Here is a 115,343-nt window from a genome sequence, read left to right as displayed (position 1 = left end):
CCATCAGATTGCCGTGCAGCCGGTAGCCGAGCACGAGGTCGAGCCCGCGCACCAGTCGCTCATATTCCGCGACCACGTCGGAATAGAACATGCGGTTCCGATAAAGGCCCTCGACCTGCTCATCGAGATACCAGCTTGTCGCCCAGGCATTGTCCTTGAGCGCCGCCATGGCCGCGGCCTTCTGCTCAGGCGTGCCCAGCGCGAGCTTCTTCTCCTCGGCCTCGCCCTGCGACATCAGCGTGACCTCGAAGCGATCCGCCATCGCCTTCACCAGATCGCGGTGGAAGGTGAGATAGCGCTGGATGTCCTGCGCATAGGTCTTGGAAACCTCGCGCCGCAGCGTGACGCCAGCGGTCTTGACCTGGTCGAGCGGCGGCAAGCGGATCGCGAGACCGGGATTGTTGTTCCGGAACGCGGTCGGGCAGCCGATGATGCGGACATTGCGGATGCCGAGATCGTTCAGAACCTCGGCCGAATAGGTCCCGCGCACGCCGAGCGAAGCGGTCGAATCCGCGATCAGCTTGAGGACCGTCTTGGTATCCTCGCTCAGCTCCAGCTTGCCGCTGACCGGCGCCTGCGCGCCGATGCCGAAGGCGATGACCGGGATCTTCAGCCGGCGCAGCACGGCCGGGGCCTGTGCCCAGTCCATCTCCGCATGGACATAGTTCGAGCCGCGCAGGAAGACGTAGTCGTATTCGGCATTGAGCCGGTCGATCATCGCCGGGTCGACATGGTCGATCGGCAAGGTGTCGAGCGTCTCGAAATTGAGCAGCTTCAGCGAGGAATCGAAGACGAAGGCGTCGCCAATATTGTGATAGTGATCGATGTGGCTGGCGAGATTGGCATAATCGTACCAGCGCACATTGTCATGGTCGTAGACCTCCCCGGAGGGGCTGATGACGAGGATGCGGGCCATGGACAGGTCTCCCCTTTTGTCTCGTTATGGTTTCAGGCGATCATCGCCGCGGGGTCTTGCCGCGCCTGCGCGGGGCGGCTGCGTTCGGTGATGAGGCGGCGATAGAGATCGAGATGCGTCTGTGCGCATTCGCGATGGCTCATCGGCCGGGTGATGCCGCCGCGCAGGCGTTCCCAGAGCCCCGGCTCGGTCAGGGCGCGGACCATGCAGTCGACGAGATCCTCGGGGCTGCCAGCGCGGAAATGCAGGCCGTCGACCTCGTCGGTGATCTTCTCGGCCATGCCGCCGAGCGCGCTCGCCAGGATCGGGCGACCGTGGAAGAACGCCTCCTGGATCACGATCGGCGAGTTCTCCCACCAGACCGAGGGCATCACCACCCAGTCGACCGAGCGCATCAGGTTCGGCATCTCGTGGTTCTGGAAGGCGCCGCAGAAGCGCACGCGCCGGCCGGCGCTCTCGACCAGCTTGGCGAACTTGTCCTGATAGGCCTGCGGCTGGCGCTCCAGATTGCCGCCATAGACCAGCAGCATCGCATCCTCGCCCCAGACGGAATCGGGAATGCGCGTCACCGCGTCGATCAGCACGTCGGCGCCCTTATAGGGCGTGAGCTGGCCGAAATAGGCGAAGCGCGAGCGCCGCTCCTTGCCTTCGGGCAGGGGCCGCGGCGGGGCGGTGCTGGCCACGTCGATGCCGTTCTCGATCACCGAGAAGCGCTCCTCCGCCAGTCCCCAGCCGACATAGCGGTCGACGAGGAAGCGACTCGGCGAGACGAAATGGTCAGCCAGCCCCAGCATGCCCTTGATGAAGGTCTCGCGCGCCAGGAAGCGGGCCGGCGAGATGTCGGGAAAGCAGGCGTTGCAGTCGGTCGGCGAGGCCCGGTAGCAGAGCTTGAAGGCGCCGGTCTTCACCATCTGGCCGTGATGGTGGCAGATCGAGAGATATTCGTGGAAGGTGACCACGATCAGCGCATCGGGCAGCGCGTCGCGCACCGCGAACAGGCATTCGAGCCCGAGCCCGATGAAGTGGTGGAAATGCACCACATCCGGCTTCAGATCGTGCAGCACGCGGACGAAGTCGCGTTCGATCTCCTCCGTGGCGCGGTTGGAGATCAGGAAGTGATCGTAATCCTCGGCGTAGTAGAGCAATTCCCCGCCGCGCTGGCGCAGGCTCATCAGCGCCGTGCCGGCATGGCGTGGCGTCGGCGCGCCGACACGGGCGAGATAGTGGGAATCGATGCCCTCGCCCGCCTGCAGCCCCTTGTGCAGGTTGTAGGACGCCACCTCCGCCCCGCCCAGCGAGAGCGAGGGATGAGCGTGCGATATCACGAGAACCCGCATCCTCAGCCTTTCATGTTGGAAATCGCGAGCGCCCAGCGCCGGTCGAAGCTCGTCCGGTCCGCGAGCCTTGCCAGCGCGCCGGCATGCGGCGCAGCCGTCTCGATGTCGTCGACCGCGTAGACCTCGACGTCGGGCACCCAGAGCGAGGGCGAGCCCGCCATCCTGAGCTTGAGGCAGAGATCGAGCCCCTTCTCCGCCGTGGTGAAGTAATTGCGCGCGAAACCGCCGACCTCGATGAAAGCGGCGCGCGACAGCACGCAGCACTCGCTCGCCCCGGCCGCGACCTCCATCGGGCCGAGATTGCCGACCGCGTCGAGCGGATAGCCGACAAAGCGATTGGCGATGCGCCGACTAGCGCCTTCTCCCTCCAGCCAGGCGCCGGCCCAGCGGATGGAATCGTCCTCGAACAGCAAGGTCGGGCTGGCGACGCATTGCCCGCCACGGGCGCGATAAGCTCTTTCGAGCCGTCCGAGCCAGCCCGGCATCCGGATCTGCGCGGCCCCGGAGAGCAGCACGACCGTCTGGAAGCGGCAGGCGCGTACGCCTGCCTCCAGCGCGTCGCAGGCATCCTCGACGCCTTCGACCGCGACGAGGCGCACCGACAGCCCGTAGAAGCGCGCGAGCCGCCGCGCTTCCGCGCCGACGCGGTCGAAGCTCTCGGAGGGCGCCGCGATCGCGATCGGCAGCGGCCGGACTTCCGGATCCATCGCCAGCAAGGCGAAGAGCGCCGACAATTCGCGCTGGCGATGGTCCAGGCCGATGACGAGGCCGAGCGGCGCCTCCGCATCGAAGGGGCCGACATCGAGCGTCTCGACGGCGCGCGGCGGCACGATCTCGGCCGCCTGCAGGGCCGGCGCGATCTGGCGCTCGACCACCGCATTCGCCGTCGAGGAACGCGGGTCGAGCAGGCCGAGGACGCGCTCCAGCGCCCGCCGCGCCTGGGCGCGGTTCGGTTCGAGCGGCAGGAAGGCCGGCCCCGTACCCTGAACCTCGAAGGCGAGGTGGAGCGGCTGCCCCGGCTCCGGCAGGAGCTTCGGCGCGAAGACGATGAAGCCGTGGCTGTTGCGCCGCGCCGCCAGCGCCGGGCCGAAGCGCGGATCCTCCATGAAGGCGGCGGTGACGTCCGGGCGCTGCACGCGCGTCCAGAGCCGGTCGACGGCGCAGGACTGGCCGCCGCTGCGCAAGGTGACCGCATCGACCCGGCGCTCCGGATCGAAAAGCCAGCCGATGATCAGCACGCCGGTATCCTCGACGACCGTCACGGAGTCGATGCCGGCGCGCACCGGCTCCTCCAGCAGACAGACGGTGTCGCGGCCATCGAAGCGCTGCGAGGCACGCCTGAGCCTGTCGGTGGTGGTCTGGGGCGCCGTGCCGCGCGCCAGCCCGTCGCGCAGATGGCCGGGAACCGTGATCGGCTCGAGCAGGACGTAGCGCTCATAGACCTCGAGCGCCCGCCAGCCGTCGCTCCCGCGGAAATAGAGCCGCTCGATCTCGCCCGGCTGCTGGACCTGGCAATCCTCGAGCAGGCCGAAGAAGCCACGCGCGCCCTCCCCGAGATCGCCCCGCTCGAAAGTTCCGGCTTCGAGATGGGCCGGAGACAGGCCGCCATGCGCGATCAGGAGCTTGAGCCGCCCGGCGGCGAAATCGGAGGTCCAGCCCTGCAGGAAGATGCCGTCGCCCTCCAGCGCGCCCATCACCTCGACGAAGCCCCCGGGCCGCGCCACGGTCTGCAGCAACATCGCCACCGCCCTCAGACGACGGGGATTGGGCGCGCCGGTCAGCAGCACTTCAAGCAGGCCGTCGACCACGCTCGGAAAGGCCTGGCCCGCATCCTCGGCGAGTTCGGAGAGGAAGGTCTGCAAGGGCTGCGGCTTCGCCGCCAGGATCAGGCGCAGGGGACGGCCAGGGCGGCCGATCAGCAGGGCGCCGGTGCCGCTATTGTCGACGCTGGGCGCGGGCGCGAGGCAGAGGAAGCCGGTGGCCGCCAAAGGCTCGGCCCCGGGCCGGCGCCAGCTCAGCACCATGGTCTGGGCGCGGTTGCGCGGATTGCCGTCGACCGCGACCGGAACCTTGGCCGGAATGGCATCGCAGGCGCTGCGGACAAGAATGGCGTTCTCGCCGAGCGGCGTCCAGGCGACGATCGGCGCCGGGCTGACGGACGTCCTTTCCGGAACGATGACTTCGCTCATCGCCTCAACCTCCCCAGAGCGTCACGGCAAGCGTGGCGAAGGACATCACAGCGGCGAGCGTCGAGAGGAAGCCGAGGATCACCGTGACCTGCCGGAGCGGCGCGCGCGCCTCCTTGCGGATCGCCATGAGGCGCTCGTCGAAGGCGCGCAACGTGCCGTCGAAGCGAAGCTGGAAGACGTCGAGCTCGCCGAGGCGGCGCACGATCTCGCTTTGCGTCTCGGCCTCCACCTTGCTGGCCTCGGCGAGGGCGTTGTTCTCTTCGAGACGCGCCGCGATGCGGTCGAGCTTCTCGTTCAGCTCCTTCTGGACGAGCTGGGCTCGCCGGTTGAGCGCGATCAGCACCTCGACCTTGTCGAAGAAGCGCGCGAGCGGCACGGCGATCGCGGCCTCCGCCGCCAGCTCGTCCGCCGCCGGCAGGCGCAGTTCCAATTCGGCCCCGGTCGCCGGCGAGATGCCGACGACCTTGAGGCGGCCGCGTGCCGCGACCAGCCTTTCGTCGAGTTCCATGGAGAAGGCGTGCTTGCCGTCGCCGATGCCGTTGCGACGCAGATCGATGCGACTTTGATCCGCCTTGGCCTCCAAAGCGAGCTTGCCGTCGCAATAAAGCTTCACCGTGACGGCCTGGTCGGGACGGGCCTCGTCCCAGATCCAGCCATGCAGGCGGTTGCCGTCGAGGGCGTCGATCCGTCCGTTCAGCTTCGCCGGCTCGACATTCGGCGCGTCGACGCGCGGCAGCCGGAGTTCGTTGTTCTGGTTGGTCGCGGTCGTCATGCGGCCTCCGCGAGCTTGAGGCTGTCGAAGAGGGCGAGATGGCGGGCGGCGCATGCGGCGAGCGAAGGCTGCTCGGCGATGCCGTGGACGAGGCGCTGCCACAGCCCGGCCTCCTCCATCGCCCGGCGCATGGTGCGGGCGAGCGCGGCCGGATCGCCCGGCCGGACATGCAGCCCGTCGATCTCGTCGCGCACCATCTCGGCCATGCCACCGATATCGCTGACGATCAGCGGCCGGCGATGCTGGAAGGCTTCCTGGATGACGAGCGGCGCGTTCTCCCACCAGATCGAGGGCATCACCACCCAGTCGATCTCGGCCATCAGTGCCGGCACCTCGTCGCGGGCGTAAGCGCCGCAATGGGTGACGACGCCTTCGGTCCCGGCGAGCGCGGCGTCGAGCGCGCTGGTGAAGGCCTCGCTCTGGAACGGCGCGCCGCCATGGATGCGCAGGCTGAAGCCGCTCTCCCCCGAAGCCTGAAGAATCCTGGCCGCCTGCAGCAGCGGCAGCACGCCCTTCCAGGGATTCAGATTGCCGAAATAGCCGAAGCTGGCGCGCCGGCCCGTCGCGCGGCGGTGCGGAACCGGCTCCTGCGCCGGGCGGGCATTGGCGAAGACCTCGATCCTGTCGCCCGGCAGGCCCCATTCGATATAGCGCTGGCGCAGGAAACGGCTCGGCGCGACGAAATGATCGACCGCCGCCAGATGCGTCTTGATGAAGCGCTCGCGCAGCAGGAAGCGGTCGGCGCCGATCTCGGGGAAGCAGCCATGGCAGCCCGCCGGCGAGGCGCCGGCACAGCGCTGCCGGTCGCCGGGCCGCACCATCAACCCGTCATGATGGCAGATCGGATAGTAGTCGTGCAGCGTCATCACGATCGCCGCCCCCGGCAGCAGCCGGCGCGCCAGCGTCAGGAATTCCGCGCCGATCAGGGCGAGATGATGGACGTGGATCACGTCCGGGTGGAACTCGCTGAGCAGCGTCCCGAGGTCCTGCAACGTGCCGTAATGGTCGATCTGGCTCATGTGGAAGCGGTCGTAATGCGCGCTCCACAGCACCACGTCCTCGCCGACCGATTGCAGCGCCGTGCCCGGATGCGGCTCCCGATGAATCGTGTTGGTCGCGCCGAGGAAGAGCACCTCGCAGCCCTGCTCGCGATAGGCGCCCGCAAGGTCATGCGCGAAGATCTCGGTCCCGCCCGGATGCAGCGCGGGGTGGTTGTGCGCGACGACGAGGATGCGGCGGCTCATGGCCGGCCTCCCGGCTTGGTCGCGATCAGCACGTCCTGGTAATGCGCCGCGCTGATACCGCGCCAATGCCCTGGACGCAGGGCCTCGACGGTGAGCCCGGCCTGCATCGCCTGCTCCAGCAGGAAGCTCGCATCGATGCCGGCCGCCGCAAGCGGCGCCTCGTCGATCGCATACCAGCCCGGCCCGTCCTGCCAGCGCTTGAACGAGAGGCGCTCCTGGCCCGTGCTGCCGTCGATCGCAAAGGCGGTGAGGAAGAGCCGGCCGCCCGGCGCCAGCAGGCGCGAGGCTTCCTGCAGATAGACCACGAGCTCGTCGGGCGGCAGATGCGTCGCCACCGAGATCATCGTCACGAAGTCGAAGCTGCCATTGGCGAAGCCGAAGCGGACCTCGTTGCCCGGCAGCGACCCCTGCGGATTGTAGAGCGGGTGGGCGATGTCGAGGCGCTGGAAGCGGAAGCGCGGGTAGGCCGGCGTGATCGTCTGGGCGCACCAGAGGATGCCGTCCATCACCGGGTCGACACCGTCATAGCTGCCCCGTTCGGGGTCGAGATACTGCGTCAGCGGCACCGCCATGCGGCCGATGCCGCAGCCGATATCGAAGACGCGCTCATGCGGCATGAGCCGGCCGATCCGGACGAAGTGGCCGAGGAATTCGGCGCCGATGGCGCGATAGTCGCCATCGCCGACGAAGATCGAATCCGGCGGCGGATGCGGCATGAAGCGGTTGGTCTGGAGCCCGGCCAGCAGCCAGTCGAGCTCCGGCCCGGCCGGGGCGCTCGCGGGCGCCGGTTCGGGCGCGATCTGTCTCAGGGCCGTCATCGCCGTCATGCCGCGGTCGCTCTCCTGAAGCTGAAGCGGGGAACAAGGTCGGGTTCGCTCGGCGCCTGTGCTTGCAGCAGCGCGGGCTCGGCCGCCGAGGTCTCGAAGGCCTGCATCAGCGCGGCGATCTGCGCGTCCCAGCGCCGCATCTGCAGCCAGGCATTGTGCTGGGAGGCGGCGCCGCGCGTGTAATCGGTGCTCTTGGAGATCGACTGGCGCTCGAGATGGTAGAGCGCGACATCCGGCACATAGATGATGCCGAGGCCGGCGCGCCGGATCTTGAGGCACAAATCGCTGTCCTCGTAATCGCCTATCACATAGCTCTCGTCGAAGCCGCCGAGTTCGCCGAAGAGCTCGCGCGCCATGACGATGCAGGCGCCGGTGACGCCCGGCACCGGGCGCTCGACATTGGCCGGCGCATAGCTGCCCGGCATGCCCTTGAAGTAATGATGGTTGAGCCAGGTGCCTTTACTGTCGCGCTTGAAGAAAAGGCCGGCATGCTGCAGCGAGCCGTCCTCGTAGAGCAGCTTCGGGCCGACGGCACCGATCCGCCGGCGCTTGTCGAGCTTGGCGACCAGAGCCGGCAGCCAGCCATTGCCGACGGGGATCACGTCGGAATTGACCAAAGCCAGCGCCTCGCCGCGCGCCTGGCGCGCGCCTGCATTGCAGGCGGCCGAGAAGCCGCCATTGCGCCGCATCGCCAGGAGCTGCATCGGCAGGCCGTAGGCGAGATGCAACCCGCCCAGGAGATGCGCGACCTCGGCCTCATGTTCGGGAGAATCGAGCACATAGATCAGCTCGGCGTTCTCGGCGAACCAGGGATCGCCTGCGAAGGCCGCGACCTGCACGCGCAGGAAATCATAGACGCGGTAGAGCGGGATCACCACGGAGGCTTTCGGCCGGGCCGGGCCGCGGCCGAAGGTTTTGACCTCGGGCTCCGGCCGGTTCTCGCGCAACTCCTCCTGGCAAGCGGCGAGGATCGGCGCGAGCGTCTCCTCGAGCATCGCGCCGGTGAGATATTGCGGCGGGATCGCCGAAAGCGCCCGCGCGCGGATCGTGGCCGCGTCGGCCGGCTGCACGGGCGGGCGCAGCGTCAGCACCGTCCCCGATTTCAGCCTGATCTCGCAGCGCGGCTGCAGCACCGGCGCCCCGGCGGCATAGTCCGGGGCGAAGGCGGCGAAGCCGATGGCGGCCCGCGTCTCGCCTTCCGCCCCGCTCGGCAACCTGACCGGGAAGCGCTGGAGGCGCGAGAGCATGGCGATCGGCTCGCCGGTGCCGCGATGCAGCAGCACCTCCTCCAGGAGATCGTCGGGATCGCGCAGATAGCCGCCGATCAGCAGGCCCGCCCGGTTGCAGACCGCGAGATCGAGCTCGGCGGCGGGCAGATCGTCGTTGCGGCGGACATGCTGGACGGCGAGAGGCGCCCGGCGCTGCATCTCGACGGCGAGAAGCCGGCCCTGCTCGGACAGGCCGGCGAGCTGCTCGATGACCCAGTTGCGCAGGCCGTCGCGGCTCGCGGCCTTGCCGGCCCACCAGCGGCCGAGCGAGGGCGCCGCTTGCCGCCCGGGCAAGGTCCTGACCACGAGCGAGCGCTCGCTCTGCAGGATCAGCAGGCCGCCGCCGCGCACCGGCGGCTCCTCCAGTACGAGGTGAAGCTCGCGCTGGCCGTTGCGATCGGCTGCGCCGAGGCGCGACGGCAGCTCGAGGCGCGTGAGGCCGGCGCCGTCCAGGCGGAACGCCGTGCGCAGCGCGTCGAGATCGGCGGGGACGACGGTCTCGGACAGCCATCGGCCCTCGACCAGCGCCGCGCTGGGCTGCATCGCGGCCGGCTCGGGAAAGAGAGCCAGGAGAAGCTGGCGCAGAAAGGACAGGTAGCTCGGGACCGCGGCGAGGTTGAACAAGGGCGGCCAGGCCCGCACCAGCGCATTGGCGAGCGCCAGCCGGGCCCGCGGCGTGAGGTCCTTCAGGATGTCGTCGGGATCGGCCAGGCCGTGGACCAGCGCCGGGTCGAAGGCTGCCGTCACGTCGCCCTGCGGGCCGTGGTCGGAGAGGGTCGCGACGATGCTGTCATGGCCGGAGGAGCGGAAGGCGACGGCCAGCCTTTCGCGCCCGTCGCGCAGCCCCAGCGAGATCGAGGCCGCGGCGAGGCGCCGGCCGCCGCCCGTCAGCGCGATCGACGGCTTGCCGAAGGGCGAGGCTTCGAGCGTCCAGCAGAGCAGGAAGACCGAACCACCAAGGCGATGGAGCTCGAGCTGGGTCGGGGCCGCCACCGCCGTGGCGGCGGGCGCAAGTGAAAGCATGGGGTTCTCCTGCCGCACGGAGGGTCCCGGAGCGCTCGGCGAAGAGGGAAATCCACCTCCCGGGAAGCCGCGCGCTCCGGAGCGTTGTCGGGCGCGTCGCCTTCCGCCCGGCCGCTGCCGGCCGGACGGACACGCGCGTCAGGACGATCAGGCGATCGAGAAGTAGCTGTGCGGATCGGCCTGGATGTCCTCGGCGGTCACGCCGACGAGGGTCAGGGTGTCGCCATGGCCGAGATCGATGACGGTGTTGCCGCCGACCGTGGTCGCACGCGCCGCCACGTCCTCGGCCGTCGCCACGCCGGTGCCGTTGATGTCATGCGCGATCTGCAGCATGTCCGTGCCCGCCTCGAAATCGAGGACGACGTCGTTGCCGCCGCCACCGGTGAAGACGAAGACATCGTGTCCGGCGCCGCCGATCAGGACGTCGTCCCCGGCGCCGCCGAAGAGGATGTCGTCGCCCGCGCCGCCGATCAGCACGTCGTTGCCGTCGCCGCCATACAGAACGTCGTCCCCCTTGCCGCCCTGGAGAATATCGTCTCCCGCGCCGCCCTGAAGGACATCGTTGCCATTGCCGCCGGACAGGACATCATTGCCATTGCCGCCGAAGAGGATGTCGTCGCCATTGCCGCCGAAGAGCGCGTCGTCGCCCTCGTCGCCGTAAAGCACGTCGTCCCCTTTATCGCCGAAGATGAAATCATCCCCATCGCCACCATGAACGAAATCGTCGCCGTTGCCGGCGTGGATCACGTCGCTGAAGCGAGTCCCAATCAAAAAGTCGTCGAATGCACTTCCTTCGATCGTCGCCATTCGGCACCTCCTAAGCGATCTGGTGAACCCGGACTTGTCCGGAAATCCGGCCGCAAATCCTGTGTCCGGGAACGGTTCCGACAGCATCGCAAGCGTCACGCCGTCGCTCGAATCTTAGAGGATTACTCAATGCGTGCGTCGCAGCAAGCTTTTTATTGTGACTATTTTGCGATGCACAAAAATTTAGACTTCATTTTATTCGGCAATTCTTCCGACAATCCCGAGAATATACTTCCAATTTTGAAATATCCCTCGCCATCCGCTCCTCGCCTCGGGTCGCGTCAATCCTCGCGGAATGCCCGGTTGAAGCTGTCGGTGAAGGGCGAGATCAGATAATCGATCGCGCGGCGCGCGCCGTTGACGATCATGACCTCCGCGGTCATGCCGGCATGCAGCACGATCTTATGGCCCTTCAGGCTGTCGGGATCGATCTCGGCGCGCACGACGAAATAGGCAACGCCGGATTTCTCGTCGACGAGCTGGTCCGGCGCGACATAAGTCACCTTCGCCTCCAGCGGCGGCAGGGTCCGCGAGTTGAACGCGGTCAATCGCACGCGGGTGGGCGCCCCGACGCGCACCACATCGATATCGCGCGGGTCGACCTTGGCCTCGACGATCAACGGCTCGTTCTCCGGCACGATGTCGAGGATCGCCTCGCCGGCCGTGATCACGCTGCCGGCGGTGCGCATGCGGATATTGGTGACGATGCCCTCCTGAGGAGCGGTCACGATCAGGCGGCGCAACACGTCCCGCGCCTGGACGATGCGCTCGATGACCTCCGACAGCGCCAGCTGGGCTTCCTGAATGTCGCCGGCGATCTGGTTCTGGCGCTCGAGGCTGATCGACAGGATCTCCAGATTGGCGCCGGCCACCGCCTGCTCGGCCTTGGCCTTGCGCGCGGCGAATTCGCCGGCCCGCCCGGAAAGCTCGCTCTGCCGGGTCTGCAGCTCGACGAGCTGGCTGCGCTTGGCGTAGCGCTTCTCGTAGAGATCGGTGAGAATCCGGACCTCGTCGTCGATCAGGGAGCGCTGCCGGATGGTGGCGTCGATCTGCGCGTTCAGCGCCTCGGACTCGGCCTGATGCTGTTCGATGACGCGCTGTTGGATGTTGATCTTGCCGTCATGGACCTGCGCGCGTGACTTGAACAGCGTGAGCTCGGCACGCAGCACCTCGCGCGCGATCGGGCTCTCTCCCCGCTCGACGATGTCGGGGAAATCGACCTCGGGCGCATTCGCCTGCTCGGCCCGGAGGCGGGCGAGCTTCGCCTCCAGCCCGATCCGTTTCGCCTCGAGCTGCTGCAATTCCGCACGGGCGCGGGCATCCTCCAGCCGCAGCAGCGGTTCATCCTTGGCGACCCGCTCGCCCTCGGCCTTGAGCAGGGTCTTGAGGATGCCGCCTTCGAGATGGCTGACCGTCTTGCGTTTGCTGTCGACGGCCACGACGCCGCTCGCCACGGCGGCATTGTCGAGCCGGGCCGTGACCGCCCAGGCGCCGAAGCCGCCGAAGCCCACGCCGATCGCCGCCACCCCGGCGAGAACCAGGCTGCGCAGGCTCGGCACGCGCTCCTCCGGTTCCTGCCACGCGGCGGAGGCGACAGGCAGCATTTCAGGCCGTTTGATCAGGGAGTTTCCGGTCACGCCTTCACCTCGCGAACGGACGGAGCGGATGGGGCGGCATTCGCCGCGGCCGGCTCGATCTCCACGCGCCCGCCGGGCGTGATCATGCCGGCGATCGCCGCGCGTGGGCCGAATTGCTGGACGCGGCCGTCCTTCAGGATGAGGAGCTTGTCGACGACCTGCATCACCGAGGGGCGGTGCGCGATCAGAATGACGATGGCCCCGCTCTCGCGCGCGGCCGCCACGGCACGGATCAGACTCTGCTCGCCCTCGGCGTCGAGATTGGCGTTCGGCTCGTCGAGGACGATCAGGCGCGGCAGCCCGTAGAGCGCGCGCGCCAGGCCGATGCGCTGGCGCTGGCCGCCGGACAGCTTGAAGTCGCTGTCGGCCACGCTGGTGTCGTAGCCGAGCGGCAGCCGGCCGATCAGCTCATGCACGCCGGCGATGCGCGCCGCTTCGAGGATCGCATGCGGATCGGGGGCCCGCATGCGGGCGATGTTCTCCGCGATCGTGCCGTTCAGGAGCGAGACCGATTGCGGCAGATAGCCGACCATGGCCCCGAAGGAGCCGCGCTCCCAGAGATAGGTGCTGTGGCCGTCGAGATAGACGCCGCCGGCATTCGGCTTGAGGACGCCGACGAGAAGCCGGGCCAGCGTCGACTTGCCGGCGCCCGACGGCCCGACGATGCCAAGCACCTCGCCCGGCTCCAGCGAGAAGGACACGCCCTTGATCACGGTCTGCTCCGAGCCGGCTGGGGCAAAGATCACGCGGTCGACCACCAGATCGCCCTGGCAGGGCGGCGTCGGCACGGTCTGGCGCTGCGAGCTGCGCGACAGCACCAGCTCCCGCACCCGCTTCCATGCGGTCGCGGCCAGCACCCATTGCCGCCAGTCGGTGATCATCGAATCGAACGGCGCCAGCAGCCGACCGAGCAGGATGCTCGCCGCCATCAGCGTGCCGGCCGTGACCTCCGCGCGGATGATCAGCACGGCGCCGGTGGCATAGACCGCCAGCTGCATCGTCATCCGGCACGAACGCGTCAGCGCCGCGATGAACTTGGCGCGGCGCGTGCCCATGTCGAGCTGCTCGATCATGACGAGCTGCTGTCCGCGCCAGCGCTGCGACAGCGCCGGCAGCATGCCCATCGCCTCGATCGTCTCGGCGTGACGCAGGCTGGAGCCGACCTCGTTGATGCTGGCGACGCCGGCCTCGTTGGCCTCCTTGAGGATCCGGCGGGTCAGCATGTCCGACAGCACGCCGAGCAGCAGCAGGATGATCAGCGAGGCCAGTCCGACCAGCCCGTAGACGGGGTGCAGCGCGAACAGCACGGCGAGGAAAACCGGCGACCAGGCCGCCTCCAGCGGTGTCGCGATGGCCGAGCTTGCGATAAAGAAGCGGATGTCGTTGAGATCGCGGATCGCCTGCGTCGCCTGGCCCGAGCCCTGTTCGAGCGAGGCGCTCACCGCCGCCTGCAGGGCCGGCAGGTTGAGTCGGCGCGCGAAGATGCTGGCCATGGTCTGGAAGGTCAGCGAGCGGATGAACTCGATCGTGCCATAGAGCGCGAGCGCCCCCACCGCGACGACGAGCAGCATCGTCAGCGTGTCGTAGCTGTGGCTGACGGTCACCCGGTCCTGGACCTGCATCATGAAGAGCGGGACGGTTAGCAGCAGCAGATTCACGCACAGGCTGAGAAAGCCGGCATAGCCGAGGCCGCCCACGAACGACCGCTGCAAATCCCTGACCAAGGCGTCGGAGGCGGTCTGCACAGCCTTCATTCCTATCTCCGGAAAGCGAGGGTTGCCGAGCCAGAAGGATGACGTCACCATTGGGCGACGCCGACCAAGCGTCAGCATTGGGAACGTGATATGCGCGGAGTGTCAAGATTATGACAGATTAGAACTCTATCTCCTCACGCAGCGACTCAGCAAATGCGGCGTGATTATGGGATATTTCGAAATTCGAAGTAGTTTCCATCTAATTCACGTTTGATAAATTCTTATCTTTTGGCCACGCAGTATGGCACGTGCTTTGCCATAGGCTTCACTGGGGAAAGGGAGAAAAAAGGGTGGATTGTCCAAAACTCGATCAGACGGGGTAAGGAATGCACTTCAAATTGCATGGCGGCGGGCAATTTTCAGGCAGATCCTTGAACGGCCATCACCAGCCCAACGGCGATGGCGATCTCGAGGACGGTCCCGAGCGAAGGCTTTCCGCCTTTGATCTGGCCCGTGTCATCGAGCGCGTGAGCCGAAGATTTCTCGACTATCTGCGCCTCGAGCTGGGCAAGCTCGGCATCGAGGACATCTCACCTGCGCAGGTGATGATTCTGTTAACCATCGGGCAAGGTGAGATCGCGGTCCGCGACCTGCTGGATCGTGGGCATTACGGGGGCTCGAACGCCTCCTATAATCTCAAGCAGCTCGTCGAGAGCGGCTATCTCGATCGAACGGCGTCGCCACGCGACCGCCGGCTGGCCAAGATCTCGCTCTCGCCCAAGGGGCAGATGCTCTGCGAGCGGCTGCGCCTGCTCGACGAAACCAGCCAGTTCAGCCAACGCTCCGAGAACGGAACCGAGGCCGATCTTCTGACGACTCACGAAACCCTGCGCCGTCTGGAGCAGTGGTGGAACGATTCCCTCCGTTACGGCGGTGTCTTACTGGCCTCATGCATATCCTATTCGTTCATCGTGCAGGATCTGGTCAGTTCGCTTCTTTGATCGCGAACCTCGTCGCCCAGGGCGACGAGGTCACGCTGATCACCGAACGCCCTGCGCAGGAGCAGGCCGGCGTGCGGCAACTGACCTATGCGGTCGGGGAAGCATCGACACAGCACCCGGCGCTTGCCGCCACCGACTATCATCTGCGCACCGGGGAGGCCGTTGCGCAGATGATGGCGTCCCTGAAGACGACCGATCCGCCCGATGTCGTGATCGGGCACACCGGCTGGGGCGGGCTTCTCTTCGCGCGTGACGCGCTGCCGGACGCCGCCTTGATGGGTTACTGCGAATATTACTACCGCAGTTCCGGATCGGATCTGGATTTCGGTGCGACCGCGCCGATCCCCCTGGCGGAGCAGCAGCGCATCCGCATGCGCAACGCCGCGCAACTCCTCGCCCTCGACACGCTCGACGCGGCCTACGCCCCGACGCAGTGGCAGCGCCGGCAATATCCTACAGCCTATCGCCAGCGCATCGCCGTCTGCCATGACGGGATCGACACCGCACTCTGCCGGCCCGAGCCGCAGGCGCGCTTCACCTTGCCGGATGGCCGCGAGCTCGCGCCGGGCGCGCCGGTCGTCACCTTCGTCGCGCGCGACCTCGACCCCTATCGCGGCTATCCCCAGTTCATGCGCGCCGCCGCCATTCTGGCGGAACGCGATCCGGACCTGATCTTCGTGGCTGTCGGTGGCGATGGGGCAGGCTATGGCCGCCCGCGCGACGATGGTCGCGTCTGGCGCGAAGCGATGCTGGCGGAAACCGGGCTCGCCGATCGCATCGTGCACATCCCCTGGCTGCCTCATGACGAACTGATCAGGCTGTTCCAGGTCTCGGCGGCACATGTCTATCTGACGGTCCCCTTCGTGCTGTCCTGGTCGCTGCTGGAGGCGATGGCCTGCGGCTGCCTCGTCGTCGCCTCCGACACGCCGCCGGTGAGGGAGGTGGTGCGCGACGGCATCAGCGGCCTGCTCGCCCCGTTCGACGACCCCGCCTTACTGGCGCGGCGCATCGGCGAGGCGCTGCGGCACGCCCCCGCGATGGCGCCTCTGCGCCACACCGCACGCGAAACGATCCGGGCCGGATATGAACGCGAGCGTTGCGTGGACCGCCAGATCGGCTGGATTCACAGGCTGAGCGGCTAGCCGCTGCTACGCGCGGGCATTTTCGGGCGAGGCGGATCGATACCAATGCGCATGAGGAAAATACTCGGACAGCCCGACCTCAGCCCGGCGCGCCGCGAAAGGCCGGCGGGGGCTTGAGGCGGCGCTGAAGGCCTCGACCAGCTCGCCGGTCGGCCGTCCGCGTTGGCGAAATAGGAAGATCGGAACCCGTATCGCCAGCCGGAAGCTGCGGAAGACGAGGCCGTGGCCGTCGCGCATCCGCGCCGCCTCGCTATCAGCGATGCCGACGCCGCAACCGGCGGCGAGCGCCGCGTGCGGCCTCGCTTCACTGCCGGCCTCTTTCCGCGCCGATCGCCTCAGGCCGTTCCGGCCGGCCGGCGGGCATCGGCGTTGACGCGCTCGACATCGCTGCGCGACAGAGCGAGATCGGACAAGCCGCGCTCGTCCATCGCATAGAGAGCGCGCGCGCTCGCCCTCGCATCGAGCCAGGCCTCGAGCTGCAGCAGGAGTTTCAGGGCACCGCCGCGCGAGCGATGGGAAAGGGAAAGCTGGGCTGTGGCTGGGCTTGCGAACATGGCATGCCTCTCAGGTGACTTGATTGCCCGGGAATCTGCGCCTTGCCGTGGCGTCAAGCAAATGCGAAGTTCTTCGCATTGCCCAAGTTGAGCTTGGCCTGTCATGAGCCGCCGCCATCTTCCGCCGCTGGCCTCCTTGCGCGCCTTCGAGGCTGCCGCCCGGCATCGTAATTTCGAGAAGGCGGGCGATGAGCTGGCTGTCACCGCCAGTGCTGTCGGCCAGCATGTCAGAGCGCTCGAAACCTGGCTGCGGCGCCCGCTCTTCATTCGGCTGCCGAGCAAGGGCGTGGCCCTGACCGAAATTGGCGAGCGCTATGCCGCGACCGTCTCGCAGGCGCTCGACCAGCTCAACGAGGCGACGGCGCGGGCCTTGCGCCCGGAGACGCCGAATGTCCTGACCGTCAGCACCTTGCCGAGCTTCGCCCTGAACTGGCTGATTCCCCGGCTCGGCTCCCTTAAGGAGCGCCAGCCCCATCTGGAGGTGCGGGTCGAGGTCTCGGTGAGCCTGACCGATTTCGCCCGCGAGAACGTGGATGTGGCGATCCGCTCCGGCCGCGGCGGCTATCCGGGCCTGCGGGCGGATCTCCTGATGGAGGAGAATTTCTTTCCCGTCTGCAGCGCCTCCCTGCTCGGCGATCCGGCCCGGCCGCTGCGCGAGCCGGCGGATCTGCGCCATCACACCTTGCTGCACGAGATCCCGGAAGGAATCCCCGACTTCGTCACCTGGCCGCGCTGGCTCGCGGCGGTGGGCATGCCGCAGATCGACGCGAGCCATGGGCCGCGTTTCTCGCACACCTTTCTCGCTTTGCAGGCCGCCGCCTCGGGACAGGGCGTGGCGCTCGCGACCAATGTCCTGATCGGGGATTATCTCGATGCCGGCCGTCTGGTCCGGCCCTTCCCGGATCAGGTCAGGGGTCCGCACCAGTATTATCTGGTCTGCCCGGAGGCGTCGGCGCAGCGGCCGGCGATCGCCGCGTTCCGGCAATGGCTCCGCGACGAGGCGGCAGCCCATCGCCTCGCGGCCGGCCCGGGATGACCGCGTCGTTCCGCTGAAAGTCAGCCCGTTCTAATGAAGTGGACGCGCGGCACCATCCGGCCGGGTTTCGGGCGTCCTGCGGCTCGCATGGGCCAGCGCCAGAATGAAGGCGAGCGACAGCAGGAGCACGATGGTCGGCGCCGGCGCACTGTCGATGAAGAACGAGAGATAGACCCCGAGGAACGAGCCGATCACGGCCATGACGACCGCCGCGAGCAGCATGATGCTGAACCGGCGGGTCAGCAGGAAAGCGATGGCGCCCGGCGCGATCAGCATGGCGATGGCCAGGATGATGCCGACGGCCTGCAGCGCGCCGACGATCGTCAGCGAAATCAGGCTGAGCAGGCCGTAATGCAGCAGGTTCACCCGAAGGCCGACCGCCCGCGCCTGCGCCGGATCGAAGGCGTGCAGCAGGAAATCCTTCCATTTGATGCCGATCACGCCGGCCGTCAGCAGGGCGATCAGCGCGGCCCCGCCGATATCGGCCCCGGAGACGCCAAGCATGTCGCCGAAGAGAATATGGTCGAGATGCACCTCGGACTGGATCTTCACATAGAGGACGAGGCCGAGCCCGAACATGCCGGAGAAGACCACGCCCATCACAGTGTCCTGCTTGATCCGGCTGTTGTCCTTCAGGAAGCCCGTTGCGGTGGCACAGATCATCCCCGCAGCAAAAGCCCCGACGGCATAGGGAAAGCCGAGGATGTAGGCGAGGACCACGCCGGGAAAGACGGCATGGCTGATCGCATCGCCCATCAGCGACCAGCCTTTCAGCACGAGGAAGCAGGACAGCAGCGCCATCGGTATGGCGACGACCACCGCGATCACCAGCGCATTGACCATGAAGTCGAAGCGGAAGGGCTGGAGCAGCGTCTCGACGAGGATCGTCATGCGGCCTCCAGGGTGCGGGCGGCGCGGCGACGGGCGGCCAGCATGCCGTGCTTGGGCGCGAGGAAGAAGGCGAGCAGGAAGATCGCCGTCTGCAGCACGACGATGATGCCGCCGGTGGCTCCGTCGAGATGATAGCTGGCATAGGCGCCGGCGAAGCTGGTCAGCGTGCCGATCGCAACCGCGATCGCCAGCAGCCGGGGGAAGCGATCCGTCAGCAGATAGGCGGTGGCGCCGGGCGTGACGACCATGCAGATGACGAGGAAGGCCCCCACCGTCTGCAACGCCGCGACCGTGGACGCCGAAAGCAGCGTGAAGAACATCAGCTTCAGAGCGGTCGGGTTGAGGCCGATCGAACGCGCATGGCTTTCATCGAAGAAGGTGACCATGAGGTCCTTCCATTTGACGAGCAGGACACCGAGCGAGACGGCGCCGATCAGCGCGAGCTGAATCGTGTCGGCGGGGGTGATGGCGAGGATGTTGCCGAGCACGATGGTCTGGATGTTCACCGAGGTCGGCGACAGCGACACCATGAACAGGCCAAGCCCGAAGAAGCTCGAGAAGATCAGGCCGATGATGGCATCTTCCTTCAGCTTGGTCCGCTGGTTCAGGAAGAGCATCGCGCCGGCGGCGAGCCCGCCGGAAAAGAAGGCGCCGATCGAGAAGGGCAGGCCCAGCATATAGGCGCCGGCCACGCCCGGCACGATCGCATGCGACAGCGCATCGCCGATCAGCGACCAGCCCTTCAGCATCAGGTAGCAGGACAGGAAGGCGCAGACGCCGCCGACGAGGGCCGAGACCCACATGGCGTTGCGCATATAGCCATAGGAGAAAGGCTCGAGGAGAACGGCGATCATTCCCCGCCTCCTTCGCGCATCCCGGCCTCCCGGCGGGCCGCCCTGCCCTCGCGCAGGATCAATGGCCGCTCGTCGTCGGTGATGACGCCGACGGGCGCCTGCCCGGCGCCATGCGCCTCGTTCAGCACGACATGGCGCAGCACGCCGCCGAAGGTCTTCTGCAGGTTCTCCTGGGTGAAGGTGTCCGCGGTCGGGCCATGGGCCAGGACCGTTCCCTTGATCAGGATCGTCCGATCGCAGAATTCCGGCACGGAGCCGAGATTATGCGTCGAGACCAACATGACGCGGCCCTCCGCCCGCAATTCGCGCAGCAGCGCGATGATCCGCTCCTCGGTCTTGACGTCGACGCCGGTGAAAGGCTCGTCGAGCAGGATGACCCGGCTGTCCTGGGCGAGCGCCCGCGCCAGGAAGACGCGCTTCTTCTGGCCGCCCGAGAGCTCCCCGATCTGGCGCTTGCGAAAGGCGCCCATGTCGACGCGGGCGAGCGCGGCATCGACAGCCGCGTGATCGGCGGCCTTCGGGATGCGCATCAGGCCCATGCGGCCGTAGCGGCCCATCATCACGACATCCTCGACCAGGACCGGGAAGTTCCAGTCGACCTCCTCGGCCTGCGGCACATAGGCGATCAGATTCTGGCGCAGCGCCTGCCGGATCGTCAGCCCGAGCACGCGGATATCGCCTTTGGCGAGGCGCACGAAGCCCATGATCGCCTTGAACAGCGTCGACTTGCCGGAGCCGTTGACGCCGACGAGAGCCGCGATCGTGCCCGTAGGGATCCGGAAGCTCGCATCCCGCAACGCCGTATGGCCATTGCGGTAGGTGACCGTCGCACCGGTCACCGCGATGCCGCCCCCCGCCTCGGACCCGGCGAGGAGGGCTTTGGCATCGACAGGCGCGTTCACTGCGCCAGCCCCCTGGCGATGGTGCCCGAGGTGACCTTAAGCAGGTCGATATAGGTCGGAACCGGACCGTCGCTCTCGCTCAGCGAATCCACATAGAGGACGCCGCCATATGCCGCCCCGGTTTCCCGCGCGACCTGCTGGGCCGGCTTCGGCGAAATCGTGCTCTCGGAGAAGACCACCGTGATCTTGTTCTTCCGCACCGCGTCGATGACCTTGCGGACCTGCTGCGGCGTGCCCTGCTGGTCGGCGTTGATCGGCCAGAGATAGAGCTCTTTCAGCCCGAAATCGCGTGCCAGATACGAGAAGGCGCCCTCGCTGGAGACAAGCCAGCGCTTCTCGGCGGGAACGGCCGCGAGTTCCGCCCTGATCGGCTCGATGGCGGCCTTGATCCTGGCCTTGTAGGCTTCCGCATTGGCCTTGTAGGTCTCGGCATTCTGCGGGTCGTACTTCGCGAAGGCGTCGCGGATGTTGTCGACATAGATCAGCGCGGCCGCCGGCGACATCCAGGCATGCGGGTTCGGCTTGCCCTTATAGGGGCCTTCGACGATGCCCATCGGGGCGACGCCCTGCGAGACGACGACGCCCGGCACGTTCCTGAGATTCTGGAAGAACTTCTCGAACCAGAGCTCGAGCCCGAGGCCATTCCAGAGGATGAGCTGCGCGCCCTGGGCGCGCTGGATGTCGCCTGGCGTCGGCTGGTAGTTGTGGATTTCGGCGCCGGGCTTGGTGATCGACTCGACGACCGCCGCGTCGCCCGCGACGTTTTTCGCGATGTCCGCAATCACCGTGAAGGTGGTGACGGCCTTGAACTTGCCCTGGGCGGCGGCCGGCGAGCTGCCCAGCACGGCGGCGAAGGCGGCGCCCATGAAACCGGCCAGGATCGATCGACGCGAAGCAGCGGGCATTGAGGCATCCTTATTGACAATGAATTGCAGAAGCAATTTACTGCTACCTCGAAGCCCTCACAATTTGCAAGTGCGATTTATTAGCAATTACAGAGTTGGAATTGCCCCGACCCACTGGCCGCCGGCGGCGTTCGACGACGGAGCGGGCGCTCAATAGGTGACCGTCGCCTGGATCGTATCGGCATAGGCGCCCGGTGACGGCGTCGCCTGAGCCGGCACGCGCCCATAGACGAATGTCGTCTGTGCCAGGCCCGATCCCAGCCCCGCCAGGGTATTGGCACCGAGCGTGTTTCCGAACGCCTGGGTGCGCCCCGTATCCCGGTAGAGGCCATAGGTGATCCCCTCGCCCCCCTTGACCATGCGCCGCAGCGTCGGATTGGTGGCGCCCGACAGGCCGCCATCGAGTCCGATCTGATAGGCGGTTCCGTTCGTGCAGGTCGGCGCCAGGCTGGTGAAGGCATCATGGGGGGCAGTCAGGACGCCGACCGGCCCGAAATTCAGGTCGCTGGTCGTGACCCTGCAGGTCGGCGGCACGTTCGCCGTGACGTTGAAGCTCGCTGTCTGGGTGACCGTCAGCAGATTGCATCCGAGCAGGAAGGAGAGGAGCCCATAGCGGATCTGCGCATCGGCGCCGGAAAAACTGCTGCTGTAAGGCACCGGCGCAGCCGTGGCCTGGCCGCTATAGACGCGGCCATAGATCGTGACGCTGCGGCTGCCGGTGCCGCCGGGCATGGACAGATTGAAGCCAACGGGCGATGCGCCTCCTGCCGCCCACGCCCCCGATCCCCAGGGGACACTCGCCGCCGCATCGGAGAACAGGCCGTAACGGAGCTGGTTGGCGCCGTTGACGAGGGTGCGATTCGCCGCATTCGTGCCGCCGCCGCTGCCGGGCCCCAGCTCTATGCAGACTCCCACCGGCAAGATTGTACCCGAGCAGGAGACCGTGGCCGTGGCCGTTCCGTTCACCTGCGCATTGGCCGTGACGTCGACATCGCCAAAGGCCAGGGGCGTGATGCTCAAGGAGCAGGATTGAGCGCTCGCCGGCCGGGCCGCCGGCAGCATCCCTGCCGCCGCGAGCATGGTCCAGAGGCACAGCCACAGCAGACTGCGCGCTATTGGCATCGGACCGGCCCGATCGAGACTTGCGCCTTGTCCCGGGGCGCGAAGGGAAACCGCGCATGGCAGGATCCCGCCTCGAGCCGCACGACCACCTCGTTATCCGCCGACAGGTTCTCGATGAAGGCTCGGCCGTCATAGCCCACCGTGAATTCCGGCGCGGCGGCGCTCGTCCCCCTGAGGCCGGGCTGAAGCGCGCCCGTCGCCCCGACGCGCAAGGGGCGCCCCGCCGCGTCCTGAAGGATGACGATCGCCGCGTTGCTCATCGACCTGACGCCGAAATCGACGATCACGCCGGCCCGATCCGACGGGGCGCGCAATTCGACCGTGGTCTCCGAGGACGCATCGACCGGCAGGTCGCGGGGGTCGATCGAAATCTTGTTGGCCTGATAGGATCGCAGCGTCGGGATGAGCGCGCTGCCGGATGCGTCGGTGCGGGCGACCACCCGGTTCTCGAACAGCACGTCGACGCCGGGGACGCCGACCTTCGCCACGGCGAACGCATCGTCGATCCGGTTGCCGGCGAAGACGCTGCCCCCCGCGATCGCCACCGAGCCGTCGAGCTGCATCGTCCCGGTGAAGCCTCCGTCGCCCTGCGCCACGCCGGCCTCGATCTGGCCGGCGGCGCCGCGATAGGCGACGGACGCCGCCCGCCGCGTCTGTCCGGACGGTCCTTCGACATCGCGGATGCGCCAGCCGACGCTTCCGATCTCCTGGCCGATGGGCTTGTTGACGTCGGCCGCGAGCGACCAGGTCGAGCCCGTGCGGCTGGCGCCCGCCGAGGAGGTGATGTCGCTCCCGAACGGAAACGACAGCCCGGCGAAAACGCCAGCGGAACTGCGATCCGCCAGATCGGTGTAGAAGGTGGCGTAGAATGAGCCGCCACCCCAGAGCGGCCGCGTATAGCTCGCATTCACGATCCGGTTGGCGCGCCCCAGCGCCGGCTTCACATGGGCGAAGCCGAGGCTGACCGCTCCGCCCAGCAGCGGCACCGGCACGCCGATCGAGACCCTGTCGAGCGCGCGCGGCGGCAGAAGCATCCGCTCCCATCTGTCGCCGCTCAGCGTCGGCGAGCCCGCCGTCGCGACATAGTCGGTGACGCCGCCGCCCAGCCCCGGGAACGGAACGCCGCTGACCGCGGCCAGATCCCTGTAGGCTCCGAAGGTCCTCTGGGACGCGGCCATGAAGGACACCCCCCAAAGCTGCGTCTCGAACGAAACATAGGATTGGCCGCCAATGCGGCCATCGTTCCAACTGCCGGCGCCCGCCGCGGTCAGGACACCGTAGCGACCGAGGCCGAAGACACCGCCGACGCTGCCCATGCCGAGCCCGCGCGTCCCCTCGCCATGAGCGACCACCGTGACGGTGTCGGTGATGCCATAGCGCGCGCTTGCCGATCCCGCGACATCGTCGCCATAGAGGTTGGACCGCAGGCCGTATTGCAGCCGCGGCAGGCCAAGCTCGGCGGAAAAGTCGAACAGGCCGGGCCGGAGCAGATTGCTGGACACGACGAAGGGCAGGCTCGACTCGCTCTGCCGGCCCGAGGCATCGCGCACGACGACGCTGGCATTGCCGTTGCCGGTGAGGATGGGGATGTTGGTGATGCGGAACGGGCCGCTGCCGACATCCTGTGAAATGGCCTTCGCGCCGTTGACGAACACGTCGACCGTCGACGGCACCGCCGCGGAACCCGTGACGCTGGGCAGCGGCAGCGTGATCAGGTCTGGACGCAGCCCGAAATTCCGCTGGAACTGTAGGCCGCCCAGGCGGACGGGGCGGGTCCATGCCAAGCCGCTCGAGATCAGGTCGCCAGCGCGGTAGGTCAGCAGGGTCTCCGGGTCGGAATAGGTCCAGCTCGTCTCCAGGCGGAGCGCTTCGGTCGATCCCCCCGCAAGCGACCGGTCGCTCAGGATCCCGGTCTGCGAGATCACGCCGATGGGGCTGAACAGTCGCGCGTCGAGCGTCGCGGACAGGGTGGGATAGCGCCAGAAGCTGCCCAATTGCTTGTCCTCGGATGTTCCGAAGAGCGTGTAGTTGAGGACGGCACCGGTGCTGCCGCGCTCGGGCTTCGGCGCGGGCGTGGCGCTGGAAGGCTGCGCGTCGTAGGTCTTGGGCAGGCGCCCCTCCGGCGGCAGCCTGATATCGATCCGCTGCGCCGCCTCGTCATAGCGGAAGGTCAGGCCGGGAATGGCGAGCAGGGCGACCTCGTCCGCCGCCTTGAAGGCACCGGGGACCTTGACGCCAAGCTCCTCCAGCTCCTTGCGAAGCGCCAGGATGTCACCGCGAGGATTTTGACGAAAGGCGCCGATCAGGCCGATCGCCTGGCCGTCGAGAAGAACATCGAGATGCAGCTCGCGGCCGGCACCGTCCTCGCCTCGAGCGGGGTTCGCAGCCCAGCACGCCGATCCAAGCACCAGCATCGCCATGGCTGCGAACCTAGCGGCTGGCGGACACCGGCAGCGGCGCATTGAACGAGCCAATGTCGGTCATGCCGGAAATCGTGAACCGCGCGCCCGACCTCGCTGACGGCGACGAGGGAAGGACCCATTGCATCGACGAACCGCCGAGCGAATAGCCGAGAAGCCCCTTCGTCTCGGACACCACCTTTCCGGAGGCGTCGCGGATCGTGATCGCGGCGAAGCGTGCGCGCCTTTCTCCGCTGTTCACCGCGCTCAGGGTCAAGCCCTTGTCATGGCGGCTGACCGACCAGGCGACCGAGGCGGGCGAAGCGGATTTCCGGCTGAAGAAGACGGGCACCACATGGCGCATGACCAGAGCCACGGTTCCGGGCGTGCGGTTCGGCTTGGGCAATTCGTCGATGACCAGCCGATACGCCTCCTCTCGCGCGACGGGCTGCCCCGTCACCCGGACGATCCGGACCGTGTAATCCTGACGGGAACGCAGCTGAACGACCGGCGGGCTGGCCACGACGTCGTCCACGGGCTCAAGCCGTTCGGCTCCGTCGCGCTGGATCCAGCGAAAGACGCGGATCTGGGCGGTGATCGGTTCGACATCCGTGTTGCGCAGGGTGATCGTCGCCGTGTTTCCGGGCGCCGGGAGGTCCAGCAGCACGGGGGCGACCTGCAGGGAAGCCGCATCCGCCACTCCGGCGATGAGGCTTGCAAAACCAATTCCGATGACCGCGCTCTTCATGCGGGTTTCCTTCTGTTCCGGCACAGCGGCAGGGATCGGCGCTGCGCATGCAGCTCCGTCGCGCCTCCTTCGGTTAGGCCTGGTCGATCGTCGGCGGCAGGCGAGCGCAATTGCGCCGGTCAGTAGGTCACCGTCACCGTGATGGTGTCGGTGTAGAGCGCCGGCGCGGGGGTGGTTTGGGGCGGAACCCGGCCGTAGACGGTATAGTTCTGCGCCGCGCCGCTCCCGATCCCGGCAACGGTATCCGTCGCGATGGTCGATCCCCAGTTCTGGGTTCGGCCGGCGTCACGGAAAAGCGCGTAATTGATCAGGCCGCCGGTCCCCGCCATTTGGCGCGTCGTGACGGAGCCACCATTCACGCCCTGGTTGAGCCCGATGGAATAAGGCGTCGTGGCCGTGCACTGGACGCTGATAGTACTCGTCGAATCGACATTCGCCGAAAGGACGCCGGCGTTGCCGAAGTTAAGATCCGAGGCACTGACAACAATGCAGGTAGCCTGGATATTGATCTGAACCTGGAAATTGCCCGTAGCCGTGGCCGCATTCGAGGCACTTGACACAAGGGAAGCTATCAGTACTGCCGGAACGAAATGTATTCTTGCCATAATGAAAACATCCATTGTCAGGAATTTAGGCAAGTCGATACAATAGGAGTATTGGGCCAGCTTGGTTAATGGATGCTTAACATCGCAACCTGAGCGTGCTGGCGCCGGCGTCCGTTCACGCACCTCACGCGGCCTGCAATCCTCGGAACGAGGCCCGCAGCGCTGCTGCGCCTCGTTCCGGCGGAAGCGGCCCCCAACGACGTCGACGCCCTGCTTTTCTGAAGCGAAACCGGTCCGCCGCCGGCTCCTACGATCAGCTTCCGATGGACAGGCCATCCATGCCGGCAAGCGCATCGAGCTCTTTCGCAATCCCGGCCTGGAGCCAGAGAGCGATCTCGACGACGACGGGGCTCAGGGGCTTGGACCGGGGCGCGACCAGGCTATGGTGCTGGCCGGTGCGGATGACGAGATCCGAGGCGGGCACCAGCATGCCCTTCAACAGCATGCTCGCGATGACGCTGACCCAGCCGAGCGCGATGCCCTCGCCGTTGAGAGCGGCCTGGAGAATGACGGAGTAATCCGTGAATTCGTGCCAGACGCCACGGGACGTGCCGCGATGGACGACGTTGCCCCATTCCTTGGCCCATTTGGGGGTCGCGTGGTCCGTCAGCCACAGGAACACATGTCCGGCCCCATCGCCCTTATGGTCGAGCGGGCCGCGGGCGCTGAGATAGGCCGGGCTGCACACCGGGAAAATGATCTCGGGCGCGAAAGACCAGCGATGAAAGCTTTCATCGTCGTCGGCGACGATGCGGGTGGCGAGATCGACATTGTCCGGGATGCCGCGCAGGACGCCCGGAACCAGATCGAAGCGGATATCGACCTGCGGGAATGCCGCATTGAACTCGCTGAGACGCGGCAGCAGCCAATGGGCCACGAAAGAGCTCGACATCGAAAGCGTGACGACAGGCTTCGTCGAACTCTTGCGACGCTGGATCGCCTCGATGGTCTCGGCAATACGGGTGACGGCCTCACCGAGGACGTCATGGAGCGCGCGCCCGTCAATGGTCAGCTCGATTCCACGCGCGCGGCGTTCGAAGAGCTTGACCCCGATGGCCGCCTCCAGCTCGGCGACGCTGCGGCTGATCGAGGGTTGGGTGACATTGAACTCGGCCGCCGTCGCCGTGAAGCTGCCGGTGCGTGCCGCGGCCTCGAAGATCAGCAGCCCGCGCGCCGACGGAACCAGGTGAGGAAGAAGAGCCATACGCTCAGCGTATCTCTCGCCAAGCTTTTTTCAATCTACTCCGCTTCCGGCATCTGCCGCAGGATCGCAGGGAGATCAGCCATATGACAGCGGCAGCGCAGCTTCGCAGCTGTCATCACGCATGCGTATAGGCTTTGGCTTTGACGAGGACAATTCGGTGAGTGCAGCACAGCTAACCGCCGCTCCAGCGCCCGGTGCAAGCCTCGACCCGCTTCTCGAGGCGTTCGCGATCAAGAAACTGCGTTTCCGGAATCGCATCGTCAGCACCAGCCACGCCTCCATGCTCGACGATGGCGGGCTGCCGCTGGAGCGCTATCAGCGCTACCATGAGGAAAAGGCCCGCGGCGGGCTCGCCATGACGATGATCGGCGGCTCGGCGATGACCTCCCCCGACTCCAGCTGGGGCGGCGGCCAGCTCGATCTCTCCAGCGACCGCATCATTCCGCATCTGGCGCAATTATCGGCGCGCATCCACGGCCATGGCGCAGCCGTGATGTGCCAGGTCTCGCATCTCGGCCGCCGTGCCACCTCCTATGGCTGGAACTGGCTGCCGGTGCTGGCGCCGTCGCGCGTGCGGGAGACGCGCAACCGCAACTTTCCCAAGGAAATGGATGAGGCGGATATCGCGCGGATCATCCGGGATTACGCCGATGCGGCGCTGCGTTGCATGGAGGGCGGGCTCGACGGCGTCGAGACCGTGACGGGAGGCCATCTCATCGGCCAGTTCCTGTCGCCGCTCACCAACAAGCGCAGGGATCGCTTCGGCGGCTCGCCCGAGAACCGCGCCCGCTTCGGCCTGATGGTCCATGAGGCCATTCGCAAGCGCGTCGGTGACGACGCCGTGGTCGGCATCCGCTTCGTGATCGACGAAGGCGTCGCCGATGGATCGAGGTTCGAGGATTGCCTGCAGCTCGCCCGCATCTTCGAGCGCGAGGGGCACATCGATTACTTCAACTGCATCTACGGCCGCATGGACACCGATCTGGCGCTGGCGGAAGACAACATGCCCGGCCTGTTCCAGCGCAGCGCGCCCTATCTCGACAAGGTGGCGCAATTCCGCCGCGAGACGAAGCTGCCGCTGATCCATGCCGGCGGCATCCGCGATATCGCAACGGCCCGCCATACGATCCGCGAGGGCATCGTCGACCTGATCGGCATGACGCGCGCCCACATTGCCGACCCGCATATCGTCAACAAGCTCATCCGGGGCGATGAGGAGCGGATCAGGCCCTGTGTCGGGGCGTCCTACTGCCTCTACAAGAAGGTCAACTGCATCCATAACCCCGCCAGCGGGCGCGAGACCGTGCTCGGTCACGAGGTGAAGCCGGCTTCGCGGCGCCTCAAGGCCGTCGTCGTCGGTGGCGGCCCCGCAGGCCTCGAAGCGGCCCGCGTCTGCGCCGAGCGCGGCCATTCCGTCATCCTGTTCGAGGCGGCGCCCAGGCTCGGCGGCCAGCTGCTCGTGGCAACGGCCGCGGTCGAACGGCGCGACCTGATCGGCATCGTCGACTGGCGGATCGGCGAATTGGCGCGGCTCGGCGTCGATATCCGCACGAACTGCTATGTCGAGGCCGACGCGGTGCGCGCCGAGGAGCCCGACCTCGTCATCATCGCCACGGGCGGCGTTCCCGACACCGACTGGCTGGAGGGCGCCGAGCTCTGCGACACAGTCTGGGACGTGCTGACCGGAACGGTGCCGGGCAAGGACGACGTGCTCGTCTACGATGGAACCGGGCGGCAGGCGGCGGCGTCCTGCGTCCTGCATCTCGCCCAGCAGGGCAAGACGGTCTCCATCGCCACCCCGGACGACGCGCTTGCCATCGAGATGTCCTATATCGACAGATCCGGCTTCAGGAAGCGCTTTGCGGAGCTTGGCATCCGCTCCTTCACCGAGATCAGGCTGGAGAAGGTCGAACGCCGGGGCAACGCCCTTCAGGCCAGCTTCCGCCACGAGCTGACCGGTGCGCAAAGCCGGATCGAAGCGAGCCAGATCGTCATCGAGCACGGCACATTGCCCGCCGCCGAGATCTATCACGCGCTGAGAGCGCTCTCGGCCAATGACGGTGTCACCGATACCGCTTTCATGGTCGGCGATGCGGAGGCTGAAGCGCCTCCGGCCGGCAGCTTCCTTCTGCATCGCATCGGCGACGCCGTGTCGAGCCGGGACATCTATTCATCGATCTACGAGGCCTACCGGCTCTGCTCGAAGCTTTGAGCGGGGCGCGCCCGGACGATGGACATGGCATCGTCGCGTGGACCTTGCGAAGCTTCACAGGAAGCACTGTTCACGCCGTCGGAAAGTAAATCGTCGCCGTAATTTAGAATATTTATAATGTTTTGGCCTCGGCTAGCCCTTTTCTCGCAGGGCCGTTAAGAGGTCGCCCCACAGACAACTTTCCTTGGACATGACGCGTGGGCAGCTTCAAATCGCTTGTGATCGCGGTCGGGCTTTGCGTCGCCGGCGGCGTTGCGACCCCGGTTGCGGCAGCTCCGAACAGCTACCCGCTGACGCTCGACAATTGCGGCGTGAAGATCACCTTCCAGAAGGCTCCGCAGCGGGCCATCGGCCTCGGCCAGAACAGCGCCGAAATCATGCTGCTACTCGGGCTCCAGGACAGGATGGTGGGCACCGCCTTCTGGCCAAGCAAGGTCCTGCCGCAGCTTGCCGACGCCAATGCCAAGGTGAAGCTCCTGACCGTGGAGTTCCCGACCTTCGAGAGCCTCCTCGCCGAGAGGCCGGATTTCGTCGCAGCCGCCCTTCCCACGCTGCTCGGTCCGAGCAGCAAGGTCGCCAAGCGCGAGGATTTCGAGCGCGTCGGCGTTCCCAGCTATCTGTCCCCCAGCACCTGTCTCGATACGAAGGGCAGCAAGGACGCCTATGGCAGCCGCGCCCAGCTCTGGAGCACGGATGCGCTCTATCAGGAGATCGACGAGCTCTCGCGGATCTTCGACGTCGCGGATCGCGGCCAGGCCCTGATCGCCGATTTCAAGGCGCGTGAGGCGGCGCTGCGCGCCAGCGTGACACCGGGCGACCGGAAACTCTCCTACGTCTTCTGGTTCTCCAGCCCTTCTCCCTCCGCCGACGCCTATCTCGGCGGCAAGAACGGCGCCTCGGGCTTCATCGCCGACCTGCTCGGCGGTCGCAACGCCATCCAGACCGAGGCCGAATGGCCGACGCTGGGCTGGGAAGGCATCATCGCGGCGAAGCCCGACGTGATCGTCGTCGCCAGCCTCGACCGCAACCGCTGGGAGCTCGACAAGCCGGAGGCCAAGATCAAGTTCCTGACCACGGACCCGGCGGTCAGCCAGCTCGCCGCCGTCAGGAACAAGGCGATCGTCGTCATGGATGGCCAGGCGATGAACCCCACCGTCCGGACGATCTACGGCGCCGAACAGGTGGCGCAGCAGTTGAAAGCGCTCGGCCTGCTGAAGTGAACGGGGAATACGGCGCCCTCCAGGGCAAGGCGGCCCTGGCCGGCCTGCTGCTGGGATCGCTGGCGGCGATCGGACTCGCCATCGGTCTCAGCGTCGGCATCGGCGACCTGCCGATCCCGCTCGGCACGACGCTCGCCGCCGTCACCAACCGGCTGGGCTGGTCGTCGGTCGAGATCGATCGCGTCTACGAGACGGTGATCTGGGATTACCGCTTGAGCCGCGCTCTGGTCGCCGCCTTCTGTGGCGCCGGCCTCGCACTCTCCGGCGCGATCATGCAGTCGCTGCTGCGCAACCCGCTCGCGGAACCCTATGTGCTCGGCATCTCGGCGGGCGCATCGACCGGCGCGGTCGCCATCATCATCCTGGGTCTGGGCGGCGGCGTTCTCTCGCTGTCCGGCGGCGCGTTCCTCGGCGCCTTCGCCGCCTTCTGCTTCGTCGCCCTGCTCTCGAACGGCACGCGCGGCGGCGCCGACCGCACCATCCTGGCGGGCGTAGCGGCTTCGCAGCTCTTCAATGCCGCGACCTCCTATATCGTCACCACCTCCGGCAACGCCCAGCAGGCCCGCGACGTCATGTTCTGGCTTCTCGGCAGCTTCGGCGGCGTGCGCTGGCCGGAGTTCATGCTGGTTTCGGTGGTCGTCAGCCTCGGGCTCGTCGCCTGCCTCTGCTATGCCCGGACGCTCGACACTTTCGCCTTCGGCGACGAGACCGCCGCCTCCCTCGGCGTCAATGTCGGGCGGGCCCGGATCGTCCTCTTTGCCCTGACCGCGATGATGACCGCGACCATCGTCAGCATGGTCGGCTCGATCGGCTTTGTCGGCTTGATCGTGCCCCATACCGCCCGGGCCCTGATCGGCCCCCTCCATGTCCGGCTCCTGCCGGCCTGCGTGCTGATCGGCGCGGTTTTCATGGTCTTGGCGGATGTCGCTTCGCGTGCCCTGATCCCGCAACAGGTGCTCCCGATCGGCGTCGTCACCGCTCTCGTCGGCGTGCCGTTCTTCTCGATCATCCTCTACCGGCTGCAGCGTGCCTCATGAGCATCACGGCAGAGAATCTGGTCTGGCGGATCGGAAGCAGGACGATCGTCGACGGCGTCTCCTTTGCCGCCGAGCCCGGCCGGATGCTGGGATTGCTCGGCCCCAACGGCTCCGGCAAGACCTCGCTCCTGCGCCTTTTGACCGGTCTGAAGCGGCCGCAATCGGGCCGCGTGCTGCTGGATGGAAGCGATCTCGCATCGCTGGGTGCCCGAACGGTGGCGCGTCGCGTCGCCTTCGTCGAGCAGCATGCGACCACCAGCGCCAATCTCCGTGTCGTCGATGTCGTCCGGCTCGGACGATTTCCGCATCGCTCCTGGATGTCCCGCTGGACCCATGCGGACGACCGTGCCGTGGACGAGGCGCTCCAGCGCGCCGGCATGCAGGACCGGCGCAACGAGCGCTGGCAGAGCCTGTCGGGCGGCGAGAAGCAGCGCACGCATATCGCCAGGGCGCTCGCACAGACGCCGACCGAGCTGATCCTCGACGAGCCGACCAACCATCTCGACATCCAGCACCAGATCGGCGTGCTGAAGCTCGTCGCGAGCCTGCCGATCACCAGCGTGGTCGCCCTGCACGACCTCAACCACGCCGCCATGTTCTGCGACCGGGTGATCGTCATGCAGCAAGGCCGGATCGTGGCGTCCGGACCGCCGGACGCGGTGATCAGCGAGACGCTCCTGCGGGAGGTCTTTTCAGTCGAGGCGCGCGTCGAGGCGTCTCCTCACCATCACAGACCGCATATCCACTATCTGCGGTGACCGCGGCGCGCTCTGCTGCGGGGTGAGGCTGCCGCGAGCAACTCGGCAGTTTTTTTGCCGCCGCCATTTCCTTCAGAACCGCGCCAGTCGGCGATCGATCGCATCCTGCAGATGGTACCAGCCACTGACAATGGGCAGGAACCAGGGGCGGCCATCGTAGAGCGGCACCGGAATTTCGGGGAAGGCAGGGTCGTCGAAGGCGCTCCTGCGGTTCTGCTTCCCGAGCAGCTTCAGTGCCGATTGGTGGCCGAGATAGGTCATCAGCGCGACACCGTTGCCATTGCAGCCGACGGCGAAGTCGATGCCCCCGAGCTTGCCCATATGCGCGATCTTGTCGGCGGTCATGCCGACCTTGCCGCTCCAGCAATGCGTGACCTTGTAGCCCGCAAGCTGCGGCCAGACCTTCAGCATCATGGCATGAAGCCGTGGCGCCGCCTCGCGTTCCGGCACGTTGAGCATGCCGGGCCTGCTGCCGAACAGGATGCGCGTGCCGTCCGGAGACGGGCGGGTATAGATCAGCTCGCGCTTGGAATCGGTGATCATGCGCCGGCCGGGATTGATCTCGGCCATCAGCTCCGGCGGCAGCGGCTCGGTCGCGATCTGGTAGCTGCGCACGCCGACGATCCGCTTGTGCAGGAAGCCGCTCGCCTTGTCGCTATAGCCGTTGGTGCCGAAGAAGACATGGCGCGCGCGAACCATGCCGCGACCGGTCTCGACCGCGTGGAAGCCGTTCGCCAGCGGGCCGACCTTGAGGACCGGGGCATGCGAGCGCAGCTTTGCGCCATTGGCCTGCGCGAGGCGGCGCAAGGCGCGGTGATACTTCGCCGGATGGAGGCCGCCATAATCGTCGATGACGATGCCGCCATGGTAGAAATCCGTCTTCGTGATCTCGTGCTGCCGCGATTTCGGAATCTCGTGGACGGTGACGCCGGTGTGCTTCGCCAGCAATTCGCCATGGCGGCGCAGCCGGTCGTAATGACCAGGCACATGGGCGCCGAAATAGCGGCCGAAGACACCGAGATCGGCATCGAGCTCCTTCTCGCGGATCAGGCTCTTGAGGTGCTCGTAGGATGACAGCGAATCCTCCAGAAGCCGTTCCATGCGCGCGGCATCGACGCCCTTGATCGCGCCGCCGATGACGAGCTTCTGGCCGCTCGAGACCATGCCGCCGGAGCGCGTCGAGGCGCCGGCGCCGAGTTCCTCCGCATCGACGACCGTGACGTCGACACCATTGCGAGCCAGTTCGGCCGCAGCCGAGAGGCCGCAATAGCCTGAGCCGACGACAAGGATATCGGTCTCCTCCGGCAGCGGGTCACGTGCGGTCTCGGGCGGGGCCGCGTCCCACCAGTACGGATCGGTTGTGAAGTTCGGCGCGAGAACGCCGGTCGGCTCAGCCATGGGCGGCCTCTCCGAAGGATCTGATGTTGGACAGGAAAGTGCGGGTGCGCTCGTGCCGGGGCGCGCCGAAGAAGGCATCCGGCGGCCCCTCCTCGACGATCTGCCCCTCCGCCATGAACACGACGCGATCGGCGACCTCGCGGGCAAAGCCCATCTCATGCGTGACGACGACCATGGTCGTGCCCTCCCGGGCAAGATCCTTCATCACGTCGAGGACGCTGCCGATCGTCTCAGGATCCAATGCAGATGTGGGCTCATCGAAGAGGATCGCCTTCGGCCGCATGGCGAGCGCGCGGACGATGGCGACGCGCTGCTGCTGCCCGCCGGACAGGGCAGACGGATAATCCAGCGCCTTGTGGGCAAGCCCGACGCGCGTCAGCAGCGCCCGCGCCTCCTCCTCGGCCTTGGCGCGCGGCACGCCCCGGCGGCGCTCCGGCGTGATCGTCATGTTGCGCAGCACGCTCAGATGCGGGAACAGCGCGTAGTCCTGGAAGACCATGCCGACCTCGGTCCGCATCTGCTGCCAGGCGCTCTCGTGATGGATATCGACCGGTTTTCCGGCGATGTGGAGCGTGCCTTCGTCGGGCCGGACGAGGCCGTTGATGCAGCGGATCAGCGTGCTCTTGCCGGAGCCGCTCGGCCCGATCAGGACCACGACGCTACTCGCCTCGACATCGAGATCGATGCCGCTGAGCGCCCGATGCGCACCGAAGCGCTTGCCGATGCCGCGCAAGCTGATCAGCGGCTGGGCGCTCATGCGGCGAGCTCCCGCATGGCGCGTTTCAGCTCCTCGCGCGCGCCCTGCAGATCCCCGCGCTTGCGTGCCAGAACGCCACGGCGATTTTCGAGCCGCACCTGCGCCGCCTCCACCGCCTGCGCGACCGCATCCGGGGCCGGCCCGCCGGGAACAAGGCGCGCAGCGACGCTTGCCGCCGGGTCGAGGCTCTCGCGGACGCGATCCGCCGGCAGGCCGAGCGACCGGCCAAGCTGATCCTGGGCTGCCGCATCGACCATCCCGGTGGTGATGCCGTCGGCGGCGAGGCCGGCATCCATCGCCGCGCGGACGACCCCGCCAACGACGTGATGCGCCTCGCGGAACGAGAGATCGGCCTCCCGCACCATCAGGTCGGCGAGATCGGTCGCGGAGGCGAAATCCTCGGTGACGCGGCGCTTCATCAAGGCCGCGTTCGGCCGGGCCGTGGCGATGATCAGATCGAAGAGCGAGAGGCAGCGCAGCGTCTCCTCGCCCGCCTCCCAGACCCCGCGCATCCCCTCGCGATTGCCGTCGATGGTGTTGGTGAAATGCGTGCCCTTCACCGCCGTCGCGGAGGCGACGTAAAGACCGAGCAGATGGCCGGCCTTGCCCTTGAGGTGTTCGAGCACCACCGGGTTCTTCTTCTGCGGCATGATGCTCGACGTGCCGGTCACCCGATCCGGGAACTCGATCGTCTGGAATTCGTGCGAGACCATCACATGGTAGTCCTGCGCCACGCGGCTCCACCCCAATGCGATCTGGGTGAGCGCCGACAGGATCTCGAGCCCGAAATCCCGCGTCGCGACGGCATCGAGGGCATTTTCCACCAGCCCCTGGAAGCCGAGTGAGCGTGCGACCGCCTCCCGGTCGATCGCGAAGGTCGTTCCGGCAAGCGCGCCTGCTCCGAGCGGACTGATATTGGTGCGCGCCCAGGCATCCGTCAGGCGGCCGTGGTCGCGTTCGAGCGACTGCGCGACGCCGGCGAGATAGAAGCCGTAACTGATGGGCTGCGCCGGCTGGAGATGGGTGTAGCCCGGCATCACCACCTCCCGGAAGCGGAAGGCTCCGTCGAGTGCGTGCTCCTCGACCGAGAGCAGAGCCTGGCTCGCGTCGAGCAGCAGGTCGCGGGCGCGCAGCCGGTCGATTCCCGAGGTCAGGTCATTGCGGCTGCGGGCGATATGCATCCGCCCGCCGGCCTCGGTCCCGATCAGCTTGATCAGATGCGCCTCGAAATTGAAGTAGGAATCCTCGCGTTGCGGGTCGAGTTCGACGACCTCGGGCCCGTCGGCCTCCATGCGCAGGAGCCCCGCGGCAAGCGCTTTCGCAGCCTGCGGTGAGATCAGCCCGCAGCGCGCGAGCATCAGCACATGGGCCTGGTTGAGGTCGCTCATATAGCCGAAGACGGTGCGGAAATCCCGCGCGAGCCGCGGCGCGTAGATGTGCTCGCAGACCTCCTCGGCGACCTTCTCGGTCAGACGGCGGCTGACTTTCGATTCCATGACGGCTTCCCCAGTATCCAGGTGAGTTTGCGAAGATCAGGGCAGTTGCGCTGCCGGCGCGGCCGAGGAGATCGCCTCCGGACGGGCTTGCGGGCGGTCGCGCTTCAGCCGGTGCTCCAGCCAGCGGCCGAACCAGGTCAGCGTCGAGCAGATGACGAAATAGGTGAGCAGGACCGCGGCATAGACGGTGAAGGCCGGATTCCAGCCCTCCATCATCGTCGTGCGCTCGACGATGATCTGCCCGACCTTGAAGAACTCGTTGACCCCGACGAGCGCGCCGAGCGACGTCGCCTGCACGAGCAGCGTCAAGAGCCCGACGAAGGGCGGCAGGATCGCGCGCAGGGCCTGCGGGCCGGTGATGAAGAGATAGATTTCCCAGGTCTTCAGCCCGAGCGCGGCGGCGCTCTGCCATTGATGCCTCGGCACCGCATTGAAGCCGCCGCGGACGATCTCGATGCCGTTGGCGCTGCCCCAGACCGAAAGCCCCACCGTCACGGCCGCGAAGGGCGACAGCTCCAGCCCGAAGAGCGGCGCGACGAAGAACACGAAGAAGATGTTCACGATCAGCGGAATGTCGCGGAAGAGCTCGACATAGATCTTCACCAGCACGCGCAGCCAGCCGAAGCGCAGCGTCGCCAGCGTGCCGAGCACGAAGGAGATGATCGTCGCGAAGAACAGCGTCGCCAGCGCGAGGCCCAGCGTCATGGCGAGGCCTTGCAGGATGAAGGGAAAATTGCGGATCAGCAGCTCCATCTGCGCCCCCTCAATGCCTGAACGGCGCGTTGAGCCGGTATTCCAGCCGGCTCGCGAGGAATGAGAGGGCGAGGACCAGCAGGAGGTAGATCACGCAGATCGCGGAGAACATCTCGATGGTGCGGAAATCCATCGAGATCCGGTCGATCGCGACATAGGTCAGCTCGGCCAGGCCGATCGCCTGCAGATAGGAGGAGTTCTTCAGGAGCGAGATCGAGGTGTTCAGCATCGACGGCAAACCGACGCGGATCGCCATCGGCGCGGCGACGAGCCGGAAGAAGCGCCATGGCGACAGGCCCAGCGAGAAGGCGGCTTCCCGCAGGCCCTTGCCGACCGTCTCGAGCCCGCCGCGGATATTCTCGATCTGGTAGGCGCCGGCCCAGATGGTGAGGCACAGCACGCCCGACCAGAACAGCGAGAGTCTGAGCCCCAGGCCCGGCAGGCCGTAGAAGATGAAGAAGAGCTGGGCCAGCAGCGGCGTGTTGCGGATGAACTCGACATAGCCGACGACAAGCTTGTCGAGCACCGGCACTTGCAGCACGCGCGCCGCCGCGCCGAACACGCCGACCAGGATCGAGAGCACGATCGAGAGCGCGCTGACCTGCACCGTCAGCCACAGGCCGCGCATCAGCGCCGGCCATTGCGCAGTGAGATAGGCAAAGTCGAACTCCATGGCACGCGCTCCTCTCGCTGCCAGGCTGCCGGGGTGCCGGGAGCGCGAACCGCTCCCGGCGCTTGCCTGCGCTCAGCGCGCGCTGGGCTTCGGCTTGGTGAAGGCGTCGACGTAGAAGGGCCGGATCTCGGCCGGGATCCACTTGTCGACCCATTTGCCGTAGAGGCCCTCGGCCTTCATGCGGTCGAGCGCGGCATCGACATAGGCGAGCCATTCCGGCTCGTTCTTGCGCACCCCGACGGCGGCGTCCGAGACGGCGAAAGGCTCGCCGACGAGCCGCAGGCTCGGATCCTTGGCGGCGATGACCACGAGCGTGGCGGCATCATGCGTATAGGCGTCACCGCGGCCCTGCTTCAGTGCCTGCAGCGCATCGGATGCCGTGTTCAACCTCAGGCCCTCGAGCTTGGGCATGTTGTCCTCGAACCATTTCGCCTGGGTCGAGCCCTTGAGCATGATCACGGTCTTGCCGGCGACATCGTCGAGCTTCTTGATCGGGCTGTCCTTGGCGACGAGCATGTCCGAACCGCCCCAGCGATAGGGCTTGGAGAAGTCGATCACGCGGGCGCGCTCGGGCGTGACGCCGAGCGTGGCGATCAGGATGTCGACCTTCTTGCCGGCCAGCTGCGGGATGCGGTTCTCGGCCGTCACGCAGGTCAGCTCGATCTTGTCCGGCGAGCCGAAGGCCCAGGCGGCGATCTGGATCGCCATCTCGGTCTCGACGCCGGCGAACTTGCCGGTTTCGTCCTTGTAGCCATAGGGCGGCTGGTCGCAGCGCACCCCGGCCTTGAGGACGCCTGCGGATTTGATCGCTTCCGGTAGTGGAGGCAGACTCTGGGCCTGGGCCCCGAGCGAGAGCGTGAAGGCGGTGGCGGCGAAAGCCGAGAGCGCCGATAGGCGCGAGACGAGCGTGGTCATCCGTTTTCCCTCTGTTGGACCGATGGATCGGTTCTCTGTGGTGAAACGCCGGTCGTTGCCGGCTGCGCGAGCGCCCCGTCCGGGGCAGCTTCATCCTGGGGCCTCGCGGCCATGTCGCTGTCGCCGGGATCGCGCGATCCCGAACCCGTGAGCACGATCACGGCGTGGCGGCCCGCGAGCCCACCGCCTGCGGCGAGTATGGCCAGCGCAGCCAATGCGGAGGCAGCGGACAGCTCGGCATGGAGCCCGCAGGCCGCGAGGCGGCTTTGCGCCGCTCGCGCTGCCCCATCATCGACCGGAACAGCGCGGCCGGTGCTGGCACGCAGCGCCTCGACCGCCTGCCATGTCACCGTGCTGCCGGCGATCGAAGCCTGGGCGGTGTCGCCGGCAAACGGCTCGCGGTAATCGGCGCCGGCGAGCACCCGCTCCAGCCGCGCGAAGGGCTCGGCCGCGACCAGCATCGGCACACCCGCGCCGATCTCCTCGAAGCCGAGGCGGATGCCGGACAGAAGATCCCCGCGCGAACAGGGCATGACGACGAGATCGGGCATCGTCCCCGCTGCCAGCTCCGCCGCGATCTTCTTGTAGCCTTCGATACCGAAGGGGTTGGTGCCGATGGCCGGCACCATGTAGTTCGTCGCCGCGAAGGCTCCCTCGCCGACGCGCTTCGCGAGATGCTTCCAGCGGACCATGCTGTCGGCAAAGCTGACCAGCGTCGCACCATATGCGGTGATCGCCCGGCGATAGACCCGCGGCAGCGCTTCGGTGGTCGCGATCTCCGCGGAGAGCCCGGCACGGGCGGCGTAGGCCGCCACCGAGAGGCCGCCATTGCCGCTCGACGCCGCCACGACGCGTTCGGCGCCGCGATCGAGAGCCCGCGCGATCAGCTGCGCGCTCATCCGGTCCTTGTGCGAGCCCGTCGGATTGCACCATTCGAGCTTTGCGGACAGCTTGCCGAGCTTCAGCTCGCTCGCCAGCTCAGGCAGCTCGACCAGTGGCGTGCCGCCTTCACCCAGGGAGAGGGCCTCGGGATAGGGCAGCGAGGCGCCGCGCTCGCCGGGCAAATAGGTCAGCCGCAGATTGGACGCATGTCCCTCGGCGGCGCAGCGCGGGCAACCCGCCTCGTACTCCGCGACCGGCCAGGGCTCGGCGCAGCGCAGGCAGGCCATGCCGGTGAGGCGGGACGTCACGGCGATGCTCGGGCGCGTTGACATGGCCAAAAGTATTGTCTTGGCCATCTATCTGGTCAAATCTCAGTTTTTGGCTCTTCTATTCACCAGTGATATGAGCTTGCCGATGAATCTCCGACAGGTGGACGCGTTCCGGACCATCATCTTGCGCGGCTCGATGACGGCGGCGGCGCAGGAGCTGCGAACCTCCCAGCCCAGCATCAGCCGGCTGATCGCCGAGCTGGAGGCCGAGATCGACCTCAAGCTGTTCGAGCGGAAAGCGGGGCGGATTCGGCCGACGCAGGAGGGCCTGGCCTTCTATCGCGAGGTCGAACGCAGCTATATCGGGCTGGAGACCCTCTCCTACGCCGCGCGCGACATCCGCATCTTCGGGACGGGGCGCCTGCGCATCGCGGCGATGCCGGTGATGGCGCTGGGCTTCATTCCGCGCTGCATCCGGCGCTTCAAGGAGCGCTTTCCGCAAGTCAGCATCTCACTGCAGATGGGCCATGACGGCACGGTCACGCGCTGGATGTCGTCATCCTATTGCGACATCGGCTTCATCGCGAACGTGATCGACATTCCGCGCGTCGAACATCGCCCGCTCTACATGATCCCCGGCGTCTGCGCCCTTCCGCCGGGACACCGCCTTGCGAAACGCGACCGCATCACGCCCAAGGATCTCGAAGGCGAGGCCTTCATCTCGCTTTCGCTCGAGGATGGCGCGCGAGCCCGTGTCGACCGCATCTTCCAGGATGCGGGCGTGCGCCGCCATCTCGCGCTGGAAACGCCGTTCAGCGCGGCGATCTGCGCGCTTGTCGAGCAAGGGCTCGGCATCGGCATCGTCAATCCGATCGCCGCCGACGACTATCGGCGCAGCGGCATCGTCTTCCGGCCTTTCAAGCCGGAGGTGATGTTCCACGGCCACGCCATGTTCCCGAGCCACCACCGCGCCGACCCCCTCGTCGATGGTTTTCTGGCCGTCGTGCGCGAAGAGCTCGCCGGATACGAAACAACATCGGTGCGCCACGGGGGACCGGCTCCGCAAGGGCCGGTATGATGCCGCCCGCGCCGCGTCTACCGCGTGCTCAATGGATGGATAAACGACGACAAGGATCGACTGCACTTAAGCCGTCGATTTGATTGGCGCTCCCTAGGGGACTCGAACCCCTGTTTTCGCCGTGAGAGGGCGACGTCCTAGACCGCTAGACGAAGGGAGCAGCGCCGGTCGAGGGCGCTATGTAGTCGGAGCGTTGCGCCGCCGCAACTCCTTTTTCACGGGAGACGGCAAAAGTTTTGCCGCCTCCCGCCGGGGCTTCCGAAGCGGACGCGCTCCCGCCGATGAAGAGCGGGATCGCGTCGCGCATGTGGCGAGAGGCCTAAAGAGGCCGGCCGAGGCGCTTAGGCCGCCTTCTCCGTCAGCGCCGGATAGTCGGTGTAACCACGCGCGTCGCCGCCATAGAAGGTCTCGGCTTGCGGCGTGTTGAGCGGTGCATCGCGCTCCAGTCTTTCGACAAGGTCGGGATTGGCGATGAAGGCCTTGCCGAAGGCGATCGCATCGGCCCGCCCGCTCTCCACCGCCGCGATCGCCGTCTCGCGATCGAAGCCGTTATTGGCGATATAGGCGCCCTTGAAGGCCTTGCGCAGCGCATCGTAATCGAAGGGCGCGATGTCCCGCGGGCCGCCTGTGGCGCCCTCGACCACGTGCAGGAAAGCCAGCCCCCGCGCGCCGAGCTCGGCGACAAAATGGCCGAACACCGCCTGCGGGTCGCTGTCGGAAATCCCGTTGGCCGGGCTCACCGGCGAGATGCGGATGCCGACGCGCCCCTTGCCGATCGCCTTCGTCACCGCGTCGACGACCTCGAGCGGGAAGCGGACGCGGTTCTCCACGGATCCGCCATAGGCGTCCGTGCGCTGGTTGGTGCCGTCCTTCAGGAACTGGTCGATCAGATAGCCATTGGCGCCGTGGATCTCGATGCCGTCGAAACCGGCCTTGCGCGCATTCTCCGCCGCGCGGGCATAGTCCGCGACGATGCCGGGCAATTCCTCGGCAGGCAGGGCGCGCGGCTGCGAGACCTCGGCGAAGCCGCTTTCGATATAGGTCTTGGTCCGGGCGGCAACCGCCGAGGGCGCGACCGGCGCCTTGTTGCCGGGCTGCAGCGAGACATGGCTGACGCGGCCGACATGCCAGATCTGGGCGACGATCTTGCCGCCCTCGGCATGGACGGCTTCCGTCACCGCCTTCCAGCCCTCGACCTGCGCCTCGCTATAGATGCCCGGCGTCCAGATATAGCCCTGCCCCTGCTGCGAGATCTGCGTGCCTTCGCTGATGATCAGCCCGGCGCTGGCGCGCTGGCGGTAATATTCGACGTTCAGCGCATTCGGCGCGTCGCTGCCATGCGTGGCGCGGTTGCGCGTCAGCGGCGCCATCACGACGCGGTTGCTCAGCGCGATGTCGCCGATGGTCAGAGGCGTGAACAGCTTCGGCAGGGTTTCTACGGATGAGCTCATGGGATTGTCCTTCGGAACGCGAGGCTCGATGGTAGGCCGGCACGCAACGACGCCGAGCGGTCGTCCGCCATCATGCAGTGCGAAGAAGATAGAGGTTGCAGCGCGGGATGACAGGGCAGCGGCAGGCCGATCTCGTCGACGAAGAGCGATTTCCCGAAGGCGCGCCGGCCATTCAGGAGGATTCCTCTGCCGCCTCCCCGGCGAGAAAAATAATATTCTCCTTCCCGGCATTGAAGCCGGCCCGCCTTGCGCTGGGTGCAGGGCTGAAGCGGGCCTTGGCCCTGATCTATCCGCCGGTCTGCGTTGCCTGCCGGGCTGCGACGGGGGATGCGCAGGCGCTCTGCGCCCATTGCTGGGGCGAGATCGGATTCATCGAGCGACCCTATTGCGAGCGTCTCGGCACGCCCTTCGCCGTCGATCTCGGCCGGGGGCTCCTGTCGCCGGCGGCGATCGCCGATCCGCCGGTCTTCGCCCGCGCCCGCGCCGTCTGCCGCTTCGACGGTGTCGGGCGCGAACTGGTGCACCGGCTGAAATACGGCGACCGGGCGGAACTGGCGGTGACGCTCGGCCGGATGATGGTGCAGGCTGGGCATGAGTTGATCGCCGAGGCCGATCTGATCCTCCCCGTGCCGCTGCACCGGACGCGGCTCTGGAGCCGCCGTTTCAACCAGGCGGCCCTGCTGGCGCAGGTCGTTGCCCGGCTGACCGGCCTGCCCCATGCGCCGGCGGCGCTCGCCCGCCGCAAGCGCACGCGCCAGCAGGTCGGGCTCACCCGCGCCCAGCGCGCCGACAATCTGCAGGGCGCCTTCCGGGTCCCGGACGGCACGCGCCCGCAGATCGAGGGCCGGCGCATCCTGCTGATCGACGACGTGCTGACCACGGGCGCGACCGTCAATGCCGCGGCGCGCGCCTTGCTCAAGGCCGGCGCGCGCCAAGTCGAGGTGCTGACCTTCGCGCGGGTCGTGACGGATGGATGACGACGCACTACATGAGGAACGACGCAACGCTAACCAAGGCCGCCTTCATGCCGCCGATCACGATCTACACCACCTCCTGGTGCCCCTATTGCGCGGCCGCCAAGTCCCTGCTGACCCGGAAGGGTGCGGCCTTCGAGGAGATCGACGTCGAGAGCGGGCCCGGCTTGCGCCAGCAGATGACGGCGCGCGCCGGCGGGCGGACCTCCGTGCCGCAGATCTTCATCGGCGAGAGGCATGTCGGCGGCTCGGACGACCTCCACGCCCTCGACGCGCGCGGCGAGCTCGACCCGCTGCTGGCGGCCTGACCGCCCCGGCGCATGACCGTGGGAGGCGAGCGGCCGGCCGCCACGCGCTCGCCGCCTTGCCGACAGGCTCCCGAACACCCATCTGCCCGACAGGCGCGATTGGTCGCCTTGCTGAAACGCCATGATCCGTTACGCCCTGATCTGCGACAACGCCCACGCCTTCGAAAGCTGGTTCTCGACCTCCGCAGGCTTCGAGGACCAGGCGAAGCGCGGGCTCGTCACCTGCCCGGTCTGCAACAGCGCCAAGGTCGAGCGCGCCATCATGGCGCCGAACGTCGCCCGCACCGATCTCGGCCCTAAGGCGCCCGCGCCCGCGGCCGCGCCTTCCGCACCTGCGCCAGCCCCTGCTCCTGTCGCGCTGATGAGCGAGAAGGAGAAGGCCTTTCGCGAGATGGTCACGGCGCTGCACCGCCATGTCCGCGACAATGCCGAGCATGTCGGCGAGCGCTTCGCCGAGGAAGCGCTGAAGATCCATCACGGCGAGACGGAAGAGCGCGCCATCTATGGCGAGGCGACGCCGGACGATGCCCGGATGCTGCATGAGGAAGGCGTCGAATTCCTGCCGCTGCCGCGCCTGCCGGGCTCGGGGAACTGAAGCCTCCTCGCGCCCACCGGGTTGCGAAAACCGTCGCCCGGGAGTTCCGGGTTCGAACAGAAGCATCCCGCGGCCGCTGAGGTTCAGAGGAACCGCGCCGTCGTCGCGGGCTTGATCCGGGGCGCCATGCCGGTGCGCGAGTCGGCAAAGTTCCGAGCTGAATCCCGGCTCTCCGCTTCCTTCCTGCCGGCACGGCACCGCTTCCTTAAGGCGTCTGCAGGCCCTCCGCCGATAAAAATTCACGGCTCGGAGCGTCCGGGTTTTCCGTTGCGAAAGAGGGCGTTAGCTGAGGCTGCCTCGGCGCCTTCCAGTCACCTCAGCCGCCCTCGCACGCGCCACCCCTTCCTTCCCGGATTAACTTTCTGTTAAGGAATTCAGGTTTCCTTGCCGGAGATCCCGGTCGCCTTCCCGGCAACCCACGGTCCCGAATTCAGGAGGTTGCCGCATGAAGCGGACCGCGATCGCTGCACTTGGTCTTCGTTCCGGCGGCGTACGCCGACATGGCCGCAAAGCGATCCCGCTTCTGATTTCGCTGGCTGCTCCGGTCCTCGGCGCCTGTAGCATGTCGCCTGTCGAGACGGCCTCGACCGCCGCGCCGGCGGCGAAGGAACCGAGCCAGGCGCGCAAGCGCGCCGTCGCCCTCGCCAAGGCCGATCCCCGCGAGAAGGAATGCCTCGTCCGGGCGATGTATTTCGAGTCGAACCGCTCAAGCGAAGCGGGCCTGCTCGGCGTCGGCACGGTGGTGATGAACCGGGTCGAATCGGCGCGCTATCCCGAGACGATCTGCGGCGTGGTCGGCGCACCCCGCCAGTTCGCCTCCGGCGTCCTGACGCGCCCGATGACGGAAAAGACGCTGCCGAAGATCGAGGCTATCGCGGACGATATCCTCGACGGGCGCCGTAACGCGGCGGTCGGATCGGCCAAACATTTCCACACGGCCGGTCTGCGCTTCTCCTACACCAACATGCATTACGTCACGGTGGCCGGCGGCAATGCCTTCTACCTGAAGGGCGAACGGCCCGAGCGTCGCCGCATCTACGAGGAGCCGAACTACCAGCTCGCGGCGGTATCCGAGCCGGCAGCCACCCCGCTCGCGACGGCCTCCTCCGCCGCTTCGACCTCCTCTGCATCCTTCGCATCCGCGCCGCTCGCCTTCGCGCCGCAGCCTTCCGCGCCGACGAACCCCGCCTTCGATTCCGCCGCGGTCAGGCTCGTCCGGAACGCGCCGATGCCGCCGGACCGGCCGCTCGATCTCGACCTGCCGAAGAAGACCGCCCACGCCTTCATCGCCCCTCCCAAGACCGATCGCCGCCTGGCAGCGCTTCTGCCGCCGCCTTCCCCGATGCGGGGCACGATCGTTTCGGAATAACCGATCCGGACCGGGCAAATCTCGGCATCCCGCATCTTGAGGACGGCTTCGCGGAAGCGTGTCTCGAGGGATGAACATGGGCTGCCCCAGGCATTGATCCCGTCCGCCTAACGTCGAAGGGGACATCGCCGCGGCTCTGGCGTTATCTTCGCCGCAGTGCAACATTGAGATTGCTCTGCAAGACCGGGGAAACGTCATGACCGCGATCGACCGAGGCGGCCTGCAGGCGGCGCAGCGCGACAAGCCCTGGATCTTCCGCACCTATGCGGGCCATTCCGACGCGGCTGAATCCAACAAGCTCTATCGCAACAATCTCGCCAAGGGCCAGACGGGCCTCTCCGTCGCCTTCGACCTGCCGACCCAGACCGGCTACGACCCCGACCATGTGCTGGCGCGCGGTGAGGTCGGCAAGGTCGGCGTGCCCGTGAGCCATCTCGGCGACATGCGGACCCTGTTCGACCAGATTCCGCTGGCGCAGATGAACACCTCGATGACGATCAACGCGACGGCGGCCTGGCTGCTCTCGCTCTACATCGCCGTCGCCGACGAACAGGGCGCCGACCGCAGGTTGTTGCAGGGCACGACCCAGAACGATCTCGTCAAGGAATACCTGTCGCGCGGCACCTATGTCTTCCCGCCACGCCCCTCGATGCAGCTCACCACAGACATCGTCGTGTTCACGGCCAGCGAATTGCCGAAATGGAACCCGACCAATGTCTGCTCCTACCATCTGCAGGAGGCCGGCGCCTCGCCTGTGCAGGAGCTTTCCTTCGCGCTGGCGACGGCCATCGCCCTGCTGGATTCGATCCGCGCCCGGCCGGAGGTGAGCGCGGCCGACTTCCCCGGCGTCGTCGGCCGCATCTCCTTCTTCGTGAATGCCGGCATGCGCTTCGTCACCGAGCTCTGCAAGATGCGGGCTTTCGCCGAGCTCTGGGACGAGATCACATTAGGCAGGTATGGCGTTACCGAAGAACAGAGCAGACGCTTCCGCTACGGCGTGCAGGTGAATTCGCTCGGCCTCACCGAGCAGCAGGCCGAGAACAACGTTTACCGCATCTTGATCGAGATGCTGGCGGTCACGCTCTCGAAGAAGGCCCGCGCGCGGGCCGTACAGCTCCCGGCCTGGAACGAGGCGCTCGGCCTTCCCCGCCCCTTCGACCAGCAATGGTCGCTCAGGATGCAGCAGGTCCTGGCCTATGAGACCGACCTGCTTGAATTCGGCGACATCTTCGACGGCTCGACCGTGGTCGACGCCAAGGTCCACGAGCTCAAGGCGGCCGCGCTGGAGGAACTCGCCCGGATCGACGACATGGGCGGCGCGCTCGCCGCCGTCGAGAGCGGCTACATGAAGCAGGCGCTGGTCGAGAACGGCGCGCGGCGCATCGAGGCGATCGAGCGTGGCGAACAGGTCGTCGTCGGCGTCAACAAATTCACCAATAGCGAGCCCTCGCCGCTCTCGGCCGGCGACGGCTCTGTCGTCACCGTGCCGGATTCGGTCGAGATCGAGGCCATCGGCCGGCTGAAGGCCTGGCGCTCCGCCCGCGACGCGAAAGCCGCCGAGGCAGCGCTGGCCGAGCTTGCCGCGAGCGCGCGGGAGGGCCGCAACGTCATGCCGGCCTCGATCGCCTGCGCCAAGGCCGGCGTCACCACCGGCGAATGGGCGCAGACCCTGCGCGAGATCTTCGGCGAATACCGCGCCCCCACCGGCGTCGACACGACGAAGCTTGGCGACGCGACGGGTCTCGCCACCGCCCGGGCCGCCGTCGAGAAGGCGACCGAGCGGCTCGGCCGCCCGCCGCGCTTCCTCGTCGGCAAGCCCGGCCTCGACGGCCACTCCAACGGCGCCGAGCAGATCGCGGTGCGCGCCCGCGATGCCGGCATGAATGTCAGCTATGGCGGCATCCGCCAGACGCCGGAGGAGATCGTCACCCAGGCGCGGGAGACGGAGGCCGACATCATCGGCCTCTCCATCCTCTCCGGCTCGCATCTGCCGCTGGTGCGCGACGTCACCGCCCGCCTGCGCGTCGCCGGCATGGATGTGCCCGTCGTGGTCGGCGGCATCATCCCGCCCGACGACGAGAACGCGCTGCGCAACATGGGCGTGGCGCGGGTCTACACCCCGAAGGATTTCGCGCTCGACGGCATCATCGCCGATGTCGCGGGGCTGGCGGCGAAGAGGAAGGGTTAGGGGGGTCTACTCCCCGTGCCCCCGCCCATACGGATTCCGCTCCGGCGGCGTCCACCCCTTCAGCAATTCCGGCTCCGTCGCGAAAATCTCGACCTTGAGCGGATGACAGGCCGCCGCATCGCTCGAATGCGTCGCGCCGCAATCGCCGCCGGGGCAGGCGGACAGCGCCCCGAGCAGATCGATCTCGGCGAAGAACTCGATGAAATCGCCAGGCCGCACCGGGCTCGCCTTCATGAAATACTGATGCGTGTCGCGGGTGAAGCCCGTGCACATGAAGACGTTGAGCACGTCATGGACATGGCCCTCGACCTCGCGCGCCGGCTTGCCGGCCGCCGCGCCCAGCGCCCGCGACAGGTTGGAGTGGCAGCAATGATGGTAGTCGTCCCCGCCGAGCAGGCGATGCGTATAGGGGTCGCAGCGCGTGCCGATGACGTCGTGGATGCCAGCGCCGTCCTGGTCCCAGCCATACCAGCCGAGCGTGTCATGGCTGATCGTCGCCATCGGGCGCAGATAGGGCAGCGAACTCCACAGCCGGTCGCCGGTCGACAGATGCGTCGCATGCAGCGCCCGCGTCTTGCCGCTGAAGAAGCGCTCCGACAGGTCGTCCGCGTTCCAGAGATTGAGGTCGCCGACCTGCGGCCCCTCGATGCTGACGATCCGGAAAAAATGTCCCTGCGGCACGCGGAAGCTGCCGCCCTCGCGCGGCGGCACGATGATCTCGTCGATCTTGCTGAGCCGCGCGCGCGCCGCAGCCAGCATCGCCATATCGGGCGGCGGCAGGGTGCCGTTCGGATAGACCACGACCGGCGGCTTCGCCCGCCGCTGCGCCGCATCGGGCGGCGCCTGCACCATATCCGTCGTCATCTCGCCTCCGGCCCTTCGCTTCGCCCGCCGGGCGAAGCCGGCCCGGCCGCTCAGACCATACCGACGCTCTTGAGCTGCTGATAGGCCTTGAGGATGTCCTGGAGCGTGCCTTCGCGCGAGCGGTCGCCGCCATTGGCGTCCGGATGGAAGCGCTTCACCAGCTCCTTGTAGCGCGCCTTGATCGCGGCGGAATCGGCGCTGTCGTCGAGACCGAGCGTCTCCAGCGCCTTCATCGCCACCACGCCGACGCGCGGCTCCTGCCGCGCCGCATGCTGCGCCCGGCGGGCGCCGAACAGGTTGAAGGCGTCGCTCGTATCGGGCCCCGCCTGGCCATTCGCGACGCGCCCCTTCTGGGCCATGCGCGCGGCCTTGGAGTTCACGCCGAGCTTCCAGGTCGGCCGGTGGCCGATCTCCTCCTGCTTCTGGTAGGCGGCGAGCGCGGCATCGTCCATGCCGGAGAAGTAGTTGTAGGAGGCGTTGTATTCCTTCACATGCTCCATGCAGAAGCGGAAGAACTGGCCCTCGCGCCCGCGCCCCTTGGGCGCGCGGAACTCGCCGGTCCGCGCGCAGCCGGGATGGTCGCAGCGCGGCACATCGCCATCGACGACCGCTTCCGCCTCGGAAGGGCCGATCCTGATACGATCGAAAAGGCGCGAGTTGATGTTCATCGTCGAATGGTTATGAAACGCGGAAGGCGGGCCGGCAAGTGCGACGCAACATGCACGCGCCGAACCCTCAGGAGATCATCGCAACGGTGGCGCGATCATGACCACGATAGCTGAAAGGATCACTCACAAGCTCGATGCGGCCTTCGCGCCACAGAGCCTGCAGGTGATCGATGAATCGCACCAGCATCACGGCCATGGCGGCTGGCGCGAGGGCGGGGAAACTCACTTCCGGGTGAATATCGTGTCGGAAGCCTTCATCGGCAAGAGCCGGCTCGAGCGCCACCGCCTCGTCAACGCGGCGCTGTCGGAAGAGCTGGCGGACCGTGTCCACGCGCTCGCCATCGCGGCGAAGGCGCCCGGCGAGGGCTGAGCGCCAAAAGCCGATTCAAGGGTCATCCGTTTTAAGGACCGGGAAATTGAGCTGGGTTACGTCCCCGCGGGGGCGCCCGCCTTCGATTCGGCTGGCGATGCCACGTAGAGGGCAAGCGCCACGGCGAGGGCGACGCCCATGAAGATGAAAAGCCAGCCGAAGGTCGCCTGCGGTTCATAGCCCTGCCTGTCGAGCGCGTTCACCAGGCGCCCCGACACCCATTGCATCACGCCGGCTCCGCCCATGAAGACGAAATTCATGAAGGTCACGCCGCGGCCGATCTCCTGAGGCGACATGAAGGCGCGCGCATGCGCCATCACCACGGCATAGGTGACGCCGAACAGCCCGATGACGAGAAGCAGGCCGACGGCAAGGCGGGATGATGCCTCGCCCCACAGCGCCAGCGCGAAGCAGGCCAGGGCGACGGTCACCGCGCAGGCGATGACCGTAGGCTTGGCCCCGATCCGGCGATAGAGCGGCAGCACCAGCAGCGCGCCCGCCGCGATGACGCCTCCCATCGCCATCGCCGCATAGCTCGTGGCAGCGAGATCGAAGCCGTGCACCCTCTGGAGATAGGGCGCGATCCACAGGCCACGGATGGAGATCGTCACGCCGTAGCTCACGAAGGTGAAGGGGAGGATCAGCCAGAGCGGGCGCTTCACCACGATCTGCCTGATCCCGTCCAGCAGCGAGACATGCCGTTGCGGCGTGCCGGGAAGCGGCGGGGGATCCTTCAGCAGCAACATCACCAGCAGGGCCGTCAGCGCCACGATGCCGGAGAGGCCGAAGACGGTCGCGCGCCAGCCATAGGCCGCCAGGAAATAGGCGAGCGGCGCCCCGCTCAACGGATCGCCGATGCAGCCGAAGCCGATCAGGAAGGACGACATCGTCGCGAAATGCCGGGGCGAATAGAGGCGCGCAGCCAGGTAGAAGCCAGACATCAGGATGGGGGCGCAACCGATGCCGATCAGCGCGAGCGCCGCCAGGGCGGAGAGATAGCCGCGCGACAAGCCGAAGATCACCGTCCCGGCGAAGGCGACCAGGAGAAATCCCGCCAGCGTCCGCCGCGGGCCGATCCGGTCGAGCGCATAGCCGACCGGGAACTGCGTGAGCGCGAAGGCGACGAGCCAGGCCGCCTGTAGGCTCCCGAGCTGGCCCTGGTCGAGACCCAGATCCCGCGTCAGGTCGCCCGAGATCACCGCGAGGAACGCGCGGAAGAACTGGCTCAGGATATAGGCCAGCAGCAGGACGACGAAGCTCGTCACGAAGGGTCGCTTTCGCTTGGCGGCCCGCGCTCCGGCAAAGGCCCTGTCTGCAAGTCCGCGCCCCGGGAGGTCTCGCCCGCCCGAGGCGCCCCTGTCACCTGATGCGTTCGAGCACGGAGACGTAGTTAGCCACCGCCGCCCCGCCCATGTTGAAGATGCCGCCGAGGCGCGGCTCGGCGAGCTGCATGCCCTCCGGCGCCTCGCCGGTGAGCTGCATGGCGGAGAGGACATGCATCGAGACGCCGGTGGCGCCGATCGGATGGCCCTTGGCCTTCAGGCCGCCGGAGACGTTGACCGGCAGCTTGCCGTCCTTCTGCGTCCAGCCCTCCTTGATCGCACGGGCGCCCTCGCCTTCCTTGGTCAGCCCCATCGCCTCGTATTCGATCAATTCGGCGATGGTGAAGCAGTCATGCGTCTCGACGAAGGAGAGGTCGTCCAGCGTCACGCCCGCATCCGCCAGCGCCTTCTTCCAGGCGAGCGCGCCGCCCTCGAATTTCAGGATGTCGCGCTTCGACATCGGCAGGAAATCCTGGACATGCGCCATGCCGCGGAAGCCGACGGCGCGGCGCATCTGCAAGGCGGTCTCCTCGTCGGCCAGCACGATCGCGGCGGCGCCGTCCGAGACCAGCGAGCAGTCGGTGCGCTTCAGCGGCCCGGCGACATAGGGGTTCTTCTCGCTCTCCTCGCGGCAGAAAGCGTAGCCGAGATCCTTGCGCATCTGCGCGAAGGGGTTCTCGACGCCGTTCTTGTGGTTCTTCGCCGCGATCATGGCGAGCGCGTCGGACTGGTCGCCATGGCGCTGGAAATAGCCGGCGGCGATCTTTCCGAAGACGCCGGCGAAACCGCCCTGCGTGCCGGCATCCTCCGGCAGATAGGAGGCCTTGAGCAGGTTCTGGCCGATCTCGGCCGAGGGCGTCTTGGTCATCTGCTCGACGCCGACGACGAGCACGATCTTGGCATCCTTGGCCTTGATCGCCCGCACGCCCTGATGGACCGCGGCCGAGCCGGTGGCGCAGGCATTCTCGACGCGGGTCGTCGGCTTGAAGCGCAGCGCCGGATCGGCCTGCAGCACCAGCGAGGCGGTGAAGTCCTGGGCCGAGAAGCCGGCGTTGTAATGGCCGAGCACGATCTCGTCGACCTGGTCGGCGGTGATGCCGGCATCGACCAGCGCGTCGGTCGCGACGCGCACGATCAGGCTTTCGACGGTTTCGGCATCCTGCTTGCCGAACGGCGTATGGGCCCAGCCGACGATCGCAGCGCTCATGGCGAATCTCCCTTAATGTGCAGCTACACGTTATCTTGGCAGCGCTTGTCGATCCCGCAAGCCGGTATCCGCGCATGCTCGGCGTGCGCGGATCGGCTGACGGCCCTTCGCTTCAGCACTAGCCGGCCCCCGGCCTCACTGCAACGAGATCAAAAGCAGCAATCCGACGCCGCCGACGATCATCGCCATGCCGAGGATCTCGCGCCGGCTCGTTCCCTCCGCGAACAGGCGGCGCGAGGCGATCTGCGCCAGCGGCACCTCGATCAGGCCGAGCGTGCGGACATTGGCGGCGCTCGTCAGCGAGAAGCCGATGAACCAGAATTGCGAGGCGGCGGCGCCGAGGAAACCGGCCGAGAGCGAGCGGCGCCAGTTGCGCAGGCTGAGCCACAGCGCCGGGCGGTTCGCGACCAGCATGTAGAATGTCAGCAGCGCGGTCTGCATGGCCAGCCCCAGCACCAGGATGGTCGAGGCGCGGATCAGGAAATTGCCCTCCGGCAGGGCCTGGATGCCGCCGCGGAAGCCGATCGCCGAAAGCGCGAAGCAGGCGCCCGAGACGATGCCGAGCACGGCCGGCCGCAGGCCGGCGCGGGTCAGCTTCTCCCCCAGCTTCCAGGAGACGACGATGACGCCGGCGGTCGCGATCGCGATGGCGAGGAATTTGAGCGGGCTGAGCGCGTCGCCGAGCAGCAGCGCGCCGAAGATCGCGACCTGCACCGGCTCGGTCTTGGTGTAGGCGGTGGTCACGGCGAAGGAGCGCTCGCGCATCGCCGCCAGCATCAGCGCAGTCGCCGCGATCTGCATCAGCGCGCCCCAGGCGGTGTAGCCGAGCGAGGCTGGTCCGATCGAGGGCGGCAACGTCCGCAGCCCGAGGCAGGCGGCGGCGAGGAAGACCATCGCGAAGGGCAGCCCGAACAGGAAGCGCACCTGCGTCGCCCCGACCACGCCGATGACGTCGGTCAGCGAGCGCTGCGCCAGGTTGCGCGCCGTCTGCAGCAGCGAGGCGAGGATCGTCGCCGGAATCCAGAGAAAGCCGAAAGCCACGCCGATGAGCCCCGCGAAAGCATGATGCGCTATTGCTTCTGGACCGGCCGTGGCGGCTAGGCAAATCGCTGCGCTGGGGGTAGGTATGCATGCAGCTATGAGTTCCTGGGCGGAGATTTGCGCCCGTCGTCTCGAAAATGCCGCATGCGTCGCGTTGAACCCAGCGCCGTCGCGCTGCCAAGCTTCGTTCACGACAAGACAGGTTCAAGACCCGCCGATGATCGCATCCCGCCTCACCGTCACCCTTGCCCTTGGTCTCGCCTTCACGGCACCGGCTCTGGCCGGAGCGAGCCTCGTCGTCGACGCCTCGAGCGGCGAGGTCCTGTCCGCCGAGAACGCGACCCAGGCCTGGCGCCCGGCCTCGACCGCCAAGATCATGACGATCTATCTGGCGCTGAAGGCTGTCCGCGACGGCCGCATCGGCCTCGAGACCGCGATCCCGGCCTCGAAGCTCGCCGCCAGCCAGCCCCGCGTGAAGGTCTATATCCGCGCCGGCCAGGAGATCACGCTCGACAACGCGCTCAGGATCATGATGGTCAAATCGGCCAACGACATCGCCTATGTCGTGGCCGAGGGCGTCGGCGGCAACGTGCCGGACTTCGTGGGCATGATGAATGCCGAGGCCCAGCGCCTCGGCATGCGCGACACCCGCTTCATGAATCCGAATGGCTGGGACAATCCCGACCAGCAGACCAGCGCGCATGACCTCGCCGTGCTCGCCATGGCGCTGATGCGCGACTTCCCCGAATACTCCGCCTATTGGAGCACCTCCGCCGTCCAGCTCGGCAAGCAGGTCATGCACAACACCAACGGCCTGGTCGGGCGCTATGCCGGCATCGGCGGCATGAAGACCGGCTTCACCTGCGCCTCGGGCTTCAACGTCGTCGCGACCGCGAGCCGCGGCGGACGCACTCTCATCGCCGTCGTGCTCGGCTCGGCGTCCGGCACGGAGCGCACGGTCAAGGCCGCGCAGCTCCTCGACGAAGGCTTCAGCCGCTGGGGCGGCACCGGCACCAACCTTGCCTCGATGCCGCCGAGCGGCACGCGCGCCCCGAATGTCTGCGACGAGATCCGCCGTCGCGGCGGCGGCGTGGCGCTGGCTGATGATGCCGATTCCAGCGGGCCGATCGGCGGCTTCGCGCCGACCGGCGGCAATGATTCCGATGGCGGTCGCTTCGCCACCTTCGCGACCCAATCGGCCGGCCCCGTCGCGACGCGCTCCCCGCGCGGCCGCGTCGTCCTCGGTCCGCGTTCCGAGACGATGCCGGTTCAGGTCTCTTTCGGCCGCACCGCCGGCTCGGCCTCGGCCCCGCTCGCCGCCAATGTGACCTCGCAGCCCGATTCGCGCGTCGCCCGCGGCGCGACGCCGACCATCGAGCCGGGCGCGCCCGTCGCCGCCGGCCTCGTCGGCGGCGCCGTGCCGCGCACGGCCTCCGCCAATGGCGCGATCCCGCGCGGCACCAACGCCTTCGCCCCGGCCGGCGCGCCTCTCCAGCCCTCCAGCGACGCCTTCGAATCCGGGCCGCTGCGCCTGCAGGGAGCGGTCCAGGCCGGCAACAAGGCGACGGCGGCGAGCCTGCGCCCCGGTTCCGCCGCCGGGATCAAGCCGGCCGCGCGGGCCGCCAATTCCCAGGCGGCCAAGCCACAGCCCGCCAAGGCGCAGCCGACGAAGGCCATCAAGGTTCCGCCGGTGAAGCCGAAGCCCGCCGAGGCTGCCGTCAAGCCCAAGCCCGCGGCGAAAGCCAAGGCCAGGAACGGCGACGACGCCTGAAACGGTCGGGGGCCTGATTGAGCGGGGCGCGCACCAGCGAAGGCCAGGGGCTGCTGCTCGCCTTCGCGTCGGCCGCCGCCTTCGGCACCAATATCGTCAGCGCCCAGATCGCGGGGGCTGCCGGCCTCGGCGGCCCGCTGCTGGTCTTCTACCGCGTCCTGATCATGCTCGTGCTGGTCGGCGCGGCAGCCTTGCTCGCCCGCGCCTCGCTCAGCCTGCTTCGCGGCCAGCGCCTGCCCGTGCTGCGCTTCGGCATCGCGACCGCCCTCGTCGGCACCGCCTATCTCTCGTCGGTATCCTTCGTCCCGGTCTCGGTCGCGGCGGTGATCTTCTACACCTATCCGGTGCTCATCGTTCTGCTCGAGCCGCTCCTGACCCGGGCGCCGTTCCGGGCCGACAGGCTCGTCGTGGCGATCGTCGCCTTCATCGGGATCGCGCTGGTGGTGGGGCCGGACCTGCATGGCCTCGACCCGCGCGGGCTGGCGCTGGCCGGGCTCGCCAGCCTCGCGGCGGCCGCCCAATTCTTCGCCGCTGCGAGCTGCGCATCGATCGCCACCATGCCGAAGCTGTTCTGGTCGCATGTCGTCATCCTGCCGGTAACGCTGCTGATCCTCGCGCTGACCGGCGGCTTCCTGCCGCCGCAGGCCTTCCTGCTCGCGCCGATCGCGCTTGCCGTGACCTATGGCGGCTATCTGGTCGGCTTCGTCCTGCAGATCCTGGCGCTGGCCCGGATCGCGCCGGGCCCCGCCGGCCTCGCCTACTGCGCCGAGCCGATCATCGCCGTCGCGATCGCGGCCGTCGTCCTCGGCGAGCGGCTGGGGTCTCTGCAATATGCCGGCGGCGCCCTTGTCATCGCGGCGCTGGTCACTAATGTAATACTAGAACAATCGAGGCGGCGCCCCGTGCCGGCCTGAGGCTTTCAGAGTGTGATGACCGGCGATCCAGCCCGCCCCGCCCCCGTTCCGCTGACCCTGCTCACGGGCTTCCTCGGCGCCGGCAAGACGACCCTGCTCAACCGCCTGCTGAAGGATCCGGCGCTGGCCGACACCGTCGTGCTCGTCAACGAGTTCGGCGAGGTCGGGCTCGACCATCTGATGGTCGAGGGCGTCGCCGAGAACATGATCCTGCTGGAATCCGGCTGCCTGTGCTGCACCATCCGCGACGACCTCATCGTCACGCTGGAAGACCTGCTGCGCCGCCGCGACAACGGCCGCATCGGTGCGTTCTCCCGTCTCGTCATCGAGACGACCGGCCTCGCCGACCCCGCGCCGATCCTCAACGTGCTGATCAACCATCCCTATCTCGCCCTGCGCTTCCGGCTCGACGGCGTCGTCACGCTGGTCGATGCGGTCAACGGCATGGCGACGCTCGACGCCCATGAGGAGGCGCGCCGGCAGGTCGTCGCGGCCGACCGGCTCGTCCTGACCAAGACCGACCTCGCCACGCCCGAGGATGTCGCGGCGCTGCGCGCGCGCCTCGCCGCGCTCAATCCCGGCATCGAGATCCTGCCGCCCGATGCTCCGGCCTCGACGCTGCTCGGCGCCGGCCTTTACGATCTCGCCAGGCGACCGGAAGCTCTGCGGCACTGGCTGGCGGCGGACGCGCTACCGGGGCACCACGACCACGGCCATCATCACCATGATCATGGCCATGGGCACGACCACCACCACGGCCATGAGCACCACGATCAGCACCCGCACGACGTCAATCGCCACGACGCCTCGATCCGGGCCTTCGCGCTGACGGCCGAGCAGCCGGTGGCACAGCAGACCTTCGAGCTGTTCTGGACGCTGCTGCGCTCGATCCACGGGCCGCGCCTGCTCCGGTTGAAGGGCCTCGTCCGGCTTGCCGACCAGCCGGAGCGCCCCTTGCTGGTCCATGCCGTCCAGCAGATCCTGCATCCACCGATCCGGCTCGATGCCTGGCCGGACGGCGACCAGCGCTCCCGCCTCGTCCTGATCGTCAAGGACATCGAGGAAGAGACGGTGCAGCGGCTCTGGGCGGCGTTCCTCGGCCAGCAGGCCCGCGAGAGCACCGCTCAACCGGCTTGAAAGCGCTTCTCAGAGTGTTTTGACAGTTCGAGCCCTCATCCTGAGGAGCGCCGCAGGCGCGTCTTGAAGGATAAGGACCGCTTCCTGCCTACCCCTCCGCCCGCAGCAGCCTGCGGATGATCTTGCCGGTCGTCGTCAGCGGCAGTTCCTCGCGGAAGGCGATCTCGCGCGGATATTCATGCGCCGAGAGCCGCGCCCTGACGAAATCCTGCAATTCGGACACCAGCGCCGGCGAGCCGGTACGGCCCGGCTTCAGCACGACGAAGGCCTTGACGATCTCCGTGCGCAGCGGATCGGGCTTGCCCACGGCCGCCGCCAGCGCCACCGCCGGATGCCGCAGCAGGCAATCCTCGATCTCGCCCGGCCCGATGCGATAGCCCGAAGAGGTGATGACGTCGTCGTCGCGGCCGATGAAGCGGACATAACCGTCCTCGTCCTCAACGCCCTCGTCGCCGGTCGTCATCCAGTCGCCGATGAATTTCGCCGCCGTGGCGGTGGGATTGTTCCAGTAGCCGAGGAACATCACCGGATCGGGGCGCCTGACCGCGATCTGCCCCTCCTCGCCGGCTGCGCAGACCGAGCCGTCCGGCCGGATGATCGCGACCTCATGCCCCGGCACCGCCTTGCCGATCGCGCCCGGCCGGCTGACGCCGATCGCGTCGCTCGACGCGAGCACGAGATTGCATTCGGTCTGGCCATAGGCCTCGTTGATGGTGAGGCCGAGCGCCTCGCGTCCCCATTCCAGCGTCTCGGCGCCCAGCGCCTCGCCGGCGGCGGCGACACTTCTGAGGTTCAGCGTGAAGCGGCCGCGCGGGCTGCCGGCGCCGCGCAGCATCCTCAGCGCCGTCGGCGGCACGAAGGCGTTGCGGATCCGCAAATCCTGCATCAGCCGGTAGGCTTCGTCCGGCTCGAAGCGCGTCACCGGCCGCGCCACCACCGCGACGCCGAAATGCAGCGCCGGCAGCAGCATGTTGAGCAGGCCGCCGGCCCAGGCCCAGTCGGCCGGCGTCCAGGCGAGATCGCCCGGCCGGGGCATGAACTCATGCGGCATCTGCACGCCCGGCAAATGGCCCGGCAGCACGCGGTGGCCGTGCAGCGCGCCCTTCGGATTGCCGGTGGTGCCGGAGGTGTAGATCATCAGCGCCGGATCGTCGGGTGTGGTGTCGACCGGCGAGAAATCCGGGCTCGCCCCGGCCAGCAGCGCCTCCCAATCCTCGGCCTCGCCGTCGCGGCCATCGGTCGAGATGACCAGCGCGAGGCCGGGCAAGGGCTCCTCGATCCGGCGCAGCTTCGCCAGCCCCGGCGCGTTCGTGACGACGACCTTCGCGCCGGAATCGGCCAGGCGGTAGGTCAGCGCATCGACGCCGAACAGCGCCGCCAGCGGCACGGCGATGGCGCCGAGCTTGTAGGCCGCGAGATGGGCCGCGAGCACCGCCCGCCCCTGTGGCAGCAGGATCGCGATGCGGTCGCCGCGCGCGACGCCACGCGCCCGCAAGGCATTGGCGAGCCGGTTGGAGTATTCCCGGAACCAGCCGAAGCTGACCGGCTCGACCTGCCAGTCGCCCGACACCTCGATGATCGCCGGCCGCTCCGGCTCGGCCATGGCCCAGCGGTCGCAGACATCGGCGGCGATGTTGTAGCGCTCGGGGATGCGCCAGCGGAAAGCCGAACGGAGCTGGGCGTAATCAGGCAGGTCGGGCAGGTGCAAAGAACCGGGATCCGGTGGAAAAAGGCGCGGCACGATAGGCAGCCCGCCCCGCCCTGTCACCCTCTCATGGGACAGGCCGCCTTGCGCCAGGCGCGGCGCTCAGAACAGGCGCTCGTCCTTCGCCGGCAGGAAGGCGTCGGTGAAGGCATCGCCCGCGCGGGCCTTGTCGCGGAAGGGCTGGGCCTGCGCGCTCTGCTCCAGCGCCGCCGCCCAGCGCACCCGGTCGATGCCACCGAGACCGTGTTCCTTCACAGAGGGCGTCAGCACGTTCTGCGCGAGCGCCAGCGTCAGCCGCTCGCGCTCGACCTCGGCTTGCGCATTCTCATTGCGACGCATGATCGCCTGCACGCCGAGGTCGGGATTCGCAGCCACATCCCGGACACCGCGAACCAGCGCCCGCAGGAGCCCGCGCACGGCCTCCGGCTTGTCGGCCGCGAGCTTGGGCGAAACCATGATCGCATTGCCGTAGAGCAGGACCCCGTGATCGGCCATCGTCATCACGACGATGTCGTCCGCCGGCACCCCGCGCGCCTTCAGGCCGGCGAAGGAATAGGGACCGAAGCCGAAGGCGGCGTCGACCTCCCCGGAAGCCAGCATCGGCTCCCTGACGGGGAAGCCGATATTTTCCAGCCGGATCCGGCTGTCGTCGATCCGGGTGAGGACCTTGAAGAGCGGCCATTGCGCGAAGGCGGCATCCGCCGCCGGTGCGCCGAGCTTCTTGTCTTCGAGGCTCGCCGGCTCGGCCGAGATGCCTCGGCTGCGGCGGCCGATGACGGCGAAAGGCGGCCGGTCATGGATCATCATCACCGCCTTGAGATCCTGGCCGGCATTCGCGTCCCGGAAGCGCATCAACGCATTGACGTCGCCGCAGGCGGCATCGAACTCGCCGGCCACCACGCGCGCCGGGGTTTGCCGCGCCCCACTCCCCGCCTCGAAGCTGACATCGAGCCCTTCCGCACGGAAATAGCCCTTCTCCTGCGCGGCGAGGAACAGCCCCGCGAGCCCTTCGAGGCGCCAGCTCAGCAGCATCCGGATCGGCGTCACCGTCTCGGCCGAAGCCGGTCTCGCCCCGAAGCCGCAGGCGGCAGCTCCCGCCACGAAAGCGCGGCGCGAGAGCAGAACGGAAGCACGGGGCGGCAGGGGCGCCATGGGAACCTCGGAAGCATTCTGGCCGGAACATCCGGCACGGCCGGCCGTCGATCGCCTACCGGAGCAGTTTGAGATCACAACACGTTGAAATCACGTCAACATCGTCACGCGATTGCGTCGGGCGGTCACAATGGCAGCGCGCCATCGGTCTTGACCTCTTCCATCACGGCATAGGTGCGCGTCTCGCGCACCGCCGGCAGGGCGAGCAGCACCTCCCCGAGGAAGCGGCGATAGGCGTTCATATCGGCCACGCGCGTCTTCACGAGATAATCGAAACCGCCCGCCACCATATGGCATTCCAGCACTTCCGGCGCCCGCTTCACCGCCGCGGCGAAGCGCTCGAAGGCATCGGGCGTCGTCTTGTCGAGATAGACCTCGACGAAGACGAGCAGGTTCAGGCCGAGCCGCGTCGGGTCGAGCGTCGCGCGGTAGCCGGTGATGAAACCGTCCCGCGTCAGGCGTTTCAGCCGCTCGCCCGTCGCCGTGGGAGAAAGCCCGACCTTTTCGGCGAGTTCGACGCCGGCGATCCGGCCATCGCCCTGCAGAAGCGAGAGGATGCGGCGGTCCGTCCGGTCCAGCATGATAAATCTCTGTAAAATTCGTCTTCTATGGAGCTTCATAAGGCAAACTTGCCTGAAATGCCAATTGATATGCGGCCGATCTCTCATCATCCTTCAGATATTCCAGCCCGCCTTCGGAGCCCCTTATGGCCATCTCGACCGTCCCGCCTTTCCGCGCGCCTTATGCCGAGGATGACGGCGCCATGGCCGGCCGGCTGCTCGCAGGCGCCCGCCGCGACCCGGCAGCCAAGGCCCGGATCGACGCCCGCGCCACCGGGCTGATCGAGGCGATCCGCAGCCGCAAGGTAGGCCTGGGCGGCATCGAGGAATTGCTGCGCGAATATTCGCTCTCGACCAAGGAGGGCCTCGCGCTGATGGTGCTGGCCGAAGCGCTGCTGCGCGTGCCTGACGCCGCGACCGCCGACCGGCTGATCGAAGACAAGCTCGGCCAGGGCGATTTCGCCCATCACGAAGCGAAATCGGACGCCTTCCTGGTCTCGGCCTCGGCCTGGGCGCTCGGCATCACCGCGCGCGTCATCCAGCCCGGCGAAACGCCGACGGGCATCGTCAGCAGCCTCGCCAAGCGCCTGGGCGTGCCGACGGTTCGCACCGCGACGCGCCAGGCGATGCGCGTCATGGGCAATCATTTCGTCCTCGGCCAGACCATCGAGGAGGCGCTGAAGCGCGCCCGCTCCGGCACCGGCAAGCTTTATCGCTATTCCTTCGACATGCTGGGCGAAGGCGCACGCACGCAAGCCGACGCCGACCGCTATTTCGCCTCCTACACCGCCGCGATCGACGCCATCGGCCGCTCCGCCGGCAACGACAGGCTGCCCAACCGCCCCGGCATCTCGGTCAAGCTCTCGGCGCTGCATCCGCGCTATGACGCGACGAACCATGAGCGCGTGCTGTCGGAGCTCGTGCCGAAGGTCGTCGCGCTCGCCCGCCAGGCCAAGGGCTACGACCTCAACTTCACCGTCGATGCCGAGGAGGCCGACCGGCTCGAACTCTCCCTCGACGTGATCGACGCCGTCTTCGCCGATGCCTCGCTCGACGGCTGGGACGGCTTCGGCCTCGCCATCCAGGCCTATCAGAAGCGCGCCTCGGCGGTGATCGACCATATCGGCCGCCTCGCCGAAACCCATAGCCGGCGCATGATGGTGCGGCTGGTCAAGGGCGCCTATTGGGACACCGAGCTCAAGCGCGCCCAGGAGCGCGGCCTGCCCGACTATCCCGTCTTCACCCGCAAGGCGATGACGGACCTGAATTACGAAGCCTGCGCGGCCCAGCTCCTGAAGCTTAGGCCGCGCATCATCCCGCAATTCGCCACCCATAACGCGCTCACCGTCGCGACCGTGGCCGAGATGGCGGGGAATGCCGAGGGTTTCGAGTTCCAGCGCCTGCACGGCATGGGCGAGGCGCTCTACGAGAAGCTGCTGCGCGAGAACGAAGGCTATGCCTGCCGGACCTATGCGCCGGTCGGCGGCCATCAGGACCTGCTCGCCTATCTCGTCCGCCGCCTGCTCGAGAACGGCGCCAACTCCTCCTTCGTCAGCGCCTCCGGCGACCCCGAGGTTCCGGTCTCGCAGCTCCTGCTGGCGCCGGCCGAGATCATCGGCTCGGCCAGCGCCGCTCGCCACCGCCGCATCCCGCTCCCGGCCGATCTCTACGGCCCCTCGCGCAAGAACTCGGCCGGCACCGAGCTCGGCCATGAGGAAAGCCTCGACGGTCTGCTGAAGGAGATCGCGGCGGCCGGCCAATTCCCCGATGCCGCGCCGATCATCGACGGCAAGCCGCAGCCCGGCACGGCCCGCGAGGTGCGCTCGCCCATCGACGGCAAGCCGATCGGCAAGGTGATCGAGGCCGATGCCGCGACCGCCGAGCGCGCCATGGCCGCGGCAGTGAAGGGCTTCCGTGCCTGGAACGAGACGCCGGCCCGCATCCGCGCCGCGGCGCTGCGCAAGGCCGCCGACATCATGGAGGCCCGACGCGGGCTCCTGATCGCGCTGCTGCAAGGCGAAGCCGGCAAAACCATCGACGACGCCATTTCCGAGGTGCGCGAGGCCGTCGATTTCTGCCGCTACTATGCGGCGCAGGCCGAGGAGCATTTCGCCACGCCGACCGCGCTTCCCGGCCCGACCGGCGAGGAAAACCGGCTCGTTCTGCGCGGGCGCGGCGCCTTCGTCTGCATCGCGCCCTGGAACTTCCCGCTCGCGATCTTCGCCGGCCAGGTCGTGGCCGCGCTCGTCGCCGGCAACAGCGTCGTCGCCAAACCCGCCCCGCAGACGCCCTTGATCGCGGCCGTGGCGATCAGGATGCTGCACGAGGCCGGCGTGCCCGTCAGCGCGCTGCATCTCGTGCCGGGCGGCACGGAGGCCGGCTCGGCCCTGGTCGCGCACAAGGACGTGGCCGGCGTCGCCTTCACCGGCTCGACCGCGACCGCGCGCGGGATCAACCGGACGCTCGCCGCCAAGGACGGCCCGATCGTACCGCTGATCGCCGAGACCGGCGGCCTCAACGCCATGATCGTCGACGCCACCGCCCTGCCCGAACAGGTCAGCGACGACGTGGTGATGTCAGCCTTCCGTTCGGCCGGGCAGCGCTGCTCGGCGCTGCGCCTGCTGGTGGTGCAGGACGACGTCGCCGACAAGATGATCGAGATGATCGAAGGCGCGACGAAGGAGCTGAAGCTCGGCGATCCCCGCAAGCTCGACATCCATATCGGCCCGGTCATCGACGCCGCCGCCAGGCAGCGCCTCGATGCCCATCTCGCGGCGATGCGCCAGCAGGGTCGCGTCGCCTGGGCCGGGCAGGTGCCCGAGCTCGGCGGCACCTATGTCGCGCCGCATATCGTCAGGCTCGACCGGGTCGGCGACCTCACCGCCGAGCATTTCGGCCCGATCCTGCATGTCGTGCGCTGGAAGGCGGGCGAGCTCGACAAGGTCATCGCCGAGATCGACGCGACCGGCTACGGCCTGACGCTGGGCGTCCACTCGCGCATCGAGACGACGGTCGAGCGCGTCGTCGAGCGGCTCTCTGCCGGCAATATCTACGTCAACCGCAACATCATCGGCGCGGTCGTCGGCGTGCAGCCCTTCGGCGGCCATGGCCTGTCCGGCACCGGCCCCAAGGCCGGCGGTCCGCATTATCTGGTGCGCTTCGCCACCGAGCAGACCGTGACGATCAACACGGCCGCCGCCGGCGGCAATGCCAGCCTGATCGCGATGGGGGAGTGAGCGGACGCTTCCCGCGCCGTCATGCTCGGGCTTGACCCGGGCATCTCATGCCGAGAACACTGGTTTCCGAGATGGCCGGGTCAAGCCCGACCATGACGAGCCAAGGCGAATGACGGACGCAGCCCTCCCCTACCGCCCCAATGTCGGCATCGCCCTGTTCAACGCCGAAGGGCTGGTCTTCACCGGGAAGGCCCACAGCGCCGGCCCCGAGATCATCCTGCCCGGCCGGGACTGGCAGATGCCGCAAGGCGGCATCGACCCCGACGAGGAGATCATCGCGGCCGCCCGGCGCGAGCTGGCGGAGGAAACCGGCATCGCCGGCGCGGAACTCTTGGCGGCGACGGAGGAGTGGTGGAGCTACGACTTCCCACCCTATGACGGGCCGCCGCACAAGCTGGCGGCCTTTCGCGGCCAGCGCCAGCGCTGGGTCGCCTTCCGCTTCACGGGCGACGAGCGCGAGATCGACATCGGCAAGCCCAACGGCGACGAGCCGCCGGAGTTCGGCGCCTGGCGCTGGCGCCCGCTCGCGGAAATGCCGGAGCTCGTCGTGCCGTTCAAGCGAGCGGTCTATGAACGTGTGGCCGCCGCTTTCGCCGCCTTCGCCGTGCCCATGGTTTCCCGGGGAGAAGCGAGATGAGCCTCGTCGAACTCGACCACTGCGTCATCCACGTCTCCGACTGGGAGCGCTCGAATGCCTTCTATCGCGACGTGATCGGCGCCGAGATCGTGCCGAACGGCGACGGCTTCGTCTATCGCATCGGCCGCACCCAGCTCAATTGCCACGGTCCCGGGCTGCAGCCCACGCCCGTCGCGAGGCTGCCCGTCCCGCCCGGCGGCAGCGATCTCTGCTTCGCCTGGCCGGGACCGATCGCGGAAGCGATCGCCCATCTCGAACGGCAGGAGGTCGCGATCGAGCTCGGGCCTGTCCAGCGCTTCGGCCGTGGCGGTCGCGGCACCAGCGTCTATTTCCGCGACCCGGACGGTTCGCTGCTCGAATTCATCAGCTACGCATGAAAAAGGCCGCTCGCGCGGCCTTTTCTGTTCCGGATATGGGGGCTGGGCTCAGGCCGCCTTGCGCTGCTCGAAGACGTGCTTGAACTCGCGCAGCTGCACCAGCGTGTCGTGCAGGCGCTTCTTCTCGTCATCGTTGTGCGAGCCGGAGAGGCGGGTCTCGGCAGTCAGGATCTCGGCGTCGAGAACGGCGGTGTCGACGTCCTCGATGAAGCGGCCCTGCTCGGCCAGGATCGTCGTCGAGGCCTGGTTGACCTCGACGAGGCCGCCATTGACGAAGAACTCCTTGCCGTTGCTCTCCGTCGTCTGGACGAAGACGATGCCGGCCTTGATCACGGCAACCAGCGGCGCATGGCCGGCCAGCACGGTCATTTCGCCCTCGACCGAAGGAACGATGACGCTGACGACATCGCCCGAGAACAGGATGCGCTCCGGCGAGACGAGTTCGAACTTGAAGGTGGCCATCGTTTCATTCTCCCCGGTTCGTCATGACCGGGCTTGACCCGGTCATCTCGGAAACCAGCGTGTTCTGGTCATGAGATCCCCGGGGCAAGCCCGGGGATGACGCGTGCGGAATGCCTTACGCCGCCTCGGCGGCCAGGCGCTGCGCCTTCTCGACGGCTTCCTCGATCGAGCCGACCATGTAGAAGGCCGCCTCCGGCAGGTGATCGTACTTGCCCTCGACCAGGCCCTTGAAGCCCTTGATCGTGTCCTCGAGCGAGACGAGCTTGCCCGGCGAACCGGTGAAGACTTCCGCGACGTGGAAGGGCTGCGACAGGAAGCGCTCGATCTTGCGGGCGCGCGCCACGGTCATCTTGTCGTCTTCCGAGAGCTCGTCCATGCCCAGGATCGCGATGATGTCCTGCAGCGCCTTGTAGCGCTGGAGCACCTGCTGCACCTGGCGGGCGACGCCATAGTGCTCCTCACCGACGATGTCGGCCGAGAGCATGCGCGAGGTCGAGTCGAGCGGGTCGACCGCCGGATAGATGCCCTTTTCCGCGATCGAGCGCGAGAGCACGGTCGTGGCATCGAGGTGGGCGAAGGAGGTGGCCGGCGCCGGGTCGGTCAGGTCGTCCGCCGGCACGTAGATCGCCTGCACCGAGGTGATCGAGCCCTTGGTCGTGGTGGTGATGCGCTCCTGCAGGTTGCCCATGTCGGTAGCGAGCGTCGGCTGATAGCCCACCGCCGAAGGGATGCGGCCGAGCAGCGCCGACACTTCCGAACCCGCCTGCGTGAAGCGGAAGATGTTGTCGACGAAGAAGAGCACGTCCTGGCCCTTGTCGCGGAAGTCCTCGGCGACGGTCAGGCCGGCGAGAGCGACGCGCATGCGGGCGCCCGGGGGCTCGTTCATCTGGCCGTAAACGAGGGCGCATTTGGAGCCAGCGGTCGAGCCACCGTTCTCCTTCGGGTCCTTGTTGACGTTGGACTCGATCATCTCGTGATAAAGGTCGTTACCCTCGCGGGTGCGCTCGCCGACGCCGGCGAACACTGAGTAGCCGCCATGGGCCTTCGCGACGTTGTTGATCAACTCCATGATCAGCACGGTCTTGCCGACGCCGGCGCCGCCGAACAGGCCGATCTTGCCGCCCTTGGCGTAGGGAGCCAGCAGGTCGACGACCTTGATGCCGGTGACGAGGATCTGCGCCTCGGTCGACTGCTCCGAATAGGCCGGAGCCGGCTGATGGATGCCGCGGGTGGCAGTGGTCAGGATCGGGCCGGCTTCGTCGACCGGCTCGCCGATGACGTTCATGATGCGGCCGAGGCACTCCTCGCCGACCGGCACGGCGATCGGGGCGCCGGTGTCGGTGACCGACTGGCCGCGAACCAGACCTTCGGTCGAGTCCATCGCGATGGTGCGAACCGTGTTCTCGCCGAGATGCTGGGCGACCTCGAGGACGAGGCGGTTGCCGAGGTTGTCGGTCTCGAGCGCGTTCAGGATCTCCGGCAGGGCGCCGTCGAACTGCACGTCGACGACGGCGCCGATGACCTGGGCAACGCGGCCGGTGCCGGTGTTGGCGGGCTTGTCGTCAGCGGACTTCGTCTTGGTGGTCTTGGTAGCGGCTTTGGCCATGGTGGAACCTCGGGACTAGCGCATTCGGATGTTTCGGCTGCCGGCGGAAAGCGCCGCCGGCGGAAGGCTGGGCGGTTAGAGCGCTTCCGCGCCGGAGATGATCTCGATCAGTTCCTTCGTGATCATCGCCTGGCGCGAGCGGTTGTAGAGCTGCGTCTGCTTCTTGATCATCTCGCCGGCGTTGCGCGTGGCGGAATCCATCGCGGACATGCGCGCGCCCTGCTCGGAGGCGGCGTTCTCGAGCAGCCCGCGCAGGATCTGAACGGTCAGATTGCGCGGCAGCAGCGCCTCGAGAATCTCGCCTTCGTCCGGCTCGTAGTCGTAGACGGCGTCGGTCTGCTTCGTCCCTTCCGGAATCTCGGCCGGGATGATGCGCTGCGCTGTCGGGATCTGGGCGATCACCGACTTGAACTTCGAGAAGAACAGCGTCGCGACGTCGAACTCGCCGGCGGCGAAGCGGGCGAGCAGGTTCTGGGCGATCGCCTCGGCATTGACGTAGCCGACCTGCTTGAACTCGCGCAGGTCGATGAACTCGATGATCTCGTCGGCGAACTGGCGCCGCAGGATGTCGTAGCCCTTCTTGCCGACGCAGATGATCTTGACCGTCTTGCCTTCGGCCTTGAGCGCATTCGCCTTGTCACGCGCCAGTCGCGCGATCGAGGAGTTGAAGGCGCCGCACAGGCCGCGCTCGGCGGTCAGCACCAGCAGCAGATGCACCTTGTCCGAGCCCGTGCCGGCGATCAGGCGCGGCGCGCTCGAACCGGACACGCCGGAAGCGAGGTTCGACAGCACCGTCTCCATGCGCTCGGCATAGGGGCGCGCGGCCTCGGCAGCCATCTGCGCCCGGCGCAGCTTCGCAGCCGCGACCATCTGCATGGCCTTGGTGATTTTCTGCGTCGCCTTCACCGAGGCGATGCGGTTGCGTAGGTCCTTGAGGGACGGCATCCGATCTTGATCCCCTACCCGTCAGCCACGGAAAGCGCGGCAACGAAGCATTTCAGAGAAGCGGTGCGGCGAAGCTCCTGGCTCCGCCGCACCGAAGGTGATGATCAGGCGAAGGACTTCGCGAAGCCCGCGACGATGTCCTTGAGCTTGGCGGCGTTGGCGTCCGACAGATCCTTGCTCGTGCCGATCTCGGCGAGGAGGTCGGCATGCTTGCCGCGGACCAGCGCCAGCAGCCCGTCCTCGAAGGAGCGGACCTTGTTGACCGGCATCGCGTCGAGATAGCCGTTCACGCCGGCATAGATCACGACGACCTGCTCTTCCATCTTCAGCGGCGAGAACTGCGGCTGCTTCAGCAGCTCGGTCAGGCGGGCGCCGCGGTTGAGCAGGCGCTGCGTCACCGCGTCGAGGTCCGAGCCGAACTGGGCGAAGGCGGCCATCTCGCGGTACTGGGCGAGCTCACCCTTGATCTTGCCGGCGACCTTCTTGGTGGCCTTGGTCTGCGCCGAGGAGCCGACGCGCGACACCGAGAGGCCGACGTTCACGGCCGGGCGGATGCCCTGGTAGAACAGGTCCGTCTCCAGGAAGATCTGGCCGTCGGTGATCGAGATCACGTTGGTCGGGATGTAGGCGGAGACGTCGTTCGCCTGGGTCTCGATGACCGGCAGCGCCGTCAGCGAGCCGAGGCCGGCGGCCTCGCCCATCTTCGCCGCGCGCTCGAGCAGGCGGGAGTGGAGATAGAACACGTCGCCCGGATAGGCTTCGCGGCCCGGCGGGCGACGCAGCAGCAGCGACATCTGGCGGTAGGCGACGGCCTGCTTGGAGAGGTCGTCATAGATGATGACGGCGTGCATGCCGTTGTCGCGGAAGAACTCGCCCATCGAGCAGCCGGCGAAGGGCGCCAGGAACTGCATCGGGGCCGGGTCCGAGGCGGTGGCGGCCACGACGATGGAGTACTCCATCGCGCCACGCTCCTCGAGCACCTTCACGAGCTGGGCGACGGTCGAGCGCTTCTGGCCGACGGCGACGTAGACGCAGTAGAGCTTCTGGCTCTCGGGGGCGCCTTCGACGTTCAGCGGACGCTGGTTCAGAATCGTGTCGAGCGCGATCGCGGTCTTGCCGGTCTGGCGGTCGCCGATGATGAGTTCGCGCTGGCCGCGGCCGATCGGGATCAGGGCATCGACCGCCTTGAGGCCGGTCGCCATCGGCTCATGCACCGACTTGCGCGGGATGATGCCGGGCGCCTTGACGTCGACACGGCGACGCTCCTTGGCCTTGATCGGGCCCTTGCCGTCGATCGGGTTGCCGAGCGCGTCGACGACGCGGCCGAGCAGCTCCTTGCCGACGGGAACGTCGACGATGGCGCCGGTGCGCTTGACGGTCTGGCCTTCCTTGATCTCGCGGTCGGAACCGAAGATCACGACGCCGACATTGTCGCTCTCGAGGTTGAGCGCCATGCCGCGCACGCCGGACTCGAACTCGACCATCTCGCCGGCCTGAACCTTGTCGAGGCCATAGACGCGGGCGATGCCGTCACCGACGGAGAGAACCTGGCCGACTTCGGTCACCGAAGCTTCCGAGCCGAAATTCGAGATCTGAGCCTTCAGGATGGCGGAGATTTCAGCGGGGCGGATGTCCATCAGCCGACCTCTTTCATGGCAAGACGAATTGAATTGAGCTTGGTTTTCAGCGAGGCGTCGACCATGCGGGAGCCCATCTTGACGACGAGCCCGCCGATCAGCGCCGGATCGACCTTGATCGAGACGTCGACATCCTTGCCGGCGACGCCCTTCAGCGCCGCGCGGATCTCGTCGACGCGTTTGGCGGTGGGCTGCTCGGCGACCGTCACCTCGGCGGAGACGATGCCCTTGGCCTCGGCGACCAGGCGCTTGTAGCCGGCGATCATGCCCGGCAGCGCGAAGAGGCGGCGCTTGCTGGCGACCAGCCCGATGAAATTGGCGGCGATGCCGGTGATGCCGGCCTTCTCGAGCACGGCCTTGATCGCCGCGACCTGCTCCTCGGCGGTGAAGGCCGGGCTCTCGATCAGGCGGGCGAGATCGGCGCTCTCGGAGAGCAGGCCGTTGAAGGCGTCCAGAGCGGCGGCGACGGTGTCGATCGCGCCCGTCTCCTCAGCCAGCTCGAACAAAGCGGTGGCATAGCGCTGCGCTACGCCCGACACCAGTGTCCCCTGCGATCCGCCTTCTGCCACGCTTCCCGTCTCTCGTTTCAAGGGCTTGCACCGGCGACCTTCCTGGGAAGGTGGAGTGCATCGTCCCGACGCTGCGAGTATCACAGGCGCAAAGCCAGCGACACGGCTTCGCGACCAAAATGTGGCGGTGCACTAGCATGTGGTTCCGGGGCACGCAATCGCTAGTTCGACCATGGAAGTGGCGATTGGGCCACGGCTTTCAGCAATTTTACAGGAAGCTCTGCGGATCGACATCGACCGCGACCCGGACCGACCCCTTGGGTTTGGGCCCGCGCTTCAGCCAGGCGCGCAGATAGTCCTGCAGGTTGACCTCGCGGGTCGTCCTGACGATCAGACGCATGCGATGGCGCCCGCGCAGCACCGCCAGAGGCGCTTCCGCCGGCCCCAGCACCGCGATTCCGTCGCCGGCCTCGGCGCAGCGCGCCAGCGCGCGGGCATGGCTTTCGGCCTCGGCCTGACCGTTCGCGGAGACGATCAGTGCCGCCAGCCGGCCGAAGGGCGGCAGCCCCGCAGCCTCCCGCGACGCCTCCTCTGCGGCATAAAACCGCTCCGGGTCGCCCGAGACCAGCGCCTTGAGCACGGGATGCTCCGGGTCATGCGTCTGAAGCAAGGCGCGGCCGGGTTTCTCGCCCCGTCCTGCGCGGCCCGTGACCTGCCGCAGCGCCTGAAAGGTCCGCTCGGCCGCGCGCGGGTCGCCCGAGGTCAGGCCGAGATCGGCATCGACGACGCCGACCAGCGTCATGCCGGGGAAATTATGGCCCTTGGCGACGAGCTGCGTGCCGATGACGATGTCGAACTCACCCTCGGCCACCGCCATCAGCTCCGTCTTCAGGCGTTCCGTCCCTCCGGGAAAATCGCTGGAGAGCACGATCGAGCGTGCCTGTGGAAAAAGCGTCGCGACCTCCTCGGCCAGCCGCTCGACGCCCGGCCCGCAGGCCATCAGGCTCTCGGGCTTGTGGCAGGCCGGGCATTCCTGCGGCCGGCGCTCGACATGGCCGCAATGATGGCAGACCAGCGCCCGCCGGAACCGATGATCGACCAGCCAGGCCGTGCAGTTCGGGCACTGGAAGCGGTGACCGCAATCGCGACAGAGCGTCAGCGGCGCATAGCCGCGCCGGTTGAGGAAGAGCAGCGACTGCTCCTTGGCCTCGATATTGGTCTCGATCGCCTTGACCAGCGCGCCGGAGAGCCAGCGCCCGCGCTCCGGCTTGTCCCGTCGCAGATCGACGAGGCCGAGCGTCGGTAATTCGCGCCCGCCGAAACGCTCCGGCAGCTTGAGATGCGTGTAGCGGCCGCGCTCGGCATTGACGCGGGTTTCCAGCGAGGGCGTCGCGGAAGCCAGCACGACCGGCGCGTTCTCGATGCGCCCGCGCACCACCGCCATGTCGCGGGCATGGTAGGAGACCCCATCCTCCTGCTTGTAGGCGGATTCATGCTCCTCATCGACGACGACGAGGCCGAGATCCTTGTAGGGCAGGAACAGCGCCGAGCGGGCGCCGGCCACCACCTTCGCCTCGCCGCTCGCGATCGCGGCCTGCAGCCGCTCGCGCCTGCGGCCGGTCACCGCCGAATGCCAGAGCCCCGGCCTGACCCCGAAGCGGGCCTCGAAGCGGTCGATGAACTGCGCGGTCAGCGCGATCTCCGGCATCAGGATCAGGCTCTGCCGGCCCTGCCGGATCGCCTCCGCCACCGCCTCGAAATAGACCTCGGTCTTGCCCGAGCCGGTGACGCCTTCGAGCAGCGCGACGCTGAACGCCCTCGCCTGCACGGCAGCCACCAGCGCCTGTGCCACCTCGCCCTGCCCCTCCGACAATTCCGGGACGGCATGGTCGGGATCGGGCAGCGCCGCGATGGCTTCGCGCGGCATCGGCTCGACGATGAAGGTGCCGGCATCGACGAGGGAATCGATCACGGCAGCGCTGACCGAGGCCGCCTCGGCCAGCGCCGATTTCGCGATCAGCAGGCCACCCTCGGCCGCGGCGATGGCACGAGCGCGGGCCGGCGTCATCCGGCCGGGCGGCGGCCCGGCGAGCCTGACGCCGAGCTTCGGTCGCTCGGGCGTGTCGTCCGGCTGCCGGCGCAGCGCCAGCGCCAGCACCGAGCCCTTCGGCGCGAGCGTGTACCACGCCACCCAATCGACGAGCTTGCGCAGCGCCGGGTCGAGCGGCGGCATGTCGTATTTGCCGGTGACCTTCTTGAGGTTGCCGCCGCGCCCGGCCCCGACGGCCCAGACCACGCCGACGGTCTCGCGCGGCCCCAGCGGCACCTGCACGACATCGCCGGGCGCAAGCGCGAGCCCCGGCGGCACGGCATAGCTATAGGCCTGGTCGAGCCCGAGCGGGATCAGCACGTCGACCGTGCCGCCTTCGATCATGTCCGCCGTCTCGTCCATCCTGCCAGTGTCTAGCACCGATTCGGCTGCTGTTAAGGCAGGAGCGTCATGCTTCCGCGATGACCGATTTCGACTCCTTCCGGCAGGACTGGCTGACCCATCTTTCGGCCGAGCGGCGCCTCTCGCCGAAGACACTGGAAGCCTATGGCCGCGATCTCGGCCAGTTCACCGCTTTCCTCACCGGGCATCTCGGCGGAGCGCCCTCGCTCGCCGATATCGCCGCACTGAAGCCTGTCGACCTGCGCGCCTTCCTCGGCCAGCGCCGCCGCGACGGCGTCGGCAACCGCACGCTGATGCGCCAGCTCGCGGCTTTGCGCTCCTTCGCCCGCTTCGGCGAGCGCAGCGGCAAGCTCACCGCCGCCGCCTTCGCCGCGACGCGCGGGCCGCGCCTCGGCAAGTCGCTGCCGCGCCCGCTCGAACCCGCCTCCGCGCGCGCCGTCACCCAGGCCGACACCCGCGCCGGCGAGGAGCGCGAGCAATGGATCCTGGCCCGCGACGCCGCCGTGCTCGGCCTGCTCTATGGCAGCGGCCTGCGTATCTCGGAGGCGCTCTCGCTCGCTCGTGCCCAGGCACCGCAAAGCGCCGGCGAGACGCTGACCGTGATCGGCAAGGGCTCGAAGACGCGGATGGTGCCGGTGCTGCCGGTGGTGGTGGCCGCCATCGCGGAATATCTCAAGCTCTGCCCCTGGCGCCTGCCGCTGGAAGGTCCGCTCTTCGTCGGCGCCAAGGGCGGGCCGCTATCGCCCCGCATCATCCAGCTCGCGGTCGAGGGGCTGCGCGGCGCGCTCGGCCTGCCCTCATCCGCGACGCCGCACTCCCTGCGCCATTCCTTCGCGACGCATCTGCTCGGGCGCGGCGGCGATCTGCGCGCCATCCAGGAACTGCTCGGCCACGCCTCGCTCTCGACCACGCAGATCTACACCCGCGTCGATTCCGCCCGGCTGATGGCGGCCTATGACGCCGCCCATCCGCGGGCGGGGCGCTGACATCGGACCGAAAAGTGGAAACCACTTTTCGGACGAATCCGATGCAAGAGGAAAACGGAACGCCATCTTGCCCGCCAGGGCGCATGGCGATCCGACATCTTGCTGCCGCAACGGAAAGCCTTAAACAGCGGCCATAGTGGCCCTGCGAGGTGATTCGATGTCGGAACCTGTCGAGATCCCGGAAGGCGGCAACAAGCGCATCGCGCTGCTGATCGCCTGTCTGGCCCTGCTGCTGGCGCTGGCCGAGATCGGCGGCAAGCAGGCCGAGAACGACGCGATCGCGCGCAACATCGACGCCTCCAATCTCTGGGCCTTCTTCCAGGCCAAGACGATCCGCGGCACCGTGGTGACGACGGCGGCGGAAACGCTCGAGCTCGATCTTGCCGCGACCGCCGATGCGGCGACCCGCGACCGGCTGCAGAAGCGCATCGACGGCTGGAAGGCGACGGCCGCCCGCTACAACAGCGAGCCCGAGACCAATGAAGGCCGCAAGGAGCTGATGGCGCGGGCCAAGGCGGCCGAGCAGCAGCGCGACGACTACAAGGCCCGCAACGAGAATTTCGAGATCGCCTCGGGCCTGCTCCAGATCGGCATCGTCGTCGCTTCGGCCTCGATCATCACCGGCGTGGCGCTGCTCGCCGGCGTTGGCGGCGGGCTCGGCGCCGTCGCGATCGCCTTCATGGGGCTCGCGCTGTTCGCCCCCCATCTGCTGTTCTGAGGGCGCTGCTGCCTCGGTAAGGGGCTGCCTCAGTAGTGGATGGCGCCCCGCATGCCGCCGCCGCAGGCGATGGCATCGCCATTGATCGCGACGCTGCGCGGCGAGGCGAGGAAGGCGACGATATCCGCGACCTCCGCCGCATCGACCAGCCGGCCGATGGTGACGTTCGCGGTCATGCCGGCCTCGACCTCCGCCTCGCTCTTGCCGCTGACCTGCGCCCGCGCCCCGACCAGCCAGGCCGTGCGCTCGGTCCGCGTCACGCCGGGATGGACGACGGTGACGTTGATGCCTTGCGGGCCGAGCTCGTCGGCGAGGTTCTTGGTCATCGCCGCGACCGCGACATTGCGCATCGAGCCGATGATGGAGCCGGTCGAGCGCGCCGCGAGACCGCTGATATTGATGATCCGGCCCCAGCCATTCGCCGCCATATGCGGCGCGGCCTCGCGCGCCATGCGCAGATAGCCCATCACCTTGACGTTGACGTCGTCCCAGAACAGCGCGTCGGTGATCTCGGCGAGCTTCGGCGGCGGCGCCTGCCCGCCCGGCTTGCCCGCCGCGTTCACGAGGATATCGAGCCCGCCGAGCACCTCGACGGCATGGGCGACGAGCGCCTTCACCGAGTCGTCGTGCTGGGTATCGACGGTATGGCCGACCACCTTGCGCCCGCTCTCGGCCGCGAGCGCCGAGGCGGCCTCGGCCAGCTCGTCCCGGTTGCGCGCGGCGATGACGACATCGGCGCCCTCGAGCGCGAGCTGCCGCGCGATGGCGCGCCCGATGCCCTTGCTGCCACCGGTCACCAGCGCGCGCTTGCCCTTGAGTTGCAGATCCATGGCTTCTCTCCTGTTCGATGAAAGCGTCAGGCCGAGGGTGCGCGCGGCCAGATGATCGGGCCGCGCATCTCTTCCCAGGCCCGCGCCATCCTGAGCACGCCGAGATCGTCGAAGCGCCTGCCGGTGATCTGCAGGCCGATCGGCAGCCCGGCCTTCGTCGTCCCGGCATGAACCGAGACCGCCGGCTGGTCCGACATGTTCGCCGCCACCGTGAAGCAGATATGCTCGAAGGGCTTGGCGGGGTCGTTAATGGGCGAGGCCCATTCCGCCGGATAGCTCGGCACCGGCGACACCGGCGAGAGGATGAAATCGTAAGGCAGGATCGCCTTCAGCGCGGCGTCGCGCATCGCCATCATCTGGCTCATGCCGCGATAGACCCGCTCGCCCGGCAGGTTCTGCCCGCCCTTCGCCCACTGGAAGATGTAGGGCAGGACCTTGGCCTGCTTCTCCGCCGGCAGGGCGCCGATATCGGCCCAGGCGCGCTGGCGCCAGAAATCGTCGAGCCCGTCGAGCATCGCGCGGGTGATGTGAGGCCCGACCGGCTCGACGATGGCCCCGGCGTCGGCAAAGGCTTTCGCCGCCGCCTCAACCGCAGCCTTCGTCTCGGGTTCGACGGGGAGCCCGATGCCGGCATCGCGCTGGAGGCCGATGCGCAGCCCCTTCAGGTCGATGTCCAGCGCCAGCCAGTCGATGTCCTGCGGCGGCAGGCTCATGCCGTCGCGCGCATCGGGCTTCGAGAGTTCCCGCATCATCAGCGCGGCATCCTCAACCGTGCGCGTCATCGGCCCGGCGACGCGGCCATAATAGGTCGGGTCGATCGGCACGCGCCCGAAGCTCGGCTTCAGACCCACCAGCCCGCACCAGCCCGCCGGCAGGCGGATCGAGCCGCCGATATCGGTGCCGACATGCAAGGGGCCATAGCCCGCAGCCCCGGCCGCACCGGCCCCGGCGGAGGAGCCGCCCGGATTCTTCGTCACGTCCCACGGATTGCGCGCGAGCCTGTGGAAGCTCGACAGCCCGGAGGAGAGCATGCCGTAATCCGGCATCGTCGTCTTGCCGAGGATGACGCAGCCGGCCTCGCGCAGCCTTGCCGCCGGGGGCGCATCGTCGGCGGAAGGAGCGAGATCGTTCGCAGCCGTGCCCAGCGGCACGGCCACGCCCTTGGTGCGGATATTCTCCTTGATCGTGCCGGGCACACCGTCGAGCGCCAGCGCCTCGCCCCTCAGCCAGCGCGCCTCCGAGGCTTTTGCCTGCACCCGCGCCGCGTCGGGATCATAGGCCCAGAGCGCGTCGAGCTTCGGTTCCCAGGCGGCGATGCGGGCGATGACGGCCTCCGTCACCTCGACCGGCGAGAGCGAGCGGCCGCGATAGGCGGACAGCAGTTCGGCCGCGCTCAGATCGGCAAGGTCGGTCATCGAAGCATCCTCATTCCCTTCAACCCTCACCGGCTGCGGCGCAGGCGCGGATCGATCGCGTCGCGCAGACCGTCGCCGAGCAGGTTGAATCCCAGCACGGTCAGCGCAATCGCGGCACCCGGAAAGATCGCAAGCCAGGGCTGCGCCGCCATGAAGGTCTGGGCTTCGTTGAGCATCCGCCCCCAGGAGGGGTTGGGCGGCTGCGTGCCCAGGCCAAGATAGGACAGACCCGCCTCCGCCAACACGGCAAGCGCGAACTGGATCGTCGCCTGCACCACCAGAATGCCGGCGATGTTCGGCAGGACATGATGCAGCGTGATCTGGCGGTTGTTCAGCCCGTTGGCCCGCGCCGCCTGGATGAAATCCTGCGCCCAGACCTGCAGCGCCGCGCCGCGCGAAAGCCTTGCGAAATAGGGCAGGTTCAGCACGCCGATGGCGACGACGGCGTTGAGCATGCCGGGTCCGGCGATGGCGGTCATCATGATCGCCGTCAGCACCGCCGGAAAGGCGTGGGTGAAATCGGCGGTCCTCATGATGATGTTGTCGAGGACGCCGTCGCGCCTCACCGCAGCGACCAGCCCCAGCACCGTCCCCAGCACCATGCCGATGCCGACCGCGCCCAGCCCCACCGCCAGCGAGTTGCGCGCGCCGACCATGATCATCGAGAAGACGTCGCGGCCGAACGGGTCGGTGCCGAACCAGTTCGCGGCGGATGGGCCTTGCAAGCGCCGGAGGATCGCCATCTGCGTCGGCGGATGCGGCGTCCAGACATAGGAAACCAGCGCCAGCGCCACCACGGCAAGGCTCAATGCCGCCCCGATCAGGAAGGACGGTGCGAGCCACCAGCGCTTCCTGCCGCCGGGCGCCTTGTCCGCGAGCGCGCTCATGCCTGCCTCAGCCGCGGATCGATCAGCCCGTAGAGCAGTTCCACGGCGAAATTGATGATGATGGCGAGGCCGGCGAACAGCATGACGAGGTCCTTGACCACGATCAAATCGTGCTGGGCGATGGCCTGGAAGACCAGCCGACCCAGCCCCGGCAAGGCGAAGACGTTCTCGATGATGATGGCGCCGGCGATCAGCACGGAGAATTGCAGCCCCAGGATCGTCACCACCGGGATCAGCGCGTTGCGCAGCGCGTGCCGGCGCATCGTCGTGCCCTCGCTCAGCCCCTTGGCGCGGGCGGTGCGGACGAAATCCTCCTGCAGCGTGTCGAGCATGGCCGAGCGCGTCACCCGCGCGATGATCGCCGCCTGCGGCAGGGCGAGCGCCAGCGCCGGCATGGCCAGCGACTTCAGCGCGGTGGCCAGCCCCGCCTGCCAGCCCGGAAAGCCGCCCGCCGGCAGCCAGCCGAGCCCGACCGCGAAGACGAGCACCAACAAGAGCCCGAACCAGAAGTTCGGAATCGCGAGCCCCGCCTGCGCGAAGGCCATGACGCCGGCATCGGCCAGCCTGCCATGGCGCGAGGCGGCAAGCACGCCGAGCGGCATGCCGATCAGGACGGCAAGCGCGATCGCGAGCACGGCGAGCGGCAGCGTCACCGCCATGCGCTCCATGATGAGCTGCGCCACCGGGACGCGATAGGTATAGCTCAGGCCGAGATCGCCGCTGGCGAGCCCGCCGAGCCAGAGGAGGAAGCGCAGCGGCGCCGGCTTGTCGAGGCCCAGCTCGGCGTGGAGCGCCGCCAGCGCCTCGGGCGAGGCGTTGAGGCCGAGCGTCACCGCCGCCGGATCGCCCGGCAGCACCTCCAGCACGAGGAAGATCACCAGCGCCGCCGCCATCAGCGTCAGCGCCAGCACGACAAGGCGGCGCAGGATGTAGCCGATCACGAGAAGATCCCGGGCGGAGCCGCGTTCAACGCCAGCGCAGCTCCGCCAGCGGCGTCACCGGCAATGGCCAGTCGGTCCACATGCCCTCCAGTTCGGCCTTGGCGACGGTGATCTTCGGCAGGATGAACAGGAAGCCGTTGACCGCGTCCTCGGCCAGCATGCGCTGCGCCTGCTTGTAGAGCTCGTTGCGCTCGCCCTCGTCCAGCGTTCCCGCGATCCTGGCGATCAGCGCCTTGAAGGCGGGGTTCCGGTACTGGAAGTAGTAGTCGTCGCGCGCATAGATATCGATGTCGAGCGGCTCGGTATGGGCGATGATGCTGAGGTCGTAATCCTTGTTGCGGAAGACGCGCTCCAGCCATTGCGGGAATTCGAGCGGCTCGATGGAAACATTGATCCCGACCTGCCCCAGCAGCGCCGCGACGATCTCGCCGGCCCGGCGCGCATAGGAGGGCGGCGGCAGCTTCAGCGTGCAGGAGAAGCCGTTGGGGAAACCCGCCTCCTTGAGCAGCGCCTTCGCCTTCTCGGGGTCGTAGGGGTAGGTGCCGGTCAGGTCGATATAGGCCGGGTGCAGCGGCGAGAAATGGCTGCCGATCAGGGTGACGTCGAAGCCGTAGACGCCGAGCGCGATGGTCTTGCGGTCGAGCGCATGGGCGATGGCCTGCCGCACCCTAGGATTGTCGAAGGGCGGCTTGGCGTTGTTGGTGGCGAGCACCGTCTCGCCCTCGGTCTTGCCGATGGTGACCTTGAGCCTGGGATCGGCCTGGAGCTGCGGCACCGCCTCGGGCGCCGAGAGATTGGTGTTGGCGTCGACATCGCCGGCCCGCAGCGCCGCGACCTGCGCCTGTGGATCGGACATGAAGCGGAAGGTCGCCTTCGCCAATGACGGCTTCTGCCCCCAATAGCCGTCGAAGCGGGTGAGTTCGAGCCGGTCGCCCCGGTTCCAGCGCGCGAACTTGAACGGCCCGGTTCCGATCGGGGCGGTCTTGTTGTTCGCCGCCGTCGCCGGCGCGACGATCACGGCATCGCCCCAGCTCAACCCGTAGAGGAAGCTCGCCGTCGGCTGCTTGAGCTTGATGACGACGGTCGCGGGATCGGGTGTCGCGATCTCCGCGATCGGCGTGAAGAGCTGGCGCTGCGCATTGGTCGAATCCGGCGCCACGGCCCGCTCGAAGGAGAATTTCACCTCCGCGGAGGTGAAGGGCGTGCCGTCATGGAAGGTCGCGCCGCTCCTGAGCGTGAAACGATAGGTGACGTTGTCGGGCGCGATCTCCCAGCTCTCGGCGAGGCAGGGCTGGATCTTGCCGGTCCGGTCCATCCTGACCAGCCCCTCGAAGATGTTCTGCAGCGTCACCTCGCGGATCGCCTGCGCGGCGCCGGAGGTCGGGTCGAGCGTCGGCGGCTCCAGCGTCATGCCGATGGTGACGCTGTCCTTCACCTGGGCGAAAGCGATGGCCGGCATCTGGGTTGCGACAGCCGCCAGACCGGCCCCTGCCAGAAGTTCACGCCGCGTCGTCATCGTCATCGCTCCGTTTGCGGCGGGCAGGATGGCGTGGGTCCGGCAGCGCTTGCAAGCCCAACCCCGCCACTTCGGATGCTTACAAACAAGCGTCTCTGGCGCACTAGTATACCACGCGATTGACCCCTGCTGCGCGCAGTTCTAGAGATCGGCCAAACACTAGGGAGATACCCCATGTTGCTGCACGATGATCGCCTCTTTCCCGCCGATCCGGTGACGCGCGGCATCGCGCGACGGCTCTTCGCAGCGATCCGCGACCTGCCGATCATCTCCCCGCACGGCCATACCGATCCGCGCTGGTACGCCGAGAACAACCCGTTTCCCGATCCGGCGACGCTCTTCGTCAAGCCCGACCACTACATCTTCCGCATGCTCTATTCGCAGGGCGTGCAGCTCGAACAGCTCGGCATTCCGCGCAAGGACGGCGCTCCGGTCGAGACCGACCCGCGCAAGATCTGGCAGATCTTCGCAGACCATTGGCATCTCTTCCGGGGCACGCCGACCAGACTCTGGTTCGAGCACGCGGCCTCGACCATCTTCGGCGTCAACGAGCGCCTGACGTCGGAAAATGCCGACCGGATCTACGACAAGATCGCGGCCAAGCTGGAAGAGCCGGAACTGCGTCCGCGCGCCTTGTTCGAGCGCTTCAACATCGAGGCGATCAGCACGACCGAAGGCGCGCTCGACGACCTGAAATGGCATGACATGGTCCGCGACTCCGGCTGGGGCGGCAAGGTCGTCACCGCCTATCGGCCCGACAGTGTCGTCGATCCGGAATTCGAGGGCTTCGCCGAGAACCTCGAAAAGCTCGGCGAACTGACGGGCGAGGATATCGGCTCCTGGACCGGCTATCTCGCTGCCCATCGCCAGCGGCGCGCCTATTTCAAGCAGCGCGGCGCCACCTCCTCCGACCACGGCCACGCCACGGCGCGCACCGCCAATCTCTCCGATGCCGAGGCCGAGAAGCTCTACGCCAAGATCCTGAAGGGCAAGGTCTCGGCCAAGGATGCCGACCTGTTCCGCGGCCAGATGCTGACCGAGATGGCCAAGATGAGCCTGGACGACGGGCTCGTCCTGCAGATCCATCCCGGCTCCTGGCGCAACCACAACGCTGCGCTGTTCGAGCATTTCGGCCGCGACATGGGCTGCGATATCCCGACCGCGACCAATTATGTCGAAGCGCTGAAGCCGCTGCTCGACGCCGTCGGCAACGAGCGCAACCTCACCGTGATCGCCTTCACCCTCGACGAAACCTCCTATTCGCGCGAGCTCGCCCCGCTCGCCGGGCATTACCCGGCGCTGAAGCTCGGACCGGGCTGGTGGTTCCTCGATGCGCCGGAGGCGATGCTGCGCTTCCGCGAGCTGACGACCGAGACGGCCGGCTTCTACAACACCGTCGGCTTCAACGACGACACCCGCGCCTATCTTTCGATCCCCGCCCGCCACGACCTCGCCCGCCGGGTCGATTGCGCCTATCTCGCGAAACTCGTCGCCGAGCACCGGCTGGAGGAGGACGAGGCGGCCGAAGTGGCGCATGACCTCGCCTATCGCCTCGCCAAGGAGGCCTACAAGCTGTGACCCGCCTTTCCAACGCCACTCTCGGCCAGATCGCGGCGGGCGTCCGCCGCCCGGCCTATGACCGCGCCGCCCTCAGGCCTGGCATCGTCCATCTCGGCCTCGGCGCCTTCGCCCGCGGCCATCTCGCCGAGTACACCGAGGACGCGCTGGAGAGCCGCTTCGGAGCCTGGGGCATCACCGGCGCCAGCCTCCAGCGCCCCGACCAGCGCGACCGGCTGAAACCGCAGGACGGGCTCTACACCCTGCTGAAGCTCGCCCCCACGGGGCCGGAGCTGCGCGTCATCGGCTCGGTGCTGGATGTGCTCGTCGCGCCGGAAAGCCCGGCCGCCCTCGTCGCGAAGCTCGCTTCGCCCGAGACCCGCATCGTCTCGCTGACCGTCACCGAGAAGGGCTATTGCCACGATCCGGCGACCGGCAAGCTCAGAGCCGATCATCCCGACATCGTCCATGATCTCGAAAACCCGGACGCGCCGCGCTCCGCCATCGGCATCCTGGTCGCCGGCCTGCGCGTGCGCCGGGCGGAAGGCCTTGACCCCTTCACCGCGCTCTGCTGCGACAACCTGCCCTCGAACGGCCATGTCCTGCGCGGCCTCGTCCGCGACTTCGCGGCGCTCACCGACGACAGGCTCGCCGCCTGGATCGAGGCCAATGGCGCCTTCCCGGCGACGATGGTCGACCGCATCGTGCCGGCGACGACCGAGGCCGACATCGCCGAGGTCGCCAAGCAGACCGGCCTGGACGATGCCGCGCCCGTCATCGGCGAACCCTTCCGGCAATGGGCGATCGAGGACGTTTTCGCCGCCGGCCGCCCGGACTGGCATGAAGTCGGCGCGCAGATGGTGACGGAGGTCGCGCCCTTCGAGTTCATGAAACTCAGGATGCTGAACGGCGCGCATTCCTCGCTCGCCTATCTCGGCTATCTCGCCGGCCATGAGACGGTGGCCGAGGCCAGCGGCGATCCCGTCCTCGCCCGCTTCCTGCAGGGGCTCTGGAGCGAGATCATCCCGACCGTGCCGGCGCCGCAGGGCGTCGTGCTGGCGGATTACGCGAAGGCCCTGCTCGCCCGCTTCCAGAACCCGGCGATCCGCCACCGCACCTGGCAGATCGCCATGGACGGCTCGCAGAAGCTGCCGCAGCGCCTGCTCGGCACGATTCGCGAGCGGCTGAAGGCGGGCGCCGGAATCGACCACCTCGCTTTGGGCGTCGCCGCCTGGATGCGCTACGTCACCGGCATGGACGAGAAGGGCGGCGCCATCGACGTCCGCGACCCGCTGGCGGCGGAGTTCAAGCGCCGGGCCGATGTCGCGGGCCGCAACGCCGAGGCGTTGAGCGCGAGCCTGCTCGGCATCGAGGCGATCTTCGGCAGCGACCTGCCGGGCGAGCAACGGTTTACAAAACCGGTGACCGCCCATCTCGCTGCGCTCTTCGACAAGGGCGCGAAGGCGACGGCGGCGAGCCTGGGTTGAGCCTCACCCTCATTCTCGGGCGAGGCGCAGCTTCGACCCGAGAATCTCGCAACGAGAAGACTCCCGGACCCACATCCGGCAAGCAAGAGAGGCTCGGGTCAGGCCCGAGCATGACGGCGGGCCCTTGATCCCCGCCGCCATCCGGCGCCAGATGCGCGGCAATGCTTCGCGCGCTCGCCGCCTTTGCCTTCGCACTCCTCGCCGCCGCGACCGCCGCGGCGCAGGACCAGCCGCGCATCGCCATCCCGAATTTCTGGGATCCGCGCATCAGGCTCGACCGGCCCGAGCCCGGCCCGCCGCGCGTCGTGCGCTTCCTGACCGATGACGACTATCCGCCCTTCCATTTCGCCGGGCCCGATGGGGCCCTGACCGGCTTCTCGGTCGAGCTCGCCCGCGCCGTCTGCGACAAGCTCGGCTGGACCTGCACCATCCAGCCGCGCCGCTTCGACACCTTGCTGGATTCGCTGGGCGAGGGCCGTGGCGACGTGCTGGCGGCGGCGATGAACCTGACACCCGCGATCCGCGAGCGCTTCGCCGCGAGCCATCTCTATTTCCGCGCGCCGGCCCGCTTCGTCACGACGCGCGGCAATGTCCGGGCCGAGCTCGACGGCGAAAGCCTGCAGGGACGGCGCGTCGCCGTCGTTTCCGGCACGGCCCATCAGGCCTTTCTCGAAAGGCTGATGCCCTTCGTGCAGCGCCGCGAGACCAGCGGCCTGAACGCCGCCGTCGCGGCGCTGCGCAGCGGCGACGCCGAATATGTCTTCGGTGACGGCCCGGCGCTGGCGCTGCTGATTTCCGCCAGCGGCGGCGAGCTTGCCTTCTCGGGCGGGCCCTATCTCGAGAGCCGTTATTTCGGCGAGGGCGTGGCCTTCCTGCTGCGCAAGGACGACCCGGCCCTGCAACGCGCCATCGACTACGCGCTCCAGAGCCTCTGGGACGACGGGACCTACAGCCGCTTCTATTTGCGCTTCTTCCCGGTCAGCCCCTTCTGACCGCCCTTGCCCTTGGCGGAGACCTTGTCGGCAGCGGCGGCGTCTTTCGCCTTGGCCTTGGCCTTGCCCCTGCCGGACCGCTTGCCGCCGCCGCCCTTCTCGTAGAGCGCGTGGAACTCCTCGGCCATGCCGCGCAAGGACCGCCCGATATTGGCGTATTCGAACTCGTTGAGATTGGCGAGCGAGGCGCGACCGGCCGGCTGCTGGGTGCCGAAGCCGCGGCCGGGCAGCAGCACGATGCCGGTCTCGTCGGCGATGCGGAACAGCAGCTCGTCGGGATTGACGTTGTCTTTTACCCAGGCCGCGAAATCGTCGCCGTAGAGGTCGCGCGCGATCGCCTCGAGATCGAGCAGCGTGTAGTAGTCGACCGCATTCGGGTCGGTCTCCTGCGCGACGCCGAGCTCGCGATAGAGCGCCGCCTCGCGCCGGCGGATCAGCTTTTTCAGCTCGGCCTTGTAGCCATCGGCCTCGTCCATCAGCGCGAAGAGCGAGAACAGCACCATCTGCACCTGCTGCGGCGTCGAGAGGCCGGCGGTGTGGTTCAGCGCGACCGTGCGACTGTCGGCGACGAGCCGGTCGATGAAGCTGAGCGAGCGCACATCCGGCAGGAGCGAGCCATAGCGCCGGTCGAGCTCGGCCTTGGCCGCCTCCGGCAGGGCGGCCAAAGCCTTGTCGAAGATCGAGTTCCGATGCGTCGCGACCACGCCGAGACGCCAGCCCGTCGCGCCGAAATATTTCGAGAAGGAATAGACCAGCATCGTGTTCTGCGGGCAGAGCGCGAAGAGCGAGCGGAAATCGTCGGCGAAGGTGCCGTAGACGTCGTCCGTCAGGATGAACAGGTCGGGCCGGTGCTCGCGCACGATCGCGGCGACCTTCTCCAGGCTGCGATCATCCATCTTCACCGAGGGCGGATTGCTCGGATTGATGCAGAAGAAGATCTTGATCGCCGGATCCTTGAGCTTCTCCAGCTCGGAATCCGGATATTGCCACTCCTTCTTCGGATCGGCGTTGATCGCAACCTCGACCAGCCCGTATTCGTCGAGCTCGGGGATCTCGATATAGGGCGTGAAGACCGGCATGCCGATCGCGACCTTGTCGCCCTTCTTGACCAGCCCGTTCTGCTTCAGCGTGTTGAAGATATAGGTCATGGCGGCGGTGCCGCCCTCGACCGCGAAGAGATCGACATTGCCCGGCGGGATGAAGCCGCCGACCATCTCCTTGACGATGTAGTGCTTGACGATCTCCTCGCTGATCCGGAGCATGCGCGGCGGCACCGGGTAGTTGCAGCCCAGGATGCCCTCGACCATCTCGTGCAGGAAGGCCGCGGCCGAGAGGCCGAGCTGATCGCGCACATAGCTCAGCGCCCGGCCGAGGAAGACGACGCCGGGCTGGTCGCGGTTCTCGGCGATGAAGCGCTCGAAGCGCCCCTCGATCCCGGCGATCTGCGGCAGGCCGCCGACATTGTTCGGCATGTAGGAGAAGGACAGCTCGGATTCGTTCGCCGCGAACAGGCCGAGCCGGAAGAAGGCCCGGCGCGGCAGGGTCGCGAGGAAATTGGGGTTGCCGCGGCCGGCATTGAGCATCAGCCGGTTCTCCCGGCCCGAAGCCAGCTTGATCAATTCGTCCTTGAGCTCGAACGGGCTGAGCTTGGCATACTGGCTGTAATCGGCGGCCATCTTGCGTCTCCTCGTTGCGTTCAGGCGAAGGCCACGACAAGCGGGCCGAGCAGGGTCAGGAAGACATTCGCGAGCGCATAGGTGATCGCGAAGGGCGTGGTCGGGATGGAATTGCCGGCCTTGTCGAGCACCTCGCCGAAGGCGGGATTGGCGCTGCGCGAGCCCGAGAGCGCGCCGGCGAAGATCGCCGTATTGTCGTAGCGCAGGATGTAGCGGCCCACGAGCATGGTGATGATCATCGGCAGGATGGTCACGACCACACCGATCAGGAAGATCGACAGCCCCTGCTGGATGATGGTGCTGACCGCCTGCTGGCCGGATTGCAGGCCGACCACTGCGACGAAGCCGGCGAGGCCGAGATCGCGCAGCAGGGTCGATGCCGCCGTCGGCATGTTGCCGATGGCGAGGTTGCGGCTGCGATACCAGCCGAACAGCAGGCCGGAGAGCAGCGCGCCGCCGCCGCTGCCAAGCGTCAGCGGAATCGAGCCGATGCGCACGACGATGAGGCCGATGAGCAGGCCGACCACCAGCCCGAGCCCATGGAAGACGAAATCGGTCTTGTCGCTGGCGACGATCACCGTGCCGACGACCTTGGCGACGCGCTGCACGTCTTCCGCCGTGCCGTAGAGTTGCACGACATCGCCCGGCTCGATCACCGTGTCGGGCTTCAGCGGCAACGGCTTGCCGGCGCGCTGCAACCCGGTGACATAGATGCCGTGGCGCAGGTTGCCCGCAGTGGCGTCCCTGATCTGCTGGACGCTCTTGCCGATGAAGTCGCGATTGGCGATGGCGACATCCCGGACCTGCACGACCAGATCCATGCCTTCCGAGGATTGCAGCTCTGGGCCGATCTGCGCGGCGACGCCGACGACGCCCGCACGCCGCCCGACGACGAGGATGATGTCGCCGGCAGCCAGCTTCAGCGAGGGCTCGACGCCGACCACGGCCCCGCCGCGCTTGATCCGCTCGATGCTGATCGCATCGCCCTGCGCCAGCGCCTCGACCTCCGCGACGGTTCGCCCGGCGACCTTCTCGACCTTGTAGAGCCGCCCGACCAGATCGGGCGCCGCCGGCTGCTCGCCCGGCCCGTAGACGCGGATGCCGGCAAGCAGCGCGGCTTCCGCCTTGATCGCATCGTCGCGGATGCTGCGCCCCATCAGCCAGGGCAGGATGTTGACGCAGACGATGATCGCGCCGAAGGAGCCGAAGATATAGGTCACAGCATAGCCGACGGCGACATTGCCCTGCAGGCGCTGCACCTCGTCGGCCGCGAGCCCGAGCTTGCCGATCGCGGCGCTCGCCGTGCCGATGATCGCCGACTGCGTCAGCCCGCCGGCCGCGATGCCGGCCGCCAGGCCCTTGTCGAGCCCGAACATCCGCGCCAGCACCACCACGGTCGCAAGCCCGCTGACCGCCAGCACCGCCGCCATCACGATCTCGCGGATCGACTGGCGCCCGAGCGAACGGAAGAATTGGGGCCCGCTCTCGAAACCCACCGCGTAAATGAACAGCGCGAACAGCACCGATTTGATGCCGTTATCGATGGTGACGCCGACCTGGCTGACCACCACCGCCGCGAGCAGCGAGCCGGCGACGCCGCCGAGCTGGAACTTCCCGAACTGGAACTTGCCGACCCAGTAGCCGACAGCCAGCGAAAGAAAGAGTGCGATTTCAGGAGACTGGTGAAAGATCGAAGACAGCCAGGACATCTTTCCCCCCGCCCAAACAATCGTATCGAGATCAACGATTGTACAAAAACGGAAAAGACTCAAGCTGTGGTTGTATATTTTGAATTCGATCGGATTCTAGCGATCATTATAATAAAGACATCGACATGAAGAGAGAAAAGACCTGCTTATGCCGGGAACGCGCAGAGCGAAACCCAGCTTGCCGATTCTGTCCCTGACAGCCTGCTTCGGTTCCTCCGGTTCGGAAGGCGAGGCGCCGGCGCCTCGCCTTCGAAGACTTTGCCCGCCTTGGCGAAGCTCAGGGCGCGTTGCTGGCCAGCGCCTGCTTCGCCACGGCCGCGAGCCAGCCGGACGCTGCCGGCAGGATCGCGTCGTTGAAGTCGTAGCGGTCATTGTGCAGGTCGCCGCCATTCACGGCCGGGCCATTGCCCATCCAGATGTAGCAGCCGGGGCGGCGTTCCAGGAAATAGGCGAAATCCTCGCCGGTGGTGCTGGCCTTCAGGTCGCGCCGGACGGCGAGCCCCGCGGCCTCGCCGGCGGCGACGGCCATCTCCTCCTCGGGAGCCGTGTTGATCGTGGCGCTGCCATGCGTCGTCTCGACCGCGGCCGTCATCTCGAAGGTCGCGGCGATGTTCTCAGCGATGCCCTTGAGCCGCGCCAGCAGACGGTTCCTGACCGCCGGCACGAAGGTGCGGAAGGTGCCCTCGATGAACACGCTGGTCGGGATCTGGTTGGAGGCGAGCCCGCCATGCACCTGCCCGATCGAGACCACGGCGGACTCCATCGGATCGACATTGCGCGACACGATCGTCTGCAGCGCGACGATGAGATGGCCCATCGCGACGATCGGATCATGCGTCTGCTCGGGGAGCGCCGCATGCCCCGCCTTGCCGGTGAGCGTGATCTTGAAGCGCCCGGGCTCGGACATCACCGGCCCGCGATGCACCGCGACGGTGCCGGCTTCCAGCCCCGGCCAGTTATGCAGCGCGAAGACGCGCTCCATCGGGAAGCGCTCGAGCACGCCGTCGGCGAGCATCGCCTGGGCGCCGCCCGCCCCCTCCTCCGCCGGCTGAAAGACGAACTGCACCGTGCCGCTCCAGCCCTCGTCGCCCTTGAGCAGCGCCGCGGCGCCGAGCAGCGCGGTGGTATGCCCGTCATGGCCGCAGGCATGCATCACGTTGGGCGTGCCGGATTTGTAGGGCAGGTCGCTGGCCTCCTGGATCGGCAGCGCGTCCATGTCGGCGCGCAGGCCGACGCTGCGCTCGGAGGCGCCGCGCTTCAGCGTCGCCACCACGCCATGGCCGCCGATGCCGGCGGTGAAGGGCACGCCGAGCTCGGTGAGCTTCTCCTGCACGAAGGCGCTCGTCGCCTTCTCGTGACGGCCAAGCTCCGGATGGGCGTGGAGATGGCGTCGCCAGGCGGTCAGCTTGTCGAGCAGGTCGCGGTCCAAGGCGGGGTTCCTTTCAAAATCGATAGCCTCGCAAATGCGTTCCGCAGCCCTCATCCTGAGGAGCGCTCCAAAGGAGCGCGTCTCGAAGGATGTTCCAGAGCACCCTGGAACATCCTTCGAGACGGCCGCATTCGCGACCTCCTCAGGATGAGGGCTGCGGCTTCAGCCACAGCGAGGTCGTCAAGCTATACTGGCAGGGGAGCACGGCAAAGGATCATCCGAATGCCGCCGCTGTGCGTTTCGCGCATTGACGCACCCCTTTTCGATCTGCCAAAGCCCGTGGTCCGCCGATAAGCGATATCGCTTTCTGGACAGACACGGAGAGGACACCAGCCCCCATGCCCGCCTTCGACGCAGCCCTTGTTGACGCCGCCCAGCGTTCGGCCGCCTGGCCGTTCGAGGAGGCGCGCAAACTGGTGGCCCGCATCGAGAAATCGGGCAAGAAAACGGTGATCTTCGAGACCGGCTATGGCCCCTCGGGCCTGCCGCATATCGGCACCTTCGGCGAGGTCGCGCGCACCTCGATGGTCCGTCACGCCTTCCGCGTGCTCACCGGCAACACGATTCCGACCCGCCTCATCGCCTTCTCGGACGATCTGGACGGGCTGCGCAAGGTGCCGGACAACGTGCCGAACAAGGAATTGCTCGCCAACAATCTCGGCAAGCCGCTGACCGAGGTGCCGGACCCGTTCGGCACGCATGACTCGTTCGGCCGCCACAACAATGCGCGCCTGCGCGCCTTCCTCGACGGCTTCGGCTTCGACTACGAGTTCAAGTCCTCGACCGACTCGTACCGCGCCGGGGAGTTCGATGCGACGCTGCTCAAGATGCTCGCCCGCTACGATGCGGTGATGAAGATCATGCTGCCGACTTTGCGCGAGGAGCGGGCCGCGACCTATTCGCCCTTCCTGCCGATCCACCCGAAGACGCGCGTCGTCATGCAGGTGCCGATCGACGAGGTCGATGTCGAGGCCGGCACCATCGCCTGGACCGACCCGCAGACGAAGGAGCGCTTCGTCTCACCGGTAACCGGCGGCCATGTGAAGCTGCAGTGGAAGCCCGACTGGGCGATGCGCTGGGTCGCGCTCGGCGTCGACTACGAGATGGCCGGCAAGGACCTGATCGACTCGGTCAAGGTTTCCTCGCAGATCGCCCGCGCGCTCGACGGCACGCCGCCGGAAGGCTTCAACTACGAGCTCTTCCTCGACGATCTCGGCCAGAAGATCTCGAAGTCGAAGGGCAACGGCCTGACCATCGAGGACTGGCTGACCTATGGCCCGCCGGAGAGCCTGGCGCTCTACATGTTCCAGCGCCCGCGCGAGGCCAAGAAACTGCATTTCGACGTCATCCCGCGCGCCATCGACGAGTATCTGCAGTTCCTCAACGGCTATGAGCGGCAGGACTGGAAGAACCGGCTCGGCAACCCGGTCTGGCACATCCATGCCGGCAACCCGCCGGCGCCGGAGGTCATCGCCTCGGGCGAAGGCGACAACGCGGTCCGGACGCAGGTCACCTTCGGCCTGCTGATGAACCTCGTCGCCGTCGCGAATTCCGAGGACAAGGGCGTGCTCTGGGGCTTCCTCCAGCGCTACGCGCCGGGCATGTCGCCGCAGACCCATCCGCGCCTCGACGCGCTGGTCGGCTACGCGATCGCCTATTTCCGCGATTTCGTGAAGCCGGCGAAGAGCTACCGCCCGGCCGACGAGGTCGAGCGCGACGCCTTCACCAAGCTCGACGCGGCGCTGGCCGCCCTACCCGCCGACCCGACACCGGAGATGGTGCAGGACACCGCGCTGGACGTCGCCCGGGCCATCCCGCGCTACCAGAACCTCACCGCCAAGAACGCGACGCCGGAGCGGCCGGGCGTCTCGGGCGATTGGTGGAAGGCGATCTACCAGGTGATGTTCGGCGAGGATCAGGGCCCGCGCTTCGGCTCCTTCGCGGCGATCTACGGCCTGCCCAACACCCGGGCGCTGATCGCCAAGGCGCTCAGCGGTGATCTCTTGAAAGAGCACGCCGCCTTCCTGAAGACGCGCAAGGGCGGCTGACCCTCAGGGCGGGCAGTTCCGGGACTGCCCGTCCAGCCCCTGCCGGCGCTGCTCGAAGCTTGCGCGCGCCGTCTCGCCATCGCGCGCGATGCGGACGACATAGATGCCGTCGAAATCGCTGCCGTGCCAGCGCGGCACCGCATCGGCATCCCCGCCATGCTCGGTCATGAGCCGCCGCGCGAGATCGACGAGGCGCTTGTGCTCCCAGGCGACGACCACGGTCGCGCCGCGATAGTCGGGCGCATCGAGCGCCTGCGCCAGCCGCCCGGTCTGCTTGTAGCCATAGGGCGTCTGGATGGGCAGGCCGAGCTGCCGCGACAGCGGCTCGAGCGTCTGGAGCGGGCGCCGATAGGGATATTTCACGCCGTCATCCTTCTTGAGATGGCCGGGATCGGGCGCGAACAGCGCATCGGGCTTGCCGAAAGCGCCCAGGATCACGCCGGGCAAGGCCTGCGCCCGGTTGAGGCCCTGGCAATCGAGCCGGCCGAAGCCGCCGGACGGCTTCTCGCCATGCCGGACGAGCACGATCGTCTCGACCGAGCGCGCGGCGGCGGGTGACCCCATGGCCGCTGCCGCCAGCAACGCGACCACCAACCTTGCTGCGGCCATCATGCTCGCTCCTCCCTGCGGGCCGGCCGATGCCACCCGCCTCATCCGCCTATACGATAACCACGCAGACCCGCGCCGCGACCGATTCGAGACTTCGTCGCAGGCTGCCGAACACACAGGACCGCAGGAGATCGACCTTTCCATGACGACCGCCGAAGCTGTCGAACGTGCGATCCGCGCGCGCCGCGCCATCCGGGCCTTCCGGCCCGACCCCGTCGATCCTGCCTTGCTGCGCCGGCTGATCGATCTGGCGGCGCAGGCGCCCTCCGGCACCAATATGCAGCCCTGGAAGCTCCGCGTGATCGGCCCGCAGGCGCGGACGCGGCTCGAAACCGCCCTGCTCGCCGCGCTCGAGGCCGGCGAGCGCCCCGGCACCGAGGAATACCGCTATTATCCCGAGCGTTTCCGCGAGCCCTATCTCTCGCGCCGCCGCAAGGTCGGCTGGGATCTCTACGGCCTGCTCGGCGTCGCGAAGGGCGACATCGAGGGCATGAAGCGCCAGACGGCGGCGAATCTGCGCTTCTTCGACGCGCCGGTCGCGCTGATGGTCACGATCGACCGCGATCTGGAGATCGGCTCCTGGCTCGATCTCGGCATGTTCGTGCAGAATCTGCTGATCGCCGCGCAGGGCCACGGCCTCGATTCCTGCCCGCAGGCGATCTTCGCCCAGTTCCACCCGGTCGTGCGGCGCGAGCTCGCTATCCCTGAGGACGAGGTCGTGGTCTGCGGCATTGCCATCGGCAAGGCCGACCCCGACGCCCCGGCCAACCGCCTGGTGCCCGAGCGCGAGCCGGTCGAGAACTTCACCACCTGGCTGGACTGAACGGGGAAAGCCTACCCGCCGAGCGACGCCTTGCGCTCGTCCTTGCGGAACAGCTTGAAGATCGGGCTCACCACCCAATGCATCGCGACGATGGCGATGCCGCCGACAACGAGGCCGAAGGCCGCCGCGAGCACCGCGCCCGCCAGCCATTCGCCCGCCCCGCTCAACCCGGCCGGAAGGGCTTTCCCGGTCGCGACCGAGAGATCGTGGATGGAGTGGCCGAGCGCGCTGAGCCCGTAGCCTTCCAGCCCGTGGATGATGATGCCGCCGCCGACCCAGAGCATCGCCGCCGTGCCGACCGCGCCGAGCAGGCCGAGGAAATGGGGCATGCCGACGACGAGGCCGCGGCCGAGCGGCCGCGTCAGCTGGCGCAGGGTGCGGTCGGGCCAGCTCGCCTCGCCCGGTTCCAGCCGCCTCAGCCCCAGCAGGCTGGTAGCCGGGCGCTCATTGCCGGCGAGCGCCACGCCGACATCGTCTGCCTTCACGATCAGGGCGACGACGCCATAGACGGCGGCGGTGATGCCGATGCCGACGATGGCGAGCACAGCCGCCTTCATCCAGAAGGACTGGTCCGACACACCCGCGAGCGTGATCGCCATGATCTCGGCCGAAAGGATGAAATCGGTCTTGATCGCGCCCGCGATCTTCTGCCGTTCGAGGGCCGTGGGATCGCCGGCCGCCGCCTCCCCCGCCTTCGCGCTATCCTGCGATCCATGCGGCAGCACCAGCTCCAGCAGCTTCTCCGCTCCCTCGAAGCAGAGATAGGCGCCGCCGGCCATCAGCAGCGGCGTGATCGCCCAGGGCGCGACCACGGCCAGGATGAGCGCGCCGGGCAACAGGAAGAGAAGCTTGTTGCGCAGCGAGCCCAGCGCGATGCGCCAGATGATCGGCAATTCGCGCGAGGCCGCGAAACCGACGGCATAGCGCGGCGTCACCGCCGCATCGTCGATGACGACGCCCGCCGCCTTGGCCCCCGCCTTGCCCGCCTGCGCCACGATGTCGTCGACGGACGACGCCGCGACCTTGGCGATGCCGGCGACATCGTCGAGCAATGCGAACAGACCGGATGCCAAGCGTCTCTCCCCTATCGGCGTGTCCGGCAGGATAGGAGCTTGTGCGCCGCGCGCAATCGCGCAGGCTCCGCTTCCCGCTTGACGACGGCACCGGTGCGAAGGGCGGGCGATCCGTGACGAAAGGCGAAGCCCGCCTCGCTTGACCCGCCGGGAAAGCGCATGCCATCCCGGCAGGACATTCCCCGGAAGGCGGACCGAGATGAGCGAAAGCGTGTTGAGCGAGATCGTCGCGGCGGGCGTCGTGCAGATCACCATGAACCGGCCCGACCGGAAGAACGCGCTCGACCGCGCCAGCTATGCCGGGCTGATCGCGGCCATCGCCGCGGCCGAGGCGGATGACGCGATCCGCGCCATCCTGCTGACCGGCGCCGGCGGCTGCTTCACCAGCGGCAACGACATCAAGGATTTCGCTATGGCCGCCGCAGCCGGCGAAGGCCCGCGCGTCGCCATCGACTTCCTCGACGCGATCTCGACGGCGAAGAAGCCCATCGTCGCCGCCGTCGAGGGTTTTGCCGTCGGCATCGGCACGACGATGCTGCTGCATTGCGACCTCGCCTTCGCAGGCAGCGGTGCGAGCTTCCGCCTGCCCTTCGTCACGCTCGGCCTCTCGCCCGAGGGCGGGTCGAGCTATCTCCTGCCGCTGGTCGCGGGCTCGAAGAAGGCGGCGGAACTGCTGATGCTGGGCGAGGCCTTCGACGCGGGGACCGCCGCCGGGGCCGGGCTCGTCAATGCCGTGGTGCCGGAGGGCACGGCGCTGGAGCATGGGCTCGCCAAGGCGAAGGCGCTGGCGGCACTGCCGCCGCAATCGGTCGCCCTGACCAAGATGCTGCTGAAGCGCGGCTCTGCTGCTGCGGTGGCCGAAACCATCGCGACGGAGGCGCATCATTTCGGCGAGCGCCTGCGCTCGGCCGAGGCCATGGCGGCCTTCGCGGCGTTCCTGAAGAAATAGCGACGGCTCGTCAGGCCGCCACGGCTCTCCGCCCCCTCAGCCAGTCGCGCGTCCAGGAGAAGACCGGCCAGAGCAGCGCCGCAAACGTCATCGCCGCCAGCACGGACGAGACCGGCCGCTCGAAGAAGGGCAGGATCGAACCGTCCGACTTGATCAGCGAGGTGACGAAGCTCTGCTCCACCATCGTCCCCATGACGATGCCGAGCACCATCGCCGCGACCGGATAGCCGTTCTTCTCCATCACGAAGCCGATGATGCCGAAGAGGGCGACGCACCAGACCGCGAACAGGTTGTTGCCGGCCGTCGCGAAGGCGCCGACCGCGCAGAAGATCATGATCACCGGCATCACCGCCGAGCGCGGCGCGCCGACGACCTTGCTCGCCAACCGGATCATGACGATGCCGAACGGGATCATGATGATGTTGCCGAGGATGAAGATGATGTAGAGCGCGTACATGCTCTCGGCCTGCTGGGTGAACAGCGTCGGCCCGGGGTTCAGCCCCTTCATGTAGAGCACGCCGATGGCGATGGCGGTGATGGTATCGCCGGGAATGCCGAAGAGCAGCGCCGGCACCCAGCCCGAGGCGAGCGAGGCGTTGTTGGAGGCGCCGGCCTCGATCAGCCCTTCGGGATGGCCAGTGCCGAACTTCTCGGGCGTCTTCGAGAAGCGCTTGGCCATCGCATAGCTGACCCAGGCCGCCATGTCGGCGCCGGCGCCCGGCAGCACGCCGATGATGATGCCGACGATATTCCCGCGCGTCTGCTGCTTGGGGTATTCCTTGGTGAGCTTCCACTGCCCCTTGAGAATGGAGCCCAGGCGCCGGTTTTCGATCTTGGGCGGTTCGCGCTCGGTCAGCGCGCGCATCACCTCGGCCAGCGCGAAGACGCCGACCAGCGCCGGGATCGGCTCGATGCCGCCGAGCAGGTCGGTCGAGCCGAAGGTGAAGCGCGGCACGCCGCCGGGATTGTCGATGCCGATACAGGTGATCAGCAGGCCGAGCAGCATCGCCGCGATCGCCTTGATCGGCGATGACCGCGCCACCAGCGTCGAACACATCAGGCCGAGCATGGCGAGCCAGAAATTCTCATAGGTCGAGAAGGAGAGCGCGACATCGGCCAGCAGCGGCGCGATCAGCATCAGCGAGAGCGTGCCGGCGATGCCGCCCAGCGCCGAGAACCAGAGGCAGATGCCGAGCGCCGTCTCCGCCTGGCCCTTGCGCGTCATCGCATAGGCCTCGTCGGTATAGGCGGCGGAGGCCGGCGTACCGGGAATGCGCAGGAGGCAGCCCGGAATGTCGCCGGAGAAGATCGCCATCGCCGATGCGGTGATGATCGTCGCGATCGCGGCGATCGGCGAGAGATAGAAGGTGACCGGCACCAGCAGCGCCGTCGCCATTGTCGCGGACAGGCCGGGCAGCGCGCCGACCGTCAGCCCGTAGAAGGCGGAGGCGACGATCGCGATCATCACATCGAATTGGAAGACCAGCCCGAAGGCCTTGATGACGGTGTCCATCGTCAGGCCTCGCTCACCAGGGGAAGGGCAGGATGCCGCCGGGCAGCGGCACGCGCAGCAGCTTGAGGAAGATCAGGTTGATGACGAAGGGCGCGATGATCGCGAGGGGCACGGCGAGCTTCGGCCTGGCTCCGAAGGCGAGGCTCGCCACCAGGACCATGATCGCCGACGTCGGCAGGAAGCCCAGCGTCTCCGAGACCAGCGCATAGAAGGCCAGCAGCGCCGGCGGCAGCAAGGCCAGCCAGTTGCGCCAGGCCGGCAGCGGCGCGAGCTGCTCCGGCGCCGTATGACTGGCGAGATCGGCCTCGGCGACCTCCTCGAAGCGATGGCCGATCCCGAGCATGATCAGCCCGCCACAGAGGACGAGGCCGGCACCGATCACCATCGGGAAGGCGGAAGGGCCGATCTGCTGGCCGGGCACCGGCGGCAGTTGCGAGCCATAGGCGAAGGCGAGGCCGCCCAGAACGGCGACGACACCTCCGGTGACCTTGTCTGAGAGGAGCATGGGCAAAAACGGCTTTCGTGACGGGAAGAGGCCGGTCGCGGCGTTTGCGGCCGCGCCCGGCTGCGCGAGGTCTGAGCGTCAGCCCTTGGCGAGCCCGCCCGCCTTCATGAAGGCGCCCATCGCCTTGTCGCTCTCGGCCATGAACGAGCCGAAATTCTCCGCGTCCGCATATTTCATCGAGAGGCCGCGCGAATTCATGAAGTCCTTGTACTCCTGCGAGTCGTAGATCTTCTTCAGCTCGGCCGAGAGCAGCTTGGCGACGTCCGGCGGCAGGTTCTTCGGCCCCCCGATGCCGCGCCAGGAGCCGAGCGGAACCTCGATGTTCAGCGCCTCCTTCAGTGTCGGCACGTCCTTGAATTGCGGGTTGCGCTCTGCCGCCATGATGGCGAGTGCCTTGGCGCGGCCGGCATCGATCATCGCGCGGGCCTCGGGCACGGAACAGGTCACGAGGTCGAGCCCGCCCGCAGCGAGGTCCTGCATCGCGGGCGCGGCGCCGTTCGAGGGAACCCAGGCGACATGGTCGGGCTTCAGCCCCATCGCCTGCATCCAGCCGACGAGGGCGAGATGCCAGATGCCGCCCTGCCCGGTGCCGGACGCCTTGAACTTGCCGGCCGGCGCGGCCTTGATCGCATCCGCGAGCTGCTTCACGTCCTTGTAGGGCGAATCCGACTTCACCTGCACGCCCGGCGGGTCGTCGTTCATCAGCGCCAAGGGCGTGTAGCTGGCATAGGTCAGTTGCGTCAGGCCCTGGTGATGCATCATCGCGATCTCGGAGGTGATGATGCCGAGCGTGTAGCCGTCCGGCGGCGCCGTCGCGATCGCGGAATGGCCGACCACGCCGGAGCCGCCGGTGCGGTTCACCACGCTGAAGGGCTGGCCGAGGCTCTTTTCCAGCAGCGAGGCGATGATGCGGACGACGGCATCGGTGCCGCCGCCGGCTCCCCAGGGGCATACCAGGGTGACGGGACGGGATGGGAACTTGGCCTGTGCGATGGCAGGCGCGGCGATCAGGCCGGCAGCCCCCGCCGCCGCTCCCTTGAGCACACTGCGTCTGTCGAGGGTGGTCATCTGTCATTCCTCCGCTAAATCGTTTTAGGGGCTGAGCGCTCCTCACCGCTGGCGGGGCGCTCTTGAGATAACCGGGTCATCTGAGCCGATCGCGGAAGCGGTGGCAACTTCGCATTTCGGCGAAGAAAGAGCCTTTTCCAGCGGGTTTCGTCACGGCGGGCATGGGTGCTCCCCGCAGCAAGGGCTTCGGGAAACCGGCGCTGAAAAGCGCTACAAGCCGCAGACCAGCGGCACGACCGCGCCCGAGACCTTATCGACGACCGCGCCGGTGCTGAGGCTCGCGGCAGCGCCTGAATCGGTCGTCAGCGACAGGCCGGCATTGCCGAGAACCCCCTGGATCGCGGCGGAATCCGCCAGCGCATAGGAACGCTGCGGCGCGATGCCGGCGACGAGTTGCTTGTCGGATGGGTTGGCGGTCACCAGCCCGACGAGCCGGCCCTGACGGTCGAAGGCCGGGCTTCCGGCCTGTCCGGGTTGCAGCGGCGCCAGCACCGCCGCCCCGGTGGTGGCGCGCAGGGCCTGCCCCGGCAGCGCCACGGCGGCGCGCTTGCCGGCATCGTCGCTGAAGGCGACCAGCACCAGCGCTGCGCCCGCATCCGGCGCCTGCCCCGCCAATGCGGGCGGCCTGCCCCCGCCGGTTCCGTCGAGATCGAGCAGCACGAGGCCGCTGGCATCCTTCGCCCGCGGCCTGGCGGTGCGAGCGCCGGCCCGCAGGCTGCGGCAACCCTCGACCGCCGACGCCGCGCCGAGCGCGACCTTGTCGGAGAGCAGCACCGCGACGCCATAGCGCTCATTGCTGCGCGCCGCCGGCTGCGTCAGCGGCGGCGCCGATGCCGGCGCAGCAGCACTGGCGACAGCAGTCCCGCTTGCAGGCGCCGGCCCGGTCGGGAAGGGCTCGAAGCTCGCGGCGATCGCGATGACGAGCTTGTCGACGGTCGGTGCCAGCGCCTTGTCGTAGCCGATCGAGAAGCCGCGCAGGCCCTGCGGCCCGGCCGCGAGCCGGCGATAGAACCGCCCTGTCGGCGTCTCCCCGGTGACGACGAAGAAATCCGGCCGGAGCAGCTTGTAGGTGATCTTGCGCGGGCTGTTCGGGCTGACAGCGGTCGCCTTCTCGAACAGCGCCGCGAGATCGTCGCCCGGCGGCGAGGCGGTGGTGTCGAGCGTGACCTTGTCGTCGGCGCTCTGCCAGCGGCTGCCGCCGGCGGGCGTGGCGTCGCGCTTCGGCAGGAGCTTGCCGGGAATGCCGATGCGCACCCCGGTCTTGTCGTCATTGATCAGCCGGAAGCCGGCGGCATCGCGTGCCGCCTGCGCCGCCTTGGCCAGTGCCGCGCGATCGGCCGGAGCGAGGACGCCGTCCGCCGGCCCGCGCCCGCCCTTGAGCGCATTGATCGCGCGGAAGGTCAGCGGGCCGAAGGAGCCGCTGACCGCGCCGTTGAACTGGCCCGCCCAGATCAGGTCGGTCTGGATCGCCTTGCGCTCGGCCTCGGGCAGGGCCTCGAAGCTCGCCTGCGCCGCCGCCATCTGCGGGTTGGGCGCGGCCGGGGCGGGAGCCTGCGCCTGTGCGCCCGACGCGGCCACCAGCAGCGCCAGACCGAGCAGGGCCGCACCGGCTTGCTTGATTCGCGCTCGGTTTCGATCGTCAGGCAACATGGTCTCGTCCTCGACAGGGGGGCGGAGCGGCTGCATTGAGCGTCAGAACGCCTGGCGCTGCAACCGGGGAAGGGCATCCCAGCGCGTGTCATCCCGGGCGACCGCAGGGAGACCCGGGATCCATGCCGGAGCCCATCCGATAAAGGCTCCGGCATGGATCCCGGCTCTCCGCTTCGCTCCGTCCGGGATGACCCGCGTGTTTCCCAATCGAACCGCCTAGCCCGCGCGCAGCGCCGCCGCATCCTTCACGCGCATGACTTGCACGGGCGCGGCGCGGTGATAGCCTGCCGGCCCGTTCAGCACCGTCATCGGTCCGAAGCCTTCGCCAGCCACGCTGAAGCCCTCGGCCGCCGAAGAGGATCGACGATGAACCTGTTGCCCCGCCTCCTGGTCGCGCTCTGCCTGAGCTTCGCGGCCGCCCCGGCCTTCGCCCAGAAGGCCTATATCCGCACCGATCTCGCGGCCGACGGGCAGAGGCTGGAGGAGCGGCTGAAGCGCGAGGTCGCGGCCGGCAACCGCCCGGCGGCCGATCTCGTCCGCGCCGGCGACATCGTGCTCGGGCGCGGCGATGCGCGCGGCGCCCTGCCGCTCGCCAATGCCGCCGTGGTCGCCGATTCCGGCAATGCCGCCGCCTGGCGCCTGATGGCCCGCGCCGCCAGCGGCATCGAGCCGCGCGACTATCGCGAGCGCTGGGAGATGCGCGAGCGCGCCATCACCGCCGCCTATCTCGCCTATAGCCGCGCCAGCAACCGCACCGACGAGGCCTCCTCGCTCGGCGTGCTCGCCCAGACCTTCGAGAAATACGAGCTCTGGCGCCCGGCGCTGACGACCTATCGCCTCAGCCTCGACCTCACCGCCAATGCCTCGCTGCAGAAGAGCTATGAGGATCTGCGCGAAAAACGCGGCTTCCGCCTGCTCTCGAACCAGGTCGATTCCGACGCCGCCTCCCCGCGCGCCTGCTTCGAATTCTCCGAACCGCTCGCCCGCGGCAATGTCGATTTCGCGCCCTATGTCGCGATCTCCGGCGGCTCCGGCGATTTCGCCGTGAGCGGCGAGGAACGCCAGATCTGCGTCGACGGGCTGCGCCATGGCGAGCGCTACGCCATCGTCATCCGCCAGGGCGTGCCCTCCGCCATCCCCGACGAGACGCTGCTGAAATCGGCCGATTACGAGATCTATGTCCGCGACCGCACGCCCTCGGTGCGCTTCACCGGCAAGAACTACGTCCTGCCCCGCACCGGCCAGCAGGGCATCCCGGTCGTTTCGGTCAATTCGGGCAAGCTCGACCTCGAGGTGATGCGGATCGGCGACCGCAACCTGATCAACTCGGTCCATTCCGACGACTTCCTGAGCCAGCTCGGCTCGTGGCAATCCCGCCAGATCGCCTCCGACAAGGGCCAGAGCGTCTGGACCGGCACGATGGACGTGAAGTCCGAGCTCAACAAGGACGTCGTCACCGCCTTCCCGGTGGTCGAGGCGGTCGGCAGCCTGAAACCCGGCGTCTATGTCATGTTCGCCAAGCCTTCGGGCGGCCCGGCCGCGCCCGCGACCGGCGACGACGGCGATTCCTATGACGACGGCTCGACCCGCGCGACGCAGTGGTTCGTCGTCTCCGATCTCGGCCTGACCTCCTTCTCCGGGCCGGACGGCGTGCATGTGCTCGCCCGCTCGCTGGCCGACGCCAAGCCGATCGCCAATGCCGAGCTGCGCCTGATCGCCCGCAACAACGAGGTGCTCGGCACGGCGAAGACCGATTCCAACGGCTATGCCCGCTTCGATGCCGGGCTCGCCAAGGGCGAAGGCGGCAACGCGCCCGGCCTCGTCACCGCCGGGCTGGGTGAGGATTACGGCTTCCTCGACCTGAAGCAGACCGCCTTCGATCTGTCGGATCGCGGCGTGAAGGGCCGCGTCGCGCCGGCCGGGCTCGACGCCTTCCTCTATACCGAGCGCGGCGTCTACCGCTCGGGCGAGACGGTCTATCTCACCTCGCTGCTGCGCGACGCCAAGGGCGCCGCCGTCACCGGCCTGCCGCTCACCATCGTGGTCAAGCGCCCCGACGGCGTCGAGTACCGCCGCCGTCAGGTCGAGGATCAGGGTGCCGGCGGCCGCGCCCATTCGATCCCGCTGATCTCCGGCGCCGCCACCGGCACCTGGCGCGTCCTCGCCTATGCCGATCCGAAGGGACAGGCGATCGGCGAGACCTCCTTCCTCGTCGAGGATTACGTTCCCGAGCGGCTGGAGCTCACGCTCACCCCGAAGGCTCCGGTGCTCCAGGCCGGCGAGCCGGCCGAGGTCAACGTCGCCGCCCGCTATCTCTATGGCGCGCCGGGCTCCGCGCTCGACGTCACCGGCTCGATGACGCTGCGCGCCGCGAGCGCCAGCGCCATCCCCGGCTTCGGGGATTATCAGGTCGGTCTGACCGACGAATCCTTCGATCCCATCCAGACCGAATTCGAGGAGAGCGCCACCACCGACGCCGCCGGCAAGGCGACGATCTCCAACCCCGTCCAGCAGGCCGAGACCAACCGCCCGCTCGAGGTCGAGATGACAGTGCGCGTCGGCGAGCCCGGCGGGCGCGCCATCGCCCGCTCCGTCACCGTGCCGATCGTGCCCAAGGGCGCGGCCATCGGCGTCCGGCAGACCTTCAAGGACGGCGAGCTCGGCAACAACCAGACCGCGACCTTCGACGTCATCATGGCGACCGGCGACGGCAAGCGGCTCAGCCGGCCGAACGTGAAATGGGTGCTCTCGAAGGTCCGCCGCAACTATCAGTGGTTCTTCAAGGACGGACGCTGGAACTATGAGGGCGTCACCACCACGCGGCGCGTCTCGGACGGGCAGGTCACGGTCTCCGCGACCGAGCCGGCGAAGATCGCCGCGCCCGTCGAATGGGGCAATTACCGGCTCGACGTGACCTCCGACGGCGCCGAGGAGGCCGCGACCGCCGTCTCCTTCAGCGTCGGCTATGAGAGCGACAAGACGGCCGATACGCCGGATGTGCTCGACGTCGCCCTGGACAAGGCCTCCTACGCCAATGGCGAGACCGTGCAGGTCCGGCTCTCGCCGCGCTTCGCCGGCAAGGCGACGCTCGCCGTCATCAGCGACAAGCTCGCGGACATCCGCACCATCGACATCACCGAGGGCGGCACCACCGCCACGATCCCGGTGAAGTCGGAATGGGGCGCGAGCGCCTATCTCGTCGTGCTCGCCCATCGCCCGATGGACACCGCCGCCAAGCGCCTGCCCGGCCGCGCCATCGGTCTGGCATGGTTCCAGATCGGCAAGGACGAGCGCACGCTGGCGGTCGATCTCGGCGCGCCCAAGCTGATGCGCCCGCTCTCGACGCTCTCGCTGCCGGTCAAGCTCTCCGGGCTGAAAGCCGGCGAGGACGCCTTCGTCACGGTCGCTGCCGTCGATGTCGGCATCCTCAACCTCACCCGCTATGAGAGCCCCGATCCGAGCAAGTACTTCTTCGGCCAGCGCCAGCTCGGCCATGATCTGCGCGACCTCTACGGCTATCTGATCGACGGCATGCAGGGCGTGCGCGGCACCATCCGCACCGGCGGCGACGCCGCGCCCAAGATGGACGGCGAGAAGCCGACGCAGGAGCCGCTCGCCCGCTATTCCGGCGTCGTCAAGGTCGGGGCCGACGGCACGGCCAAGATCGATTTCGACCTGCCGGCCTTCAACGGCACGGTGCGCGTCATGGGCGTGGCCTGGTCGGCCGGGCGCACCGGCCAGGCCAGCGCCGACGTGATCGTGCGCGACCAGGTCGTGGCGCAGGCGACGCTGCCGCGCTTCCTCGCCATCGGCGACCAGTCCCGCTTCCATCTGCAGATCGACAATGTCGAGGGTCCCGCCGGCGCCTACACCGTCGATCTCGACGTGAAGGGCCCGGTCCTCGTCGCCGCCGATGCGACCCATCGCACGGTCCAGCTCGCGGCCGGCGCCAAGACGCAGATGACGATCCCCGTCACCGCAGCCGGCCTCGGCCGCGCCGAATTCGACGTGCGTGTCTCCGGGCCGAACGGCATCGGCACGGTGCAGAACCTCGCGGTCAAGGTGCAGCCCTCGGCCGCAACGCTGGCGCGACGCATCGTCCGGCCGATCCCCGGCAATGGCGGCGCCGTCACCGTCTCCTCCGACCTGCTGGCCGATCTCGTGCCGGGCTCGGGGCAGGTCTCGGTCTCGGTCTCGCCCTTCGGCTCGCTCGACGTGCCCGCCTTGCTCAAGGCGCTCGACCGCTACCCCTATGGCTGCACCGAGCAGACCGTCTCGCGGGCTTTGCCGCTGCTGGCGGTCAACCAGCTCGCCTCGATGGAGAACCTCGCGCTCGACGACAATGCCGATGAGCGCGTGCAGAAGGCGATCGAGCGCGTGCTCGCCCGGCAGGGCGGCAACGGCTCCTTCGGCCTGTGGGGCGTCGGCGGCGAGGATTTGTGGCTCGACGCCTTCGTCGCGGACTTCCTGACGCGGGCCCGCGAGCGCAAGTTCGACGTGCCGCAGACCGCCTTCAACATGGCGCTGGACCGCCTGCGCAATCAAGTCGTCAACACCGGCGACATCAACAAGGAGGAGGCCGCCGGCATCGCCTATGCGCTCTATGTGCTCGCCCGCAACGGCCGGCCGGTGATGGGCGATCTGCGCTATCTCGCCGACAACAAGCTCGGCGATTTCGCGACCCCGCTCGCCCGCGCCCAGATCGGCGCCGCACTCTCGGCGCTGGGCGACCGGGCGCGGGGCCGCACCGCTTTCGGCAGCGCGCTCGGCCTGCTCCAGCAGGCAAGCGATGACGGGTTCTCGCGCCCCGATTACGGCTCGCGCCTGCGCGACGGTGCCGGCGTGCTCGCGCTGATCGCGGAATCGAATGGCGAGCGCGCCGATATCGGTCGCGCCGTCTCCCTCCTCGACGCCACCCGCAACAGCGCCCGCTACAGCTACACCTCGACGCAGGAGCAGATGTGGATGGTGCTGGCGGCGCAGGCCATGTCCAAGGAGGCCGAGGGCATGACGCTGACCGTCGACGGCGCGGCCCGCAAGGGCGCCTTCTACCGCACCGTCTCGGCCGAGGCGCTGGACGCCAAGCCGCTGACCATCGCCAATCCGGGCAGCGCCAATGCCCAGGCGGTGATCACCGTCGCGGGCATCCCGACCACGCCGGAGCCGGCGCTGAACCAGGGTTTCGGCCTCGAACGCGTCATCTACACGATGAAGGGCGAGCGGGCCGACCCCACCCGCCTGCGCCAGAACGAGCGCTATGTCGTGGCGCTCAACGTGACCGAGGGCGCGCCGCGCTTCGGCCGCTTGCTGCTGGTCGATCCGGTGCCGGCCGGGCTGGAGATCGAGAACGCCAACCTGACCGAGGGCGCCTCAACCGCCGGGCTCGACTGGCTGAAGCAGGAGGTCTCGCCGGTGCATACCGAAGCGCGCGACGACCGCTTCGTCGCGGCCTTCGAGCGCTCCGGCGGAAAGAGCGACAAGCTCGCCTACACCGTCGCCTATATCGCCCGGGCGGTCTCGCCCGGCCGCTACGTCGCGCCGGCCGCCGTGATCGAGGACATGTACCGGCCGGATCGCTTCGGCCGCACGGGCTTCGGCGCGGTGGAGATCAGTTCGGCGCGGTGATGGCCGTGAATGACCCGACCAGTCCGTCATTCTCGGGCGAAGCGAAGCGCAGACCCGAGAATCTCGATCAGGAGATGCTCGGGTCAAGCCCGAGCATGACGCCGCGCCCTGGCCGCTTCGGCAAGCTTAAGATCGGGGTGGCGGCCTGCGCCCTTGCCGTCGTTGCCGCCACCACCGCCCTCACCCTCTACATCCGCTCCCTCCCGCCGCTCGACCTTTCCGCCGCCGCCGACCGCTCGACCGTCGTGCTCGACCGCGAAGGCCGGCTGCTGCGGCCCTTCCTCACCACCGATGGCCGCTGGAAGCTTACCGTCACCAGCGACGATGTCGACCCGCGCTACCTCGCCATGCTCAAGGCCTATGAGGACAGGCGCTTCGACAGCCATCCCGGCATCGATCCGCTCGGCCTGCTGCGCGCTGCCGGCCAAATGCTGCGGCATGGCCGCGTCGTCTCCGGCGGCTCGACCCTGACCATGCAGGTCGCCCGCCTGCTCGAGCCGCGCGACGAGCGCGACCTTGCCGCAAAACTCCGGCAGGCCGTGCGCGCCGTCGAATTGGAACGGCACCTCAGCAAGACCGAGATCCTCGACCTCTATCTCAACCTCGCCCCCTTCGGCGGCAATCTCGAAGGCGTGCGCGCCGCAAGCTTCGCCTATTTCGGCAAGGAGCCGAAGCGGCTTTCCACCGCCGAGGCGGCGCTGCTCGTCGCCCTGCCGCAATCGCCCGAGACACGCCGGCCCGACCGCTTCGCGGAAGCCGCCCGAAAAGCCCGCGCCCGTGTGCTCGCCCGCATCGAACGTGCCGGCATCGCGACGGCCGGAGAAGTCATCGCCGCGCGCGACGAGGAGATCCCGACCGCACGCCGCCCCTTCCCCACCTTGAGCCCCCATGTCGCCGAGCAGGTCGTGGCGGAGGCGCCGGCGCAGCGCGTCCACCGTCTCAGCCTCGATGCCCGCTTACAGAAGAGCCTGGAAGGCCTCGCCCGCGAGCGCAGCCTCGGCCTCGCGCCCCAGGTTTCGATCGCGATCCTCGCCGTCGACAACGAGACCGGCGCGGTCCGCGCCTCCGTCGGCGGCGTCGATTATTTCGCGGCCGAACGGGCAGGCGCGCTCGACCTGACGCGCGCGTTGCGCTCGCCCGGTTCGGCGCTGAAGCCCTTCATCTATGCGCTCGCCTTCGACAACGGCATCGCCCATCCCGAGACGATGCTGGAAGACCGGCCGGCACGCTATGGCAGCTATGTGCCCGAGAATTTCGACATGACCTTCCAGGGCATGGTCAGCGCCCGCAAGGCGCTGCAACTCTCCCTGAATGTCCCGACGGTGGAGCTGCTCTCGGCGCTCGGCCCGCAGCGTTTCCTGTCGCGACTGCGCGATGCCGGCATCACCGTCGCTCTGCCGAAAGAGGGCGGCGCGCCCGGCCTCGCGGTCGGCCTCGGCGGGCTCGGCATCACCTTGCAGGATCTGACCCGCGCCTATGTCGGGCTGGCGCGCGGTGGCGAGATGGCGCCGCTGCGGTTCAGGGAGGAGCCGTCTTCCAGCGGAACGCCGCCCCTGCATCTCGTCGAGCCGGTCGCGGCCTGGTATGTCGCCGACACCCTGCTCGGCGCCCCGCCGCCGCTCAACGCCGTGCCCGGCCGCATCGCCTACAAGACCGGCACCTCCTATGGCTATCGCGATGCCTGGGCCGTCGGCTTCGACCGCAAGCACACCATCGGCGTCTGGGTCGGCCGGGCCGATAACGGCGCCGTGCCCGGCCTCGTCGGGCGCGTGGTGGCGGCGCCGATCCTGTTCGACGCCTTCGCCCGGCTCGGCATCGATCCGCGCCCCTTCCCGCAACCCGCCGACGCCATCGTGGCCAGCACGAACCATCTGCCGCCGCCGCTGCGCCATCTGCGCCAGGATGTGCCGAAGACGGTGGCCGCCATCGCGACGCCGGCCTTGAAACTCGCCTTCCCGCCGGACGGCGCCCGCATCGACCTCTCGGCCGACAGCCTCGACGGCCAGGGCCAGCTCAATCTGAAGGCCGCGGGCGGTGCACCGCCCTTCACCTGGCTGGTCGACGGCACGCCTGTCACCGCGCCGCTGCGTCGACGCGAGGCTGCCTGGCAGCCACCCGGCAAGGGCTTCATGCGGATTTCCGTGGTGGATGGGACGGGGGCGAGCGAGAGCGTCTCGGTCAGGCTGCAATAGCAAGTTTGCACGCACCGAAAGCCCCGACAGGCTCAGCCTGCGGGGTTTTCGGGCTTTAACATCCGAGGGATGCGCGGAGCCGGGTGGCGTTCGCAGTCGACGGCTGCGTGCCGATGTCGAGTCGATGTCGATGGTGTCGAACAGCGACGACCTCGCGCCGTCCGGCTCCGCGCACGGGTATCTGGGGGTCCGCTTCGTATTTGAAGCCCGGCAAAGGGCAGGGCCTGCCTGTTCGGCCCGGACGAAGTCGGCACCTCCGCGCGACCAAAGAGAGGATCACCGTGATCGCGTCCTGTCGGACGCGCGGCGATCCAGCGGACCCGCAACGGTCCGGGAGCGCGAAACCCGCAATCCCAACCGGCCCACGATGCCTCGCGAAGCCCCTCGGTCGGCTGGGACGAGGCGAGAATAGGCATGGGCTGGAAGGGCGGGGATAAGTTTGGTCGAGGAACCGGGGTTTCTTCCTTCTCCCCTCGGGGAGAAGGTCGCTCGGCGCAGCCGAGACGGATGAGGGCGGAACCTCAGCCGAAAACAAGAAAGGGCCGCTTGCGCGACCCTTCCCTCATCCGACGGCTTCGCAGACCCCTTCTCCCACAAGGGGAGAAGGGAGCCCTTTGTCTGTTCGCGCGCTACTCCGCCGGCTGCGGATGCGCGCCATGCGCCTCTTCATGCGCGCCATGGCGCGAGCCATGGACCTTGCGCGCCAGATAGCTGTAGGCCACCGGCACCACATAGAGTGTCAGCAAGGTGCCGAAGCTCATGCCGCCGACGATGACCCAGCCGATCTGCGAGCGGCTCTCGGCACCCGCGCCATGGGCGATGGCGAGCGGCACGGCGCCGAGCACCATGGCGCCGGTCGTCATCAGGATCGGCCGCAGGCGCAGTTCCGCCGCCTCGACGAGGGCGTCGATCATCTCCTTGCCCTCCTCGCGCAACTGGTTGGTGAACTCCAGGATCAGGATGCCGTGCTTGGTGATGAGGCCGACCAGCGTGATCAGGCCGATCTGGCTGTACACGTTCATCGTGCCGCCCGAATAGTACAGCGCGGCAAGCGCGCCCGTCAGCGAGAGCGGCACCGAGACCATGATGACGATGGGGTCGACGAAGCTCTCGAACTGCGCCGCCAGCACCAGATAGATGAAGCCGAGCGCGAGCAGGAAGACGATGAAGATGCTGGCGCCCGACTGCTTGAACTCGCGGCTCTGGCCGGAATAGTCGATCTGCACCGAACTGGGCAGCACGCGCCCCGCGCCCTCCTCCAGCACCTTGAGCGCATCGCCCAGCGAATAGCCCGGCGCGGGAATCGCGGTGATCGTCGCCGAGCGGAGCTGGTTGAAGCGGACCAGTTCCTTCGGCGCGACGTTCTCCTCGACCTTGACCAGGCTGGAGAGCTGCACCACCGCGCCGCCGCGGCCCATCAGATAGATCGACTGCAGCGCCTGCGGCGTGTTGCGCTCCGTGCCCTCGACCTGCAGCACGACGTCGTACTGCTTGCTGTTCATGTTGAAGCGCGTCACCTGCCGGCCGCCGAGCAGCGTCTCCATGGTGCGGCCGATGATGTCGACATTGACGCCGAGATCGGCGGCGCGCTGCCGGTCGATCGAGACCTTGATCTGCGGCTTGTCGAGAATGAGGTTGCTCTCGACATTGGTCAGAACGGGCGAGTTCGCGACCTCCGCCATCAGCTGGTCGACATAGGACTTGATCTGGGCATAGGGCTCGGACGAGCGCAGCACGAACTCGACCGGCTTGCTGTTCGCCTGGCCCTGGCCGAGCGAGGCCGGATTGGTCGCGAACAGGCGGATGCCCGGGATCTGCGACAGCCCCCGGTTGATCTCGGCGACCAGATCCTGCTGCTTGCGCTCGCGCTCCTCCCAGGGCTTGAGGCGGGCGAAGGCGATGGCGCGGGTCACATCGGGGAAGCCGACGATGACGAGGTAGGTCTCGACCTCCTGGATGTTCTTGAAATAGGTCTCGACCCGCCGGGCGTAGTCGGCGGTGAAGGACAGCGTGGCGCCCTCGGGCGCGACGCCGATCACGTTGATCGTGCCGCGATCCTCGACCGGCGACAATTCCGAACGCAGATGGGTGAAGAAGTAGTAGCCGCCGCCGGCGACGCCCACCGCCAGCAGAATGATAAGCGGACGCACCGACAGCGCCGCGCGCAGCGACGCCCTGTAGCCCCGCGACAGCGCGTTGAAGCCACGCTCCAGCACGTTGAACAGCCAGCTATGGGAATCGTGATGGCGCAGCAGCTTGGCGCACATCATCGGGGTCAGCGTCAGCGCGACGAAGCCCGAGACCAGCACCGCGCCGGCCAGTGTCAGCGCGAACTCGATGAAGAGCTTGCCGGTGCGGCCGGTCGAGAACGCCATCGGCGCATAGACCGCGACCAGCGTCAGCGTCATCGCCACGACCGCGAAGGCGATCTCGTTGATGCCGCGGATCGCCGCCTTGGTCGGCGCGATGCCATCCTCGATATGGCGGTGCACGTTCTCCAGCACGACGATGGCGTCGTCGACGACGAGGCCGATGGCGAGCACCATCGAGAGCAGCGTCAGCGTGTTCACGGTGAAGCCGAGCGCATACATCAGCGCGAAGGAGCCGATCAGCGAAACCGGAATCGTCACCAGCGGGATCAGCGTCGCCCGCAGCGAGCGCAGGAAGATGAAGATGATCAGGACGACGAGGACGGTCGCCTCGATGATCGTCTGGTAGACCGCCTTGATCGAGCGGTCGATGAAGACCGAGGTATCGTAGGATTTGGCGATCGACATGCCCTGAGGCAGATCCTCGATGATGCCCGGCAGCGCCTCCTCAATGCCGGCCGAGACGTCGAGCGGGTTGGCCGTCGCCTGCTTGACGATGCCGATCGTCACCGAGGGCGCGCCACCAAACCAGGCGGCGTTGCGCTCCTCGCGCGCGCCGAGCTCGACCTTGGCGACGTCCTTGAGCTTCACGGAGAAGCCGTTGGCGTCCTTGATGACGATCTCGCGGAATTCCTCCGGCGTCGTCATGCTGGTCTGCGAGAGCACGGTGAATTCGCGGTCGTTGCTCTCGATGCGGCCCGACGGGATCTCGATGTTCTGGGCCCGGACCGCCGCCTCGATCTGCTGGACGCTGACGTCATAGGCCGACATCCGGGCGCGATCGAGCCAGATGCGCATGGCGTATTGCCGCTGGCCGAGAATGCGGACCTCCGCCACGCCGGTGACGTTCTGCACGCGGTCGGAGATGAAGCGGTCGGCGAAGTCGGTGAGCTCGAGCGGCCCGTGCCGCGAGCTGGTCAGCGAGAGATACAGGATCGGCTGCGAGTCGGCCTCGACCTTGGCGATGACGGGCTCGTCGATCTCGTCGGGCATGCGGCTGCGCACGCGGCTGACGCGGTCGCGCACATCCGAGGCCGCGACATCGGGGTCGACATCCGGGCGGAAGCGGACCTGGATGAAGCTGCGCTCCTGGCGGCTGGTCGAGGAGAGGATCTCGATGCCCTCGATGCCGGCGATCGAGTTCTCCAGGATCTGGGTGACCTGCGTCTCGATGATCTCAGCCGAGGCGCCGCGATAATCGGTGCGCACCGAGACGACGGGCTCGTCGATATTGGGATATTCGCGCACGGTCAGGCGGCCATAGCTGACGAAGCCGATCAGCATCACCAGCAGACTCATGACCGTCGAGAGGACGGGCCTACGGACGAAGAGTTCGAACAGGCTCATCAGAGCTGGCTCGTCTGAACGATCTTGTCCTTGATCGCGATGGCGGCGCCGTCGCGCAGCCGCATCTGCCCGGCGGTGATGATCTGCATGCCGGGCGTCAGCCCGCTGACGATCTCAACCTTGCCCGGCAGGCGCTTGCCGAGCTCGACGCTGAGGCGCTTCGCTTTGCCGTTCTCGACGACATAGACCATCTTGCCGACGGCATCCGGCACCACCGCCATCTCCGGCACCACGATCGCGTTCGGGCGCTGGTCGATGGTGATGGCGAGGCGGGCGAAGAGGCCGGGCTTGAGTGCGAGATCCGCGTTCGGGATCGTCGCGCGCAGGCGGATGGCGCGGCCGTTCACGTCCACGACCGGGTCGATCGCGAAGATCTTGCCGGTGAATTTCCGGTCGACGACCGCATCGACCCGCATCTGCACGGGCTGCCCGACCTTGAGGCGGCTGAGGAAGATCTCGGGAACGCGGAAATCGATCTTGATCGGGTCGACGCTGGTCAGGGTGATCAGCGGCTTGCCCACCGGGACATAGTCGCCGACGCCGACCGCGCGCAGGCCGACCACGCCGTTGAACGGCGCAAGGATGGTCGATTGCGCGAGCTTGGCCTTGGCGAGCTGGACGCGGGCCTCGGTCGAGGCGAGCTTCGCCGCGGATTCGTCCAGCGCGACCTGCGTTCCCGAACCGCGCGAGACCAGCCCCCTCAGACGTTCGTTGGTGTCGCGGGCGAGGCCGAGATCGGCCATCGCCTGCTTGAGCTCGGCATCGAGGATCGCGGTGTCGAGCTTGACCAGCTCCTGCCCGGCCTTGACCGGCTCGCCTTCCCTGAAGCCGAGCGAGACGACGCGGCCGGCGATCTCGGGGGCGATGACGACGGATTCGTCGGCGGCCAAAGTGCCGAGCGCCTCGACCTCCTCGCTGACCGTCATGATCTCGACGGAGGCGACTTCCACCGGCACGGCCGCACGCGCCGTCGGCGCCACGCTGGCCTGGGCCGGCTGGCTGCCGGCCAGACGCATCCGGTAGCCGTAATACCCGCCGCCTGCCAGGCCGGCAACGAGGAGAAGGAGAACGAACCGCTTCATCAGGCTGGGGGCTCCGTTGCCGCCGGTTGGTCTTAAATGGAACGAAAGGCCTTGCTAAGATGCCGGCACGCCACAGCGGCACAAAAACGCATGTTTTTGCGCCACCGCCGCATCGATCCGGCGCCTTTAGGCACCTATGCAAGATACCTGCCGGGGCGCGACGCGCCGATACGGCGCCTCTGCCGCACGCAGGCATCCATCCTCATCCTGCCGATAAGTCACCCATCGTCCAAGCGCATTTTACCGACCTCACGAAAATGTTGGCCCGCCCGGCCCCGTGAAAGGCCGTTCGGAGCCGCACAGCGGCCGCCCGCCGTCACGCCGCTGTCATCTCCGGCCGATAGCGCTTCTTCCCATGCATGAATCTTGGCTCCGACGGCTCCGGCCGGCCCGGTGTCGCCATCGTGCGAAATGTCATGTTCGAGAACCTTTCATGTTGCGCATCGAAGGCCTGGTGAAGCGCTTCGGCGACAAGAACGCCGTCGACAATGTCTCGCTGTCGATCCCCAACGGCGAGATGGTTGGCGTCATCGGCCGGTCCGGAGCCGGCAAATCGACGCTGCTGCGCATGCTCAACCGGCTCGCCGAGCCGAGCGCCGGGCGCATCATCTGCGAGGACCGTGACATCACGGCGCTGAAGGGCACCGCGCTCAGGCGCTGGCGCCGCGACACCGCGATGATCTTCCAGCAGTTCAACCTCGTCGGCCGCCTCGACGTGCTCACCAACGTGCTGCTCGGCCGGCTCAATCACCGCTCGCCCGCGCTGACGCTGGTGAAGAGCTTCTCCACCGACGACAAGATCCGCGCCATCGCCGCGCTCGAGCGGCTCGACATGGCCCATCTCCTCGCCCAGCGCGCCGAGACCCTGTCGGGCGGCCAGCAGCAGCGCGTCGCCATCGCCCGCGCTCTGGTCCAGGAGCCGCGCATCATCCTGGCCGACGAGCCGATCGCCTCGCTCGACCCGCGCAACACCCAGGTCGTGATGGACGCGCTGTTCCGCATCAACCGCGAGCACGGCATCACCGTGATGTGCAACCTGCACGACCTCGATATCGCGGCGAAATACTGCGACCGGCTGATCGGCATGGCCGCCGGCAAGGTCGTCTTCGACGACGTGCCGCAGGCGCTGACCCGCGAGGTCGCGGCCGAGCTCTACGGCATCGAAGCGAAGGATGCCGGCGCCGAGGCCCTGGACGCGCTCGACGCCATCGCCGCCTCCGAGGCGGCCAAGCGCGCCAAGCAGAAGATCGCCTGAGCGGCATCCCGCCGCCAGCCGCGAGAAGACGAGCCTAACCCGAAGACCCGCATCCAAAGGAGCAGACCGCATGCTGACCCGTCGTCATACCCTGAAGCTCGCCGCCGCCGGCCTCGCCGTCGCCGCCACCCCGGCTTTCGCCCAGGACTGGAAGGCGAAGTATCCGGAGCTCGTCTTCGCCATCATCCCGGCCGAGAACGCCTCGGGCGTCGTCGACCGCTACACCCCCTTCGTGAACTATCTCTCGAAGGAGCTCGGCACCAAGGTGACGCTGCGCGTCGCCAATGACTACGCCGCGATCATCGAGGGCCAGCGCGCCGGCAACATCCAGATCGGGATGTACGGCCCGGCTTCCTTCGCCCGCGCCCGCGTCACCGGCGTCAAGGTCGACGCCTTCGCGATCGAGACCAATCTCGACGGCACCAAGGGCTATCACTCCGTCTTCTACGTGAAGAAGGATTCGCCCTACCAGAAGATCGAGGACCTCAAGGGCAAGAATCTCGGCCTCGTCGATCCGAACTCCACCTCGGGCAATAACGTGCCGCGCTTCGTTCTCGACAAGATGAAGATCGACCCGGAGACCTTCTTCTCCAAGGTCGTCTATACCGGCAGCCACGAGAACGCGATCATCGCGCTGCAGCAGGGCACCGTCGACGTCGCCGCGAACTGGTGGAACGACGAGAACGAGTCGAACCTGCTGCGCATGGCCCGCAAGAACATGGCCAAGGCCGAGGACTTCCGGATCATCTACAAGTCCGAGCAGATCGTGAACTCGCCGATGGCCTATCTCTCGGACCTGCCTGAGGACCTCAAGGCCAAGATCCGCGACGCCGTCCTCAACCTCGCCACCAAGGACAAGGCCGCCTTCGACAAGATCTATGAAGGCAAGCAGGGCCCGCTCGTCGCCGTCGACAACAAGGCCTACGACCCGGTCATCGAGCTCATCACCTTCGTCGACTCACTGCGCAAGAAGAAGTCGTCGTAATTCAGCCCGTCATGCTCGGGCTTGCCCCGAGCATCTCTTCAAAGAGCTTCTCGGGTCCGCACGCCGCGGGCCCGAGAATGACGCCCTTCTCCACGGGCAGCCTCCATGACCCTCGCGATCGACCGTCACGACCCGGCCATCACGGCCCATGCCGAAAGCTACCGGCAGGCCGCCGCGAGCAAGCGCCGCCAGATGCTGGTCGGCATCGCCGTCTTCGCGATCTGCGTCTGGCTCTCCGCTGTCGGAGCCGAGGTCAGGCTCGGCACGCTCATCGAGAATATCCACCGCTTCCCGAACTATATCTGGCAGACGCTGCCGACGCTGCGCCTCGCCAGCCTCGGCTCCGACCTCGCCGAATGGTACTGGGGCCTGGCGCGCTGGCTGAGGCTGCTCTGGCAGACCGTGCTGATCGCCTATGTCGGCACCATCCTGGGCGCGGCCGGCGCCTTCCTCTTCTGCTTCGCCGCCGCCGCCAATCTCGGCCGCGCGCCCTGGCTGCGCTTCGCGGTGCGCCGTTATCTCGAATTCTGCCGCACCGTCCCCGAGATCGTCTTCGCGCTGATCTTCGTCATCGCCTTCGGGCTGGGGCCGCTGCCCGGCGTGCTCGCCATCGCCATCCACACCATGGGCGCGCTCGGCAAGCTCTTCTCCGAGGTCGTCGAGAACATCGACCTGAAGCCCGTCGACGGCATCACCGCGACCGGCGGAAGCTGGTGGCAGGTGGTGCGCTTCGCCGTGATGCCGCAGGTGCTCTCCAACTTCGCGAGCTACGCCCTGCTGCGCTTCGAGATCAATGTGCGCGGCGCCTCGATCATGGGCTTCGTCGGCGCCGGCGGCATCGGCCAGGACCTGATCGAGGCCATCCGCAAATTCTACTACACCGATGTCAGCGCCATCATGCTCCTGATCATCCTGGCGGTGATGCTGATCGACCTCGGCACGGAGCGGCTGCGCCACGCCCTCCTCAGCCTGGAGAGCCGCTCGTGAGCATCGCCATCTCCGCGACCGAGCGCAGCGACATCCTGCAGCGCCACGCCGCCGCCATCCGCGGATCGACCCGGACGCGGTTCTTCACCATCGCGACCGTCGTCTTCATCCTCGGCCTCTTCCTCTACGGGCTGACGACGCTGGAGACGACGCTCTGGCGGGTGCTGGCCGGCTTCGGCAATCTCGGCTCCTTCGTCGTGCTGATGCTGCCGCCCGATCCCGGCTCCTGGGCGAAGGCCCTGATCTTCGTTCAGGCGCTGTTCGAGACCATCGCCATCGCCTTCCTCGGCACGGTGCTGGCGGCCATCCTTGCCCTGCCGCTCGGCTTCATCGCCGCGCGCAACGTCGTCGCCAACCGCATCGTCCACTTCCTCGCCCGCCGCTCGCTCGACACGATCCGCGGCGTCGATGCGCTGATCTGGGCGCTGATCTGGATCAATGTCGTGGGTCTCGGCCCCTTCGCCGGCATGCTCGCCATCATGACCGCCGATTTCGGCGCCTTCGGCAAGCTCTACTCGGAGGCGATCGAGGCGGCCGATCGCAAGGCGGTCGAGGGCGTCGCCTCGGTCGGCGGCGGCAAGAGCCACGAGATCCGCTTCGGCCTGCTGCCGCAGGTGCTGCCGGTGATCGCGAGCCAGGTGCTCTACTTCATCGAGTCGAACACGCGCTCCTCGACCATCATCGGCATCGTCGGCGCCGGCGGCATCGGCCTCTATCTCGCGGAGACCATCCGCACGCTGGAATGGCAGCAGACCTCCTTCCTGATCCTGCTGATCCTCGTCGCGGTCTCCGCCATCGACTTCCTGTCGAGCAAGCTGCGCTTCGCGATCATCGGCAAGCGGGCGGTGTGAACGAGGCGTCGCCTCACTCGGCTCCGGCCGGCCGGCGCGGCACAGTCGGCAGCCAGGCGGCCAGATCCTTGGCCCAGAACTTCGCCATCCCCGTCGTGCCATGGCCGCGTGTCTCGGCGCTCGCCGGGATCAACAGCAGCTTTGCATTCGGAAGACGCTTGAGTTCCCGCTCCATGACGCCGGTTTCGGGTGGGTTGCGCTCGTCATCGGCGGAATTGATCGCCAGCACCGCTGCCTTGATCGAGCCCAGCCTGGGCGCGGGGTTGTAGTCCCGCGAGGCATCCCAC

The 115,343-nt window shown here is 67.8% G+C and carries 93 protein-coding genes and 1 tRNA gene (2 of these 94 cut by a window edge); 34 read left to right on the top strand and 60 right to left on the bottom strand.

What is annotated here, in order from left to right:
• From IED13_RS16205 to IED13_RS16160, 10 genes are all read right to left on the bottom strand, one after another.
• Positions 1-916 carry the 5' portion of a polysaccharide pyruvyl transferase family protein gene (locus IED13_RS16205; protein WP_191124770.1) on the bottom strand. Its footprint begins 263 nt before the window's first position, so the window shows 916 of its 1,179 coding nt (coding positions 1-916); it begins with the start codon at positions 914-916; the stop codon falls past the left edge of the window.
• 32 nt (positions 917-948) lie between these two features.
• A complete protein-coding gene (locus IED13_RS16200; RefSeq protein WP_191124769.1) occupies positions 949-2,253 on the bottom strand; it encodes a glycosyltransferase family 4 protein in 1,305 nt (434 codons plus the stop codon).
• Positions 2,254-2,255: 2 nt separating this feature from the next.
• Positions 2,256-4,442 carry a glycosyltransferase family 2 protein gene (locus IED13_RS16195; protein ID WP_113252028.1) on the bottom strand — a complete coding sequence of 729 codons (2,187 nt, stop codon included), beginning with the start codon at positions 4,440-4,442 and terminating at the stop codon, positions 2,256-2,258.
• 4 nt (positions 4,443-4,446) lie between these two features.
• Positions 4,447-5,214, bottom strand: a complete 768-nt coding sequence (locus IED13_RS16190) for a hypothetical protein (protein WP_051988016.1) — start codon at positions 5,212-5,214, stop codon at positions 4,447-4,449.
• Positions 5,211-6,458: a glycosyltransferase family 4 protein gene (locus IED13_RS16185; protein WP_191124768.1), complete on the bottom strand. Its 1,248-nt coding sequence runs from the start codon at positions 6,456-6,458 to the stop codon at positions 5,211-5,213. The genes IED13_RS16190 and IED13_RS16185 overlap by 4 nt, the downstream gene beginning before the upstream one ends.
• Entirely contained in the window at positions 6,455-7,285 is an 831-nt protein-coding gene (locus IED13_RS16180; protein ID WP_191124767.1) for a class I SAM-dependent methyltransferase, read from the bottom strand. The genes IED13_RS16185 and IED13_RS16180 overlap by 4 nt, the downstream gene beginning before the upstream one ends.
• Positions 7,282-9,576: a glycosyltransferase gene (locus IED13_RS16175; protein ID WP_191124766.1), complete on the bottom strand. Its 2,295-nt coding sequence runs from the start codon at positions 9,574-9,576 to the stop codon at positions 7,282-7,284. Before IED13_RS16175 ends, IED13_RS16180 begins: the two co-directional genes overlap by 4 nt.
• A 147-nt stretch (positions 9,577-9,723) precedes the next feature.
• Positions 9,724-10,383 (bottom strand): calcium-binding protein, encoded by a 660-nt coding sequence (locus tag IED13_RS16170; protein ID WP_038363243.1) that lies wholly within the window; start codon positions 10,381-10,383, stop codon positions 9,724-9,726.
• Between the two features lie 281 nt (positions 10,384-10,664).
• Positions 10,665-12,020, bottom strand: coding sequence for an HlyD family type I secretion periplasmic adaptor subunit (locus IED13_RS16165; protein ID WP_162720185.1), 1,356 nt, complete (start codon positions 12,018-12,020; stop codon positions 10,665-10,667).
• Positions 12,017-13,774 carry a type I secretion system permease/ATPase gene (locus IED13_RS16160; protein WP_191124765.1) on the bottom strand — a complete coding sequence of 586 codons (1,758 nt, stop codon included), beginning with the start codon at positions 13,772-13,774 and terminating at the stop codon, positions 12,017-12,019. Before IED13_RS16160 ends, IED13_RS16165 begins: the two co-directional genes overlap by 4 nt.
• A 326-nt stretch (positions 13,775-14,100) precedes the next feature.
• On the opposite strand from IED13_RS16160, the gene IED13_RS16155 reads away from it, so the two are divergent.
• On the top strand, positions 14,101-14,715 hold the full coding sequence (locus IED13_RS16155) for a MarR family transcriptional regulator (RefSeq protein WP_133565511.1): 615 nt from the start codon (positions 14,101-14,103) through the stop codon (positions 14,713-14,715).
• Entirely contained in the window at positions 14,712-15,857 is a 1,146-nt protein-coding gene (locus IED13_RS16150; RefSeq protein WP_191124764.1) for a glycosyltransferase, read from the top strand. Before IED13_RS16155 ends, IED13_RS16150 begins: the two co-directional genes overlap by 4 nt.
• A 335-nt stretch (positions 15,858-16,192) precedes the next feature.
• Here IED13_RS16150 and IED13_RS16145 read toward each other — a convergent pair whose 3' ends face one another.
• Positions 16,193-16,411, bottom strand: a complete 219-nt coding sequence (locus IED13_RS16145; RefSeq protein WP_038363236.1) for a YjiS-like domain-containing protein — start codon at positions 16,409-16,411, stop codon at positions 16,193-16,195.
• Positions 16,412-16,514: 103 nt separating this feature from the next.
• Between IED13_RS16145 and gcvA the strand changes: the two genes are divergently transcribed.
• The gene (gene gcvA / locus IED13_RS16140; RefSeq protein ID WP_191124763.1) at positions 16,515-17,447 is read left to right on the top strand and encodes a transcriptional regulator GcvA; all 933 of its coding nucleotides are present in this window, start codon (positions 16,515-16,517) and stop codon (positions 17,445-17,447) included.
• A 30-nt stretch (positions 17,448-17,477) separates the two neighbouring features.
• Here gcvA and IED13_RS16135 read toward each other — a convergent pair whose 3' ends face one another.
• The 9 genes from IED13_RS16135 to IED13_RS16095 form a co-directional block, all read right to left on the bottom strand.
• Positions 17,478-18,338, bottom strand: a complete 861-nt coding sequence (locus IED13_RS16135) for a metal ABC transporter permease (RefSeq protein WP_191124762.1) — start codon at positions 18,336-18,338, stop codon at positions 17,478-17,480.
• The gene (gene sitC / locus IED13_RS16130) at positions 18,335-19,192 is read right to left on the bottom strand and encodes an iron/manganese ABC transporter permease subunit SitC (protein WP_191124761.1); all 858 of its coding nucleotides are present in this window, start codon (positions 19,190-19,192) and stop codon (positions 18,335-18,337) included. The genes IED13_RS16135 and sitC overlap by 4 nt, the downstream gene beginning before the upstream one ends.
• Positions 19,189-20,094, bottom strand: coding sequence for a manganese/iron ABC transporter ATP-binding protein (locus IED13_RS16125; protein WP_318652269.1), 906 nt, complete (start codon positions 20,092-20,094; stop codon positions 19,189-19,191). Before IED13_RS16125 ends, sitC begins: the two co-directional genes overlap by 4 nt.
• Complete coding sequence (locus IED13_RS16120) at positions 20,091-20,999, bottom strand: metal ABC transporter substrate-binding protein (RefSeq protein ID WP_191124760.1); 909 nt, start codon at positions 20,997-20,999, stop codon at positions 20,091-20,093. Before IED13_RS16120 ends, IED13_RS16125 begins: the two co-directional genes overlap by 4 nt.
• A gap of 150 nt (positions 21,000-21,149) precedes the next feature.
• Positions 21,150-22,061: a Csu type fimbrial protein gene (locus IED13_RS16115; RefSeq protein ID WP_191124759.1), complete on the bottom strand. Its 912-nt coding sequence runs from the start codon at positions 22,059-22,061 to the stop codon at positions 21,150-21,152.
• 50 nt (positions 22,062-22,111) lie between these two features.
• The gene (locus IED13_RS16110) at positions 22,112-24,541 is read right to left on the bottom strand and encodes a fimbria/pilus outer membrane usher protein (RefSeq protein ID WP_191124758.1); all 2,430 of its coding nucleotides are present in this window, start codon (positions 24,539-24,541) and stop codon (positions 22,112-22,114) included.
• Between the two features lie 10 nt (positions 24,542-24,551).
• On the bottom strand, positions 24,552-25,268 hold the full coding sequence (locus IED13_RS16105) for a fimbrial biogenesis chaperone (RefSeq protein ID WP_191124757.1): 717 nt from the start codon (positions 25,266-25,268) through the stop codon (positions 24,552-24,554).
• A gap of 119 nt (positions 25,269-25,387) precedes the next feature.
• The gene (locus tag IED13_RS16100) at positions 25,388-25,873 is read right to left on the bottom strand and encodes a Csu type fimbrial protein (protein WP_133565569.1); all 486 of its coding nucleotides are present in this window, start codon (positions 25,871-25,873) and stop codon (positions 25,388-25,390) included.
• Between the two features lie 253 nt (positions 25,874-26,126).
• A complete protein-coding gene (locus IED13_RS16095) occupies positions 26,127-27,077 on the bottom strand; it encodes a LysR substrate-binding domain-containing protein (protein WP_191124756.1) in 951 nt (316 codons plus the stop codon).
• A gap of 121 nt (positions 27,078-27,198) precedes the next feature.
• Here IED13_RS16095 and IED13_RS16090 point away from each other — a divergent pair, with 121 nt between their 5' ends.
• The 4 genes from IED13_RS16090 to IED13_RS16075 all read left to right on the top strand — a co-directional run bounded on the left by IED13_RS16090 (position 27,199) and on the right by IED13_RS16075 (position 32,304).
• Positions 27,199-29,289: an oxidoreductase gene (locus IED13_RS16090; RefSeq protein ID WP_191124755.1), complete on the top strand. Its 2,091-nt coding sequence runs from the start codon at positions 27,199-27,201 to the stop codon at positions 29,287-29,289.
• Between the two features lie 197 nt (positions 29,290-29,486).
• Positions 29,487-30,509, top strand: a complete 1,023-nt coding sequence (locus tag IED13_RS16085) for an ABC transporter substrate-binding protein (RefSeq protein ID WP_191124754.1) — start codon at positions 29,487-29,489, stop codon at positions 30,507-30,509.
• Positions 30,506-31,546 (top strand): FecCD family ABC transporter permease, encoded by a 1,041-nt coding sequence (locus IED13_RS16080; RefSeq protein WP_191124753.1) that lies wholly within the window; start codon positions 30,506-30,508, stop codon positions 31,544-31,546. The genes IED13_RS16085 and IED13_RS16080 overlap by 4 nt, the downstream gene beginning before the upstream one ends.
• The gene (locus IED13_RS16075) at positions 31,543-32,304 is read left to right on the top strand and encodes an ABC transporter ATP-binding protein (RefSeq protein ID WP_142023115.1); all 762 of its coding nucleotides are present in this window, start codon (positions 31,543-31,545) and stop codon (positions 32,302-32,304) included. Before IED13_RS16080 ends, IED13_RS16075 begins: the two co-directional genes overlap by 4 nt.
• 72 nt (positions 32,305-32,376) lie before the next feature.
• On the opposite strand, the gene IED13_RS16070 is transcribed toward IED13_RS16075, so the two are convergent.
• The 7 genes from IED13_RS16070 to IED13_RS16040 all read right to left on the bottom strand — a co-directional run bounded on the left by IED13_RS16070 (position 32,377) and on the right by IED13_RS16040 (position 39,486).
• On the bottom strand, positions 32,377-33,702 hold the full coding sequence (locus IED13_RS16070) for an NAD(P)/FAD-dependent oxidoreductase (RefSeq protein WP_038363205.1): 1,326 nt from the start codon (positions 33,700-33,702) through the stop codon (positions 32,377-32,379).
• Positions 33,695-34,459 (bottom strand): amino acid ABC transporter ATP-binding protein, encoded by a 765-nt coding sequence (locus IED13_RS16065; RefSeq protein ID WP_318652266.1) that lies wholly within the window; start codon positions 34,457-34,459, stop codon positions 33,695-33,697. Before IED13_RS16065 ends, IED13_RS16070 begins: the two co-directional genes overlap by 8 nt.
• On the bottom strand, positions 34,456-35,955 hold the full coding sequence (gene argH / locus IED13_RS16060; protein ID WP_191124752.1) for an argininosuccinate lyase: 1,500 nt from the start codon (positions 35,953-35,955) through the stop codon (positions 34,456-34,458). Before argH ends, IED13_RS16065 begins: the two co-directional genes overlap by 4 nt.
• 36 nt (positions 35,956-35,991) lie before the next feature.
• Positions 35,992-36,708, bottom strand: coding sequence for an amino acid ABC transporter permease (locus IED13_RS16055; protein WP_142023111.1), 717 nt, complete (start codon positions 36,706-36,708; stop codon positions 35,992-35,994).
• Positions 36,709-36,718: 10 nt separating this feature from the next.
• Positions 36,719-37,381: an amino acid ABC transporter permease gene (locus IED13_RS16050; protein ID WP_113252004.1), complete on the bottom strand. Its 663-nt coding sequence runs from the start codon at positions 37,379-37,381 to the stop codon at positions 36,719-36,721.
• A gap of 72 nt (positions 37,382-37,453) precedes the next feature.
• Positions 37,454-38,296, bottom strand: coding sequence for a transporter substrate-binding domain-containing protein (locus tag IED13_RS16045; RefSeq protein WP_191124751.1), 843 nt, complete (start codon positions 38,294-38,296; stop codon positions 37,454-37,456).
• Positions 38,293-39,486 carry a pyridoxal-phosphate dependent enzyme gene (locus tag IED13_RS16040; protein ID WP_210323632.1) on the bottom strand — a complete coding sequence of 398 codons (1,194 nt, stop codon included), beginning with the start codon at positions 39,484-39,486 and terminating at the stop codon, positions 38,293-38,295. The genes IED13_RS16045 and IED13_RS16040 overlap by 4 nt, the downstream gene beginning before the upstream one ends.
• 106 nt (positions 39,487-39,592) lie before the next feature.
• Between IED13_RS16040 and IED13_RS16035 the strand changes: the two genes are divergently transcribed.
• On the top strand, positions 39,593-40,525 hold the full coding sequence (locus tag IED13_RS16035) for a LysR substrate-binding domain-containing protein (RefSeq protein ID WP_038363193.1): 933 nt from the start codon (positions 39,593-39,595) through the stop codon (positions 40,523-40,525).
• Between the two features lie 84 nt (positions 40,526-40,609).
• Here IED13_RS16035 and IED13_RS16030 read toward each other — a convergent pair.
• Positions 40,610-40,685, bottom strand: a tRNA-Glu gene (locus IED13_RS16030).
• A gap of 181 nt (positions 40,686-40,866) precedes the next feature.
• Positions 40,867-41,976, bottom strand: coding sequence for an alkene reductase (locus IED13_RS16025; RefSeq protein ID WP_038363190.1), 1,110 nt, complete (start codon positions 41,974-41,976; stop codon positions 40,867-40,869).
• Positions 41,977-42,146: 170 nt separating this feature from the next.
• On the opposite strand from IED13_RS16025, the gene IED13_RS16020 reads away from it, so the two are divergent.
• The 5 genes from IED13_RS16020 (at position 42,147) to IED13_RS16000 (ending at position 47,410) form a co-directional block, all read left to right on the top strand.
• Entirely contained in the window at positions 42,147-42,953 is an 807-nt protein-coding gene (locus IED13_RS16020) for a ComF family protein (RefSeq protein WP_404801894.1), read from the top strand.
• 47 nt (positions 42,954-43,000) lie between these two features.
• Positions 43,001-43,258, top strand: a complete 258-nt coding sequence (grxC, locus tag IED13_RS16015) for a glutaredoxin 3 (protein WP_038363187.1) — start codon at positions 43,001-43,003, stop codon at positions 43,256-43,258.
• A gap of 121 nt (positions 43,259-43,379) precedes the next feature.
• Positions 43,380-43,853: a DUF1178 family protein gene (locus tag IED13_RS16010; protein ID WP_191124748.1), complete on the top strand. Its 474-nt coding sequence runs from the start codon at positions 43,380-43,382 to the stop codon at positions 43,851-43,853.
• A gap of 562 nt (positions 43,854-44,415) precedes the next feature.
• The gene (locus tag IED13_RS16005; protein ID WP_191124747.1) at positions 44,416-45,222 is read left to right on the top strand and encodes a cell wall hydrolase; all 807 of its coding nucleotides are present in this window, start codon (positions 44,416-44,418) and stop codon (positions 45,220-45,222) included.
• Positions 45,223-45,418: 196 nt separating this feature from the next.
• On the top strand, positions 45,419-47,410 hold the full coding sequence (locus IED13_RS16000; RefSeq protein WP_191124746.1) for a protein meaA: 1,992 nt from the start codon (positions 45,419-45,421) through the stop codon (positions 47,408-47,410).
• Between the two features lie 6 nt (positions 47,411-47,416).
• Here IED13_RS16000 and IED13_RS15995 read toward each other — a convergent pair whose 3' ends face one another.
• Both IED13_RS15995 and IED13_RS15990 read right to left on the bottom strand, forming a co-directional pair.
• Positions 47,417-48,274 carry an urea carboxylase-associated family protein gene (locus IED13_RS15995; RefSeq protein WP_191124745.1) on the bottom strand — a complete coding sequence of 286 codons (858 nt, stop codon included), beginning with the start codon at positions 48,272-48,274 and terminating at the stop codon, positions 47,417-47,419.
• Positions 48,275-48,324: 50 nt separating this feature from the next.
• On the bottom strand, positions 48,325-48,942 hold the full coding sequence (locus tag IED13_RS15990) for a J domain-containing protein (RefSeq protein ID WP_038363182.1): 618 nt from the start codon (positions 48,940-48,942) through the stop codon (positions 48,325-48,327).
• A 97-nt stretch (positions 48,943-49,039) separates the two neighbouring features.
• Here IED13_RS15990 and IED13_RS15985 point away from each other — a divergent pair, with 97 nt between their 5' ends.
• Positions 49,040-49,312: a BolA family protein gene (locus IED13_RS15985; RefSeq protein ID WP_038363181.1), complete on the top strand. Its 273-nt coding sequence runs from the start codon at positions 49,040-49,042 to the stop codon at positions 49,310-49,312.
• A 56-nt stretch (positions 49,313-49,368) separates the two neighbouring features.
• On the opposite strand, the gene IED13_RS15980 is transcribed toward IED13_RS15985, so the two are convergent.
• The 3 genes from IED13_RS15980 to IED13_RS15970 form a co-directional block, all read right to left on the bottom strand.
• Positions 49,369-50,577: an MFS transporter gene (locus IED13_RS15980; RefSeq protein ID WP_191124744.1), complete on the bottom strand. Its 1,209-nt coding sequence runs from the start codon at positions 50,575-50,577 to the stop codon at positions 49,369-49,371.
• Positions 50,578-50,671: 94 nt separating this feature from the next.
• A complete protein-coding gene (locus tag IED13_RS15975; protein WP_191124743.1) occupies positions 50,672-51,841 on the bottom strand; it encodes an acetyl-CoA acetyltransferase in 1,170 nt (389 codons plus the stop codon).
• A 135-nt stretch (positions 51,842-51,976) separates the two neighbouring features.
• On the bottom strand, positions 51,977-52,882 hold the full coding sequence (locus IED13_RS15970; RefSeq protein WP_191124742.1) for an EamA family transporter: 906 nt from the start codon (positions 52,880-52,882) through the stop codon (positions 51,977-51,979).
• Positions 52,883-53,099: 217 nt separating this feature from the next.
• On the opposite strand from IED13_RS15970, the gene IED13_RS15965 reads away from it, so the two are divergent.
• Genes IED13_RS15965 through IED13_RS15955 form a run of 3 tightly spaced genes read left to right on the top strand, consistent with a single transcriptional unit; the run spans position 53,100 to position 56,704 of the window.
• A complete protein-coding gene (locus tag IED13_RS15965; RefSeq protein ID WP_051987999.1) occupies positions 53,100-54,653 on the top strand; it encodes a serine hydrolase in 1,554 nt (517 codons plus the stop codon).
• A gap of 17 nt (positions 54,654-54,670) precedes the next feature.
• A complete protein-coding gene (locus IED13_RS15960; protein WP_038363173.1) occupies positions 54,671-55,567 on the top strand; it encodes a DMT family transporter in 897 nt (298 codons plus the stop codon).
• Positions 55,568-55,582: 15 nt separating this feature from the next.
• Entirely contained in the window at positions 55,583-56,704 is a 1,122-nt protein-coding gene (locus IED13_RS15955; protein WP_191124741.1) for a CobW family GTP-binding protein, read from the top strand.
• Positions 56,705-56,792: 88 nt separating this feature from the next.
• On the opposite strand, the gene IED13_RS15950 is transcribed toward IED13_RS15955, so the two are convergent.
• From IED13_RS15950 to IED13_RS15940, 3 genes are all read right to left on the bottom strand, one after another.
• Positions 56,793-58,406, bottom strand: coding sequence for an AMP-binding protein (locus IED13_RS15950; RefSeq protein WP_248312619.1), 1,614 nt, complete (start codon positions 58,404-58,406; stop codon positions 56,793-56,795).
• 105 nt (positions 58,407-58,511) lie between these two features.
• Complete coding sequence (locus IED13_RS15945) at positions 58,512-59,561, bottom strand: ABC transporter substrate-binding protein (RefSeq protein WP_191124740.1); 1,050 nt, start codon at positions 59,559-59,561, stop codon at positions 58,512-58,514.
• Positions 59,562-59,686: 125 nt separating this feature from the next.
• Positions 59,687-60,145, bottom strand: coding sequence for an Lrp/AsnC ligand binding domain-containing protein (locus IED13_RS15940; protein ID WP_038363168.1), 459 nt, complete (start codon positions 60,143-60,145; stop codon positions 59,687-59,689).
• Positions 60,146-60,267: 122 nt separating this feature from the next.
• On the opposite strand from IED13_RS15940, the gene putA reads away from it, so the two are divergent.
• The 3 genes from putA (at position 60,268) to IED13_RS15925 (ending at position 64,371) form a co-directional block, all read left to right on the top strand.
• Positions 60,268-63,357, top strand: a complete 3,090-nt coding sequence (putA, locus tag IED13_RS15935) for a bifunctional proline dehydrogenase/L-glutamate gamma-semialdehyde dehydrogenase PutA (RefSeq protein ID WP_191124739.1) — start codon at positions 60,268-60,270, stop codon at positions 63,355-63,357.
• 109 nt (positions 63,358-63,466) lie between these two features.
• Positions 63,467-63,994, top strand: a complete 528-nt coding sequence (locus IED13_RS15930) for an RNA pyrophosphohydrolase (RefSeq protein WP_191124738.1) — start codon at positions 63,467-63,469, stop codon at positions 63,992-63,994.
• Positions 63,991-64,371, top strand: a complete 381-nt coding sequence (locus tag IED13_RS15925) for a VOC family protein (RefSeq protein WP_133565478.1) — start codon at positions 63,991-63,993, stop codon at positions 64,369-64,371. Before IED13_RS15930 ends, IED13_RS15925 begins: the two co-directional genes overlap by 4 nt.
• Before the next feature lie 48 nt (positions 64,372-64,419).
• On the opposite strand, the gene IED13_RS15920 is transcribed toward IED13_RS15925, so the two are convergent.
• The 6 genes from IED13_RS15920 to IED13_RS15895 all read right to left on the bottom strand — a co-directional run bounded on the left by IED13_RS15920 (position 64,420) and on the right by IED13_RS15895 (position 71,982).
• The gene (locus tag IED13_RS15920) at positions 64,420-64,833 is read right to left on the bottom strand and encodes a F0F1 ATP synthase subunit epsilon (protein ID WP_112764375.1); all 414 of its coding nucleotides are present in this window, start codon (positions 64,831-64,833) and stop codon (positions 64,420-64,422) included.
• 115 nt (positions 64,834-64,948) lie between these two features.
• Positions 64,949-66,439, bottom strand: coding sequence for a F0F1 ATP synthase subunit beta (gene atpD, locus IED13_RS15915; protein WP_038363157.1), 1,491 nt, complete (start codon positions 66,437-66,439; stop codon positions 64,949-64,951).
• A 75-nt stretch (positions 66,440-66,514) separates the two neighbouring features.
• A complete protein-coding gene (locus IED13_RS15910) occupies positions 66,515-67,384 on the bottom strand; it encodes a F0F1 ATP synthase subunit gamma (RefSeq protein WP_038363156.1) in 870 nt (289 codons plus the stop codon).
• Positions 67,385-67,488: 104 nt separating this feature from the next.
• Positions 67,489-69,021, bottom strand: a complete 1,533-nt coding sequence (gene atpA, locus IED13_RS15905) for a F0F1 ATP synthase subunit alpha (protein WP_038363155.1) — start codon at positions 69,019-69,021, stop codon at positions 67,489-67,491.
• Positions 69,021-69,590: a F0F1 ATP synthase subunit delta gene (locus tag IED13_RS15900; protein WP_191124737.1), complete on the bottom strand. Its 570-nt coding sequence runs from the start codon at positions 69,588-69,590 to the stop codon at positions 69,021-69,023. Before IED13_RS15900 ends, atpA begins: the two co-directional genes overlap by 1 nt.
• A gap of 208 nt (positions 69,591-69,798) precedes the next feature.
• The gene (locus IED13_RS15895; protein ID WP_248312609.1) at positions 69,799-71,982 is read right to left on the bottom strand and encodes a primosomal protein N'; all 2,184 of its coding nucleotides are present in this window, start codon (positions 71,980-71,982) and stop codon (positions 69,799-69,801) included.
• Positions 71,983-72,041: 59 nt separating this feature from the next.
• Here IED13_RS15895 and IED13_RS15890 point away from each other — a divergent pair, with 59 nt between their 5' ends.
• Both IED13_RS15890 and IED13_RS15885 read left to right on the top strand, forming a co-directional pair.
• Complete coding sequence (locus IED13_RS15890) at positions 72,042-72,968, top strand: tyrosine recombinase XerC (RefSeq protein WP_191124736.1); 927 nt, start codon at positions 72,042-72,044, stop codon at positions 72,966-72,968.
• A 157-nt stretch (positions 72,969-73,125) separates the two neighbouring features.
• Positions 73,126-73,686, top strand: a complete 561-nt coding sequence (locus tag IED13_RS15885) for a DUF4337 domain-containing protein (protein WP_038363148.1) — start codon at positions 73,126-73,128, stop codon at positions 73,684-73,686.
• A 29-nt stretch (positions 73,687-73,715) separates the two neighbouring features.
• Here IED13_RS15885 and IED13_RS15880 read toward each other — a convergent pair whose 3' ends face one another.
• From IED13_RS15880 to IED13_RS15860, 5 genes are read right to left on the bottom strand one after another with little or no spacing between them, the layout of a single operon-like run.
• Complete coding sequence (locus tag IED13_RS15880) at positions 73,716-74,516, bottom strand: SDR family NAD(P)-dependent oxidoreductase (RefSeq protein ID WP_113251971.1); 801 nt, start codon at positions 74,514-74,516, stop codon at positions 73,716-73,718.
• A 26-nt stretch (positions 74,517-74,542) separates the two neighbouring features.
• Positions 74,543-75,931 (bottom strand): amidase, encoded by a 1,389-nt coding sequence (locus IED13_RS15875; RefSeq protein WP_191124735.1) that lies wholly within the window; start codon positions 75,929-75,931, stop codon positions 74,543-74,545.
• Between the two features lie 26 nt (positions 75,932-75,957).
• The gene (locus IED13_RS15870) at positions 75,958-76,818 is read right to left on the bottom strand and encodes an ABC transporter permease (protein ID WP_191124734.1); all 861 of its coding nucleotides are present in this window, start codon (positions 76,816-76,818) and stop codon (positions 75,958-75,960) included.
• Positions 76,815-77,759, bottom strand: coding sequence for an ABC transporter permease (locus IED13_RS15865; protein WP_191124733.1), 945 nt, complete (start codon positions 77,757-77,759; stop codon positions 76,815-76,817). Before IED13_RS15865 ends, IED13_RS15870 begins: the two co-directional genes overlap by 4 nt.
• Before the next feature lie 25 nt (positions 77,760-77,784).
• Complete coding sequence (locus tag IED13_RS15860) at positions 77,785-79,275, bottom strand: ABC transporter substrate-binding protein (RefSeq protein ID WP_191124732.1); 1,491 nt, start codon at positions 79,273-79,275, stop codon at positions 77,785-77,787.
• Positions 79,276-79,449: 174 nt separating this feature from the next.
• Between IED13_RS15860 and uxaC the strand changes: the two genes are divergently transcribed.
• The 3 genes from uxaC to IED13_RS15845 all read left to right on the top strand — a co-directional run bounded on the left by uxaC (position 79,450) and on the right by IED13_RS15845 (position 83,311).
• Positions 79,450-80,853, top strand: a complete 1,404-nt coding sequence (uxaC, locus tag IED13_RS15855; protein WP_133565472.1) for a glucuronate isomerase — start codon at positions 79,450-79,452, stop codon at positions 80,851-80,853.
• Positions 80,850-82,319 (top strand): mannitol dehydrogenase family protein, encoded by a 1,470-nt coding sequence (locus IED13_RS29235; RefSeq protein ID WP_191124731.1) that lies wholly within the window; start codon positions 80,850-80,852, stop codon positions 82,317-82,319. Before uxaC ends, IED13_RS29235 begins: the two co-directional genes overlap by 4 nt.
• 161 nt (positions 82,320-82,480) lie before the next feature.
• The gene (locus IED13_RS15845) at positions 82,481-83,311 is read left to right on the top strand and encodes a transporter substrate-binding domain-containing protein (RefSeq protein ID WP_191124730.1); all 831 of its coding nucleotides are present in this window, start codon (positions 82,481-82,483) and stop codon (positions 83,309-83,311) included.
• On the opposite strand, the gene IED13_RS15840 is transcribed toward IED13_RS15845, so the two are convergent.
• The 3 genes from IED13_RS15840 to IED13_RS15830 all read right to left on the bottom strand — a co-directional run bounded on the left by IED13_RS15840 (position 83,278) and on the right by IED13_RS15830 (position 88,125).
• Positions 83,278-84,987: a bifunctional aspartate transaminase/aspartate 4-decarboxylase gene (locus IED13_RS15840; RefSeq protein WP_191124729.1), complete on the bottom strand. Its 1,710-nt coding sequence runs from the start codon at positions 84,985-84,987 to the stop codon at positions 83,278-83,280. The two genes, IED13_RS15845 and IED13_RS15840, sit on opposite strands and share 34 nt — an antisense overlap.
• A 20-nt stretch (positions 84,988-85,007) precedes the next feature.
• Positions 85,008-86,696: an aspartate-alanine antiporter gene (gene aspT / locus IED13_RS15835; RefSeq protein WP_142023079.1), complete on the bottom strand. Its 1,689-nt coding sequence runs from the start codon at positions 86,694-86,696 to the stop codon at positions 85,008-85,010.
• 277 nt (positions 86,697-86,973) lie between these two features.
• Complete coding sequence (locus IED13_RS15830; protein ID WP_038363127.1) at positions 86,974-88,125, bottom strand: amidohydrolase; 1,152 nt, start codon at positions 88,123-88,125, stop codon at positions 86,974-86,976.
• Positions 88,126-88,463: 338 nt separating this feature from the next.
• Between IED13_RS15830 and IED13_RS15825 the strand changes: the two genes are divergently transcribed.
• Complete coding sequence (locus IED13_RS15825) at positions 88,464-90,173, top strand: lysine--tRNA ligase (protein WP_191124728.1); 1,710 nt, start codon at positions 88,464-88,466, stop codon at positions 90,171-90,173.
• 3 nt (positions 90,174-90,176) lie between these two features.
• Here IED13_RS15825 and IED13_RS15820 read toward each other — a convergent pair whose 3' ends face one another.
• Complete coding sequence (locus IED13_RS15820) at positions 90,177-90,785, bottom strand: histidine phosphatase family protein (protein WP_210323630.1); 609 nt, start codon at positions 90,783-90,785, stop codon at positions 90,177-90,179.
• A gap of 139 nt (positions 90,786-90,924) precedes the next feature.
• Here IED13_RS15820 and IED13_RS15815 point away from each other — a divergent pair, with 139 nt between their 5' ends.
• Positions 90,925-91,605 (top strand): nitroreductase, encoded by a 681-nt coding sequence (locus IED13_RS15815; protein ID WP_191124726.1) that lies wholly within the window; start codon positions 90,925-90,927, stop codon positions 91,603-91,605.
• A gap of 11 nt (positions 91,606-91,616) precedes the next feature.
• On the opposite strand, the gene IED13_RS15810 is transcribed toward IED13_RS15815, so the two are convergent.
• Positions 91,617-92,678 (bottom strand): DUF808 domain-containing protein, encoded by a 1,062-nt coding sequence (locus IED13_RS15810; protein ID WP_191124725.1) that lies wholly within the window; start codon positions 92,676-92,678, stop codon positions 91,617-91,619.
• A gap of 199 nt (positions 92,679-92,877) precedes the next feature.
• Here IED13_RS15810 and IED13_RS15805 point away from each other — a divergent pair, with 199 nt between their 5' ends.
• Entirely contained in the window at positions 92,878-93,627 is a 750-nt protein-coding gene (locus tag IED13_RS15805; RefSeq protein WP_191124724.1) for an enoyl-CoA hydratase-related protein, read from the top strand.
• Between the two features lie 10 nt (positions 93,628-93,637).
• On the opposite strand, the gene IED13_RS15800 is transcribed toward IED13_RS15805, so the two are convergent.
• The 4 genes from IED13_RS15800 to IED13_RS15785 all read right to left on the bottom strand — a co-directional run bounded on the left by IED13_RS15800 (position 93,638) and on the right by IED13_RS15785 (position 98,363).
• Positions 93,638-95,140 (bottom strand): tripartite tricarboxylate transporter permease, encoded by a 1,503-nt coding sequence (locus IED13_RS15800; RefSeq protein ID WP_191124723.1) that lies wholly within the window; start codon positions 95,138-95,140, stop codon positions 93,638-93,640.
• Positions 95,141-95,153: 13 nt separating this feature from the next.
• On the bottom strand, positions 95,154-95,645 hold the full coding sequence (locus tag IED13_RS15795; RefSeq protein ID WP_038363114.1) for a tripartite tricarboxylate transporter TctB family protein: 492 nt from the start codon (positions 95,643-95,645) through the stop codon (positions 95,154-95,156).
• 78 nt (positions 95,646-95,723) lie between these two features.
• Positions 95,724-96,713 carry a tripartite tricarboxylate transporter substrate binding protein gene (locus IED13_RS15790; RefSeq protein WP_112764392.1) on the bottom strand — a complete coding sequence of 330 codons (990 nt, stop codon included), beginning with the start codon at positions 96,711-96,713 and terminating at the stop codon, positions 95,724-95,726.
• A 210-nt stretch (positions 96,714-96,923) separates the two neighbouring features.
• The gene (locus IED13_RS15785) at positions 96,924-98,363 is read right to left on the bottom strand and encodes a serine protease family protein (protein WP_191124722.1); all 1,440 of its coding nucleotides are present in this window, start codon (positions 98,361-98,363) and stop codon (positions 96,924-96,926) included.
• A 366-nt stretch (positions 98,364-98,729) separates the two neighbouring features.
• Between IED13_RS15785 and IED13_RS15780 the strand changes: the two genes are divergently transcribed.
• The gene (locus IED13_RS15780) at positions 98,730-103,988 is read left to right on the top strand and encodes an alpha-2-macroglobulin family protein (RefSeq protein ID WP_191124721.1); all 5,259 of its coding nucleotides are present in this window, start codon (positions 98,730-98,732) and stop codon (positions 103,986-103,988) included.
• Between the two features lie 95 nt (positions 103,989-104,083).
• Positions 104,084-106,180, top strand: a complete 2,097-nt coding sequence (gene pbpC, locus IED13_RS15775; RefSeq protein ID WP_248312608.1) for a penicillin-binding protein 1C — start codon at positions 104,084-104,086, stop codon at positions 106,178-106,180.
• A 629-nt stretch (positions 106,181-106,809) separates the two neighbouring features.
• On the opposite strand, the gene IED13_RS15770 is transcribed toward pbpC, so the two are convergent.
• On the bottom strand, positions 106,810-109,896 hold the full coding sequence (locus IED13_RS15770; protein WP_038363112.1) for an efflux RND transporter permease subunit: 3,087 nt from the start codon (positions 109,894-109,896) through the stop codon (positions 106,810-106,812).
• Entirely contained in the window at positions 109,896-110,978 is a 1,083-nt protein-coding gene (locus IED13_RS15765) for an efflux RND transporter periplasmic adaptor subunit (protein WP_038363111.1), read from the bottom strand. Before IED13_RS15765 ends, IED13_RS15770 begins: the two co-directional genes overlap by 1 nt.
• 433 nt (positions 110,979-111,411) lie before the next feature.
• On the opposite strand from IED13_RS15765, the gene phnC reads away from it, so the two are divergent.
• The 4 genes from phnC to phnE (IED13_RS15745) all read left to right on the top strand — a co-directional run bounded on the left by phnC (position 111,412) and on the right by phnE (IED13_RS15745) (position 115,056).
• Complete coding sequence (phnC, locus tag IED13_RS15760; RefSeq protein ID WP_133565459.1) at positions 111,412-112,233, top strand: phosphonate ABC transporter ATP-binding protein; 822 nt, start codon at positions 111,412-111,414, stop codon at positions 112,231-112,233.
• Positions 112,234-112,303: 70 nt separating this feature from the next.
• Positions 112,304-113,218, top strand: a complete 915-nt coding sequence (gene phnD, locus IED13_RS15755) for a phosphonate ABC transporter substrate-binding protein (RefSeq protein ID WP_142023068.1) — start codon at positions 112,304-112,306, stop codon at positions 113,216-113,218.
• Between the two features lie 105 nt (positions 113,219-113,323).
• Complete coding sequence (gene phnE / locus IED13_RS15750; RefSeq protein ID WP_038363106.1) at positions 113,324-114,205, top strand: phosphonate ABC transporter, permease protein PhnE; 882 nt, start codon at positions 113,324-113,326, stop codon at positions 114,203-114,205.
• Positions 114,206-114,207: 2 nt separating this feature from the next.
• On the top strand, positions 114,208-115,056 hold the full coding sequence (phnE, locus tag IED13_RS15745) for a phosphonate ABC transporter, permease protein PhnE (protein WP_191124801.1): 849 nt from the start codon (positions 114,208-114,210) through the stop codon (positions 115,054-115,056).
• A 13-nt stretch (positions 115,057-115,069) separates the two neighbouring features.
• On the opposite strand, the gene IED13_RS15740 is transcribed toward phnE (IED13_RS15745), so the two are convergent.
• A protein-coding gene (locus tag IED13_RS15740; RefSeq protein WP_191124720.1) for an alpha/beta fold hydrolase crosses the window boundary here: on the bottom strand, positions 115,070-115,343 show its 3' end. 809 nt of this gene lie beyond the right edge of the window; the window shows 274 of its 1,083 coding nt (coding positions 810-1,083); its start codon lies beyond the right edge, outside the window; it ends in the stop codon at positions 115,070-115,072.

It is taken from the genome of Allobosea spartocytisi (assembly GCF_014764685.1).
Taxonomy (GTDB): Bacteria; Pseudomonadota; Alphaproteobacteria; order Rhizobiales; family Beijerinckiaceae; genus Allobosea; species Allobosea spartocytisi.
The sequence above is the reverse complement of the archived record's forward strand: the minus strand, read 5'-3'. Positions and strand labels throughout refer to the sequence as shown.

Bases quoted from the DNA above. Each gene is read 5' to 3' on its own strand.
- IED13_RS15945 (WP_191124740.1), bottom strand. From the start codon at position 59,561: ATGGCGCCCCTGCCGCCCCGTGCTTCCGTTCTGCTCTCGCGCCGCGCT.
- IED13_RS15975 (WP_191124743.1), bottom strand. From the start codon at position 51,841: ATGAGCGCTGCGATCGTCGGCTGGGCCCATACGCCGTTCGGCAAGCAG.
- IED13_RS16075 (WP_142023115.1), top strand. From the start codon at position 31,543: ATGAGCATCACGGCAGAGAATCTGGTCTGGCGGATCGGAAGCAGGACG.
- pbpC (WP_248312608.1), top strand. From the start codon at position 104,084: ATGACGCCGCGCCCTGGCCGCTTCGGCAAGCTTAAGATCGGGGTGGCG.
- IED13_RS15815 (WP_191124726.1), top strand. From the start codon at position 90,925: ATGACGACCGCCGAAGCTGTCGAACGTGCGATCCGCGCGCGCCGCGCC.
- IED13_RS16195 (WP_113252028.1), bottom strand. From the start codon at position 4,442: ATGAGCGAAGTCATCGTTCCGGAAAGGACGTCCGTCAGCCCGGCGCCG.
- IED13_RS15805 (WP_191124724.1), top strand. From the start codon at position 92,878: ATGAGCGAAAGCGTGTTGAGCGAGATCGTCGCGGCGGGCGTCGTGCAG.
- IED13_RS16095 (WP_191124756.1), bottom strand. From the start codon at position 27,077: ATGGCTCTTCTTCCTCACCTGGTTCCGTCGGCGCGCGGGCTGCTGATC.
- putA (WP_191124739.1), top strand. From the start codon at position 60,268: ATGGCCATCTCGACCGTCCCGCCTTTCCGCGCGCCTTATGCCGAGGAT.
- IED13_RS15840 (WP_191124729.1), bottom strand. From the start codon at position 84,987: ATGGCCGCCGATTACAGCCAGTATGCCAAGCTCAGCCCGTTCGAGCTC.
- IED13_RS15765 (WP_038363111.1), bottom strand. From the start codon at position 110,978: ATGAAGCGGTTCGTTCTCCTTCTCCTCGTTGCCGGCCTGGCAGGCGGC.
- phnE (WP_038363106.1), top strand. From the start codon at position 113,324: ATGACCCTCGCGATCGACCGTCACGACCCGGCCATCACGGCCCATGCC.
- argH (WP_191124752.1), bottom strand. From the start codon at position 35,955: ATGGAATCGAAAGTCAGCCGCCGTCTGACCGAGAAGGTCGCCGAGGAG.
- IED13_RS16005 (WP_191124747.1), top strand. From the start codon at position 44,416: ATGTCGCCTGTCGAGACGGCCTCGACCGCCGCGCCGGCGGCGAAGGAA.
- IED13_RS16010 (WP_191124748.1), top strand. From the start codon at position 43,380: ATGATCCGTTACGCCCTGATCTGCGACAACGCCCACGCCTTCGAAAGC.
- IED13_RS16200 (WP_191124769.1), bottom strand. From the start codon at position 2,253: ATGCGGGTTCTCGTGATATCGCACGCTCATCCCTCGCTCTCGCTGGGC.
- IED13_RS15875 (WP_191124735.1), bottom strand. From the start codon at position 75,931: ATGACCGACCTTGCCGATCTGAGCGCGGCCGAACTGCTGTCCGCCTAT.
- phnC (WP_133565459.1), top strand. From the start codon at position 111,412: ATGTTGCGCATCGAAGGCCTGGTGAAGCGCTTCGGCGACAAGAACGCC.
- atpD (WP_038363157.1), bottom strand. From the start codon at position 66,439: ATGGCCAAAGCCGCTACCAAGACCACCAAGACGAAGTCCGCTGACGAC.
- IED13_RS15870 (WP_191124734.1), bottom strand. From the start codon at position 76,818: ATGAGCGCGCTCGCGGACAAGGCGCCCGGCGGCAGGAAGCGCTGGTGG.
- IED13_RS15780 (WP_191124721.1), top strand. From the start codon at position 98,730: ATGAACCTGTTGCCCCGCCTCCTGGTCGCGCTCTGCCTGAGCTTCGCG.
- IED13_RS16035 (WP_038363193.1), top strand. From the start codon at position 39,593: ATGAATCTCCGACAGGTGGACGCGTTCCGGACCATCATCTTGCGCGGC.
- aspT (WP_142023079.1), bottom strand. From the start codon at position 86,696: ATGTCCTGGCTGTCTTCGATCTTTCACCAGTCTCCTGAAATCGCACTC.
- IED13_RS15985 (WP_038363181.1), top strand. From the start codon at position 49,040: ATGACCACGATAGCTGAAAGGATCACTCACAAGCTCGATGCGGCCTTC.
- IED13_RS16175 (WP_191124766.1), bottom strand. From the start codon at position 9,576: ATGCTTTCACTTGCGCCCGCCGCCACGGCGGTGGCGGCCCCGACCCAG.
- IED13_RS16025 (WP_038363190.1), bottom strand. From the start codon at position 41,976: ATGAGCTCATCCGTAGAAACCCTGCCGAAGCTGTTCACGCCTCTGACC.
- IED13_RS16100 (WP_133565569.1), bottom strand. From the start codon at position 25,873: ATGGCAAGAATACATTTCGTTCCGGCAGTACTGATAGCTTCCCTTGTG.
- IED13_RS16135 (WP_191124762.1), bottom strand. From the start codon at position 18,338: ATGACGATCCTCGTCGAGACGCTGCTCCAGCCCTTCCGCTTCGACTTC.
- IED13_RS16050 (WP_113252004.1), bottom strand. From the start codon at position 37,381: ATGGAGTTCGACTTTGCCTATCTCACTGCGCAATGGCCGGCGCTGATG.
- IED13_RS16155 (WP_133565511.1), top strand. From the start codon at position 14,101: ATGCACTTCAAATTGCATGGCGGCGGGCAATTTTCAGGCAGATCCTTG.
- IED13_RS15800 (WP_191124723.1), bottom strand. From the start codon at position 95,140: ATGGACACCGTCATCAAGGCCTTCGGGCTGGTCTTCCAATTCGATGTG.
- IED13_RS16065 (WP_318652266.1), bottom strand. From the start codon at position 34,459: ATGAGCGCCCAGCCGCTGATCAGCTTGCGCGGCATCGGCAAGCGCTTC.
- uxaC (WP_133565472.1), top strand. From the start codon at position 79,450: ATGTTGCTGCACGATGATCGCCTCTTTCCCGCCGATCCGGTGACGCGC.
- IED13_RS16145 (WP_038363236.1), bottom strand. From the start codon at position 16,411: ATGTTCGCAAGCCCAGCCACAGCCCAGCTTTCCCTTTCCCATCGCTCG.
- IED13_RS15825 (WP_191124728.1), top strand. From the start codon at position 88,464: ATGCCCGCCTTCGACGCAGCCCTTGTTGACGCCGCCCAGCGTTCGGCC.
- IED13_RS16045 (WP_191124751.1), bottom strand. From the start codon at position 38,296: ATGACCACGCTCGTCTCGCGCCTATCGGCGCTCTCGGCTTTCGCCGCC.
- IED13_RS16120 (WP_191124760.1), bottom strand. From the start codon at position 20,999: ATGCCCGCTGCTTCGCGTCGATCGATCCTGGCCGGTTTCATGGGCGCC.
- IED13_RS15770 (WP_038363112.1), bottom strand. From the start codon at position 109,896: ATGAGCCTGTTCGAACTCTTCGTCCGTAGGCCCGTCCTCTCGACGGTC.
- IED13_RS15910 (WP_038363156.1), bottom strand. From the start codon at position 67,384: ATGCCGTCCCTCAAGGACCTACGCAACCGCATCGCCTCGGTGAAGGCG.
- IED13_RS16115 (WP_191124759.1), bottom strand. From the start codon at position 22,061: ATGCTGCCGGCGGCCCGGCCGGCGAGCGCTCAATCCTGCTCCTTGAGC.
- IED13_RS16160 (WP_191124765.1), bottom strand. From the start codon at position 13,774: ATGAAGGCTGTGCAGACCGCCTCCGACGCCTTGGTCAGGGATTTGCAG.
- grxC (WP_038363187.1), top strand. From the start codon at position 43,001: ATGCCGCCGATCACGATCTACACCACCTCCTGGTGCCCCTATTGCGCG.
- IED13_RS15790 (WP_112764392.1), bottom strand. From the start codon at position 96,713: ATGACCACCCTCGACAGACGCAGTGTGCTCAAGGGAGCGGCGGCGGGG.
- IED13_RS15990 (WP_038363182.1), bottom strand. From the start codon at position 48,942: ATGAACATCAACTCGCGCCTTTTCGATCGTATCAGGATCGGCCCTTCC.
- IED13_RS16105 (WP_191124757.1), bottom strand. From the start codon at position 25,268: ATGAAGAGCGCGGTCATCGGAATTGGTTTTGCAAGCCTCATCGCCGGA.
- IED13_RS16000 (WP_191124746.1), top strand. From the start codon at position 45,419: ATGACCGCGATCGACCGAGGCGGCCTGCAGGCGGCGCAGCGCGACAAG.
- IED13_RS15895 (WP_248312609.1), bottom strand. From the start codon at position 71,982: ATGGACGAGACGGCGGACATGATCGAAGGCGGCACGGTCGACGTGCTG.
- IED13_RS16185 (WP_191124768.1), bottom strand. From the start codon at position 6,458: ATGAGCCGCCGCATCCTCGTCGTCGCGCACAACCACCCCGCGCTGCAT.
- IED13_RS15885 (WP_038363148.1), top strand. From the start codon at position 73,126: ATGTCGGAACCTGTCGAGATCCCGGAAGGCGGCAACAAGCGCATCGCG.
- gcvA (WP_191124763.1), top strand. From the start codon at position 16,515: ATGAGCCGCCGCCATCTTCCGCCGCTGGCCTCCTTGCGCGCCTTCGAG.
- IED13_RS15795 (WP_038363114.1), bottom strand. From the start codon at position 95,645: ATGCTCCTCTCAGACAAGGTCACCGGAGGTGTCGTCGCCGTTCTGGGC.
- IED13_RS15995 (WP_191124745.1), bottom strand. From the start codon at position 48,274: ATGACGACGGATATGGTGCAGGCGCCGCCCGATGCGGCGCAGCGGCGG.
- IED13_RS15820 (WP_210323630.1), bottom strand. From the start codon at position 90,785: ATGATGGCCGCAGCAAGGTTGGTGGTCGCGTTGCTGGCGGCAGCGGCC.
- IED13_RS16180 (WP_191124767.1), bottom strand. From the start codon at position 7,285: ATGACGGCGATGACGGCCCTGAGACAGATCGCGCCCGAACCGGCGCCC.
- IED13_RS16190 (WP_051988016.1), bottom strand. From the start codon at position 5,214: ATGACGACCGCGACCAACCAGAACAACGAACTCCGGCTGCCGCGCGTC.
- IED13_RS16090 (WP_191124755.1), top strand. From the start codon at position 27,199: ATGCGTATAGGCTTTGGCTTTGACGAGGACAATTCGGTGAGTGCAGCA.
- IED13_RS16070 (WP_038363205.1), bottom strand. From the start codon at position 33,702: ATGGCTGAGCCGACCGGCGTTCTCGCGCCGAACTTCACAACCGATCCG.
- IED13_RS15955 (WP_191124741.1), top strand. From the start codon at position 55,583: ATGACCGGCGATCCAGCCCGCCCCGCCCCCGTTCCGCTGACCCTGCTC.
- IED13_RS15930 (WP_191124738.1), top strand. From the start codon at position 63,467: ATGACGGACGCAGCCCTCCCCTACCGCCCCAATGTCGGCATCGCCCTG.
- IED13_RS15845 (WP_191124730.1), top strand. From the start codon at position 82,481: ATGCTTCGCGCGCTCGCCGCCTTTGCCTTCGCACTCCTCGCCGCCGCG.
- IED13_RS16170 (WP_038363243.1), bottom strand. From the start codon at position 10,383: ATGGCGACGATCGAAGGAAGTGCATTCGACGACTTTTTGATTGGGACT.
- IED13_RS15925 (WP_133565478.1), top strand. From the start codon at position 63,991: ATGAGCCTCGTCGAACTCGACCACTGCGTCATCCACGTCTCCGACTGG.
- IED13_RS15785 (WP_191124722.1), bottom strand. From the start codon at position 98,363: ATGTTGCCTGACGATCGAAACCGAGCGCGAATCAAGCAAGCCGGTGCG.
- IED13_RS15920 (WP_112764375.1), bottom strand. From the start codon at position 64,833: ATGGCCACCTTCAAGTTCGAACTCGTCTCGCCGGAGCGCATCCTGTTC.
- phnD (WP_142023068.1), top strand. From the start codon at position 112,304: ATGCTGACCCGTCGTCATACCCTGAAGCTCGCCGCCGCCGGCCTCGCC.
- IED13_RS16110 (WP_191124758.1), bottom strand. From the start codon at position 24,541: ATGGCGATGCTGGTGCTTGGATCGGCGTGCTGGGCTGCGAACCCCGCT.
- IED13_RS15890 (WP_191124736.1), top strand. From the start codon at position 72,042: ATGACCGATTTCGACTCCTTCCGGCAGGACTGGCTGACCCATCTTTCG.
- atpA (WP_038363155.1), bottom strand. From the start codon at position 69,021: ATGGACATCCGCCCCGCTGAAATCTCCGCCATCCTGAAGGCTCAGATC.
- sitC (WP_191124761.1), bottom strand. From the start codon at position 19,192: ATGATCGCCGTTCTCCTCGAGCCTTTCTCCTATGGCTATATGCGCAAC.
- IED13_RS15880 (WP_113251971.1), bottom strand. From the start codon at position 74,516: ATGGATCTGCAACTCAAGGGCAAGCGCGCGCTGGTGACCGGTGGCAGC.
- IED13_RS15965 (WP_051987999.1), top strand. From the start codon at position 53,100: ATGATCGCATCCCGCCTCACCGTCACCCTTGCCCTTGGTCTCGCCTTC.
- IED13_RS15860 (WP_191124732.1), bottom strand. From the start codon at position 79,275: ATGACGACGCGGCGTGAACTTCTGGCAGGGGCCGGTCTGGCGGCTGTC.
- IED13_RS16055 (WP_142023111.1), bottom strand. From the start codon at position 36,708: ATGGAGCTGCTGATCCGCAATTTTCCCTTCATCCTGCAAGGCCTCGCC.